Below are 115343 nucleotides of genomic sequence, written 5' to 3'. Positions count from 1 at the left end.
TCAGTTACCGTGTTTTATCCGGAATATGTGATTAGCTAATTGAGTGAGAGTAACCCTCTAGCTTTTTTAGGGGGTTACATCAATGTTATGAGTTTGCGGTCTTACTAGTAATTTTCTTCTTAATTATGCCTATTGTTGCGCTATCTTATTTTTTCATCCTAAAACATTTTAAATAATAAATTGTAGTCATAAATTACGTTAAGCGATAAAATTAGCTTTATAGATTAAAGCTAAAAATAAAAATTAATATTAGGTGTTTTAGGATGAGACTTCGCATTGCGTTTCTACTTTTTTGTAGTGTTTTTTTAACTGGCTGTTCTACTCAATTCAACACAGATAAAGAAACCAATCGCCTTAAATTTAGTGTTCAACATGCAAATACACTCCCTATTAATGATTCGGTTGAGCCACTCGCGGTTTCTGACATGTTGCCTGGTGATATTCTTTTATCATCCGCAACAGGACTAAACTCATGGGGTATTCGATTGTTTAGTATAAGTGGTGTAAGCCATGCATCCATTTATTTAGGCTATGGTGAAGTCGCCGAGTCGGTAGGCAGTGGAGTCAGATTAATCACATTAGATCAAGCGATAAGAGACTCAAATAATATGGTTGTGTTGCGACAATCAGGCATTACATCATTACATGCAGAAAAGCTGAGGGAATTTTCGGTTCACAATGATGGCCGTAAATATAATTATAAAGGTATTGTAATGATAGCCCCGTGGATGATTACAAAAAGAGTATGTGAGCTCCCTCTCATTGGTGAAACTATACGTAATTTCTGTTTGAAAACATTAGCTAAAGTTCAGCTAGGAGATGATATTGATCAAGCAAATGGCTTCTTTTGCTCACAGTTTGTTTTAGATGCGTATAAATATGCGGGTATCCCTTTATTTGAGGGGAACTCATCATGGATAACACCTGCTGATATTTTACATATGCGAACTGGGGATGTGCCAACTTTTATGCCAACTCAACGTTTAACATATGTTGGACACTTGAAGTCTTGGAGCTTCAGTAGTGCACTTCGCAAACAGTAGTTCGTTAAAAAAAAGGCCAACTTATAAGGTTGGCCTGCTAAACTGGAAGCAATGTGAGCAATGTCGTTTGTGACAAACCTGAGTAATTTACTCAAGTATTCACGAGGTAAAAGATAACCATTCTCATTTAATAAATCAACCCCTTTTTTTGTGCTGTTTTTTGCCTATCCAGTATGTAGTTATGGGTTTTTATTTATTTAAAAACAATACGTTAACTATTCTTTATCGTCATTGCGGTAAATTATTAAAAATAAATATTTTAAAAAAAACTCATTATCATGAGATTATCTCGACTCGATTAATAATGAAAAGGGAAGGTGATAATGAGAAAGCTACGCATTGGTATTGTTGGTTTAGGTGGTATTGCTCAAAAAGCCTATTTGCCGATTTTGACAAAAGAAGAAAATTGGCAACTCGTTGGTGCTTTTTCCCCTAACCAGTCTAAGGCTAAATTAGTTTGTGATAGTTATCGGATGCCATTGTTTGGTTCTCTTGATGAGCTTGCTAAGCAATGTGATGCTGTTTTTGTACATAGTGCAACGTATAGCCACTTCGAGGTGATTAGCTCGTTATTGAAGAACAACGTGCATGTTTATGTTGATAAGCCATTAACAGAGCAAATTGGTCAATCTGAACAGTTGATTGATTTAGCACATCAAAGACAAAAAGAGCTCATGGTTGGCTTCAATCGTCGATTCTCTCCCTTTTATCTTGCTTTAAAAAATCACACCCAACAATTTTTCTCCATTCGTATGGATAAACATCGCACTAATAGCGTTGGACCAAAAGATGTGCGGTTTACCTTATTGGATGATTATTTACATGTGGTTGATACCGTTCTTTGGCTGACAGGGTCAAAGGGAAAATTATTCAGTGGAAGTATTCAACAAAGGGATTTAGGTGAACTATTCTATGCAGAGCATCACATACGAGCTGGGGAGTATTGGGTAACAACGTCAATGCACCGAAAGGCGGGTAGTCAGCAAGAACAGTTGATTGCTATTGCCGAAGATACTACCCACCAAATCACAAATATGAACCAGTGGCACAGTGAAACTCAACAAGGGATCAGTGAGAAATTTCCTTCAAGCTGGGAGTCAATCTTAATTCAACGCGGTTTTGATGGGGCTATTCGTCATTTTATTGACTCTGTTAGTAACCAGACTCAAACTTTTGTGAGTGGTGAACAAGGTATTCTTGCTCAAAGAATGATTGAAGATATGCTGTTAGCCTCTAAGTAAGGGAACACATGTATTTCTAGCGTTATTGTTAAGCTGAGTTAATAATAGGTCTTACATATAGCGCCATACTGAGGTTTACAGTGCTAAATTTACAAAACAGTTCAGATGTATAGCTTATTGCAGGTTTAGGCTCTATTGTTAGCGAGCATCAAGAGCGTCATCATTTTATGTGGAGTTTTTTAAGTTGCCACTAAAGCCCACTGAAGAGGGCAGCTAATATTTGACTAAGGGAGTTGTTTTTAAATTATCGCTGGAGATCTCATTTATTTTGGTGAGTGAGAGACATTTTTAGTTAATAGTTTATAATTTTATTGTGGATTTTATTTTAACTATTTTGTAGGAGGGGTTATGTATAAAACGATTCTGGTCCCTATTGATTTAACTGAAGATGAGCTGACCAGCAAAGCGGTTCGCCATGCAGTAAATCTAGCAAAACAATCAGGTGCTAAAATTCACCTGATACACGTTTTGCCTATTTCATCAGCAATTATTAATGCTTATGCCTTGGGATACATGGAAATAAAAGACCGTGCAACCGTTAAAGCTGAAGAAGACATGAAAATGCTGATGGACTCTATCGACTTGCCTCACGATGATGTGAGCTATACCATTACATTTGGTTCTCCACGTGATGAAGTGATTAATACTGCCAAAGATATCAATGCAGACATTGTTGTAATTGGCTCTCGTCGTCCAAATATTACAACCCACCTTTTAGGTTCTACTGCAGCAGGTATCGTTCGCTACGCAGAAACTTCAGTGCTTGTTGTTCGTTAATTGCAAAGAAAGAGCTTACATATAGTAGGTTCTTTCTAATCATGCTTCTCTAGTTATAAATTTAATCGGTCATATAGAATATTCGTACTTATTTTAATTATAACGTGGGATCTCTGAGTTATTATGGAAAAATTTTCAAAAGAGTTATTGCGTGTTGAGTTCTTTGCGATCAGAGTGATACGTTTCTATTTCTTGGCACTTTTAGTTTTTTTTCTTGGATTATTACCCGGTATTATTGGTTTTTATTTTATCGAGGGGCACTCACTGATTGAATCAATGTTAAATGCATTGTCAATGTTAAGCGGGCAAGAAATAGAGCCTGCTCCTATTACTCGTGGTGGGCGTTTTTTTATTGCAATTTATGGTTTATTTCTACAAAGTGTTTTTATTATCAGTATTGGTTTGATTGTGACGCCTTTTATTCACCGTATTTTACATAAATGGCATTTAGAAGAATAAACATTTTTTAGCAATAGCAGGTAAGTTCACAGCTTTTTAACTTTAGAAATACTATACTTTTGGGGACGTAATAATAATTATTCACCCGCATCTCCTCGTCTTTAGGTTGTAATAATGAGCAAAAATACTACCTGAAAGTAGGAGTAACACAGCTAAGAGGGCATCATATGTATAAAACAATTTTGGTTCCCGTGGATATATCTGAAGATGTGCTAACTGATAAAGCATTAAAACATGCGATTTATTTGGCAAAAATTTCTGATGCAAAAATTCACTTATATCACTCGGTACCTGATGTTTCACGATTTTCAATGAGCTATAGCTATCATTATGATTTATTGTCTTCTTTCGCAAAAAAAGCGGTTGAGAGGTCAGAAGAGCAATTAAAAGAGATTATTGAGAAAATTGATTATCCTTCAGATAAAATCTCTTATAAGGTCGATTTCGGTTCACCAAGAGATAAAGTTTTAGCTGAAGCCGAAAATATTGAAGCAGATTTAATTGTCATTGGTTCACGGAATCCAAGTATTTCAACGCACTTATTAGGCTCTAATGCATCAGGTATCGTTTCTTACGCAAAAATATCGGTACTGGTGGTACGTTAATGATAATAAAAAAACGGCCTGAAGGTCAGGCTGTTTTTTGCATGAATAGTTGATGTATTATTGGGGTTTAACGGCTTCTTTTGCTTGTTCAATCGCTTTGATCGCTTGGCTACAAGCTTGCTCTTGGGCTTCATCTGGATAGCTTGCTAACGCTTTTTTAGCTTCTTCTAACTGGGATTTCATTAGTGCGATTTGTTCCTCTGCATTAGCCTCATTTTTATATTGTTCTTCTGCTTGTTTAACAAGCTCATTCATTTCTTTAAAATAAGTATCACATGTAGGCCCCGCACTTGCATTGAAAGCGGTTAGCGCCACAAATAATCCACATATTACTGGAAGAGTTTTTTTCATCATCATTTCGCTTTTGAAAGTCATAATGTAGTCAGGATAACACTCCATACGAAAAAACGCATCACTCAAGCATAGTTAATATTTTTAAGATATACATTTCAGCTAGGATTGAGGGAGTTTCGCAATAAAGCACATAACCCAATAGCATATATTGCAAAAAGTAAATGATAATCATTATTGACTAATGTGAATAATAAAGTGTACAGTCAAGTACACTTTATGTTGGGTTATAGAGAATCGCTATGCTGAATAAAATTATGATTAATACGGATAGTTGGCCGGTATGCATGATGAATAATTTTCCATCATCTTTGGATGAAACGCGCTTGTGGATTGAAGAAATGGATTTATTGTTGTCAAAAAGAGCACAGTTCGTCTTAGTTTACCCCCCGATTGCTTCGAAAGAAAAGCCGTCAGCGGAAGATATAGAGGGGATGAAATATGTTCGTCGCTGGTTAAAATACGCAAAAGAAGCGATGGAACAACATTGCCGAGCTTTAGTTGTTACCTTGCAACCCGATGGTAGTGATGCTGAAGAAAAAGAACGGATGGCACCAATGCTATCAGCTCTGTATGGCTCTGAAGTATTATTAGCCGTTGATATTAAAACAGCTAAAGAACGGGCTAGATCAGTGCTGACGTAATGCTTTACGCACTTATTTTACGGATATAACTGGCGATGATATCAACAGAAAGCGCAATTTGTTGTTGAATAAAATCATCGCTAGGTTTGAAATCAGCTACACAAAAAGTGGTGGTGAAAACATCTGCTTTTAACATTTCCAAAAAACGAGAGGAAATACTTAAGAGTGTTTCTTCAGCAGCGTTTACATCGGGTAATTGAGCTAGCTTTTGGCTGAGTAAACGATAACTTTTTACTGGGCCTTGTTCGAAAAAAGCTTGGGTGATTTCAGGGAAACGGTTATATTCACCTAAAATTAAACGATATAAGCCAATAGATTGTGGTTTCAAGACATTCAACAAAAACCGTGAACCATAAAATGATAATACTGTTTCTATAGTGTCAAGTGGCGGATTTTTTTCGTTTGATTCAACAAAGATGTCATCAATCAAAGTGGCAATAACAGCTGCAAATAATCCCTCTTTATCACCAAAGTTCTTATAGAGTGTTGAACGAGACCCGCCTGCGCGTTCAATAATCATATCCAATGTAGCACCTTCAAAACCGTACTGAAGAAAAATTTCAGTTGCCGCAGTGATTAATGCTTGATTACGACGTTGCCCCTTAGGGGTTTTAGCGGTTAACGGGCTATTCATGAAAGATTAATCCTATCTTTATTGTTGAACTAGTAAATAACACTATAAATTTTATCAGAATAGTTTAAATCGAGTCACTATATTCACTGATTTACCTGAAAGAGATCATCATTTAAGCTTATATTTGGCTTTATGATATTTACAGAGACTAACATGTTTAAAAGAATATCTGAATGATTGTCATAATGTTGGGGGCTAAGATGGTAGAGTGCGTAAGTGACCAAGCAAACAGTGAAAGTGAATTGATAGATAAACAACGAGAGATAACTCGGCTATGCATTGAATGCGGATTACTACTGTTGCAACACGGTGCGGAAAGTATGCTAGTTGAGCAATTAACAGCCAGAGTAGGTATTGCTCTCGGGGCAGATCAAGTTGACAGTGCAATATCGTCGAATTCATTGGTATTGACTACTATTATTGATGGACGGTGTTTGACATCAACCCGCCGTATTGTTGATCGAGGGATCAATATGCACGTTGTTACTGAGGTGCAGCATGCGGTAATTTTGGCTGAACATCATTTATTAGATCGAAAACAATTACAAAAAAAATTAGCTTCAATTAAACCATTGCGTTACCCACGATGGCTGATGGTTGCTATGGTCGCGTTATCTTGTGCTTGTTTTAGTAAATTAAATGGGGGAGGCTGGGAAAGTTCATTGATCACTTTTTTAGCCAGTGGCGGTGCTATGTATGTACGACAAGTACTAACTTCTCATCAGATGAATCCCCTGATTAACTTTTGCATTACCGCGTTTGTCGCGACGTCAGTATCAGGTTTATTACTAAAAATACCACAATTAGCTGTAACAGAAACGATATCGATGGCGGCAAGTGTTCTACTCCTTGTTCCCGGTTTTCCGTTGATAAATGCGATTGCGGATATGTTTAAAGGGCATGTAAATACAGGGCTTGCTCGTTGGACTATGGCCAGTTTGTTGACACTAGCAACCTGTATTGGTGTTGTGGCCGCGATGATAGTATGGGATTTAAGAGAATGGACATAAATTTTCTATTTGAATTAATTGAAAAAATGCTACTTGCTGCGATTCCAGCGCTGGGCTTTGCTATGGTGTTTAATGTTCCCGTTAGAGCGTTGAAGTATTGTGCATTATTGGGAGCGATAGGTTATGGCTCTCGTATGGTACTAATGATGCTAGGGCTAAAAATAGAATGGGCAAGTTTTTTATCCGCTATATTGATAGGGGTCATTGGTATTCAGTGGTCTCGCTGGTGGCTAGCTCATCCAAAGGTGTTTACGGTTGCTGCAATAATACCGATGTTTCCTGGAATTAGCGCTTATGTTGCGATGATTTCGGTCGTTAAAATTTCCCATTTTGGCTATGATCCAAAATTAATGGAAATGCTAGTTACTAACTTTTTAAAAGCCTCTTTTATCGTAGGTGCATTATCTATTGGTATTTCGTTACCAGGCTTATGGTTATATCGTAAACGACCCAGTGTTTAATCGATAAAGTGTAGGACTGAGTTTTAACAACCCTAATAAGAGTAAAATAATAAGTACTACTCGTTCTGCACACATTTCGATAATGTTATTTTCCCCTTTCAAAGCTTGCTAATACATCTGAAAGGGAGATATTTATCACATTGATTTTGTGGGGAGAGTGGTGATTGGTATTTTAATCGGAGTGTCAGGTTACTCAACTAAAAACTATTCATGTGACTTATATCATTTCATTACACACTGCTAAATTGTAAACACGTTGAGTACCTAATGACGTACAAACACGCTTTCATTTACTTGAGTTATTGTATGGGCTCATATAATACGGAAACAATCTGAATATTATTCAATCTTCGACGAGTGTAGAATTACATCTAATTAAAAAAACTAACTAAATACATGGTTTTTATTCAACAGAAAATTCACTTGTGTGTTTTTTAGTGTATTAAATTTATTAATATTTTTTAGTATTTTAAAATTAAAAATATATGTACATAATTTTTAAAAGTTTGCCTTAAGGATTGATTAAGATTTTAGTGGTAAAATATTGCTAGTCAACAAAAAGGGATTATTATGAATAAGGTAATTATTGCAGTTATATTATCAGCGGTGTCATTTGGAGTTCTAGCACATAACCACTCGAATGATAGAACTATACTATCAAGAGGGGGATTTGTCGCGACCGGTCAGGCTATCACGACAGTTGAGCAAGCTAAAGACTTACCAGATGATACGTGGGTTTCTCTTGAAGGTTATATTGTTAAACAACTTGATAAAAAACATTATGAGTTTAAGGACAGCACTGGATCAATTGTTGTAGATATCAACGATAGACGCTGGGAAGGACAAGTTGTTACGCCGGAAACGAAGGTTCGTTTAGACGGAAAAATAGATAAGGAATTCGTATCATTAGAGGTTGATATTAAAAGAGTCACTGTCATAGATAAATAAATGAACTGTTGCCTCACCTTGGTGGGGCTTTACCGGCTAGTCTTTTAGAAAAACCCCTTTACGTTCTTGCTTAAGTTGGTGAGCTTATTTGTCTATGGTGTTTTTTCATATTCATGGCTTGACGACTTCAATAATTAAATAGTTTTGGGTTGAACCGCTTCAAGTTTAAATTTCGAACTTAAATTACGTCAAGTTTAATTTGGGACTTTTGCCACCATTTTGAGTATGAGATATATAGAAACATCTCAACAAGGTAGCAAAGTTAACTAGGTAATTATACCGATAAAAGTGAATATTATCAATGTGTTTAGATGATATTTAACCATAACGCTTTTATTTTGTGTTAATATATAATAAATGATAATAAAAACAGAGTGTTAAAAAATATCTTTCACGGTTTTCACAAAAAGGAGCGGTGATGGAAAATAAAAGAGATGATATTATTATTTTAATAAATCAACACTATCCTGGTTTAATTAAGGATATCGAGCATCTTGAAATTGATACAACGGAAGATACTTGTAGTGTTAGATTTTGGGTAGTTAACGAAGATTTACCTAAATACCTCATTTTTGATAAGCATGAGGGGGAGTTACACTTGTCATATGGAATATAAATTAAGTGTAATGAGAGACAAAATAATTCATAAATTTAGAGCCCCAATTTAAGTAGGGGCTCTTTCTTTTTGACAGAAAAAATCAGTTCACTGTAAATTAAGGATAGTTACATATACAGTTATTTAAGTTATATCTTTGGTGGCTTTTCACTGACTATTTATATTCATTCTTTAATTTAGTAGGTTATAGGTTTTCTATCACAGTACACCGCTGATAGCTGACCTATATTACCTACAAGGAAGAAAGCCTAATTTTAGAGGAAGTGAATAGCATTAGTTAACTAACAGTGATTTTTTTTAAAAAAAAACCTATTAATCCCGACTAATATATTGATATTTTTATTTACTTAGCTATAGAAGCTTTTTATATAAAAGAAATGGATTTTTTATATTTTATAAGCGTAAACTAATCGCCATGGTTAGCCTATTTTTTTATTCATATGGAGCTATAACATGGGGTTAGTAAATAGTGAGCACGAGAAGTTTGGGGCTTTACTTGGATATGCGCCAGGCGGTGTAGCAATATATTCATCCGATTATGATTCATTACTTAATCGGGGGAATAAAAATGATATTTCATTTAGAAGCTATATTGGCAATGAGTATATGGGCTATAAATGGCAGTGTGTTGAATTTGCTCGTCGTTTTTTATACCTCAATTATGGTACTGTATTTAGTGATGTTGGTATGGCATATGAAGTATTTTCCTTGCGTTTTTTGCGGCACGTAGTGGATGATAATATTTTACCATTAAAAGCTTTCATTAATGGGAGTCCTGTTAAGCCTGCTGCGGGGGCCTTGCTAATTTGGGATGAGGGTGGGGAATTTAATAAAACAGGTCATATCGCAATCATTACAAATGTTTATGATGATAAAATTCGCATTGCTGAGCAAAATGTGATTCACCATAAATTACCGATAGGACAGCAGTGGACAAGGGAATTACCGCTGAAATACGATAGGGGACGGTATACACTTTTAGATACTTTTTCAGATACGCATATTTTGGGATGGATGATACAAACAGATAATAATGAGCATGCTTACACAGGGAAGCATATTAACCCTAAATTATTAAATATCCATGCAGCCAAAATAGATAATAACATTGATTTTAGTAACGAATGGTTGAATAAATTAAACCCTATTGAGAATAAATATATTCAAGCTAGACAAGGTAGCATTTTAAATGGTGCACTTCATGAATATTTTACAATATCAAGTACCGCTGAAAACAAATTGATACAGGCTACAAATGAAGTTCACCTTATGTATCTTCATGGGACAGAAAAAGTATTAAAAGATGATAACCTACTGAGACTTTTTAATATTCCAGAAATACTTTGGCCTCGTATTCGCTTATCTTGGAAGAATCGCCGCCATGATATGATTACGGGGAGATTAGATTTTTGTTTGGATGAGCGAGGGTTGAAAGTTTATGAATACAATGCGGATTCGGCTTCATGTCATACTGAAGCGGGTTTAATTATTGATAAATGGTCAAAAGTCGGTAAGTTGGGTACGGGTAAAAACCCGAGTGGTTATTTAACTGAATTACTTTCTAGCACATGGGCACATTCTTCAGCCAAGCCTTTTATTCACATTATGCAGGATGTCGATAGTGAGGAGGATTATCATTCACAATATATGGCACATGCAATTACTGAAGCAGGTTTTGATTATAAAATTATTCATGGTTTAGAAGAGTTATTTTGGAATGAAACCGGTCAAGTCGTTGATAATGATGGTCGTGTATTAGAATGTGTATGGAAAACATGGGCATGGGAAACAGCTCTTGAACAAATCCGGCAGGAGTGTGAAAAAGACGATGAGTACTCTACGTTACAAATTCGTACAGGGCATCCAGAAGATAATAATGTCAGATTAATTGATGTCTTATTAAAGCCTGAGATTTGTGTTTTTGAACCTTTATGGACAGTTATTCCAAGTAATAAAGCGATATTACCTATTCTTTGGTCGTTATTCCCTAACCATCCTTATCTTCTGAATACAAGCTTTGCTATCAATGATGAGCTACGTTTTAGCGGTTACGCGGTCAAGCCAATTGCGGGCCGTTGTGGTGACAACATAGGCTTAATCGGTGAATGCGACACGATTTTAGATGAAACTTCTGGGCAATTTGATAAACAGGATAATATTTATCAACAATTATGGTGTCTGCCAAACATTGCGGGTCGTTTTATTCAAATTTGTACATTTACCGTTGGAGGTCATTATGGAGGAGCATGCTTGCGATCAGATCCATCATTAGTTATCAAAAAAGATAGTAATATGGAGCCATTATGGGTACTTGATGATGATGAATTTTTATAAAAAGGGAGGTTAAAATACAGTTTTTTATATTTTTTTAAAATTCATGTTTTTTTGATTGATAAAATAAAATTCTGTTCCATACTTAAGTAATAATGGTTAGTGAACAATATTAATGACTAAACTAAATAGTTTTGACGGGTAACGTTAAAATAAAAATTTTTAAATGTAATGTTTAAAGCTATTTTTAACGTACTTAAAATTGACAAAAATCAATAAATATGCAGTAAAAGAACATAATTAAAATAATCAGCACATAATAAAAAGTGTTGTTAAAAAGAATTTCACAACCAATTGAGGGATACACGGAAAGATATGAGTGTAATGATCTGATTCACCATCATTACTATCAAAATAGATGCAACAATCTCTAGGAGTTAAATATGAGTAAAGCTAAAGAACTACAAATTCGCCCACTTAAAACACCAACAGACTTAGATCCAAAAGCGACTAAAGATATTAGTGGAGCAATGAATGCGATCTTAGCTGATATTTTTGCTATTTATTTAAAAACTAAAAATTTTCATTGGCACATGAGTGGGCCACATTTTCGTGATTATCATTTATTACTTGACGAACAAAGTGAACAACTCTATTCCATGACTGACCCAATAGCGGAAAGAGTTCGTAAAATAGGTGGCATGACTATTCGTTCTATAGGGCAAATATCAGAAATACAAAGAATAAATGATAATAATGCAGAATATGTTGAACCATTAGACATGCTTGCTGAGCTTTGTGAGGACAATAAAATGTTGGCCTCAGAATTTAGAAAAGCGCATGAAGTATGTGCAGAGCATGGTGATTATTCGACGACGAGCCTCATAGAAAACTGGATTGATGAAACAGAACGCCGGGTTTGGTTTTTATTCGAAGCATGCCGTGAGGCTAAAACATCCGGCCATTAATATAAAAATTTCCATATAACTAATTGAGTTCTATGTCCTTCTAGGAGCCTCTGATTAGGGGCTCTCTTCATTTTAGTTGCCATAATAGAAATCAGCATAAAACATTGAATGTCATTCTATTTTTAGGGTTAAGCAATACCTTAAATTACATTTCTAAAAATAAAGGTGAGTTATTCTAAAAAATAACTGTAATAAATTTCCTAAAGAAAAATAGTTAAATTTAACTGTAATACTTTTCTGTTATCTAACAAATTTATTATTTATTTCATTAATAATAAAGATATTGTTAAAAATATTTAATTATTAATATCAGTGAGTTAAAGTATAGCGGCTCATTTAGTATTCAATTGATGGAAATTACCATATATTATGTTAGGCTTGATATAAATAATTTTCTTGCTTGGAGGGAGCTGAGTGGCTAAACAAAGTTTTGATAAAGTAAAAGTTTTTATTAATAAGAAGTTATCAGCATACAATATTCAGTTTATTGAAGATTACAGAATGCTAACATTTGATTTCGAAGGTTCACTAGAAGAACTTTCAGATAAACTATCCCCAGAGATAAATTTGACTGAGCAAGATAGTGCATTTGCATCTTTTTCGCGGAAACGATCTTCAAGCCTTGAATGGGAGTCTGAAAAGTACGGTGTTTCTGCTATGTACATAGAACCTAATAAAGTCATGGTGATTGTGACTATTTGGTGAGGGCAACAAGTAGTGTCGAATTATTTTTTCCTTACTGGATGCAGTGCATGAGCTTTATTTAAACTAGATAGATGGCACTTGGGTAGTTGTATAAATAGACAGTAAGTAGTTATATTGTTTACCTAAGCTCATTGGTCTTTGATGGCTACAGCTATGTAGTTTGGATAAACGTCAAAAACAATAATTAAAAGCTATAGGTCAAATATTACAAAATATATCGAATGAGAAAATGAAAAAAAGATTTGAGTTCAAATATCAATCTAATCGTTCTTTATCCAAAGGATAAAAATCATTATCGATTTTAGTGAATATTACAATAAAGGTTAATCTTAATATGTCTGATATATTAGCTCATTGGATAACGGAATATGGTTATTTAGCTGTCTTTTTCGGTTCGATGATTGAAGGGGAAACGGTAGCTTTTTTATCAGGTATTGCTGCACATAATCAATTACTTTCCTATCCTAAAGTAATTTTGATGGCGGCTCTAGGTGGGATAATTAGTGATAATGTGTTATTTTATATAGGTCGTTATTTTGGAGCAAAAATCTTACCGAAATTCAAAAAACATAATGATAAAATAGTAAATGTGCAGAAATATATTCAATTACACGAGAATTGGGTTGTTATTGGGATACGTTTTGCTTATGGATTAAGGACTGTAGGGCCGATTATTATTGGTGCTAGTGAGGTAAAGCCATTTAAATTTTTTCTTTTGAATATTATTGGTGGTTCAATTTGGGGGTGTTTAATAGTTTCAGCGGGCTATTTTATCAGTGGTCTCATTCTTTCACTATCAATTCATTTTTCAATAAGCATAGTGTTTGCCATTGGGTTTTTTATACTATTAATGGTTTATTTAAAAAAATACATATTAAAAAAAATAAAGAAATAATGTTAACAACGCTTTACACCTTCATATGTTTTATTTATTGATTAAAGATAAATAAGCCGCATAAATGCGGCTTCAAATTAGAGTTAAACTCAGGTTAAATTATTTTTTGCTGGCAAGATAATCTTGTAGTGTGCCTTCAGGGTTTTTCTTGCAAAACTCAATAATTAAAGGAGCTTCTGCAACGCTCTGTTCAGATAGTGCCACCCAGTCCCCGTTTTTAAACTGAGTATCTTGTGATGTGACCCAAAGAGCAACAGGAGCCCAACTTTTAGGGTTTAGATCAACATATTCTTTGCAAGTCATATTTTCAGGAGTGGATGCTGTTTTATCTGAAGCGGCTGCATTAAACGCTAAGGTGCTCATAGTGATTAAACAAGTGGAAATTAATAATTTTTTCATGATTACTCCTAGTTATTTAGTTACAACTAATGATATTAAAAAGTATACCATATTATAAATAGTAACAAATCTAATTAAAGTCAATAAAGTTATCGTAAAAATAATAAATATATCATAATAGAATCATCATTAATTGATATTTAAAACTTACTATGCATAATAAATTGATAATTAAATCAAAATAAGAACATCTTAAATCGGTGGTTATTGAAAATAGTTTTCATACATATTTTAGCCTAATGATTTGATTGTTAGTTATTAAATTATAAGTTCAGGCAGTAATATCATTTTATATTTTTCTATCGCTGTGTTAAATTTATTTCCCACAGATTTTCTTATATCCTATCAAAGTAATATTCCAAAATTCAGTCTTGTTTTTATAGAAAAATATAAATAGGATCGCTAAGTATAAGGAGGCACCCTATCTTGATAGAGATATATGGGTTGGGGCATTTTAGTCTAAACGATTCCTTGCTTGCAAACAAAGAAGAGGAGCTTACTAGGAATCTATATTGATTGTTTATATCTTGGCGTTTTTTTAAGAAAAAAATAGTGCTGAAGTTGTGAAAAAATAGGAAGATATCCCTTACTTAAAGTTATAGTATATTGCTTATTTAGTTTTATAAGTGTCGCATTTTGATATTTTTTATTATTTTTCATCTTTGCATGCATGATTAACTCATTGAATTTAGTATTGTTTTTTAGTCTTTCTGTCTTTTTATATTAAAGTGTTAGCGATAAAGCTAACGTTTCGTGTTAATTTTTGCTGTTATTCTGATTAATGGTGTGATTTTGAAACAACTTAGTTTACTCAATATTGTTAGGTGTTTTGTTCTTTCTGGATTTCTTTTTTTTCCCTTTTCATCATTTTCTGCTCCAAGTTCTTTTACAGAAGCAAAGGTGCAGAGTAAAACGCAAGTTTATCACGATCGAAACAAACAAGGTGAAGGTACTATTTATTGTGGTTGCCAATGGGAGTGGGTAGGGAAAAGTGGCGGTGTGGTTGATTTAACATCTTGTGGCTATCAAGTTCGTAAACAGCAAACTCGTGCGGAGCGCATTGAATGGGAACATATTGTTCCTGCTTGGGTATTTGGGCATCAAAGGCAGTGCTGGCAAAATGGTGGCAGGAAAAATTGTGTTTCTGCAGATCCCGTCTTTGGCAAGATGGAAGCCGATTTACATAATTTGGCTCCTTCTATTGGAGAAGTTAATGGCGATCGTAGTAATTATAACTTTGGCCAACTAGCTAAAAATACCGCTTACCCTTACGGTATGTGTAAAAGCCGTATTGATTTCAAACAAAAGGTATTTGAACCTCGAGATGAGGTAAAAGGGCAGGTTGCTCGTGTCTATTTTTATATGCATGACCGCTATAATTTGTCGATGTCACGTCAACAGCAACAACTTTTGATGGCATGGGATGCGAAATACCCGGTAAGTCCATGGGAAAAACTACGTGATGAACGAATTTCTAAAGTGATGGGGCACCATAACCCATTTGTTACAGGGGAGAAAAAATGGAATTTGGGCCATAAAAATGGAAGTGAAGGATTAACCATTTTACCTTCTTTTGGTAAACAAGAAGAAAAAGCACGCAACAATAAGAATGATAGATTTGAAATAAAAGGAAATATAAATTCAAAAAAATATCATTTTTCATATTGTTCAGGTTTTAAAACCACGGCGGATAAAAACGCTAAAATGTTTGATACCGAGGCAGATGCACAAGCTGCGGGATTCCAACGAGCGGCCAACTGTAAATTGCGTTAGTTAATCAATCGCCATAATCACAATAATTAACTCATTGATTATTGTGATTTTACCTTACTTTTATAATGTATACCGATTAAAAAGCACAAAACACTGTTAATAAAATGTTGCTATTTAGAAAAAACATACACTATATTTAGAGTAATTAAAAACCGCAATAAAAACAGATAGCTTATTAAGTAGCAAAAAATATGGTAGTTTGTCATATTGGTGTCATATAGATTCATTAGTTTAAAAGTATCGCTGTTACAGGAGAAACTAATGGGAAATAAGTGTTTGTTGAGGTGTGAACTAAACCGGTTACCACTCCATCATGAAACTGTCATGGTGAGGGGAGTAACCGGTTTTTTTATGGTCTGTCAAAAAGAAATAAGGTTGAGCTGCATTACATCGTTTTATCGTTAACCAAGAGCTTGAAGGGAGCTCCTCTCTGTACTGAATAGTTGGTCATCTGAAATTGACATCACTGATACCTGGAAGGGTTAACACTATGAGTAGACAGAAAGCTGCAACAAAGGCACGTCGTGAAATGAAACGTTCATCACGCAAAGATCGTTCAGGCCGTTTTGATATGAACAATGTTGCGTCTTTTGCTGAGTATACGGGCATTGAGCCGATCGGTATGGCAAAAGAACGTCGTGATGAGTCTCCAATCTTGCCAAGAAATGATGCCCAAAAGTTTTATATTAATTCCATTAAGCATAAGCAATTAATTTTTGCTAATGGTGAAGCGGGATGTGGTAAAACCTACATTAGCACAGCGCTTGCTGCGGATGCGTTAATTCATAAGGATATTAACAAGATTATTGTGACAAGGCCTGTTCTTCAAGCGGAGGAAGATCTCGGTTTCTTACCGGGTGACATGTCTGAAAAATTTGCGCCTTATTTTCGCCCAGTGTATGACGTATTAGTCAAAAGGTTAGGCACATCATTTTTACAGTATTGCCTACGTCCTGAAATAGGAAAAGTTGAGATAGCACCATTTGCGTATATGCGTGGTAGAACTTTTGAAAATGCGATTGTTATATTAGATGAGGCGCAAAATGTCACCGTCACCCAAATGAAAATGTTTTTAACGCGTTTGGGAGAAAACGTCACTGTAATCGTCAACGGGGATGTCACTCAGTGTGATTTACCTGAAGGTGTTGAGTCAGGCCTAGCAGATGCATTACAACGGTTTAGCAGCGATGAAATGGTTTCAATGGTGAATTTTACCCTTGAAGATTGTGTTAGGTCGCAATTGTGTCATAAAGCATTGATGGCCTACAGCCATTGATGTCATCAATAATTAATAATATGCCCCATTTATTGGTGGGGCATATTATTTCAAATCAATCTGTTCATTTGATTAGTAATAGAGGATTAGTGATAGAGCATCTCGTGTACAATTTGCTCATCCGTGAGGGAATAAGGGTAATAGGTTGGCCAATTATCGAGCTGACTTAATAGTTTTTCTTGTGACTCATTACCCATATATAGATGGAAGTGTCCTGAGCTTTGCGGCTCGATAATATGGTCACTAAATTGAATATATTTCGGTGCTTTTGAGTTCGCATCTTGACACTCAAATAAGTAACGTACGCCTTTTTTCCCAGAAGCATAATGCAGAATTTTATAACCTGAGTAAGTATATTGGCAACTGCTGACAACACCTTTTTGAGTAAATTCGATCACATTATTTTCAATGCCAATGCTGTCTATATTTGTTGCATAGCCTTTTTTATAGTATTCGCGATATTCCTCAACGGTTTTATCTTTATTTTTCTTTGACTTATTTTCTAAAACTTCATCCAGTTTACCGCTTAATAGTAGTGGGTTAACCGATTCCCATACTCCTTGCCAATCATTCAAAGAACGGTCTTTAACATCGGTATCTTCAAATATCCCTTTAGACGCTTGTAGGGCTTTTTCTGATTGAGGATGTGAATGGCTGTGTGAGCCATGAGCCGCAACGGTGAAGCTAGCAATGGAGAGTGCCATAAGAAGGCTAGTTTTTAAAATGGTTTGCTTGTACACAGTAATTTTCCTATTAATGTAGTGATAATTATAAGTTATGTTATAACATAACATTTGCGTAAATGAAAAGCAGTTTAGGTAAGTTTTATTTATGTGATATAAAATGATTAACAGGTAAAATACATTGAGTGGAAAAGTGAACTCGCTTATTAGACATGGGGAGATTAATAAGCGAGTGGAATATTGGGTGTGAAATTAGTCGTCAGGATTATCCATCACGGCGTGGCGTTCATTATGATAGCCTTCTTCATCATAGCCGTATCGCCAGTACGGAATCGCATAAATATCGTCGCGGCCAAAACCTTTTTCACGGCGAATAAAGCGACGTAAATCACGTATGATTTGGTCTTCTCCTGCAATCCAAAATGCCGCATCGCTACTTGGAATATCCCAAGATTTAAAGGTGCTGATGAGCTCTGCTGTTTTAGAAATGTCACCACAAATCCAGATAACATCAATGAGCGCTGGCTTTTTTAGATCCCGAACATCATCTTGGCTATCTAAACGTAAAATAACTTTACCTTGAGCATCTTCGGGCATTTTTTCCAATAATGCAGCAATAGCAGGTAATGAACTTGAGTCACCCGCCATAAAATAGTGTTTTCTTACGGGTAATAGCGGGTCTGGACCTCCAGGATTAGTGATCCCCATCCAATTTCCCGGTTTTGCATCGCGAGCAAATAGATACGCAGGGCCTGTTGCACCATCATGCATCGCAAATTCGATATCAATTTCATTAAGTTCTGGCCGAATTGCTCGAACTGTGTAGGTGCGAACAAATGGACGAGGCTTGTCTTCTGGCCAACTGCGTCCTTCTTTACTGAGGATAGGCAAAGCAGGTTGGCTTGTTAAATCAGGGGCAAGAAAAATTTTCAGATGTCCACCCTCACAACCCGTTGGGTAAGTACTGAGCTTTTCTCCTGTGAACGTAATACTGCGAATTGATGGGCTGATGTCAGTAATTGATTTAACTTGAATAAGTTGTGGTGGAGCCGGGCGATAGATATTTTTTTCAACTGCCTGTTCAGTAGCCACGGACGTTCTCCTATTGTTAATGATAATTTTATTATTTGGTAATTGTTATCATTATCATGAATATATTTATAAGTTGCAATACACAGCTAGTGATTGCTGGCATTAATTTTTAACCTCATCACACCATAATCAACTGGTTAATACGGCTATCTATAACCTTAGGATCATTAAAATATAACTATCTTTACAGTAATGGAACGCAATACCCCACAAATAAAAATGCCGCATAAAAATCTATACGGCATTCAGTGGGCTGGCACTACTTCACTTTCATGCCAGCGGCAGTCATCATTAATTTAAACACATAAGAGAAAGCGAATAACGCTAACACACTGCCTAACCAAATGATGGCCATCCAACCCAGTTTCTTCCACCAAGGAGAATCAGTGATAGCCTTGGTCTGGGGTAATTTTTCCTCTGAAGACATAGTAACTCCAATAGGTATAAACCAAAATAACAGGAATAATGAATAACGCGCCAACTAACATAAAGCCTAAGCTTTCAGAAGGTCCAGCTGCGTCACGGAAACTAATTGCGGGTGGAATTAATGTAGGCCAAATGCTGATCCCAAGCCCCGTAAAGCCTAAGAAAATCAGCATTAATGCGGCTAAAAATGGTACGCTATCATGCTGTTGTTGTTTGGCACTCTTTAAGATCAACCAAGTACTGCCAAGCACCAGTAATGGAACTGGCAAAAAGAAGAATAGGTTTGGTAATGAGAACCAACGGTCAAATACTGCCTCATTTAACATTGGAGTCCATAAGCTAATGATTGCAATTACGGCTAACATGAGTAGAGTCAGTGGGCGCAGAACTCGATACATTGTGCGACGTAGGTGGCCTTCGGTTTTCATGATCAACCAACCACACGCGAGTAGGGCATAAGCGACGACTAAGCCAAACCCACAGAATAGTGGGAAAGGGGCGAACCAATCGAAATAACCGCCCATGTAAACACGATTCTCAACATGGAAACCTTGGATAAAGGCACCGACGACGACACCTTGGACGAAGGTGGCAAAAATCGAGCCACAAATAAAGGCATGGTCCCAATGACGACGGTGTGATTCATCAGCTCTAAAGCGGAATTCAAAGGCGACCCCGCGGAAAATCAAGGCCAGTAACATGAATGTTAATGGGATTGACAAGGCATCAAGAACAATTGCATAGGCCAGAGGAAATGCGCCAAACAAGGAAGCTCCACCTAAAACCAACCAAGTTTCATTGCCATCCCAAACTGGGGCGACACTGTTCATCATGAGGTCACGGTCTTGGCTATCTTTTAGGGCAGGATAGAGTATCCCGATCCCCAGATCGAACCCATCCATGACAATATACATCAACATACTAAATACAATGATGACAAACCAAATGAGGGGTAAATCAATGCCCATGAGCTGCGTCCTCCGCGATGCCTTTACGAATTAATTTCATCATGTACATGTAGCCAATTCCGAATACACTGCCATAAACCACAAAGAAGATGATTAGACTGATACTCATGTGTATTTCACCATGAGCACTGACTGCATCAGCCGTTCGTTGTAGTTCATAAACAACCCAAGGCTGGCGGCCGATCTCAGTGGTAAACCAACCTGCAAGGATGGCGATTAAACCAGAAGGAGCCATTAGAAACATAAATCGTAAAAATGTTTTTGATTCATAAAGGGTTTTACGGTAACGCAACCATAACCCCCAAACACCCGCCGCTATCATTAGCAGGCCTAAGCCGACCATGACACGGAACGACCAAAACACCATAAACACGTTAGGCCTATCTTCCGGTGCATATTCTTTTAACGCTGGTACTTGTTTATCAATGCTGTGCGTTAGGATCAGGCTAGCGAGGTAAGGGATCTCAATGGCATATTCGGTTTTTTCTTTTTCTTGATTTGGAATACCAAATAAAATCAGTGGAGTGGCTTCACCCGGTTTGTTTTCCCAGTGGCCTTCCATTGCAGCAACTTTAACGGGTTGATGCTTTAAGGTATTTAGACCATGTGCATCACCGATCAGCGCTTGAATGGGGGCTAATACTAAAATTAACCACAAGGACATGGAAAACATTTTTTTCATGGCGCTGGATTTGTTGCCCTTGAGTAAGTGCCATGCAGCTGACGCTCCAACAAAGAAGGCCGCCGCCAGAAATGCTGCTGTTGTCATGTGCAACAAACGGTAAGGGAAAGAGGGGTTGAAAATAACGGCAAGCCAATCAACAGGAACGATACGTCCATTGATAATCTCAAAGCCTTGAGGGGTTTGCATAAAGCTATTTGAGGCGAGTATCCAAAATGTGGAAATAATGGTTCCTAATGCCACCATGCAAGTCGCAAAGAAGTGGAGTTTTTCACCTACTCGGTTCATGCCAAATAACATGACGCCAAGAAAACCTGCTTCTAAGAAGAAGGCCGTTAGTACTTCATAAGTTAAGAGTGGTCCCGTGATACTACCGGCAAAATCGGAAAAGAAGCTCCAGTTAGTACCGAATTGGTAAGCCATAACCAACCCAGATACCACGCCCATTCCAAAATTAACCGCAAAAACTTTTGACCAAAAATGGAATAGCCTTATATAGTCTTCATCACGAGTTTTAAGCCATAAGCCTTGAAGCACAGCAAGGTAACTCGCCAGCCCAATGGTAATGGCAGGAAAAATAATATGGAACGAGACCGTAAACGCAAATTGTATACGGGCAAGTTCCAGTGCACTTAGTCCAAACATATTGACCCCTGAATGGAAATGTTAATGCACGCTGCATTTTTAGTCATGGTGCGAGCAATTGAGGCGCTCATCCCTAGCAAAAGAAATTGCTCAAACCGGAGTGCAAAAAATCGCAATCCAACATAAAAATGTTTTGTGCTTATAGTTAAAAAAGTCAGGTGAATGAGTGGATAAGTAGAACATGAGAAGATAAACTATAATAGTAACAATTATTGAGATATTAACTATAACAGTTGAGGCGGCTATGACGAGATATGAACAGTTAGCAGCGCAAATTCGTCAGCAAATTGAAGACAACATCTGGCAAGTTGGTGACAGATTACCTTCACTTAGAGAAAGTGTTAAACAATCGGGTCTTAGTTTAATGACGGTGGTACAAGCGTACCAATTACTTGAAAGCCAAGGATGGGTCGCTGCCCGCCCGCAATCAGGGTACTATGTTGCCAATCGTAATAACGCATTTGCGGCAGCTAAAGGGGGAAAAGGACTACATCTAAATGAGAATGTAGAGATTAACGCCTCTATTTTTGGTGTATTACAAGCATGTAAAGACCCTGATATTATCCCATTTGGTTCCGCATTTCCAGAACCTGCATTATTAGATGAGCCTAAACTGGCGAAATCATTGGCATCGGTGGCTCGGCGTTTATCAAAATTCAACACCCCTGCAAATTTACCGCCAGGTAATGAGCAATTACGTCGTAACATTGCCCAACGTTATGCCACACAAGGGATACATGTCGCTCCTGATGAGATAGTGATCACCGCTGGTGCTATGGAGTCCTTAGTCCTGAGTTTGCAATCCGTGACACAGCCCGGGGATTGGGTTGTCATTGAATCACCTGCATTTTATGGTTCTTTACAAGCGATTGAGCGCTTAAAACTAAAGGCAATAGCCATTAAAACTGACCCCATATTTGGTATTGATTTAGACGCATTGGAAGAAATTGCTAGTAAATATGCTATTAAAGCTTGCTGGTTGATGACTCATTATCAAAACCCATTGGGTGGAACCATGCCACAAGCGAATAAAAAACGTTTAGTTGATATTCTTAACCAACATCAAATAACGTTAATTGAAGATGATGTTTATGGGGAGTTGTACTTCGGTAATAAGCAGCCTATACCTGCAAAAGCATTAGATACTAAAGGGAATTTTTTCCATTGTTCTTCCTTTTCCAAATGTTTAGCACCCGGTTATCGGGTTGGCTGGGTTGCTGCGGGCCAACATGCGACCCAAATCCAACATTTACAAATGATGAGCACCGTTTCTGCTAGCGTACCAACACAATTAGCTATTGCGGAGTACCTCTCTTTGGGGGGGTATGATAATCATTTGCGTAAACTACGCCAAACAATGGAACAGCGGCAACACCAAATGCTCAGTGCGATTGCCAAATATATGCCACCTTCGGTGAAAGTGAATACGCCAAAAGGCGGGTATTTCTTATGGCTTGAGTTTGAGCCGCCGTTTAATGCTATTCATTTGTATCAATTAGCGCTTAAAGAAGGGATCAGTATAGCCCCTGGAAGCATGTTTTCTACTAGTGAGCAGTTTAATCACGCATTTCGTCTTAATGCGTCTTTTGCATGGAATGAGCGAATTGAAGAAGCGATGAAAACATTAGGTCGACTCTGTCACCAATTAGTTAGTCAGAGGCGGGTTTAGTCACATTATCGTTGCGAATTCATTGCCTTGAGGGGTTAACTTTGCCAATCTAAGTATAAATCCAAACGTGTTAATCGCAACATATAGGAGGTAATGTGAAAATAAAATGTTTTGACACCACGGAATTACCTATCCTTGATTGGCAGGATGGAGGAGGAGCTAGCCAAGAGGTTTTTTGCTGGCCTGTTGCTTCAGATCATTCATTACGTGCAAGCATTGCAACCATAAACCAAAATAGCTATTTAAAACGTTATGTTGAAGGCGAAAGACTAGTTATTTTATTGAATGAACAGCCGCTTATATTAACGGATAACAAGCAATTTACCTGTAAACTTAGACATATTGGTGACAGTATTCAATTTTCAGCTCAGCAGTACTGTGCTGTTAATATAAGAAAATCGCCCATCAAGTTGATGAATTTTATTTTTCGTTCGGATCGGTGGGGAGCTAAAAGTTACTTTATGACTGAAGAGTGTAAGTTGCCCGCAAATCAAGCGGGTTTAGTGTATGTGTTGAGTGGCCAGTGGGGTGTTTCAGGGGCCAATTGTAATATAATGACTCAAGGCCAAGGTGGCTGGTGGCTCCCTGATATCGGTGAAGGTGAAATAAAACCCCTTTGCACCGATAGTCAGTTAATTTGGATCGAGTTACTACCGCGCTAACTGGAGGCTAAACCGATTGCCGCTAAAGTTAACATTCCACCCGCCATACCCTCGGTGATGCGGCGTTTTTTATCATTGTAACTTTGTTTATTATGCATGGATGCGAATAGAGCACCAATAACCCCATAGATCATCATACAAGAAAGAATAAAAATGGTAGAGAGTATCAGTGATTGGATTGCAACACTTTCTGTTAGTTGAATAAAGTTTGGTAAGATTGCAAAATAAACCAATAACCCTTTTGGGTTAAGAAAGCTAGTAAGAAAAGCTTTACCAATCACCGCTTTTGTCGACACTTTTTGAATTTTCATTTCACCTGCCTTCATGGCTGATAGTACCATGCGCAAGGCAAGGTAAGCCACATAAGCAACTCCCACCCATTTGATGGTATGAAAAACCATCGGAGAAGTCGCGACAATAGCGGCTAAGCCTAAAGCCGCAAGAATAGCATGGGTTATATAACCCAATATAATGCCTAAATTGGCTTTCAAAGCAGCGGAGGTGCCTCCTGATAGTCCTTGAGCTGCAATAAAAAGAATATCTGGCCCAGGTGTGCAGACCAGTGGGATCACGGTTGCGCTAAATAACAGTAAAGTCTGTAATTCCATTCTCAGTTCCTCATTATTGATTATTATTACCTTCACGCAACTGGCCAGTAGCCGTAAAAGTATAACGATTTTCTAATGATATTGGATTTTTTTATTGCTTTAAAATAGATGATAGTTGATATTTAAGTTTAATTATTTATTAAATATGGGGTTAGGATGCCAATTAAAGAAAGTGAAGTGAAACTTGATGCTATCGATAAACGCATACTACAAGTGCTACAAAGAGATGGAAAAATTCAAAATATTGAATTAGCGAAAGAGGTTGGATTATCACCATCTCCTTGCTTGCGCCGAGTTAAATTGTTAGAGGAAGCTGGGGTAATCAAGCGTTATGTGGCGGTGCTGGATGGGAGCAAAATAGGCGCTGGCCTTTCATTGTTTGCGCGTATTTGGTTTAAAACGCAAGATGCTCAAACTATTAATCGGTTTGTTGAAGATATTAAACTGATGCCTGAAGTGGTGGAGTGCCATTTAATGGCAGGAGAGTGTGATGCATTGATCCGCATCGTGACGCATGATCTTGCATCTTATCGTCGCTTTCATGCCGACCATTTGACGCAAATTAACAGTATTCAGAGTATCAAGACGGAGGTACCGATGGAAACCGTTAAAGTGACTTATGCACTACCGTTATAACAATAATTGCATCAGTTTATTATTGCTTAATAAATTCAATGGGAACATCTTTAGTTAACCATACTTGATTATCAGACAAGTAAAAGTGGTAGCCTAACTCTGCCATTTTTTGTGCTTCAATAATTAAAACCACAGGCTTCCCGTGCCTAGCCCCCACTTTAGCTGCGGTCTTTTGGTCATCTGAGAGGTGCACGTGATGGCGTGTGCCGGGGATTAAACCTTGCTGATTAATTGAGTCTAAAAAACGTGTTGCAGTGCCGTGATAAAGAAACTCTGGCGGCACCTGTTGGCTATAATCTAGATTCACCTGTTGGCTAGAATGGCCTTGAGCTGCACGGATCATGGTGCCATCGCGACTAATGGTAAAACGTTTTTTATCGTTGGTCGCAACAATATGCTCTAACACTGCCCGTGTTAATTTTTTTCCATGTTGGTTAGCTTGCGCTAATAAAGTCTCTATTTCAACCCATCCGTCTTGATTGAGTTTTAGGGCGATAGATTCGGGTTTATGGCGTAAAATGTAGCTTAAAAATTTACTGATTTTAACTGTATCGACTTGCATAAAATTACCTGTTAATAATTGTTATTTCTTATAGGTTAGTGTAATTAATCAGTTATAACGATTAACACTATGAATGGTAGCTAAGTCGTTGAAAATGTCGATGTCATTAATTCTTAAAAAGGGATTTAGGAATAACTAGCAATGAGCTTTAATAACCAGACGGGGGCAACAACGAATGATGTTAAGGGAAATTTAACAGAAAGAATTTGTTAGAAAAGGATGAATATAGTTTCTATTCTTTATTTATTAATTAGATTTATTTTTTTATTATATATAGAAAAATTGATATTATAAAAACAAATAATTATTGATAATTTGAAAATTAATTTTACAATTTGAAATATTATTTCATTTGGTTAAGTATTTTTATGGTTAATTGAAATTTATTTTTTAATAAAGCATTATTTTGTTTTTATATAATGATTCATTTTTTGATGAGATAATTCCCATATAATGGGAACAATTGGTATTGTCACCTCGTTATAGTAATAGCATTTAGCTAATTAATTGATATGTAAATAATGAAATGGTTTTTTTTTGATCCTGCGCAACGTCGTTTCACTTCAATTCCATATACTGCCATTAATCTAAAACCAAAATAATATAATGAGAATATTTCTTATTTAAAAAAGAATTATTTTAAAATTAAGTGGGCAGTAACTTATTCACTTACATATGTGAATTTTTATCGCTATGAATATTGTGATATCGACACATGAAGTGATGATTTTATTTTCTAACGTATATGACTGCCACCAATTAATAGAAACTATTTGCCAGTAAAATGAAGGAAATTTTATGATCTATCCTATTACAGATAGAACATTATCAGTACTTAATAATCAAAAATTTAAGCGTTATGTAATGCGCTATTTAGATATTGAACAACAAACACAGCAGGCAATTAAAGAATATGGGCTTAACTTTGAGACACCTTTTTTACAGCAAAATGAAATTGAACAGCTCAAATTAGAGATTAAAAACTATGGTGCAGTTTTTGCGAATAACGGTAAAAGCATACATTGTAACTGGTTATCAAGTGCTTGTGTGCAGTGCCGGACGGGAGAAGGGAGTCATACTACATTCCTATCATTAAAATGCCACCGTGATTGTTATTTTTGTTTTAACCCAAACCAAGAGAACTACCAATATTTTCAACAAGAAATGCGCGATGCGATTGGTGAAGTCGAGGCAATCGCAGAGCAAAACTATCCATTAACGCATATTGCATTAACCGGAGGAGAACCCCTGCTTTTTCGCCAAGAAAGTATTGCCTTTTTCCAAACGGTTCAACAAAAATTACCGCAAGTGCATAGCCGTTTATACACGGCCGGTGATCCATTAGACCGTAATACCGCACGGGCTTTGGCTAAGGCCGGTCTACAAGAGATTCGTTTTAGTATCAAAATTGATGACCCCAAAGCACGTATCACTAAAATTTTGCAACGCATCGCTTTAGCTCGTGAAATTTTTCCGACTGTCATGGTTGAAATGCCAGTCATCCCGGGAACTGAACAACAAATGTTCCAGTTACTGATTCAGCTTGATGATATTGGTATTGATGGTATCAATTTATTGGAATTTTGTTTTCCATTAACGAATAGCGAAGCCTATCAGTCACGTGGCTTTACACTTAAAAACCCCCCCTATGAAGTGTATTACAACTATTGGTATGCGGGGGGATTGGCTGTCGCACAAAGTGAGTTAGCGTGCCTTAGAGTTCTTAAGTTTGCACTAGAAAATCAATTAGCGATAGGGGTGCATTACTGTTCACTAGAAAACAAACACACGGGGCAGGTGTATCAAAGCAATGCTTTTTTTGAACAACGTAAGGACGTTATAGGCGAGCATTATTATTTTTCTTCTCAAGACTATTTTTTCAAAAGCGCCAAAGTGTTTGGGGATGATTGTGAAACTGTCGCGAATTTACTAAAACGTGCAGGGGTTTCTTATCACCAAGAGCTATTGCATGGTTTCTTACAATTCAATCCTGAATCAATTTTCTTACTATCTTCTCTAACTGAATTACCTATCGCGTTGACTTCTCACATTATTGAGCCTGATGAACAAGGCAACCCTTTAATTAAAGAAGTTCGCATTCAAATGACGACACCTACCGACTTTTTATTGACCGATTTGCATGGAGGTTCCTGTGAAAAATAACATCTCAAGCTTAGATTATCTCTATGCACGCCAATTCGCCTATGACGTATTACGCCGCCTGATGGTGGAAGAACCTACCCCAGAACTGCTTAATTATTTATCAGAAACAGGATTGGCATTATTTCCGTGTGATGATGCTTTACCTGCAATGGGTCAAGCAATTAATGCCATGCAAGCAGACTTACAAAATCGAACATTGCGAGTCAATGCTGATGGGTTTGAGGACTTACATTGGGATTTTACCCGATTATTTATTGGGCCAGATGCTCCCCCAGCCTCACCTTGGGAGTCAACCTATGTCTCTCGGGACAAATTGTTATTTCAAGAAAGTACATTAGCGGTCAAAAACTTTTATCAACAGTATGGCTTTCAATTGCCTGAAGGGGATATGGAAGCGGCTGATCATATTGGCTTTGAGCTGGACTTTATGTGGAACTTAAGCCAGCGAGTTGTTGAGCTTGTAGGGGATGCCAGTGTGCTTAGTGAGCGCTCGAAAGCATTACTACTTGGGTCATCTGAATTTTTGAACACGCATCTATGCGCTTTTATCACGCCGTTTTGCCGAGCGGTACATAATCACGCAGAAACCGTGTTTTATCGTCAATTAAGTTCATTACTTGAACTTTTTTTACGAAGTGATCATAAAAAAATCAATGAGTTAGTCAGTTTATAATAATAAAACAAAATGAAGAGGTAAGAGCAATGTCAGAAAGACAGAAAATAGCCTTGAGTCGTCGTTCCTTTATAGCATGGACATCAGCGGCATCCGTAATGGCTACGCTGCCGCTAAGTAAGCGACTTTATGCTGCAACGCCAGAGGAAGAAAAAGCAATTGTGCAAGCCACTGATGCCGTCACTCAAGGGAAATGGAAACCCGTGGCCTGTTGGCATAATTGTGGGGGGCGCTGTGTGAATAAAGCCCTTGTTGTTGATGGGGTCGTCGTCAGACAAAAAACTGATGATGTGGTTGCGGATTCTCCCGACTTTCCACAACAACGTGGTTGTCTACGAGGTCGCTCGCAGCGTAAACAAGTGTTTGGCGCAGATCGCCTGAAATATCCAATGAAACGTAAAGGCTGGGCACCTGGAGGCGGTGACAAAAGTTTACGTGGGCGCGACCAATGGGTACGTATAAGTTGGGATGAAGCGCTAGATATTGTGGCATCAGAATCGAAACGTATCAAAGAAAAATATGGCAATGAATCCATTTGGATTACCGGTGGTAATGGCGTTGATATTCAAAACGTTTATGCAAAAGCGGGGGGATTTGTTGGAGATTGGGGTACAACCTCATGGGGGGCTTGGTTTGAAACGCCGGCTCACTTAGGGTTACTCGAAGGATATTATACTTTTGGAACCAATGACCGTTTTGATATGCGTAACTCACAGCTAATCGTGATGTGGGGAGCCAACCCTGCTTGGAGTAGCCCAGGTAGCCCAACCTATAATTACTATCAAGCGAAAAAAGCAGGTGCCCGATTCATTACCATTGACCCAAGTTATACCACCACGGCAGAGTTAATGGATGCAGACTGGTATCCAATCAATCCCGGAACTGACCATGCATTGGCGTTGGGAATTATGTATGCTTTGTTGGAAATGGATAGCCAAGATAACCCATTGATTGACTGGGATTTCCTACGCCGTTGTACGGTTGGGTTTGATGAAAATAATATGCCCGCAGGCGCAGATCCAAAAGGTAACTTTAAGGATTATTTATTAGGCACCTATACAGGGGAAGCGAAAACACCAGAGTGGGCATCGAACATTTGTGGTTTATCGGCGAGTGATATTCGTACATTAGCCCGAGAGATAGGCGGCACCAAACGAGTGGCATTGCTGACAGGGTGGGCACCAGCCCGTGTGCATAATGGGGAAGGTTGGGTACAGGCATTTTCCACTCTTGGCTTTATGACAGGGCACATGGGAAGGCCTGGGCGCATGACTGGGGTAAGTTGCCACTTTGCTGCGGGGAACAATGGAACTCGCTTAGTGATGGCGGGAGAGAGTGGTTTGCCTTCGGTACCAAACCCTGTGAGTTTAAAAATTAACCATAATGAACTTAATCGGGCACTATTAGAGAAAAAATTCCGCCAACGCGGTGTCGGTGATGTGAATGCGAATATTCAAATGATCATTCACCCATTTAATGCCACTTTACAGACGCGAGCGAATATCTCTCAAAGTGTTGAGGCTTATCGTAAAGATATCGAACTCGTCGTTACCGCGGCCTATGTTCCTCATACCTGTGCTAAATACTCTGACATTGTCTTGCCAGTGACGACAGAATGGGAGCGAGATGGAACTATCTTAAATCCAAGTAACCGTGAAGTGATCATTGCTGCGGTGAATGTGACTCCTCCATTATATGAAGCAAGAAGCGACCAATGGATTGCTAAAGAAATTGGTAAACGTCTTGGAATTAACGTTGATGAAGTATTCCCTATTTCGGAGAAACAGCAGTTTTTCAATAAACTCAATGGGGCAACAATTATTGGCGAAGATGGAAAAACAAAAGAGCCGCTATTGACAGTGACTCAAGCTGATATTGATGAGTGGCAAGTTACAGGTAAACCTCAGCAAGGCCGCCTTTCTATCAATGAGTTTCTCACTGTCGGTAAGTACCAAGTGGAACGTAAGACGGGCGATAACTATGGCTATATTGCTTACGAAGACTTTATTCGTGATCCACAAGGCAATCCACGCCCAACACCAAGTGGTAAATTTGAAATTTATTGCCAAACCCTTGTCGAAAAAGCGGATGAATGTGGTTGGACTAAATTACCACCAATTCCTGAATATATTCCTTCAGCCAGTGGTTATGAGGCAAGTTTCAGAGACTTTTCGAAGAAGGAAAAAGGGGACTATCCATTCCAAATTTATAACCCACACTACCTACGTCGCTCACACAGTACGCTTGATAATGTACCGTGGTTGCGTGAACAGTGGCCAAGCCCTATTTATATCAATGCCTCTGATGCAAAACGTTTAGGCATTAAGCATGGTGAAACCGTTCTTATCACCAGTCCACAAGGGAAGATAGTTCGTCCAGCATTGGTGACTCAAACTATGAAACCAGGGGTTGTTGCATTACCACATGGTAGCTGGACTAATGTCGATGAAAAAACAGGTATAGACATGGCAGGAGCTGATAATACGCTAACTATTCAAGTCCCTACAGGGCTTGGAACATCGGGGTGGAACACGATGCTATGTAATATCGAAAAATGGCATGGCGAACAATTAGTTCCAGATGCTGCAATTCCACAGCGTATTATCTTTTAAGGGGGCAATAAAAAATGGATAAACAAGTCGGATTCTATATTAATGTTGCCACTTGTATTGGCTGTAAAACCTGTGTTGTTGCGTGTAAAGATAAAAATGATCTTGAAGTTGGTCGTAATTTTCGCCGCGTATATGATATCGAAGTTGGTGAATACCCACGTCCGCGTACTTGGCATTTGTCTATTGCTTGTAACCATTGCGATAATCCACAGTGTGTGAGCCATTGCCCTACAACGGCCATGCATAAGCGTGAAGAAGATGGTGTTGTGCTGGTCGATCATAATAAATGTGTTGGTTGCCGTTATTGTACTTGGGCTTGCCCGTATGAAGCGCCTCAATTCGATGCCAGTATTGGCATGATGACCAAATGTGATACTTGTATTGATTTGCGCGAAAAAGGCGGAAATCCAATGTGCGTCGATTCTTGCCCAATGCGTGCGATTGAGTTTGGCCTTATTAGTGAACTACGCAAGAAATATGGCACAAATGCGGATATCGAAGGGCTGCCAAGCTCTAGTATTACTCAGCCGAACCTTGTTGTCGGCACTAAAGGATAAGGAGAATTATCATGCATGAATTTCCGTTGGTGATTTTCACCTTATTTATGCAAGCCTCAGTAGGCTGCTTAGTGGTCTCATTGGTGTGTTATTTTCGTGTACTCGAAGGTGCAAATAACCGCACAAGTGTTCAAACCATCAAAATGCCGATATTAACTAGCTTTATACTTGGTTGTATTGGGTTACTTGGTTCACTGTTTCATATGGGTAACCCACTACACATGTTTTACACTATGCTACATGTGTCGACTTCGTGGATGAGCCGTGAAGTTTGGGCAACAGCTATCTATATGGCGTTGCTATTCTTTAGTACTGCCTTGATATTACTGAAACAAAAAGCTAATAGTGCACTGCTGGTCTTAAGCGCGGTTGCCGGCGTAATCTATATGTACGCCATGTCTGCATTGTATGCCAATACCTTGTTTAATTTGTGGGGAGGATTATTCACCTATGCAAGTTTCTTCGGTGCGGTATTACTGGTTGGCGGGATGTTTGCGGCATTACTATTGGTAGGGGCTTTACGTCGCAATGGCAAAGAAGAACAACTTAAACGAGTGGTTAAAATTGTACTTGGTTTAGGCGTTATGGGGATATTACTCATGTTGTTAGGGGCGTTGTCATTGCTTGGTAATATAGCAGAGCCCATTTATATGGGGATGACACCGCGAGTACTCCCAGAAGGTTTACTTAGCTTAAATATTATCCGCATTGTATTAATTGCTTTAGGCATATTATTTGTCGGTCGTTTACTTTGCCAAAGAACAGGTCAAAGTATTAACGCTACTCTAGTTATGTCACTAGCAACCCTTTGTATTTTTATTGGTGAAGGTGTTGGCCGAGTGGTGTTTTTCTCTCTTGGTGGTTAACATACTGATTTTATTAACGTAAAATCCACAAATCCGAGGGCTTACCCCCTCGGATTTTTTGTTTAATGTCACTTTCTGGAGGCTGGCAAGATTTATTATTTAAAATGAATAAAGTGATCCGACAGATTTACCTAACTTTTGTGCCAATTCGGATGAGGCGTATCGGTCCATCACAATTTCAATATAAGCAGCTTGCCCCGTGGACTCTGTCGTTTTAATTACACTATCGAGATCAATGCAAGTTGTCACTCGCTGGCAATACCAATCCTGACAACCTAATGCAGTGGGTAGCTGAGCGTAGTTCCATTGAGGCAAATCATTATAATAAGCTTCAGGATCTTTACACAGTAGTCGCTCAATTAAATAGCCATCATTATTGAGTACGAAAATAATAGGTTTCAGACCAAAACGTTGAAACTGGCTAATTTCCTGAGCCGTCAGTTGGTGGGAGCCTTCTCCCGTAACAAGAATGACTCGCTTGTCTGGTGCTGCAATTGCCGCACCGAAAGCGGCAGGCGTTGCCCAGCCAATAGAGCCCCACAACGTTTGGTTATGAAACTGTGCATATTCAGGTAACAGTGCGAAGCCGAGTCCCATGGAGGCGGTGCCTGTTTCAGCGACAATAATATCATGTTTTTGAAACATTTTTTCAAGGCGTGGATAAAGATAGCCTGCGGTAATTTTACCTTGCTCCCCTTGGATTGGTATTCCTAAACTCCGTGCTTTTATCCCTTGATGGTTAAGTGAGGGGGCGAGAGCTTTTAGTTGGCTAAGAACATCCTGCATATATACTTGTGGGTAAACCGCTGAACCCACTTTGACATGATCAGCAAGGATGTTTATGCGATTTTCAGCTAGGATAGAAGCAGTAAAGCCGCCTGAATTAAAATCAGTTAATACGGCGCCAATTCCCATCACACAATCGCAGCTTTCTACGAATTCCCTGACCTCTGGGTTCATCAGTTTGCCGTTATAAATCCCCATATAGCTAGGGTTTGACTCGCTCAGAATGGCTTTATCCATAAACATAGTGGCATAAGGTAAGCCTATTTTATCGATGATAGCTTGTACATCATCAGTTAAACCTAGACGGTGACTTAACATACCTGGAATAATACAAGCTTGAGAGCTAGCGCTGAGTTTTTCTAAAATAGCAGTAATAGCGGCAGATAGTGACTCACCATTACTTTTATGCATAGAGATGGTTTCAATATTTCTGTCGGTGACGACAGGCATGGTGGCATAATCTGAGGGGAAGCCTAAGTAAACAGGGCGTCGTTCATGTAATGCAGTGGTTATCAGCCGCTCAGTTTCAGCGATGCAATTTTCCGGGGTTAAAATAGCGTGTGCGCAACTTAAATGCTGGCTCATTTGGTAAAATACATCGAAATCACCATTACCCAGCGTGTGATGAACTAATCGATGATTGCGCTGTACACCACTAGCGGGCATTCCCACAAGGTGGAAAATTGGGAGGTATTCGGCGTAAGATCCTGCAATACCATTAAGAGCACTAAGCTCACCAACACCGAAGGTGGTAGAGAGTGCCGCTACTCCTTTAATTCGTGCATAGCCATCGGCGGCGTATGCTGCATTGAGCTCATTACAATTGCCAATCCAACGCATCGTATGGCTTTCACACACAGCGTCTTCAATAGGAAATGCATAGTCACCTGCGACCCCAAACACATCGTCAATGCCAATTTCATTTAAACGACTAAGCACATATTCAATAACTGTCTTGTTCATTATATTGCTCCTACGTACGATGGCAGCTAAATATTCTGGTTCATGTTATTTTTATTCAATAAATCTCTAATTTGGAAATCATAAATAATTATTAAGGCTATAATTAAAAGTAATAGGGGGGGGAGATGGACATACGAACAATACGCTATTTTGTCGAGGTCGTGCAGTTAAATGGCTTTAGCCGTGCGGCACAGAGTCTATTTGTCACACAACCGGCAATTAGCCGTAGTATCCAAAAGTTAGAACAAGAACTCGGATATACCTTACTTATCCGTGAAGTGGATGGGGTCAAACTCACTGATGAAGGGGAAATATTGTTTAGTCATGCGACCCAACTTCTAGACCTGTTCAACAATATGAAGAATGCATTAAAAGATAAGTCAGGGCCACTTGAGGGGGTGTTAAATATCGGCTTACCGCCAGTGATTGCTTCTACCTATTTTGCAGATATTATTATGGCCTTTAGCCAACGCTATCCGAAAATTGAATTAAAGATCCATGAATTGGGCACACGCAAAATAATGGATGCACTTTTAAACGGTAAGGTAGAAACTGCCGCAGTGATGTTACCTTTTGATGATGAACACTTTGACTTACATACTTTTGCGACAGACCAATTGATGCTATTAGTGAGTGAACAACATCCCTTATCAATACGAAGTTCTGTCCAATTTATTGAATTAATCACTGAACCATTTATTTTTTTTATGGAAGACTTTCGAATTAATGAATTAATCACCAGTGCTTGTAGAATTTATGGTAAAGATCCCGTGATAGCAGGGCGTAGCAATCATTTAGATTTAGTTACCGCGATGGTAAAAGCCGGTGTTGGGGTGACATTGTTACCGGATAGCATGTGGCATAAAACCAGCTCAGAGGGCTTATCTATTATCCCTGTTGTTGATCCAACACTTAGTTATAAGTTGGCGTTAGCCACATTGAAAAATCATCACCAAAGCCGCCGGGCTAGGGCATGGCATAATTTGGCGGTAGAGATGCTGAAATAAGTGCATTGATGGAGAGATGTTAGAGCATTTCAAATGAAAATAGCAAGAAATAGCCGCTATTTTGAAATGCTGAATGACATCTACTTAATTAAATTATAAAGATTTTACTTTTTGTAATCAGTACACAGGGGTATTGGTTGTTGATTTCTACAATATCAAATAAAAAGGTACGAATATTGATATCTCTTATTTTCTCTATTTATAAACCCCAAAATTTCCAGTGGCTCCATTAGTATTTAAATGGCTCCAGCCCCAAGGGTCAATCCATCCCAATGGGTTAGGGGCATAAGCATACAAGTTTATCCCGCCCAATAACCCAATCGGGTCGGGAATGATAAATCGGCCTATTTGTGGGGCGTAGAATCTAAAGGTATTAAAATTCAGCCCCGTTTCAGTGTCAAAATATTGCCCAGCATTGATCTGCTTTAATCAAACAGGACACTTTAATAATGGAATATAATCCAATTATTGAGGTGTTAAATGAAAAAACGAACAAACAGGTTTTATACTACTGAGTTTAAGCAAGAAGCGGTCGCATTAGTCACCGAACAAGGTTATAGCGTCCCAAAAGCGGCAGCTTCATTAGGGATCACCGATAAATTACTTTATAACTGGAAAGCAAAATTCGACGCGGAACAATCCGGTAGCAGCTTGAATGCCGATGAGAGAGCTGAGCTATTAAGGCTTCGAAAAGAAAATAAAGAACTTAGGATGGAGAAAGAGATCCTAAAAAACTGCCTACATGTCACAACATCCCCCATCTGGCTAGAAACACATAACGATCTATACTCTACATTAACCGGATAGTGGTCGTACGCCTTTTGGAGACATAAATCCCGTCAAAAAACCTGACCCAGGGAAAGCTGCGGACCCGATGTTGGTGGCATAGACCCCGTTTAGGAAAGTGATTAATCCGAGTTCCCCATCCGGTATTCACCATTAAGTCGAGGTCATCATGTCGAAATTACAACCAAAATCCCAATCGCTTCCCGTCATCAACCCCAATGCGGCGGGGATTGATATCGGTGGCCGCTTTCACGTTGTCGCAGTTCCTCCGGAGCGTTGTGACGAACCAGTCCAAACCTTCAAAGCATTCACTGGTGATATCCATAATATGGCTCATTGGTTAGCTAAGTGTGGAATAACGACCATTGCCATGGAGTCCACAGGGGTATATTGGGTACCTGTGTATGAAATTCTGGAAGAGCATGGTTTTGAGGTTGTCCTTTCCAATGCACGTGATACCCGAGCCGTTCCTGGAAGAAAAACCGACGTGGGAGATGCGCAATGGATCCAACGACTTCATGCATGTGGTTTGCTCAAAGCCAGTTTTAGACCCGAAGCAGCCATTGCTGAGCTTCGTGCGTATATGCGTGTGAGAGAACGCCTTTTGGACTATGCAGCTGCGCATATTCAACATATGCAAAAAGCACTCACTTATATGAATATCCAATTGAGTATTGTGGTTTCGGATATTTCTGGCGTCACGGGTATGAAGATTGTTAGAGCTATAGTTGCAGGAGAGAAGGACCCAAATGTCTTGGCAAAATTCAGAGATCCACGTTGTAAAGCGGACGAACAAACGATTAGTGCAGCACTAAACGGTAATTATCAGCCAGAACATTTATTTGCTCTTCGTCAAGCTGTTCTTATGTATGATGCCTATCAGTTACGAGTCGATGAATGTGATGTGCAAATTGAATTGGTACTCGACAGGCTTTGCATGGATTCAAGCGATCCTGTTGAGCCTATTCCTAAACCCAAGAATAGAACCAAACAACCCAACGCAATGACATTTGATGTGCGAGAAAAATTGTATCGCTTAATAGGAACAGATCTCACACAAATACATGGCATCGGCCCTTTTCTTGCATTACGACTGATATCTGAATGTGGCACGGATATGAATAAATGGCCAACTGAAAAGCATTTTACATCATGGTTAACATTGTGCCCAAGTTCAAAAATTAGTGGTGGTAAGGTGATGTCGTCCCACTCCCGAAAGAGTAATAATCGAGTTGTCGCTCATCTCAGGCTTGCTGCAACGACGGTGGGCCGGTCAGATACAGCCCTAGGTGCGTTTTATCGAAGACTCTCATATAGGGTAGGTAAAGCAAAAGCGGTAACCGCGACAGCAAGAAAAATAGCCATACTGTTTTACAATGCAATGAAATATGGAACAAAGTATCAAGATCCTGGCGCTGAATACTACGAGATGCGGTATAAAGAACGGGTAATAAAAAACCTTAAACGTCAGGCTGAGAGAATGGGGATGTTCTTACAGGCAAAAGAAGAATGTGTTTCTTAGGAAAGCCAGCGCCCTCCTGCTAAAGGAAACCAAGTAGCGTTTAAAACGATTAAGCAATTATCTTCACAGTTTCCCGTGCTGAAGCTCTGCAAGTTAATGAAAATAAGTCGTTCTGCCTACTATTCTTGGCTTAAACGCCCAGCAAAATTGATCACCGCAGAACAACTTAGCCTGTACCGCAGAGCCAAAGCTATCTTTGAACAGAGTCGAAATAGCTTAGGTTATAGAACGTTACGTAAACGGTTATGCAAAGAGGGCTTTAGCGTGAGTGCTTATGGCGTTCAAAAGCTAATGGCTCAGCTTGGCCTAGTCGTCACTCAGCGCGTTGCTTACAAAGTCACCACAAAACGCAAACACAGTGATGCCGTAGCCGATAATTTGCTCAATCAAAATTTTAATCCTCACGCACCTAACGAAGTGTGGGCGGGTGATGTGACCTATTTAAAAACAGGGGAAGGCTGGATGTATTTAGCCATCGTGATGGACTTATACTCACGCCGTATTGTGGGTTGGTACATCGATAAACGAATAACGGCAGATTTAGTCAGTAAAGCCTTGATGAAAGCGTATAACTTACGCCAGCCCGAAAAAGGCTTAGTCTTTCATAGTGATAGAGGCTCTCAATATACGAGTAAGCGATATCGCCGCTTGCTAACAAGCTATGGTATTAGGGCAAGCATGGGTGATGTTGGAGCCTGTTGGGATAACGCCGTTGTAGAACGATTTTTTGGCAGTTTAAAACACGATTGGGTACTGAAAATCCCACAGCCGACTCGGAAACAGATGAAAGAAGATGTTATCGCGTATATGCGCTATTACAACCTAGAAAGGCTTCATACTGCCAACGGTGATCTGCCCCCAATTGAGTATGAACAAAATTCCTTAAGAAAAGTGTCCTGATTTAGTTGCGCAGAACACCTGTTTCATTGTCAAAATACTGTCCAGCATAGCGTAAGTTCTGCTCAAAGGACTCCATTTCACGTTCAGGGTCGGAGTAGAAACTTAATGGACTATTGCGAACAAAACCAAAACGTTCATATTTCCCTGACCATACCGTATTGCCTTGTGCATTGGTGACATCAAGTGGGGCACTGTTAATGTCGCAGTGGTAATTAAAATGATGGTGTCACTTATACTAAAGATTCATAAAAACGAACTCTTTCATCATTTAAAGGGAAGAAACCTTCTTCTAACTCATAAGTTTTTGTAACCCAATAATATTCTTCATCTTTCATAGCATCAAAATCAATTTCATTATAAAATAAATTCATTTGTTCAGGATCAAATTCTTTGTTAATTGAATAGCTAGTTACAACTTGATTTAAAAATACATTATAAAAAGATACAAATAGTTTAATATTACTATTACAAAATAATATTTTTACATTTTTATCTGGGGAGTATGCATAAAATATTTCCCCATCAATTTCCCTAAAACAAAAATAACCACATAAGTCCTCTCCAAATATAATATAATTTTCATTTTGATATGCTAAAAAATATGTTGGTTTGTAAAATTTAAAGTTATAATTTACATAAGAAGGAAGTAAATCTACTTTATCTTCTAAATCTTTTATTTTTTTTTGGTAATGAATGATATTTTTAATATCAATCAACTTAGAATCTAGTGTTTCTGTAAGATATGGCATATTTCACCTAACATGTTTTTTTGACATTATTCAGACTATTCTGTAAATCTTTTCTTCCTGAAGGGCTGTAATTAAAGCTATAAGTATTTTTTGGTGAATATTTATTCACAAGCGGATTACAACTAGTGCAAGGGCGCCTTTCCGAAAAAATTTCGTTAATGGTAATCCCTGGCTTATTCGCATACTTAGCTATTAATTTCTCTTCTGAGTGTAAAAAACCCGGATCATTTCTTACTACATCTATATAATTTTTCCCGTCTTTTGTGTAGCTTATAGCCGCATAGTTTGTTCCTTTGGCATTAAAATTACCATCTAAAATACGCTGATCTATTACACTTTGGCTTAGCCCTTCACCATAAGGTATTTGTTCTACAGCTAAGCCTAAAGGGTCAATCAGTTCCATTGGGTTTACTGCATACTGATATAGATTCATCCCACCCAATAACCCAATCGGGTCAGGCATGATAAAACGGCCTATTTGTGGGTCGTAGAATCTAAAGGTATTAAAATGTAATCCCGTTTCATTGTCAAAATACTGCCCGGCATAGCGTAAGTTTTGCTCGAAGGACTCCATTTCACGTTCTGGGTCAGAGTAGAAACTTAATGGGCTACTGCGAACAAAACCAAAACGCTCATATTTCCCTGACCACACCGTATTGCCTTGAGCATTGGTGACGTCGAGTGGGGCACTGTTAATGTCGCAGTTGTGCCAGTAATAACGGTAGCCTGCGGGTTGCTTCACGATGATGGCGAGTGGGGTATAGCTGCCGTGTTCTTCGTAGCAATAGGTCTGATATTTACCCGTATTGATATCCTGCTCTTGCAGCAACCGAAGCCCTTGCCACACAAAATGGGTTTCGTGTCGTTTCAGTGTGCCGTGAGCCCGTGACTCAACCACTTTATGAATGCGGCGACCCAGTGCATCGTAGTGATACTGAGCTTTCATATCACTGGTCTGGGCGATAACTAAACGGTTATCCCCATCATACTGATACGTTTGTTTGACTTGGTTGGGATTTCCGCGTGAAATCACGTTACCATAGGAGTCATGGCGATATTGCCAGCCTTGGAATTGAAGTAGCCTATCCCCTTGTGGACTTAGAGCTGGCGTTGATGGGGTTTGAGCCTCGATTTCTGATTGAGGGCGTTCTAACAGATTATCCGCACGGTCATAGAACAGCATGGCGTCCATGTTTTCGCCACTGGCGACTTTTTTCAGTCGCTGCTCTGAGTCATACAGGTATTCCACCCAGCCCCGATAATGGTCTTCCATAGCACTAAGGTTATCTTGCTCGTCATAAAACCATTTTCGTGATGAGGTAATACCGTTGAGTGGATGCTGTTTATCGCGTGAGCTGAAGGTGCTTATTGTCCGTCCCAGCTTATCGTACTGTCGATATTGGGTTAGAGCGCCTTGGGTACGGCTAATTTCACGGTGTAGGTCATCCCGTTCAAATTCGGTGATTAAGTGCGGTGTACCCTCAACAAGGTGATTGATGGCAGTCGCATGCCCTGAACCGTAATAGAGCCAGTTGAGGCTGTCACCTTGAGGTAACGTCAGGCGGCTTAGGTTATTGAGTTCATCGTAAGCAAATTCGACGATATCATCGCCTGTTTGCTCACGGGTAATACGCCCAAGGGCATCGTAGGTAAAGTGAACTTGGTTCGCTTGCAAGCCGATTTCAAGGCCGAGTTGATTCGGTTGCCTCGACGCCACCAATAGGCGGTTTAGGCTATCCCACTGGTATTGATAGCTATCGGTGAAGGTTTCCCGTTGCGCAAGGTTACCGGCGGGGTCATACTGCAACAACACCGTGCGAGCAGGGGAAGGGAACACGCGGTCGCCGAGGCGAGTTTCCTCGGCTAAACGGCCGAAATTGTTATAGCGATATTGCAGCAGCGTATCATCCGGTCGGATTTCCTCGATGAGTCGGCCTTCGGCATCACGGTTAAGGGTGTAACATCCGCCATTGGCGTTTTCAATTGAAATTAAGGCACCTTCAGCATTGTAATGGTAGTGGATATGCCGAGTGAGTTTATCAATTTCCGTTGTGACGCGACCGAAGGCGTTGTATTGCCATTGACGCGGCGTATTGTCATTGCGTTGGTGATGGGTGAGGAGCCCTGCGGCATTCCAAGCCAGTTGCACGGTGGACTCATCGGGCAATACGATGCGAATGAGACGCCCCGCCTTATCGTACTGATACTCGGTGGCTTCCTGCAAGGCGTTGGTTTGAGAAACAACACGCCCCTCATCATCATAATGCCAGTAGTGCTGCTTGCCAGAGCAGTCAAGGTGACGCAATATTTGCCCCCGCTTTGTCCAAAGAAACTCGCTGCGGCCTTGTTTGGCATCAATACGAACGGTGGGGCGTAGCGTGGTTTTAAAGTCATAGCGGTATTCGGTGGTTTGCCCCAGCGGGGAAATTTCTTTGATTAATCGCCCAAAGCGGTCATAGTCTAAACGCGATTCAGTGCCATCAGGCCAAAAGACGGTGATAAGGCGTTCGCGTTCATTTTGATATTGCCAGCGGGTTTGGTTGCCATTGCCATCGGTTAAACTGAGTAATCGCCCGAGTTCATCCCACTCACTGGTTTGGGTGTGCCCTTCAGCGTTACGACAGCCACACGGTAGCCCGAATTCATCCCACAGCAGTTCGGTTTGGATGCCTGTACGGTCAGTATACTGAATAATCTGATAGTCATCATTGAGTTGCCAACAGGCAGTTGTGCCATCGTGCCAATACGCGGTTCGTGTGAGGTTGATATCATCGTATTCGAGGCGGTAACACTCCCCTTCGCTGGTCCTGTTTTCAATCACACGCCACAGATTATCGTCGGTAAATTCCCAGCGGTATTCACTGCGTAAGCCATATTTATCGGTATGCCACGCCATGACACCGGCATCTGTCCAACCAAATTGGCGGTAAGGGTGCTCGGTGTGCTGTTCGACACGCACCAATTGGGCGTGTTCATTATAAAAATAAGCACATTGACGGCGTGCTTGATGGGCATTCACCTGATACACGGCAGTGAGGCGTGATACCGTTGTCTCTTCAAGTTCAAAGGATTGATATTCACAAGTGATATTCAGGTCACCACAACCCGTAATCTGGATCAGTTGATGCTGCTTATTGTAGTGGAAGCGCTGCTCGTTACCCACATTATCAACAATATGACTTAAGCGGCTATGGCCTTCGGCATCAAAAGGCGAGTAATGGTAACGTAGCTCACCCGCATCCTGAAATGTCCAACTGTCGTCATCATTATGAATTATCCACCCTTGGGCAGCCTCACAAAAGCTACGGTGTCCGTGTGGAATATCTGGAAATGGGAGGATATCCCCCGACAGATTTTGCCAAACAAAGCCGTCTTCGGTTTTAATTAATCGGCTTTCCCAAAAGAAGCTCCAACCACGGCCGAGTACACTGTCATAGCAATAACTGCTTAAATAGTTGCGTTGCCAGTAAAGCGGTAATTCAGATTCATAGGTAAAATCCAGCTCTTCTTCACCGTTTAATACTTTTTGCCCACCAATCACTTCAACGGGGCGTAACAGAATGCCCAAAGTAGGTATTCCCATCCCCAAACCTGCAATCACCTTGCCGTAACGGCAAAAGAAGCGACCTATTTTGGCACTGCCCGGTAATTTACTCCACAATTTCGCTATTGCCCCGGGGCCTTTCGCAGCCCCGCCACCAAAGCTTAAAAAGCCGGCGAATAACATCGTCAAGTCAGAGGCCGTGGTGAGCCAAGAGGGAATTTCAGGCTCAATATCTTCGGTTGCTTGCGTACCACCGCCAATTCTGACATTGGGGGAGCCTTCCATTACCGTGGCATCACAGGTAGTCTTATCACCGACCCGAGAGGCGGGAAACCCATTGATGTACACTGAGCCAGAGCCTTCTGCCATTTGACGTAGGCTATTTTCTTTGTCACAGTTGACCTGACTACGCGTGGAGATAGCGGCGGGTTTACCATTAATACGCACATTGTGAGAGCCCGTTTTGATTTCCCCACTGGGACTTAACGATTTAGACCCTGTTTCAACACATTTATCCCGTACCCATTCTGCCAGTAGCCCCGTGCCATAGCCGACCGCCAATGAAGCACCAATGGCAAGCACACCGACCCCAATACAGCTTGCAGCAATACCAACGCCCATTAAGACACCGGAAAGATAGGCACCCCCGATGGCGATAGCGGCACCTAATACCGTCCCGACAAGCATTCCCCACATTGATTTGGAGTGACCGATGATATCCCCGACTCTGGCGGCTTCTTGCATGGCAATTACCCTCTTGGTTGAAAACTAAGTAGGAGGGTATTCATCCATGCCCATTGCTCATCATTAAAGGCGTTCGGCGATGACATTGTAAAAATCAGGGTTTGGGTATCACTGAAAGGGTAAACAGCCTGAATTTGATAGACTTGCTGTTTTTTGTTCGGGCGGTAGCGTGAACTAATAAGGTGGCCGTGAATACCATTGTCACCGAGCACCGAAGGCTTTTCTTCAAGGAGTTGCCAATCTTTCAAGGAACGTTGCAAAAGTTGCTTTTGGCGAGCAACATAGTGATCAAAGGCTTCATCAGCGGGTTTGTCATCCCGAGAAATGTTAACTGCATTGCCAGTGGGGGAAATCAGAATGTTGACGGTTTGTTCTTTGTAGCCCTCAGGCAGAATGACGCTACCTTCAGAAAAAATACAACGCGTTTCGTGACTCATTTAAATTCCCTTTTATCGTTAACAATACATTTATGACTGTCTTAGTTGGAAAACAAAGATGATTTGTTGCGTATATTGTGTTTATGGATACGTATTTTAAGCGACAATATACCGTCAAATGGCAATAAGGTAAATTTCATTTTTTCTTATCCTAAATTTTATGCGTCTCATGTCAGGTAAACGTGACGAGGCGTTACTGTATCGCTCTAGTATTTATTTTATTAGGATGTTATGCAGATTAAATTTTTAAGTAAAAGCAAATGAATATTAGTTGAAGAATAAAACACAATTAATACTGGTTTTTCCAATAAATTAAGTACCGTAAATAATCTCCTCCGTCCTCTTTCAGCCCATGCATCAACGGTTGATCTGCTTTAATCAAACAGGACACTTTAATAATGGAATATAATCCAATTATTGAGGTGTTAAATGAAAAAACGAACAAACAGGTTTTATACTACTGAGTTTAAGCAAGAAGCGGTCGCATTAGTCACCGAACAAGGTTATAGCGTCCCAAAAGCGGCAGCTTCATTAGGGATCACCGATAAATTACTTTATAACTGGAAAGCAAAATTCGACGCTGAACAATCCGGTAGCAGCTTGAATGCCGATGAGAGAGCTGAGCTATTAAGGCTTCGAAAAGAAAATAAAGAACTTAGGATGGAGAAAGAGATCCTAAAAAACAGGGGAAGGCTGGATGTATTTAGCCATCGTGATGGACTTATACTCACGCCGTATTGTGGGTTGGCACATCGATAAACGAATGACGGCAGATTTAGTCAGTAAAGCCTTGATGAAAGCGTATAACTTACGCCAGCCCGAAAAAGGCTTAGTCTTTCATAGTGATAGAGGCTCTCAATATACGAGTAAGCGATATCGCCGCTTGCTAACAAGCTATGGTATTAGGGCAAGCATGGGTGATGTTGGAGCCTGTTGGGATAACGCCGTTGTAGAACGATTTTTTGGCAGTTTAAAACACGATTGGGTACTGAAAATCCCACAGCCGACTCGGAAACAGATGAAAGAAGATGTTATCGCGTATATGCGCTATTACAACCTAGAAAGGCTTCATACTGCCAACGGTGATCTGCCCCCAATTGAGTATGAACAAAATTCCTTAAGAAAAGTGTCCTGATTTAGTTGCGCAGAACAATAAATAAATTGTACTCAGTTACGTACTCATTTAATCGAGAGCTTTTATGAAACTTAATGAGACATAAAAAAGCATAAAACCCAGTTAACATCATGAATTTTATGCTATTTTTTATAAAGTGGTACTTTATGAAACAGTGTGAGACTAAAGTGTAAGTTTACACATTAAACAAGAAGTTTAGAACATCACCGTCTTTAACGATATAATCTTTGCCTTCAGCACGCATCTTACCAGCTTCTTTTGCACCTTGTTCACCGCGGTATTGAATGAAATCATCAAAAGCGATGGTTTGTGCGCGGATAAAGCCTTTTTCAAAGTCAGTGTGGATTTTACCTGCGGCTTGTGGTGCAGTAGCACCTACAGGGATAGTCCATGCACGGACTTCTTTAACACCAGCGGTAAAGTAAGTTTGCAGGTTTAATAATTGGTAGCCTGCACGGATCACTCGGTTTAAGCCCGGCTCTTCAATACCTAAATCCGCCATAAATTCATCGCGCTCTTCATCTTCAAGCTCTGCGATGTCGGACTCTATTGCTGCACAAACAGGAACGACAACAGAGCCTTCCGCTTCTGCGATTTTATAAACCACATCTAAGAACGGGTTATTTTCAAAGCCATCTTCGTTAACGTTAGCGATGTACATGGTAGGTTTTAGCGTTAAAAAGCTTAAATAACGGATGGCGGCTTTATCTTCAGCAGATAAATCTAAAGTACGCAACATGCCCGCTTGCTCAAGATGTGGTAAGCATTTTTCTAATGCTTCTAGCTCAGCTTTTGCGTCTTTATCACCACCTTTTGCACGTTTTTGTACGCGATGAATAGCACGTTCACAAGTGTCGAGATCTGCTAATGCTAATTCCGTGTTGATAACCTCGATATCCGCAGCGGGGTCAACTTGCCCTGCAACGTGGATGATGTTGTCATTTTCAAAACAACGTACCACGTGACCGATAGCTTCGGTTTCACGAATGTTAGTCAAAAACTGGTTACCCAGCCCTTCACCTTTCGATGCACCTTTTACTAAACCTGCAATGTCAACAAATTCCATTGTGGTTGGTAAAATACGCTGAGGTTTGACGATTTCAGCTAATTGATCAAGACGTGGGTCTGGCATCGGCACAACACCCGTATTTGGTTCAATTGTACAGAAAGGGAAGTTGGCTGCTTCGATGCCGGCTTTGGTCAATGCATTAAACAAAGTGGATTTACCCACATTAGGCAGACCAACGATACCGCATTTAAAACCCATATGTTTCTCACCTTAATAGATAGCAAGAGGCAGGCTAATGCTGCCCCTGATGTTTAGAAAATTGGCGCTGATTATACACAAAAACTGCGGTTAGATGAAATTACTGTTAGGCAGAGGCTTTAAAACCATGTAAGCGGTTAATTGCTTTGTCCATACCATCAGCCAAAAGAATGTCTGTGCATCTTACAGCTTCATCAATAGCATCATCAATTAACTTTTGCTCGGATAGAGGTGGCTTACCTAAAACAAAGCCAACGACTTTATTTTTATCGCCGGGGTGACCGATGCCAATGCGTAATCGATAAAAGTTAGGATTATTGGCAAATTTACTTTGGATATCCTTCAAACCATTGTGACCGCCATTGCTGCCACCGAGTTTCATTTTTGCAACACCTGGAGGTAAATCGAGCTCATCGTGTGCGACTAAAATCTCATCTGGATTAATACGATAAAAATTGGCAATAGCAGCAACAGATTTGCCACTTAGATTCATAAAAGTGGTGGGTACTAACAGGCGAATATCATTTCCTCCCATATTAATACGGGCGGTATAACCGAAAAATTTAGCTTCTTCTTTTAACGGTTGATTATGGCGCTCAGCCAGTAAATCAACATACCACGCCCCTGCATTGTGGCGAGTTTGTGCATATTCAGCACCTGGATTGGCAAGTCCAACGATTAACTTAATTTTGCTCACGGTTGCGATTTCACTATCAGTTTATGGAAATTACCCGCTAGTTTACCTTGTGAGATGCGAGATGTACAAAGTTGTGATGAGTAAAATAACGTTACTTATAGTTGCTATATGAATTATTCGGATTTTCCATGAGTTGATAAAGAGCACTTTTAGGGTAGATTTATTGGTTAACTTCATTACCTGTGATGTCTATCGCAAATAATTTAACTTAATGCACTATAATGCTTACATAAATATAAACAATTACCGAATTTATTTACACGTGCTTGCTTATCAGTTGACTGATATTGGGGGTAGATATGAAACGGAAAAGTGCTCATCTTCTAGGTAATGTCTTGATGGGAGTTGGAATGGTTTTAATGATTGGGAGTATCGGTATTAATTTATTCTCCCATATTGTTAATCTTGGTTTGTCTGAGTTGATGACTAACGGCTCACTATTTGGGATTTTCATTGGTGCAATTATTTGGTTAGTTGGTGCAAGAGTTGGTGGTCGAGAAAAAGTGGCTGATCGTTATTGGCTGTTAAAACATCACTATCATTCACGCAGAGGCGGACATCGTTACCCATAATAATTATTGATTTTATTATTTAAGTAACTTCAGTTAGTTATTTTTATGACTTTATAAGGCATCAGCCATAGAAATAGGTATCTACAGTTTATTTTCCTCTTGAATTCATAAAGCCCCTACAGAAACGCTGCAGGGGCTTTTATTTTTGTCGTGACATTCATCACTGTGAGCGCATTAAAACCCTAAATAAGAGGAATTAATGCTCAAACATCGCTGAAATTGACTCTTCATTGCTAATACGGCGAATTGCTTCAGCCAGCATGCCTGAAAGGGTTAAGGTGCGAACGTTGCTCAGCGCCTTGATCTCAGGAGAAAGAGGGATTGTGTCACACACGATGACTTCATCAATGACTGAATTTTTGATGTTGTCGACAGCATTACCTGAGAAAATCGGGTGAGTTGCGTATGCGAATACGCGTTTTGCACCACGTTCTTTCAGCGCTTCAGCTGCTTTGCACAGAGTTCCACCGGTATCAATCATATCGTCCACTAAGATGCAGTCACGACCTGAAACATCACCAATAATATGCATAACCTGAGAAACGTTTGCGCGTGGGCGACGTTTATCAATGATTGCCATATCGGTGTCATTCAGGAGTTTTGCGATAGCTCTAGCACGTACCACGCCGCCGATGTCTGGAGACACAACGATTGGGTTTTCCAAATTCTTCTGTAGCATATCTTCCAGAAGGATTGGGCTACCAAATACATTATCAACAGGAACATCGAAGAAGCCTTGGATCTGCTCTGCGTGTAAATCGACAGTGAGAACACGGTCTACACCAACGCTTGACAGAAAATCGGCAACAACTTTAGCGGTGATTGGTACACGGGCAGAACGTACGCGACGATCCTGTCTTGCGTAACCGAAGTAAGGAATAACAGCGGTAATACGACCAGCAGATGCACGGCGTAGCGCATCGACCATAACAACCAGTTCCATCAGGTTATCATTGGTTGGTGCACAAGTTGACTGGATGATAAAAATATCACCACCGCGGACATTTTCATTAATTTGAACACTGACTTCGCCGTCGCTAAAACGACCAACAGCCGCGTCTCCAAGATTAGTGTAAAGGCGGTTAGCAACACGTTGTGCTAGTTCCGGTGTAGCGTTACCAGCAAAAAGCTTCATATCGGGCACGAGAAAAACCTCAGGCTTGCGTCCAGAGAGATATTGTTGACCAATAGCAATAATGCTTATTGGTGCAATACACGGGTTATCCCAGCGCGGAATTTGTGCAGTGGGGAAACATTAACTCCTTGAGCTACGAACCCTTGCACCCACGATGGGGCTTTATTTAACACCTGCAGGGCATCCGCTTGTGTTTCAAATTCAGAAAAAACACATGCGCCTGTTCCTGTTAGGCGAGACGGAGCATATTCTAACAGCCAAGAAACAAGCTGTTCAACCTCACGAAAACGTTTTCTTGCGATTGGTTCGCAGTCATTAGCGTACGGAGCCAGTAATAATGCGGCTAGGGAGCGTTTTGGAGAATTTCTATTTAATTTTGGATCTGTGAAGATCATCGGGGTTGATATTTCAATTCCGGGATGAGCAACCAAATACCATTTCTCTTTAGGGTAAGCTTTGGTTAAAATTTCACCTATCCCTTCAGCAAATGCGGCATGCCCACGAACAAAGACGGGAACATCAGCGCCAAGGGTTGCGCCAAGCTCCGCCAACACCTCATCAGAGAGCTTAGTTCCCCAGTGTTCGTTCAGCGCCACTAAAGTGGTTGCGGCATTGGAAGAGCCACCACCAATACCCCCCCCCATAGGCAGTATTTTATGGATAGCAATGTCCGCACCTAGTGGCGCAGTATATTGCAATGTATCACGACAATAGGTTTGCAGTAGCTTTGCAGCACGTAAAATGAGGTTTTTTTCTGGCGGGATGCCCGCCATCTCAGTGAGCAAATTCAGCTGGTCATCGTGACGGGTTGTTATTGTGATTTCATCACCATAATCTACAAATTGAAATAATGTTTGCAATTCATGGTAACCATCTGGGCGCTGACCCGTAATATACAAAAATAAATTTAATTTCGCGGGGGAAGGCCAAGTTAATGTCATGGTTTGAGTGTCCAGCTATCCATCTTGAGTTTAATAAGTCTGTCCCCTTGGCGTAACTCGAGGTAATTGGGCAGCATAGGGCGAGTTTTATTGTCATAAGAAATGTAGTTCAACTGCCATTTTTCACCATTATTTTCGAAGGTTATGCTTTTCAAAAGGTGGTTTTCATCAAGGGTAAAATCTGTCGCACGTCCCGGAGAGCCGATTAACCAAGCGGTTAAATCATCAAGGGGGATATCCATCCCTGTTAACTGATAAATTAACTCATTAGGCACATCACTCATATGGGTTTGCCCGTCTTTAGTGGTTAAACGGGCTAAATCAGGTTCAACAGTCAGTTCTAATTCTCGGCTACCGAGAGGATTAGTTAATAACAAACGGTATTTTTCAGGAGTATATTGTTGCCAGAAAAATTTTGCGTAAGTTTTTGTTTCCCCACTATTATAGGCAAATGAGCCTCGAGTTTGGTAATCGCGTAATTGGTTTAATTCTTGTTGGTGGGCTTTCCATCGTGCATCTGATGCGGAACCCGTGCCTTTGGTGGTATTTTGTGACGTTGTCACACAAGCAGTTAACAATAAGCACGAAAGGGGTAACAGTCGCAAAAAGCGTTGCATTGGGTAGCGGAACGACAATGTTTGGGTTAGTTGCATATCATATCTCAACGTTATATTGGGCACAGATAACATCATCAAACAAAATAAAGCCAAAATCGGTTGTATAGTTAAGACTATTTACGTCATTTATGGCTCTATTTTACAAACCAAATTACAGGTGACTTGGTTATTTATGCGGGTAAAATAGCGTATATATAGACAAAATTGTGCGCTAATATGGCTAGCTAATCAATCAGATTACTGTTATTTAGATAATAAAGAGCTATCGTATTGATAAGCAGATTAGCTATTTGCTTTCTGTGCGAAATAATTGCATTCTTTATACATCTTATTATAAATATAATGATGTAATTGATATTATAGGGAATTTAATATTATTAAATTATAGATATGACATCTAATTTAGTATAAAAAACAACCGAGCCAATAGATTTTTGGGGACTTTTTTGGGCATCGGTCATCTTTTCGTAGGATAGCGCTTTGCTAACCGTAGAAAGAGGCGCTCGGATCATCTACAATAGACGAATATAATATAATAACAGTGTTGCTAATTTGTCGGCACAAACGGCAGGCAGTACTGAAAATAATTAGCAATGTAAGCAATGTGAGCAAGTCGTAAAGCACAATGACCTTATTAGCCTTAGGTATCAACCACAAAACAGCACCAGTAGCTTTGCGTGAGCGAGTTACTTTCGGTCCTGAAAAAATTGACCATGCACTTGAGGATCTCCTTAAACAGCCTCAAGTCAATGGTGGCGTTGTGCTGTCTACCTGTAATAGAACCGAGCTTTATTTGAGTCTTGCATCGAAAGAGCAGGCTCAAGAGCAGCTGGTAAAATGGTTGTGTGATTTTCACGGTATTACCCCAAAAGATTTACAGCCAAGTTTATATTGGCATCAAGATGATAGGGCGGTGAGTCACCTAATGCGGGTGGCGAGTGGCCTTGATTCTTTGGTCTTGGGAGAACCACAAATTTTAGGGCAAGTCAAAAAGGCATTTGCACTTTCTCAGGGTAATCATTCGTTATCCAGTGAGCTTGAACGTCTTTTCCAGAAATCATTTTCTGTTGCCAAGCGGGTACGTACAGAAACCGAAATTGGTGCGAATGCAGTTTCTGTCGCATTTGCGGCATGTACGTTAGCTCGTCAAATTTTTGAATCACTCAAGCATTTGAATATCTTGTTAGTCGGTGCAGGGGAAACTATCGAACTTGTTGCGCGTCATTTACGTGAGCATGGCGTGCAAAAGATGATGATAGCTAACCGAACTCGCGAGCGGGCGCAGTTGTTAGCGGATGAAGTCAATGCACAGGTGATTTCTTTATCGGATATCGATAACCGTTTAGCTGAAGCGGATATCGTGATTAGTTCTACGGCGAGTCCTTTACCCATTATTGGTAAAGGAATGGTTGAGCGTGCAATGAAAGTGCGTCGTAGCAAACCGATGTTGTTAATCGATATTGCGGTGCCGCGTGATATAGAACAAGATGTTGAAAAATTAAGGGATGTTTATCTCTATACTGTGGATGATCTGGAATCGATCATTGCGCAGAACCTTGCTCAGCGTAAAGCTGCCGCAGTTGAAGCTGAATTTATTGTTGAGCAAGAAAGTAGCCATTTTATGGATTGGTTGCGTTCACAAGCCGCAGTGTCTACAATTCGCGACTATAGGGAGCAGGCTGAAGATATTCGCATGAATATGACTGAAAAAGCCTTAGCCGCAGTTCGCCAAGGCGCAGATCCTGAGCAAGTGATAATGCAGTTATCGCAGCAACTCACTAATCGCCTTATTCATGCTCCAACGAAATCTTTGCAGCAAGCCGCCGGAAATGGTGATGTTGAGCGTCTAAATCTACTTAGAGACAGCTTAGGGCTGAACCATCAATAACCACATTTTAATCATAGGTCTTATATAACGAATGAAGCCTTCTATTGTCGCAAAACTAGAAGCATTACAAGAACGCTACGAAGAAATTGAAGCGCACCTTGCCGATGCAGGTGTAATTGCCGATCAAGACCGTTTTCGTGCTTTATCAAAAGAATATGCTCAATTATCTGATGTAGCTAAATGTTTTAGCGCATGGCGCACAGTGCAGGAAGACATCGACACAGCACAAATGCTGTTAGATGATCCTGAAATGAAAGAAATGGCGAGTGAAGAGCTAAAAGAAGCCAAAGTGCGCAACGAAGAACTTGAACAACAACTGCAATTGTTGTTACTTCCAAAAGACCCAGATGACGAATATAACTGCTTTGTGGAGATCCGCGCAGGTGCTGGTGGTGATGAAGCCGCAATTTTTGCGGGTGATTTATTTCGTATGTACAGCCGTTATGCGGAAAATAACCGTTGGCGTGTCGAATTAATGAGCACCAGTGATGGCGAGCATGGTGGCTATAAAGAAGTTATCGCTAAGATTTCTGGTGATAGCGTATATGGTCGCTTAAAATTTGAATCTGGTGGTCACCGCGTGCAGCGCGTTCCTGAAACGGAATCACAAGGTCGTATTCACACATCAGCCTGTACTATCGCGATTTTACCTGAATTGCCTGAAGCTGAATTACCTGAAATTAATCCTGCGGATCTTCGCATTGATACTTTCCGTTCATCTGGGGCAGGTGGTCAGCACGTTAACACCACAGACTCTGCAATTCGTATTACCCACCTTCCAACTGGAATTGTGGTGGAATGTCAAGATGAGCGCTCACAACATAAAAACAAAGCAAAAGCGATGTCAGTACTCGGTGCGCGTATTCGTCAAGCGGAAATGGATAAACGCCATGCAGCAGAAGCGTCTGAACGCCGTAACTTATTAGGTTCGGGAGATCGTTCTGACCGTATCCGCACCTATAATTTTCCGCAAGGGCGTGTGACAGATCATCGTATTAACTTAACGTTATACCGTCTGGATGAAGTGATGGAAGGTAAATTGGATTCATTGATTCAGCCGATTATTAATGAATACCAAGCAGACCAACTTTCTGCACTTTCTGAGCAGGAATAATGCAATACACAGAGTGGCTTAAGCAGGCAGTCAGCCGACTGTCTGTGAGTGATAGCGCAAAGCGAGATGCAGAAATTCTACTAGGGCACGTAACAGGACGTAGCCGTGCCTACTTGTTTGCTTTTGGTGAAACAAAGCTGAGTACAGAAGAATATAAACAAGCCGAATCATTGTTACAACGACGAGAAAAAGGCGAGCCTATCGCCTATATTGTTGGTGAACGAGAGTTTTGGTCACTCCCACTTTATGTCTCCCCAGCTACATTGATCCCTAGGCCTGATACGGAATGTATTGTCGAACAAGCGCTAGTTCGGCTCCCTAACTCTACTAACCAATTATTAGACTTAGGGACGGGGACAGGAGCAATTGCTTTAGCGTTAGCCTCTGAATTGCCACAAAGTAGCGTTATAGGTGTTGATTTTAATCCAGATGCGGTTGCCTTAGCACAGCGAAACCAACAGCGTTTGAATATTTTAAACGTACAATTCATGCAAAGTGATTGGTTTACTTCACTATCCATTCAACAATTTGATATGATTATAAGTAACCCTCCTTATATTGACGAAAATGATAGTCACCTTAGTGAAGGTGACGTGCGGTTTGAGCCTTTAACGGCATTAGTGGCTAAAAATGCAGGTTTAGCTGACTTAACTCATATTATTAGTGAGTCGAGGAGATATCTTAAACACCAAGGTTGGCTGCTTCTTGAACATGGTTGGACACAAGGTTCGGCCGTGCGTGATTTATTTAAAAAACATAGGTACACCAAAATCGAGACTTGTTTTGATTATGGTGGGCGAGAAAGAATTTCACTTGGTCAATGGAATGATTAAGCGAGAACAGCAGTGGGTAAGTAATGAAAGCCATAGCAAATATAGAATTTAATCAACTTCCTCTAAGTGAAGGGATCATGCACGTTTCTAAATGTATCCGTCACGATTTTCCGTTGATGAAAGTACAAGCTCAATTAGATAGATTAGTTTCATCTGCGAAAGCCTCTATCGATTTACAAGCAGATAATACAACAAAAATCGAACAACTTATTACGTTGTTTTATCAGGAGTGGTCATTTGGTGCCGCAGAAGGTGTCTATGAGTTATCAGATATGCTGTGGCTTGATAAAGTACTGTCTTCTAAGCAGGGGACGCCGGTTTCTTTGGGGGCTATCTTTTTATATATTGCTGAACGATTAGAGATTATGATCGAGCCGGCAATTTTCCCGACACAACTGCTTTTTGTGACGGAAAAGCGTGATGGTTCACAATGGTTTATTAATCCTATGAATGGAGAGTCGTTATCTTTACATACACTCAATATGTGGTTGTAAGGTACGGTAGACCCTTTTTCTGAACTTTTTCATGACCGACTTGATGTCGCTGAAAACAGTGTTGTTATTCGTAAAATCTTCGGCACGTTAAAAGCTGCATTAATGGAAGAGAAAAAAATGGAGCTTGCGTTAAAAGTTTGTGAAACGCTTCTGACTCTTGACCCTGAAGATCCTTATGAAATTCGTGATCGTGGGTTAATATTGGCTCACTTAGACTGTAATCATGTGGCACTCAGTGATCTCAATTATTTTATTGAGCAATGTCCTGAAGACCCAGTGTCTGAAATGATTAAGATTCAAATCTATTCACTGGATGATCATCCCGTGGTACTGCATTAATTAGCGACGGGTTCTTTGGCGATTCACCAACATGACCGAGTATCATGCTTAGCTTAGGATTGAGCCTAAAAAATATAATATTTTTGTGAGTAACTTTTTATTGATGATGTTAATGATAATTGTTATCGTTAGCGTCATTAATGGAGAGTACAACATGAAAAATAAATATCATCTGCTAGCAATATCTGTTTTAGCATTACTTCCTTTCACGATATCAGCAACGACATATCCAGTAACTGTGACGGATGCTGACGGCCAAAAAATCACGTTGAAACATGAGCCTAAGCGTGTTGTATTGCAAGATGGGCGGGACATTCTAACCTTAGCATTACTGGATAGAAGTAACCCATTCGAAAGAGTGGTCGCTTGGAATAATAACCTAAAAAAATCAGACCCACAGACGGTTGCTTTATTGGAACAAAAGTGGAAATCCAATATAAATGCGATCCCTGACATGGGTTTTAATGACAAAGGTGAAGTCAATACTGAACAAGTTATCGCACAGAAACCCGATGTTTTGATTGCTCAATTAAGAGCAAAACCCGCTTTAGAAGGCTCTGGGGTAGTTAGTCGATTAAAAGATGCCAATATACCGATTATTTATATTGATACATTCTTAGAGCCTATAAAAAACACCAAAGAAAGTGTTGATCTTCTTGGGGTTATTTTAAACAAAGAAAGTGAAGCAAAAGCATACACTGATTTTTACCAGCAACATTTAAGCAATATTCAAAGTAAAACACAGTTAATTAAGCAGAAGCCACGTGTATTTGTAGAAGCAAAGGCTGGGGCTAATGGTGATAGTTGCTGTTTTACACATAACAATGCAGGTTGGGGAGGCTTGGTGCAGGCTGCTGGCGGCGATAATATTGGTAGCCACTTCTTACCGGGGGCTTCAGGCGTTGTCTCATTAGAGCAAGTCATTAGTACTAATCCTGATGTTTATATTGTAACAGGGTCACGTTGGGTTAATAAAAATAGCATAGCCGCGCCATTTGGTTATGGGGTAACTAATAAAGAAGTACAAGAAGGCTTTAATCGTTTGAAAAGCCGTATTGGTTTTAGCCAAATTAGCGCAGTAGAAAATAATCGGTTATATGGCGTATATCATAACTTTTATAACCATCCATATAACATAGTTGGTTTAGAGTATTTAGCGACGTTTATTTACCCAGAGCAGTTCTCTGAATTGAAACCTGAAGATACTTATAAAGAGATAATTCAAAAATATACGACACTTCCAAGTGCAGAGGCTATTTGGGGTGCAAAAGCAGTTAAATAAAATCAATTGAGTGTTTGAGCCGTTAGCATTTTAAGTAACCCCCAATAGTTGGACAACCAATTGCTGGGGGGTTTATTTGCTGTATCAATATTAGGTGATGGGCGGCAACTTCAAACAACGTTGACGATTCGGGATAAACCTCGCAATGCAACGGTATGAATGACGGGGGAAACACTTGTACAGCAACCGCTTAATACGGTTAACTTATATTTTTTTGCTTGCTCGGAAATTGCTGTAAATAGCACGCAGTTTTGAGTCATCATCCCACATAACTCAATATCACTAATATTATGAGCCATCAGTAAATCATCAAGTTGAGTGTCATCAAATGAGTTACCATGCTGTTTAGTCACAATAAAATGTTTTGTAGAGAGCTTGGTTAAACTTGATATCAGCTCACAACCTTGTGTTGTTTCATCAAAAAAAGCAGCGCCTTGTGGTGATAAGTGCTGAACAAAGATAATGATATAACCATTCTTCTCATATTCTGAGATCTTATCTGATATATGTTTCACCGTTTCATCAATATTCCATAATGGAAATTGTCCATCAGAAAGATAGTCATTCTGTGCATCTATGATAACTAATGCTTTATTCATAATTCCTCGGTTATTTAGCTTAAGTTGAGTTTAACTATGAAATAAGACGACGGTAATGACAACCACTTTAATAAATATCAGTTATGAGTAACGTAAATCTATCCTTTGTATGATAGGTAATGACAACCATTAAAGCGCGACTAATGACAAGAAACGAAGGTTAAGAGTGTAGAGATTGGGAGCGATGTTTTATTATGTGCAATGATAACTTATAATGTTCTGAATATAGTAATATATTAACTTGTAATGCACAGATTAGAATACAAAAATACATTTTTACGATTTCGTTTTTCATGCGGCTAAATTGACGATACATCTATATGGTTTATGAAAAACAATCACTTAAGATATAATTATATTTAAGGTAAGAGCATGCAACAGAAAGTAGTCAATATCGGTGATATCAATGTCGCAAATAACTTGCCGTTTGTGTTATTTGGTGGGATGAACGTGCTTGAGTCACGTGATATGGCGATGAAAGTATGTGAACACTATGTCACTGTAACACAGAAATTAGGCATCCCTTATGTGTTTAAGGCATCTTTCGATAAAGCCAACCGTTCTTCTATCCATTCTTACCGTGGTCCAGGGTTAGAAGAAGGAATGAAAATATTCCAAGAATTGAAACAAACATTTGGTGTTAAAATTATTACTGATGTGCATGAACCAGCGCAAGCAGCGCCTGTTGCAGAAGTGGTTGATGTTATTCAGTTACCAGCATTCTTAGCTCGCCAAACAGATTTAGTTGCTGCGATGGCAAAAACAGATGCGGTCATTAATATTAAAAAACCGCAGTTTATTAGCCCAGGCCAGATGGGGAATATTGTTGAAAAATTTATCGAGGGTGGCAACGATAAAATTATTCTTTGCGACCGTGGGTCAAACTTTGGTTATGATAACTTAGTTGTTGATATGCTAGGTTTTAATGTCATGGTGCAGTCATCTAAAGGTTGTCCTGTCATTTTCGACGTCACTCATGCATTACAATGTCGTGACCCATTCGGTGCGGCATCAGGTGGCCGCCGAGCACAAGTTGCAGAGCTGGCAAGAGCAGGGATGGCGGTAGGTATCGCTGGCTTATTCCTTGAAGCGCATCCAGATCCAGACAATGCACGTTGTGATGGCCCATCAGCGTTACCATTAGATAAGCTGGAACCATTCTTAAAGCAAATGAAAACGATTGATGACGTAGTCAAAAGCTTCCCAGAGTTAGATACCAGCCGTTAATTTTGGCGATATATGCAACTTACTGAAGTCGTTTCTATGTTCGGCGCTGATTTACAGCGCCGATATGGTGAGAAAATTTTTAAAATTACCTTACACGGTGGTTTTAATTGTCCGAATCGTGATGGCACTCTTGGGCGAGGTGGCTGTACTTTTTGCAATGTGGCATCCTTTGCAGATGAAAACCTATCTTCCCAAGCGATTAGTGAACAAATTAATTCTCAAATCAATCGTATTTCTCGAGCTAAGCGCTACTTGGCTTATTTCCAAGCTTATACCAGCACCTATGCAGAAGTTACCTTATTAAAACAGCTATATGAAGAAGCACTACAGCAAGCTGATATTGTTGGGCTATGTGTGGGGACTCGTCCAGACTGTGTACCTGATTCAGTATTATCTTTGTTGGGTGAATATCAACAACAAGGCTATGAAATTTGGCTAGAGCTTGGTTTGCAAAGTGCTCATGATAAAACACTGCATCGAATTAACCGAGGTCATGGTTTTGACGCTTATCAACAAACTACCCAAAAAGCTCGTCATCTTGGGTTAAAAGTTTGCACTCATTTGATTTGTGGGCTGCCAGGTGAAAATGCACAAATGAATATGCAAACACTCGATAAAGTCCTCGAATGTGGTACGGATGGTATCAAACTTCATCCTTTGCATATTGTGGAAGGGAGTGTGATGGCCAAAAGTTGGCGTGCTGGACGGCTAGCGACTTTGTCTTTGGATGAATACACGCAGATTGCAGGGGAAATGGTACGCCATACTTCTACTGATATTGTTTATCACCGCATTAGTGCCAGTGCGAGAAAACCAACACTGCTTGCCCCAGAGTGGTGCGAAAATCATTGGGTTGGTATGAATAATTTGTACCAATATTTTTTAGAATATGGTGGGCAAGGGTCAGCACTTTAGTTAATTTAACGAAAATGTTTATGGTAGCGAACTTTAATAAAACAGTAATTACACTTTTTTTCTCTCTTCTTTCTCTTCAGTCTGTGGCTCAGTTCGATCTTACTCCAGAAGATAAGCACCTTTTTGCACAAAGAAAACAACAAGCAGTGAATAAAGATGCGCAATCTCAGTATGAGTTGGCTGAGATGTATTTCACTGGAAAAGGCGTACTCCAAAACGTTAATAGTGCACGTTTATGGGCAAATGAAGCAGCAAAAAGTGGTAATGCTGATGGTTATGCATTGTTAGCTGATATATCTCTGTTTAATGATAGCTATTTTAAACATGAATTTATTGATGCTAGGAAATACGCAACGAAAGCTGTTGAGCTTGGAAGCATTAAAGGCAAGATAAGTTTGGCTACATCGCTGATTAACCCAATTGGAGGCCAGACGGACTATGTTCAGGCCATTAAGCTCTTAGATGAGATAGTGGCGCTAAATAACCCCGAATACGTTAATGCACCGATTCTATTAGGTATTATTTATATGGATGGTAAAGGTGTACCTAAAGATGAAGAAAAAGCGTTACAGTGGTTTGATAAAGCAAATGAACTGACTTATCCGGGCTATGGGCAATGGATGGCGGCTTTTTGGTTTTCAGAAGATAACACAGGAACAGTGACTATCGACCAAGAGAAAGCTAAAAAGTTAAGGTTGCTCGCCTGTGAAGAAGGAAAAAAAGCAGGCAGTGAGATGTTTTGCCTTAGTGATTAGTCTATTACCGCCACCTTATTGTTTTAGATTAGGTGGCGGTTAATGATGGTCAGCTAACGAATATACGACCGATGAGTTTCTTAGTTTGGCTGTTTGGCTTGCTCAATAGATTTAACTTCTTCAAGTGCGTGATCCATTGAATTATAGAAGCTTAATACCCCTTCAATTGGTGAAATTTTCGCGCGTGCTAGGGTCTTGAGTGGTTGGAACGGTATATCACACACGACAATATGCGTATCTTTACGTACTGCATCAATAAATTTTTCAAATGCTTCTAAGCCACCAGCATCCAGTACAGGCACGGCATCCCACTGCATTATAATCGTTTCATAACCTGTACTTTTAACGCGCAGCTCATCAAAAATACGTTCAGCTGCGGCAAAAAATAGCGGCCCATTGATACGAACAACCAAGCGCTTTTTCTCTTCATCTGTCTCTGTTAACTGTGTTGAACGGGTCATATTAGCAATACGACGCATAAAGAGTAATGAAGCTAGTACGATCCCAACCGTAATTGCGATAACCATGTCAAATAGTACAGTCAAGGACATGCAAAGGATCAAAACAATGATGTCGTCTTTCGGGGCGCGTTTAATTAAATACATTACTTTACCCGCTGCGCTCATATTCCAAGCAACAATCAATAATAAAGCAGACATGGCCGCAAGGGGTAAATAAGAAAGCATTGGTGCAAGTACAAGTAAGGTAAGTAGTACTAAAATTGAGTGAATGATGGCTGAAATAGGTGACGTTGCACCCGCTCGCACGTTAGCTGCGGAACGGGCAATCGCTGCTGTAGCCGTGATCCCCCCAAAAAAAGGGGCAGCGATATTACCGATACCTTGACCAATAAGTTCACTATTTGAGTGGTGTTTTTTACCTGTCATGTTGTCTAGCACAACGGCACACAATAGTGATTCAATTGCCCCTAAAACAGCCATAGAAAAGGCAGCAGGCATTAAGGCAGTGATCATTGCCCAGCTAATAGGGGCACTTCCTGGTAATTCCCACGGTAAAAGAAACTGAGGGAGGATAGGTGGAATACCGTTACCTTCTGCACCATCTGGGAGTAAATAACTGAATTCAGAACCAATAGTTGCGGCTTCCATGCCAAACAGTGAAAGTACCCACATAACAATGGTACCTACAACAAGCGCAGGCAGATGGCCAGGAAATTTCAGTTTTAGCTTAGGCCAGAAGATCAAAACCAGAAGCGTTGATAAACCAATGAGGGTGTCGCTATATTGAAATGTTGGGAATGTGTTTACGATAGCTATCAATTTATCGACATAGTTTTCAGGGACATGCTCCATTTGTAGACCAAAGAAGTCTTTTATTTGCATGGTTGCAATGGTAATGGCAATACCTGATGTGAATCCGAGCGTTACAGAAACAGGAATATATTCAATAAATTTACCAAAACGGGCAAACCCCATAGCGAGGAGAATGATACCAGACATCAGTGTGGCAACCAGCAACCCACTTAGACCAAACTGTTGCGAAACAGGGTATAAGATTACCACAAAAGCGGCGGTAGGGCCGGAAACGCTATAGCGAGAGCCACCTGTGACAGCAATAATAATACCTGCAATGGCGGCAGTATATAAGCCATACTGTGGGGGAACACCACTGGCGATAGCTAAAGCCATAGCTAATGGGATAGCGATGATACCAACGGTGATACCAGCAATTAAGTCTTTAACAAAGCGAGCAGCAGTATATTTTTCTTTCCAACAAGAATCGATTAATGCGCTAAAAGGGCGCAACCTATTAATTTTTTTTGTACTCATTATACCCTACCAAATAACAGGGTGAAAAATAAACGAAAATGTATCTATAAGGATACGCTTAGCAATATTAAAAAATCTGTTATGCATCAATGAATCTACAATTATCATAACGTTTTCAGTAACAAAAGTAAAAAAGTGGCATATTACAATTGAAATAGAGTAATTTTATTTACTTCGGCTGACTGAATTTATGCATTGATTATGATATTTTTAATTAATACTTTTGGTAATATAAAATAATAAACTATAAATAGAATAATAATCAGCATTATAATCAGTCATAGAATATTATTGTCACTAAAAACCACACCCATAGTAGCAAAACGGAGCATAGTGCTCGGATGAAAAGTTGCTTGGTACCATGCCAGCGTTGTTCCATACTTCGATTTTTTATTTTACTCGGAAATAAAAAAATTAATGCATTATCAAAAATTTTAGTCTCTTTTTGTCGGTAAATGATTTTAAAAAAATGATAATCAAGCCAAAGACGATAAATATAGTAATGGTTGATTAAAAATATAATGACAGCGATGAATAAATAATATTTATTATAATTAAGATAGAGAAATAAACTGAACTGTAAAATACAAGCCAATACCGACCCTACGGCTAAATAGCGCCAGCTATTAGTGAGTGTAATAATGACATCTCCATGTCCCTTACTCATCAATGTACTCATCATTAATAGCCTAGTTTGCAATGAATATACACGGAACCGTTTTGAGCGAGCTTATCCATAGTATGCACTGATTGTTCAATATCTTCTGCGCTTAGTGGTAACAAATCAATCTGTGGTTGGCTACAGTATTTCAGCCCTTTACTGTGAGAATTGCGAGGCCATTCGCAAGTCATATCTAAAACAGCTTGTGTTTGCAAAGGATAAAGCGGACGACCCCCCAAAACAATATGTTCATTGGCAACATCCGGTTGCGCACAATGTTTGGCAAAGTAATGATAAGTCCCCCAAGCAATCAGTCGATAAGGCAGTAATAGGATGGCTGCTGAGGGGGAAATGTATCCGTCAGGGGTTTTCTGGAAAACGCTGGCTCCTGCACCTAAATAGCCAATGGTAATAAAGAGTAGGGCCACAGCAGGCCATAATAGTACCCATGCAATGCCTTGGATGTAAAAAGCCAATATAAAACAAGCTAGTGAGCCTAGTCCGTAGTTTTTACTCATTTTGAAACTGCGGGGAGTTCCTGTGTAATGCCATTGCCAACGGGTTTGTATCGGTAACAGATAACAAATTAATATGCCAACTGTAAAGCCTGTTATTACATCAATAAAATGATGCTGCCATGTGGTCAGAACAGAAATTAATATTAATATAGACCAACTATGGAGCAACCAGCGCCATTTTGCTGGTGTATGGGCTTGAAAGCGTAACCATAAGATCCACAATAAAATAATATGCAAGGACGGAGCTTGGTTAAATGGCAAATCGAATAATTCTAAGCTGTCAAACATCCAACCGAAAAGACCATCGGTTTTAGGGCGAGGAAAACTAAACCTGAGGGGGAATAACAGGAAACCAATACAAGCCACTATTGAGGCAACAATAAGCCGTAAACCATGGATTGCTTGCTCTTTACGGGTTGTGCAAATGAATAAGGATAACCCATACATTAAGTCAATACTCCAATAGGGAATAATGCTCCAAGGAAGAAAAGGGATGTGTGTTTCCCAAGAAAAAACCACGGAAGGAACATTGCTCAATGTTGCTGTATAAGTATTAACTTGCCCATAAGTTAGAAAGAAAAAAGGGGCTAAGAAAACCAGCCATAGCAAGCCATATAACAAAATTTGGCGGCGAGGAGGGGATTGCTTACAAATAGAAGTTGCAGTCATAGTCCTTTATCTTCGTCCTTCAAATACTAATGGGTTAGCTACAAGGTGAGTTATAGAGAGTATAGCAATATCAAATCGACGTTTAGGGTGAAGCATAGATGCTTTGGTAATAACAAACAATTGTAATAACTAAATCAAGGTTAACACGAGGTGATTGACGCTATAACCATCAATCACCGGTAGTGAAAATAGGTCAGCGGCGTCTGGCTATTGATACACTGAATATTCCCCAGTTATCGATAGACTGATTTAGCTTTTCAAAACCTGCATCTTCGACTAAGGCATCCATTTCGCCTTGGCTTCGGCAACGCATTACCCATGCTTGCCCTCCTTGATGGCTTGGTAAAACGCGCGCAATCATTTCAACCTGAGGGTGCCATGGTTGGCAGGTGTAAATAAGGAGTCCTCCTGAAGGGATTGCACGTGATAGCCCGTTTAGTGATTGCTTAATTAATTCATTACTTGGGAAAAGTTCATATAACCCACTAACGACGCCAATGGTTGGTGGAGGGGTCACAGATGCAAGAGAATCGGTATCGAAAGCATTGCCTTCAATGAATTGAATTTTATCCTCAAGATAGCGTTCTTTGATATGTAAACGGCCTTGTTCAACATTAATGGGGCTATAATCGCGTAATAAAACGGATTCAACCTTGCCATAGTCATTGATGGCATCAAAGATATAGCGACCTTGCCCAGCAGCAATATCCATAATACGAACAGGGGTTCCGGTATTGGTTAAGTCACGGATAGCTTGGCGCAAGGTATTTTCAATATTGACTTTACGTTGGCGTATTCCCTGCCAGCCAATACTGTTGAGATATTGCCGGTCAATAACTCGACCCAATAAACCTTTGCCCTGTGCTTTGTCACGGTACACATAGTCAAGCGTAGAGCCGGAATCAAAGCCTTTATCATAGCCAATGCATATACCTTCAGAGGCTTTGCCTAGGGTACTCATTGACTTGCTCATGATTTTGTAAGCAAGGTTTTTAGGGCACCATTTGGGTAACGGTGTCATTAATGAACGGTACTGCTCAGCACTGATGCTCCAAGTATCTTCATATTGATAGTCATGGCGATAAACAGGAAGGGTAAATAACTTACCAATAAATTCGCGAATTTTTTTAATTGGAATATGACGCTCTTTTTCCCCTAATGTATCGTGATAAAAACCTGACAATACATGTTTTTCTTTAATCGGCGTATTTAGTCGTTCGAAAAATTGGTGTTGGGGGCGATGGTGAACAACATGGTCACTGCCAGAAATAAATAGTTGAGTTGGTAGGGTAATGGCTCCAGCATCAGCAACCACTCTATCGGCTGTTTTATACAGTTCGAGTAGAATATTGACCGCAATTGGGCGCGTAATTAATGGGTCGCGATTAAATGAATCAATTCGTTGTTCATCGTGAGTGAGAAATTTGGCTTTCACATAGGAGTTCACATAAAACAAGCCTCGCGCTTTTTGCATTAAAGCAAGCCCCGTACGTGCAAATGGTACATACAATTTAACTTTAAATGCAGGGGATGCGAGCACCATTGCACGGATTTTGGGGGCATAATCATGTACCCAAGCAGACACTAATACAGCGCCAACGCTTTGCCCAATAACAACAATATTTTCTAATGAGATTTGGTATTGAATGGAGACATAGCGAACAAATTCATCCACATCACTGATTGATGTTCCTAGTGATGGACTATAGCCTCTTGGCCCCTCATTTCTACCGTGTCCTCGTGCATCCCACGCAAACATAGCGTAGTCAGGTAAGTTTAATTCATCAACTAAATGAGCAACACGGCCTGAATGCTCGTGACCTCGATGGAATAAAATGATGGCTTTATTTGTGGGTGCTTCTGTTGGCCAGTGACGATAAAACAGTGGTGTATGGTCACTGGTGGTGAATTGTGATTCGATAACAGTGCGTTGCGTCAGATAGTCTGTCTGAGCGTTCATAATTATTCCTTAATTATTATCCATAGCGGTTTTTAATTGAGAAAGTGCACGGCGGATACGGTTGTAGCAGGTATAAAAAAGCAACAATGATAAAATAACGAATAGGTAGGTTATCCAACTCGATAATAAAATGTGAGGGAAAAGGCCGGTAACAAGTCCAAGGGTACCAAAAATAAAGGCGCGGTCACTTTTCCCAATCGGCCCATCATAGCGTCTTGAAGCCCCAATGGCTTGAGCTGTAACACCAATAAATTCTGTTAGCACGGTTAGCAATAAGATCAGTAATATCAGCCAGAAAGCTTGCGGAAAAAGAAATGCAAATGGGAGATACAGCGCGATATCGGAAATAATGTCGCATAACTCATTTAAGAATGCGCCAAGGTGACTTTTTTGGTTATGTTCTCGAGCCAGCATGCCATCAATGGCATTAAGAGCCATGCGGATAAATAATACAAAAGGCAATAAAATGAATAAACGAGGGTTGGGAATAAAAAGTAAAAGGGCCCCAACAATAACAGATAAGAGTAATGCAGCAATAGTGACTTGGTTTGCTGTCACATTGGCTTTAAACAACTTGTTGACTAATGGGCGAAGTAGATCTTGAAATTTAGGTTTCAGATCATAAATAGTCATTAATTCATCCTTTCACACGGCTGCAATCATATGCAGGTTTGAGACATATCAATACGCTATTCATTAACAGTCGCAATAAGAGCTATCTTAAGTTAGAGAGATAATTGGATGAGATGATTAGACGAATTAATCTAAAAAATTGAATTTAAATGTGAAATTAAAACATCAACGAAAGCTAAACGATATTACTTGAAATGGAATAAAGCCGAATAATTTCATTGGTAATTAATCAGGCAATTTGTTTTTGCTTATCCATTGATGAGCGCATTCGTTTAAATTGGCTGGGAGTCATCGTGGTCATTTCTTTAAATTTACGACAAAAAGCGCTGTGGTCTGCATACGCACATTTAGTTGAAATTTCAGTAATAGAAAAGTCATCTTCCAATAATTCAATGGCGTGTTCTAAGCGTTTTTTCTGAATATATTGTTGAGGTGTGATTAGGAAAATGGCTTTAAATTGACGATTTAGCTGGGAAAGTGATAACCCTGAAATGTCTGCAAGGGTGGTCATTTTAATCGCAGTATCAAAATTGGCACTAATATAGCGTTCAACTCGGCTAAGTTGGTTATTCAGTTTGGGGCTAACAGACTTCACATCTTGCAAGTCAACTGAAATACCAGCTACGCCAATAACTTGGTTACGGGTATTAAAAATGGGTACTTTTGTAGTTAAGCACCAGCCCAGCAAACCAACCTTATACAGATGAAGTTCTAGCTTATTTATGACACTGATTTTCTTTTCCATCACTAAGTAGTCTTGTGAGCTATAACTTTGCCCTAACTCAGAGTGAAAAATATCTTCTGCACTTTTCCCTATAACACCGTTCACGCTGTCAATTTTGCAGCGACTGGCGAGATTATCATTCGCAAGCAAATATCTCGCATTATGGTCTTTTACAAAAAATGTTACGTTTGGGAGTGTATTAATCAAGGGCATGACTAGACCTAAATGATTAAGTAAAACATCAATATTATCAACGGGAAATAGCATATTTTCCTGACTAATCAACAATAATTTATTTAAATTGATCATGCTGCTCTCCGAAATATTAAATTAATTTTATTAGCTTTCTTAAATATTTTTAGATTGTGCAGAAAAACGCATAAGTTCGTTAGAAAGATATCAAGAGCTATTAACAATAATCAAGCATTCTATTAACAAATCTATAAATAGGATGTTAACTAATGCAATCACAATATAAAAAAATTGAAGTTATAGATTCCCATACAGCAGGAGAACCAACGCGCTTAGTGATCAGCGGGTTTCCTGAGTTAGGTGATAAAAGTATTGCGAAGCGGCTAGCGTTACTGCGTGGTAACCATGATGATTGGCGTCGCACAACGATTCTAGAACCTCGGGGGAATGACATTCTTGTTGGGGCTCTCTTATGTAAACCTCAAAACCCAGCGGCAGCAGCAGGCGTTATTTTCTTTAACAACGAGGGTTACCTTGGCATGTGTGGTCACGGCACAATAGGTTTAGTGGCTTCATTACATTTCTTAGGTCAAATTTCGTATGGAAAGCACCTCATTGAAACACCCGTTGGGGACGTGACGGCTGAACTACATCAAGATGGCAGTGTCAGTATCCAAAATGTTTACTCATATCGGTATCGTAAAGCGGTACAGGTTAATGTTCCCGAAGTTGGTGCCATCACAGGCGATATTGCTTGGGGGGGCAACTGGTTTTTCTTAGTTGAAAATTCACCTATCGCAATTAGTTTTCAAAATATTAAAGCCCTTACGGACGTTTGCTTGAAAATTAAACAGGCACTACTAGATCAAGGTATTTTAGGGAAAGACAACCAAGAAATTGACCATATTGAGTTATTCGGCTCACATCCAACAGCAAATAGCCAAAGTTTTGTATTGTGTCCTGGCGGTGCTTATGACCGCTCACCTTGCGGTACAGGAACCAGTGCTAAGCTAGCTTGTCTAGCCGCAGATAAGAAACTAGCTGCAGGCGAAATTTGGCATCAAGCCAGTGTCATTGGTAGTCAATTCCAAGCCAGTTTTCAGCATGCCGATGCAGATGGCATAGTCCCAACTATCCGTGGAAATGCCTATATTAGCGGAAAAAGCACCTTGTTAATTGATGCGCAAGACCCATTTCGTTGCGGAATTTCGGTGGCGTAAGGAGAGGGGATGGAACGCAAATATTCAGTGATAGTCATCGGTGGCGGCATTGTCGGCTTAAGTATTGCACTGACCATACAAGCGACAGGTAAGGCCGTATTACTGCTTGATAAAGACGAGATTGGTTCTGGTGCATCATTCGGCAATGCAGGGCATATTGCGACAGAGCAAGTTTTTCCTATTGCAGACCTTTCAGTTTTAAAATCAATTCCGAAAATGCTCCTAGACCCTCTTGGTCCTTTGCGTTTGGACTGGCGCTATTTGCTGCCTTTAATGCCTTGGTTGCTCAAGTTAGTGGGCAATATGCGCCATAAACCATTTACACATATTCATCAGGCATTGACGACGTTGAATAGTGCTGCGTTCGATGCGTGGCTTACGTTCACCCAGAAATGGCAACTTGATGATTTGGTCAAAATAGAGGGTTCACTGCTAGTGGCGGAAAATAGTGCTACCTTCGATAAGCTTGGCCAACACAGTGATTATTTGAACGGTATCGGTGTGCAAAACCAGCTAATTGGGCAAGCCGAATTACTAAAACGTGAACCTGCACTTTCATCTAGCCAGATAGGGGGTATTTTTTATCCACATACGGGCCATGTGATTAATTTGGTTGAGTTGCATGAAAAATTAACTCAAGCATTCATACAGGCTGGTGGTGCGGTATTAACGCAATGTGAAGTGACCGCAATTGCATCAACATCAAATAAGGACGCGGTTTTGACCACCACGCAGGGCACATTTTCCGGGCAAAAAGTGGTGATAGCGGGAGGCGCATTTTCAAAGTCCCTTGTCAAAATGGTGAGCCGCATCAATGTGCCATTGGAAACTGAACGTGGCTATCATCTAATGTTACCTCAAGAATATGGGCGCTTGAAGATCCCTGTTTCCAGTATGGACAGGCGGTTTATCATGACACCGATGTCAGGCGGTTTACGTCTTGCTGGCACAGTTGAATATGCGGGGTTAAAACGCCCAGCAAATATGCAACGTGCTCGGCATCTTCTCCCTTTGGCAGAGCCTATGCTCAATGAGCCACTTAACAGCTATCAAGCAACTCAATGGATGGGGTTTCGTCCGTCAACGTCGGACTCTTTACCTGTCATTGATCACAAGGGGCCTTATATTTTTGCATTTGGTCACCAGCACTTAGGACTAACTCAAGCTGCTATTACAGCAGAACTCGTTAATTGTTTAATTCATGAACAGCCGACACCAATCGATTGTTCTCTTTTTTCTATTGAGCGTTTTCTTTAATTTTGAGGGTAATTCAAATGAACTTTCATGGCATTTTAGTCCCATTAGTCACTCCATTTCACGATGATTTATCATTAAATATTAGTGGATTAGCTGAGTTAACTGAGGCGTTAATTAGTCGCGGCGTGACTGGTTTAGTCGTTTGCGGAACGACGGGTGAATATTACGCCTTAAACGAAACTGAGCGTGCAACGGTATTATCGACAGTGAGCAAAATCGCTAAAGGGCGGGTGACGCTTATCGCGGGGATCAACGACCTATCAACAGAAGGGGCTATTGCCCGTGCACGTCAAGCCAAAGAGCTCGGTTATGAAGGTTTGATGTTATCACCACCACCTTATAGCTTGCCTGATCAACAGGGCGTTTACGCACATTATAAAAAAGTGGCTGCATCGACGCCGTTGCCTATCATCATGTACAACTTCCCAGCACGTATTGGTATCGAAATTGAAATTGATACGGTCATTAAATTGGCTGAAATTGAAAATATCGTGGCGATTAAAGAGAGCAGCGGTAACTTTAGCCGAGCGTTACATTTGTTACAAACGCCATTTAAAAACTTTGAAGTGATTTGTGGCTGTGATGACCAACCTGTCGATTTTTTCTTTTGGGGTTCAAAAAGCTGGATAGCAGGGGCGGGGAATGTTTTCCCGTCAGAACAGGTGGCTATTTATAACGCAGCTCAAGCGGGAGATTGGCAAAAAGCGAAACAAATCATGAGTGAAATTTACGCCGTAATTTACTCAATGGAATCGGGTGATTACAACCAAAAAGCCAAAGCAGGCTGCTTAAACGGTAAATTCAATGCGGGGCCAGTACGTTTGCCATTAACCAATATGGAGCCACAAATTCGCAATGAATTTGTCAAACTTATCAAGCCTTAGAGGAAATATCATGAAAATCAGCCAAGAACAGGTATTTGAGCGTGCCAAACAAGCCAGTTTATGGGCAGGTAATTTGATTGAAGGGCATTTAGGCCATCAACACAAGTTAGAAAACCGCACGCCTATTGATAATAGTTTGATTGGTTATATCGAAGATGGTGATGCAGAAGATATCGATGCTGCGGTATTGGTTGCGCGCAATACTTTCAATCAAGGCACTTGGCGTGATTTATCACCTCAAGAGCGCAAAATCGTCATGTTGAAATGGGCGGAATTGATTTCGAAACACAGTGAAGAACTAGCCGCGCTGGATTGTATTGATGCAGGAAAACCAATTTCTGAGTGTTTAAATACAGATTTACCCGCAACAGTTGAGACTTTTTATTGGTACGCTGAAGCGATAGATAAACTGTTTGGCAAAATTGCCCCGACAAGCCAACAGGAGCTTGGGCTGATTATCCATGAACCGATTGGGGTTGTTGGCGCTGTTTTACCGTGGAATTTCCCTGCACAAATGTTTGCGTGGAAAGTTGCCCCCGCGTTGGCAGTCGGTAACTCAGTGATTGTAAAGCCGGCAGAATTAACATCATTAAGTGCCTTTCGTTTAGTTGAACTGGCTTATGAAGCGGGGGTACCTAAAGGCGCGTTAAGTTTAGTTTGCGGGTTAGGGGAAAAGGTGGGGGAAGCTCTGGGGCGGCACCATGATGTCGATGTGGTTTCGTTCACAGGATCTACGGATGTTGGCCGATTATTTTTAAAATACTCAGCTGAAAGTAACTTAAAAGAAATTGTATTGGAGTGTGGTGGCAAGAGTCCTCAAGTGGTGTTTGAGGATGCAGATATTGACGCGGCCATTCCTCATATCCTGGCAGCTGCATTTTGGAACATGAGCGAAAACTGCAGTTGCGGTTCACGTTTGATTGTACATGAAAAAGTAAAACAGTCTTTATTAACTCAGTTGGTCACAGCACTGAAAGATTGGAAAGTGGGTGATCCAAGGCTGGCCGACGTGGCTATCGGTCCTATGGTCGAACAGGCTCACTTTGAAAAAGTACGTTCATTTTTAGATATTACAATAAAAGAAGGGGGGCGGTTAGTTGCTGGTGGAAATATTCATCATGATATTGGTTCTGGTTGGTACATAGAGCCAACAATTTTTGATGACGTGACATCACAAATGTCACTATTCAAACATGAGGTTTTTGGGCCTATTTTAGCAGTCACATCCTTTAAAACTGATGATGAAGCGATTGCTTTAGCCAATGATACACAATATGGATTAGCAGCATCTTTTTATAGCCAAAATATTCACCGAGCTTTGCATGTTGCACGTTGTATAAATGCAGGAACGGTTTCTGTAAATGGCTTTAGTGAAGGCAATATTACCACGCCATTTGGCGGTTTTCGCCAATCGGGATTTGGTGGTAAAGATAATGGGTTGGAGGCTTTCGAACAATACACACAAACTAAAGTCATCTGGTTTATCCATCAATAAACAACGTTGACCTGAGCCATAGTGCGCTCAGGTTTTTTTTACCCTGCAAATACACAATAAACAATTACAATAACGAAGGAGTACAAAATGGAAGCCATCGTTAATACAATCGTTGGTTACATCTGGGGTAATGCATTAGTGATATTATCGCTGGGTGTTGGACTTTACTTTACATTGGCGACACGCGGCGTACAGTTTCGCTATATTATCAAAATGGTTTGTCTATTAAAGGAAAACAAAGCCTCAAAAGAGGGTATCTCATCGTTCCAAGCGTTCTGTTTGGCATTATCAGGTCGTGTTGGTGTAGGCAACATTGCAGGAGTGGCAACCGCTATTGCTGCGGGGGGACCAGGCGCTATCTTTTGGATGGTGGTCATGGGGCTATTAGGCGGCGCGAGTGCATTTATTGAGTCAACTCTGGCCCAAATATATAAACAACGTTCAGATGGGCAATATCGAGGAGGATCGCCTTACTATATTGAGAAAGGGCTCAAACTAAAGCCATTTGCTATCATCGTTGCCGCTGTGATTTGTCTTTCTTATGGTGTGCTCGTTCCAGGTATTCAAGCCAATACTATCGCTGATTCTTTCCAAAGTTCCTTTAACTTACCTCCAGTTGTAACAGGCAGTATTGTCACCGTGTTGATGGCATGGTTAATCTTTGGTGGTGTGAAACGTATCGCTAGTGCAGCAGATAAAATCGTACAGATAATGGCGCTGGCGTACATCGTTATGATGGTGATCATACTGGGCAGTCACTATGAAAAAGTCCCTGCAATGTTTAGTTTGATTTTTCGCAGTGCAATGGGAATGGATGCCGTATTTGGTGGTATAGTGGGTACCGCTGTTTCTTGGGGCGTACGTCGTGCCGTGTTTTCCAATGTTGCAGGGGCGGGTGAGGCAACGTTTAGTTCTGCCGCCGCCGAGGTGAGCCATCCCGTGAAGCAAGGCCTAATCCAAGCATTCTCCATCTACATTGATACTGTGGTGGTGTGCACAGCATCAGGGTTAATGATCCTCGTGACCAATATGTACAATGTGTTTCCGGATGGTTCCGCACTTGCTTTAGTTGAATATGTCCCCGGAGTCGCAGCGGGAACAGCATGGACACAAATGGCCGTTTCAACGGTATTCACGTCAGCAGGTTCTGGCTTTGTCTCAATTGCCGTCTTCTTGTTTGCCTTCACGACATTGATGGCTTACTACTATATTGCGGAAACAACTATAGTTTATCTTGATAGAAAACTTGCCTTCCCTGTGTTGAAACTGATTTTGAAGTTTGTCTTCTTACTCATTGTTTTTATGGGCAGCGTACAGTCGGTCAGCTTAATGTGGAGCCTAGGTGATATTGGCTTCGGTAGCATGAGTTATCTCAATTTAATTGCCATTGTGTTCCTTTCAAAACCAGCACTGCGTGCGCTAAGAGATTATGAAAGGCAAGAGAAGCTTGGTATTGACCCTGTCTTTGACCCTAAAATCGCGGGCGTAGAAAATGCAGAGTTATGGGAAGATATTAGCCGTGAATATCATGCACAAGGAATTGGTGTAAATAAAAAAGATGCTAAAGGGGAAATGTATATGAAAGAAGAAAGAGAAGGTTAGAAGAAAAATGGCGGTGAGGGAGGGATTCGAACCCTCGATACGTTGCCGTATACACACTTTCCAGGCGTGCTCCTTCAGCCTCTCGGACACCTCACCGTTTTTCTGAAACCTGTTGCAAACGAATAGGTAAAACCTGTTGTGCAACGGGGCGCTACTATAGGGAAAATAGCGCCTTGCGTCAACTATCTATTCATTCTTTTTCCTACTTTTGTGGTTGTTTAGCTAAATAAAAATCAATTTGATTATTATATAATCTTAATTGTTATTATTTTATAGCAGCATCTTTTTTATGTTAATTTTGAACTGCAAGTGGAGAGGGCGAAAATCGTTATCTAGTTAACAAAATTCTTATTGAGTTAGCGCTAGGAGGTTGATTAACTTGAAAAGAAATTCTATTCGGCACACTCTGTTAGAAACCTAAGAGGAGTTGCCATGAATATTCTATTTTATCATCCATTCTTTAATTCAGCACAGTGGATTGAAGGCATGCGAGCTAGATTACCACAGGTTAATATTCGCCAATGGGAAAAAGGGGATAATCAACATGCTGATTATGCGATGGTTTGGTTGCCACCTTATGAGTGCTTAGCTGGGCGTAGTGATTTAAAAGGGATTTTTGCTTTAGGTGCGGGAGTCGATGCAATCTTAAAGCAGGAACAAGATAATCCGGGGACATTGCCTGCTGGTGTGCCCGTTATGCGGCTAGAAGATACAGGGATGGCTATTCAAATGGAAGAATATGCCTGTGCTAAAGTATTGGGTTATTTCCGCCGTATGGATGAATACCGTCAACTACAAACACAACGTCAATGGAAACAATTACCGGCATATCAACATGACGAATTTGTGGTTGGTATTATGGGAGCAGGTGCGCTTGGGAAAGCCGTTGCTGAGCGCTTAGTGAGTTTTGGCTTTCATGTCAGAACGTGGAGCCGTTCAGAAAAACGTATTGATAAGGTAAAAAGTTATTATGGCAACGAGCAACTTGCTGATTTCTTATCAGGAACTCGTGTGGTTATTAACTTATTACCAAGCACGCCTGAAACTGTTGGTATTTTGAACCAACAGCTATTTAGCCAATTGCAACAGGGCGCGTATGTGATAAACCTCGCTCGTGGTGCTCATTTAATCGAACAAGATTTATTATCAGCCCTTGATTCAGGGCAACTTGCAGGTGCGGCACTGGATGTTTTCGCTAACGAGCCTTTGCCACAAATGCACCCTTTCTGGACTCATCCTCGCATCGCTATTACTCCGCATGTTGCTGCATTTACTCAACCTAATGAAGCGATGGATATGATTGTGAGTAATATTCAGCGAATAGAAGCGGGTGAAACCCCCGTTGGTATCGTTGATATGGAGCGCGGTTATTAATTATTTCATTATTGACAAGGGGGTTTCATATCCCCTTGTCCCGTTCACGTTATTTTCTAATATATTTCCTGTTTTTTCGATATACTTAAGCTAATGCTATGGTCACGATGAGGTGGCTATCGAGTAAGTAAAACAGGAAAAAGTATATGAACGAATTTTCAATTGTCTGCCGCATCTTAGGCTCATTATTTCAGCGTAACCCAGATGATGCGTTAGTAAAGCCTTTAATTGATATGATTGCTCAAGACAAATTGAAGGACTCTTGGCCACTGGAACAAGATGAGCTTTGGGCTCGTATGGCGAAAGGGCTAGATATCAAAACCGTAAGTGCGGATTATCAAGCTTTATTTGCAGGTGAAACTCCAGCGGTATCTTTGTTAGCCAATGATTATGATGCGGAAATCACCGAAGCGGAGGTTCGTGAGTTTTTAACCGTAAGGGGAATGGTACTAACTGATGCGCCTGCTGATGCGTTTGGCGCTTTATTGCTTGCAGCATCATGGTTAGAAGACCAAGCCGCAGAAGACGAAATAGCGGCTCAAGAAGAGTTGTTTGATAGTTATATTCTTAGCTGGTATGGTGCATTTTTAGGTAAAGTAGAGGCGCATGCAACTACCGTATTTTACCGGACACTAGCTCAAATTACGCGCGATGCGGTAATTGCATTACGTGACGAATTAGATTCTGAGCTTAGCGAAAATTCATAACCATAGCCGTTCAATATTAATGGATGAGCCAATCCTTAGCCTTATTACATTGATAGAAAATATAAAACGTTGGTTGTAAAAACCAAACAACGTATAAATTATTGGCTTGATGATGAAAATAAATTTTCACGTCATATGTGACGGCGTCACTTCTAGTGATAATGTTATTTATAATGATTAATAAAGGGCAATGATTAATATTTTTGATTGAAATAAAAAGGCAACGGATTTCTCTGTTGCCTTAAATGCTTTTCACAATCGAAATAATTTATGGAGAAAATTAATCGACTAATGGAATGACCAGTTTACCTGGCTTGATTTCTAGCCCTTTGGCCAGTTTTTTCGCTGTTGCTTCAGCTGCTCCATTATCTGGGTTTAACACATAAACAGGCTGAGTCTCGAAAAATGTCTCAAGAGAGCTATTTAAATAAGGGATCACCGCTGACATGGCTGTGTCCATGTTTTCAGGGGTGACTTTATAATGACTGATATTTAATTCTTTTAAGTAAATAGAACCCGTTTGAGCGTCAAAGAAAGGGCGAGCGGTGAGTGTTAAGCTAATTTGTGCTTCTGCTTTGCCAATCAGGGAATCTAATTTTACGGTTGCATCACCATTCAAAGCCACTTTGCCAGGCTCACTACGACCAATTTCTGATGTTAAATTAGACAGTTGGATATCAGCATCAGCAAAACCAGTAATACCCACTTTGTGGTCATATTTTACTTTATTAGCAAGGTAACTATTAATCTGCGATTCACTGATACTGAATTCAGATAATTGACTACAACCTGTCAACAGAGTGATAAAGCCAACCATTGCGGCTAATAAAAATTTTTTCATAAAGACTCCTTTTACAGTAATACCGCTAGTTTAGCGCATTACTGTCCGCTCAACATGACTGTTTCAATTTTTTTACGATTAAATTGTTTATGCAAAGCCCACAGAGTAATGAAACCGATGCTCCCCAGTAAAAACCACGGTAGTTGCGGCATGTTCCATTGGTGGCCGATATCGTACATCCAGCCACCTCCGGTATAACCCACTGCGCCACCCAAGGCTAAACCCAAGCGGCTAAAGCCCATGTAACTGCCGCGAGCACGTGGGTCTGCTAATGATGCACTTAATGTTTCTCTGGCGGGGTCGGCCGTGACGGTGCCGAGATAAAATAGGCAAATGAGTGCAAATAACGTATTTAACGAGGTTGTCATGCCGATAGGGAACATGCTGAGACTCATTAAAAATAAACCTGCCATTAGGCGTTGTTCAAGGCGAAAATGTTTTTCACTCCAGCGCGCAATTGGGTAGAGTAGCGTCAAGGAAATAGCAGCTTCGATGGCATACATCCACTTGACTGCTGTAGGTGTTCCTGCTAACTCATTGACAACAATCGGGAACATTAGCATGACTTGCACTGATAACATAAAATAGCCAGCCAGCGTGACGACATAAGTGACAAATCGCTTGTCTTTTAATACACGGCCCATACCTTCTTTAATGGGGGTTCTAATCGTGGAAATACGATAAGCAGGTAATAGCCATGCATTGCAAATTGCAGCAATGATAAATACCCCGGCACCGACCCAACAGACATAATGGAAATCATATTGCAGTAGCCAGCTACCAATTAGCGCCCCTATAACAGCGCCTGCACTGTCTTGCATTAACAATAACGAATAAAAGCGGCCACGTTCATAAGGTCGCGTTAATTTGATCACTAATGCTGTTCTTGGCGGGTCGAAAAGGGTACCTCCGAGCGCAGATAAGACGCAAGATAGCCACAATACCCAAGGGTCATGGGCTACTGCCATCACGGCAAAACCGCTAGCGCGAAGTAGCATTCCGATAACAATCATGGGTTTAGCTCCAAAGCGGTCAGCAATGGCACCACCAAAAATACCCAACCCTTGCTGTACAAACTGCCGAAGGCCTAATGCAAAACCAACAACAACGGCGGCCCAACCCAATTGGTCAACAAAGCGAATCGAGATAAGTGGAAATACTACAAAAAAGCCGAGGACAACTAACATGTTGTCGAGCAATAGAAAATATTTACCTAGACTTCTTGCCCGTGACACCTGCGCCATGATACACCATTAGAAAAATAGCCGAGAGGGAATACTCCTTAATGTTACTTATCAATAATATCAGTATAATAGGCGCTAATAGATGATATTTTTTTATCGATAGTAAAGTAGGTTATTGATGATTTATTTTTATCGATAAATAGTCGTCATATTTTGCAGCGCAGCATTGTTGACTAGACTTTGGTGTTTAAATTGCAATCTAGAAACGTTATTTGGCTTTTCATTAATTAAGGGTTAACGATGTTTGGTTATCGTTCAAATGTACCTAAAATCCGCCTTGTCACTGATCGAATGGTTATCCGTTTGACTTATGATAGAGATAATTATCGGCTTGCTGATTACTACAGTTTGAATAAGGATTATTTGATCCCTTGGGAACCGACGCGAGATAATTCACATTATCAACCTGCGGGCTGGCAAAACCGATTACAAGTTATGAATGAAATGCATCGTGAAGGCAGTGCTTATCATTTTCTTTTGCTCGATAAAGAAGAAAACGAAGTGATAGGGGTGGCTAATTTTAGTAATGTCTTGCGGGGCTCATTTCACGCGTGTTACTTAGGCTATTCGTTAGGTGAAAAGTGGCAAGGCCAAGGCCTAATGTTTGAGGCTTTGACTCAAGCAACGCGCTATATGCAACAACATCAAAAAATGCACCGTATTATGGCAAATTATATGCCTCATAATATGCGTAGCGGCAATTTATTAGCGAAATTGGGCTTTGAACGTGAAGGGTATGCAAGGCAATATCTGCAAATAAACGGTGAGTGGCGTGACCATGTATTAACAGCACTGACAGATAACACATGGACACCTAATAAACCTTAAATACATAAACTCTTAATTTACTTTTCAATCGTAGTCAGTGGCAGCGGGCGCTGTTAAACTGATACGACTGTATACTTTTAGCCTATCAATCATGAATTTATTAAAATCGCTGGCAGCAGTAAGCTCAATGACTATGATGTCTCGTGTCCTTGGGTTTATTCGTGATGCCATTATTGCTCGCGTTTTTGGCGCGGGGGCAGCAGCTGATGCCTTTTTTGTTGCGTTTAAATTACCTAATTTATTACGGCGCATCTTCGCTGAGGGCGCATTTTCTCAAGCATTTGTCCCAATACTCGCAGAGTATAAAAACCAACAAGGAGAGGAAGCGACTCGCACGTTTGTTGCCTACATTGCGGGTATGCTAACGCTTGTATTGGCGATAGTCACAGTGGCTGGTATGCTCGCTGCACCTTGGATTATCTATGTGACAGCCCCTGGGTTCACTGATGATGCAGATAAATTTGCACTAACAACAAATTTATTGCGAGTGACATTCCCCTATATATTTTTAATTTCACTGGCCTCGCTAGTGGGTGCAATCCTCAATACTTGGAATCGCTTCTCAGTTCCAGCCTTTGCTCCAACCTTACTCAATGTCAGTATGATCATTTTTGCGGCTTTCGCAGCTCCTTATTTTGATCCTCCAATCATGTCCCTTGCATGGGCAGTGTTAGTCGGTGGTGTTTTACAGCTAGTCTATCAGTTGCCTCATCTAAAAAAGGTCGGTATGTTGGTCTTACCGCGTCTTTCTTTTCGAAATAGTGGTGTTTGGCGTGTAATGAAAATGATGGGACCTGCCATTATTGGGGTTTCTGTTGCACAGATTTCGTTAATTATTAATACGATTTTTGCTTCATTTTTACAATCTGGGTCTGTTTCTTGGATGTACTATGCGGACCGACTGATGGAGTTGCCATCAGGGGTACTCGGAGTGGCTTTAGGGACTATCTTGCTGCCTTCTTTAGCGAAAAGTTTCACGAGTGGTAATCATAATGAGTATCGCCAGCTAATGGATTGGGGGCTACGTCTTTGCTTATTGCTTGCTTTACCTTGTGCGCTTGGATTGGCGATCTTATCAGAAGCGCTCACTGTTTCTTTATTCCAGTATGGTAATTTCACCGCCCATGACTCCCTAATGACTCAATATGCTTTAATTTCTTACTGCGTGGGTTTAACAGGGATGATCTTAATTAAAATTTTGGCTCCAGGTTTTTATTCGCGCCAAGATATCCGTACGCCTGTAAAAATTGCCATTGTGACTTTAATATTAACCCAGTTAATGAACCTCGCATTTATTGGACCACTTCAACATGCAGGCTTGGCATTATCAATCGGTTTAGCGGCCTGTTTTAATGCAGGGGTATTGTATTGGCAATTGCGTAAACAAGAAATTTTCCAACCTTTAGCGGGGTGGAAAGGTTTCTTGTTTAAGCTGCTGATCGCTTTAGCGGTTATGGGAGGAGTACTATTTGCTGTATTACATTTTATGCCTTCATGGCAAGAAGGAAACATGCTAATGCGTATGTTACGTTTGATTGCTGTTGTGGTCATTGGGGCGAGCAGTTATTTTGTCGCCTTATTTGCATTAGGCTTCCGTCCACGTGATTTTATAAAACACAGTATTGCCTAGGTGTTTTTACCCGCCAATGCTAAAAAGCTCAATGATTATTGGGCTTTTTTATTTCTTTCTTCTACTAATTTCTGCCCTAATTTCATTAATGTTTATATGATTATTTAATTAATGAATTTAACTTCAATCAATTGTTTTCATTATAAAAAATAATATTTTTAACTCGTTTTACAGTAAAGTAATAGGGCTTTATTGAGGTAAATAAAGTGTTTGAGGATATTTCATTTTTTGAGTATCTAAATCGTTGACCACTGTCAACGGATTGACTATGTTGTGTGAGTCGGAGGTCAATGAAGAAGCATCCGAATAAGCATATTCAAGCAGCCATTGAATATGCGTTAGAACAGGGCTGGGAGTGGGTTAGTGCAGGAAGTTCATCACATACTTTTTGTAAGTTACGCTGTGGTCAGGCAGCAGATGAGCACCAAACCCATATGATGAGTGTTTAATCTACTCCTCGAGTGATGGAAGTACATGCCAAGCAAATTATAAGAAAGGTTAATTGCTGTATCGCACTTTCTTGATAACAAAAGCGGTTTCGGCCGCTTTATATGGAAATATAAAACAAGGAGCAAGTATGGCACTGTTTAATTTTATACTCACACTTTCGGGGGGGACGTCTGAAACAACAGGAATTGAAGATGCATTATACACTGCGGGCTGTGATGATGCGCTAATTTGCTTTTATGGAAAATCCGTTTATCTAGAGTTTGATAGGGAAGGTCCTACATTGGATTTAGCCATTAAATCTGCAATTACAGATATTGAAAGGGCATCTGTTGGGGCGAAAGTGGAGTCTATAGATAGTGCATTAGTGGGGTTGAGTGATATTGCAGAATTAACCGGGTTAACACGTCAAGCTATCGCATTATTAAAGGATGGAGCACGAGGTGATGGCGGTTTTCCTTGCCCAGTACAGCGTTTAAAAGGTGCATCTCCCCTTTGGGATTGGGCCTGTGTTGCAAAATGGTTGAAAGATAATAATCGGTTAAATCAATATCCTGAGCTCTATGAACAAGCAAAAACACTTTGTAAATGGAACTTAGTGTTACGTAATTGTGCCAATGAAAATAGTAATGAACTCCAAAAACTAACACAGTGGTTGTCCGATAAACGTAAAGAAAAACAGCCCACCGAAGTGAGCTGTTAATGTAGCAAAAGAATGAGAAATTACATTCTTTCGACGGTTTCGATACCTAGGGTATCTAAACCTGTTTTCAGCGTCTTTTGTGTTAATGCTGCAAGTTTCAGGCGGCTTTGGCGTTGCTCTTCACTTTCGGCAGACAAAATAGGGCAGTGCTCGTAAAAACTTGAAAATAATCCAGCAAGTTCATATAAGTAGGCACACATCACATGCGGTGTTCCGTCACGAGCTACTGTCAGAATAGTTTCTTCAAATTGCAATAAACGCGTCGCTAGTGCAATTTCACGTGGGTCTTGCAGCGAAACAGGTAATGTCAGGTCAGCATGGGTCAAGTTGGCTTTTTTGAAAACAGAGGCCACTCGAGTATAAGCATATTGCATATAAGGGGCAGTATTTCCTTCGAACGCTAACATGTTGTCCCAATCAAAAATATAGTCAGTAGTTCTATTTTTTGATAGGTCTGCATATTTAACCGCACCAATACCGACGACGTTTGCTACATTGCGCAGTTCGTCTTCTGGCATATCAGGGTTTTTCTCGCGGATCAGCGTTTGTGCACGTTCAATCGCTTCATCAAGCAGGTCGGATAAGCGAACAGTACCTCCTGCACGAGTTTTAAATGGTTTTCCATCTTTGCCTAACATCATGCCGAACATATGGTGCTCAAGTGCCATAGACTCAGGGATATAGCCTGCTTTACGGACAATAGTCCACGCTTGCATTAGATGTTGATGTTGACGTGAATCAATATAATAAAGAGCTCGGTCTGCATGTAAGGTTTCATAACGGTATTTTGCACAGGCAATATCCGTCGTTGTATAAAGGAAACCACCGTCTTTCTTCTGGACGATAACGCCCATTGGTTCGCCTTCTTTATTTTTGAATTCATCAAGGAAGACAACAGTTGCGCCTTCGCTTTCAACCGCAAGACCTTTGTTTTTTAAATCCGCAACAATACCCGGTAGCATGCTGTTATATAAGCTTTCACCCATGACGTCGTCTTCGGTTAACGTCACATTTAAGCGGCGATAAGTCTCTTGATTTTGCTGCATGGTGATATCCACCAATTTACGCCACATTTCACGGCAATAGGAGTCACCAGATTGCAGTTTTACAACATAGCCACGAGCGCGTACGGCAAACTCTTCATCTTCATCGTAATGTTTTTTCGCTTCGCGGTAGAATTCTTCGAGATCGGCAAGAGCCATATCGCTGGCATCTTCGTTCTGCACTTTCTCAAGGTAAGCTATCAGCATACCGAATTGTGTACCCCAGTCACCTACATGATTAGCACGAATGACTTTATGACCAAGAAACTCTTGGGTACGTGCTGCTGCATCACCAATAATGGTTGAACGTAGATGACCCACGTGCATTTGTTTAGCAACGTTTGGTGCTGAATAATCAATAACAATCGTTTCAGCTTTAACAGGCGCTAGGCCTAAACGTTGAGATGTCAATGCCTCTTCTATGTGTTTTTCAACCCACGTTGGCTCAAGGAATATATTGATAAACCCAGGGCCTGCAATTTCCACTTTATTTGCGATGCCGTTTAAATTTAGGTGATTAACAATTTGCTCAGCAAGTTGTCTCGGAGCCATTCCCATTTTTTTAGCAGCGCCCATTACCCCGTTTGCTTGATAGTCACCAAACTGAGCTTTAGCGGACTGACGCACAAGTGCATCACTGCCTTCTGGAGCACCCGCTGCTAACATCGCAGCACTAATTTTATCTGAAAGAATCGCCTGAATATTCACCGAATTACCTTAAATTACGAACATAGTTACCGCAATGTGCCATCACATGCGCAGAACTAAAAGGTGGAAGAGAAAAACCGACAGGTTTTATACCACATTTTAGGTCTCTCATGCTACAGTCTGCGTCAATGTTTAAAAGATAAGTTTCAGGAAAGAGGCTTTTATTGCCATGCAATTGAATAAAATTTCGCAATTACAAGATTTATGGGAAGACTTACCTGTATTCGTGAGCAAGCTACAGTTCATGGCTCAGGAATTGGGATTATCTTTGTCGTTGTATCCCATTGACCATATTTCTGTACGTTGTCACCATATAGAAACCGCAGAGCGGTGGCACCAAGGGTTGATGCAATGTACGCAGTTAATTTCGGATAATATAATTAATGGTCGGCCGATCCGTCTTTATGAGTTATCACAACCTATTGATATAGCAGGTCAGGATGTTTTCATTATTGAACTGCCGTATCCAAAAGATAAAACGTACCCTAAAGAAAGCTGGGAACACATTGAAATGGTCATTGATGTTGCACCAGAACAATTAGCCATCACGGCACAAAATCTTTTACCTGAGCCTCTGCCTAAAGGGTATAAACTTAAAATAAGTCAACCGCAAGGTCAGCAAGAAAGATTGCCAAATCCGACATTAGCAGTGTCAAATGGTGAAGTGACAGTTAAATACCATCCATTTTCGCTAAAAAAGATAATTGGAAGTGAAAAAATAAGTGATGTAATTAACGTTATCGAATAATAGTCATCGTTAACTTTTCGGGGTGTGATATCCATCCGATAACATTTTTTATTAAATGGCATTATTACGTGAATTATTAGTATTCAACATTATGTCCCAATTATTGTTCTTGGGTCGCTAAAGAATTAGCAGTATTAGCATATTTGGAGATGATTATGGCAAAACTGGAAATTTGCTGTTTTGGAATAGAATGTGCCCAAGTGGCTCAAGAATATGGTGCAGATCGCATCGAATTATGTTCAGGGGCGGCTGATGGTGGGCTAACACCAAGTTATGGCTATCTGAAATTAGCCAGAGAAAAACTGCATATTCCAGTACATCCTATTATCCGTCCCCGTGGAGGCGATTTTTGCTATAACGTTAGTGAGTTTGATGTGATCCGTGAAGACTTAATCATGATTAAGGAAATGGGTTTTCCTGGCGCAGTAGTTGGAATTTTGGACAGTGAAGGGCGTATTGATATCAACCGAATGCATACCTTAATGGATATTGCTCAGGGAATGAATATTACATTCCACCGTGCATTTGATATGTGCATTAACCCATTACTTGCATTAGAGCAATTAAATGAACTTGGTGTGGCGCGTATTTTGACCTCTGGTCAGCAACAAAATGCAGAGCTGGGGTTACCACTTCTGAAAGAGTTACACGAAAAAAGTTGCCAAATAAACGGCCCTAAAATTATGGCGGGAGCTGGTGTTCGTTTAGCTAATTTAAGTAAATTCATGGATATAGGCTTATCTGAGGTGCATAGTTCAGCAGGGAAAACGGTTCCTTCAACAATGAATTATCGTAAAGTCGGCGTCACTATGGCGTCCAATAGCGAAACGGATGAGTTTACTCACTATTGTGTAGATGGGCTGACAGTTGAAGCGATGAAAGACTTTATTTCTATTACTGAAAAAGTCTCTGTTTAGCCAATTACTAAGATCATATTTAAACATACTTTTTATAAGATAAGGAAAATCAATCAATTGGTTTTCCTTATTGTTTTCTCAAACCACTCTGGTTAATCATAAGGGCAATATCACTTTCATTGATAAATAATATCGTAAATTTACCATTAATAATTCAATTATTGGTTCTGTTGATGTACATCAAATAACCATATCATTTATGTGCCTACTATCTGATTACTATAAAAATACTATGTAATTCAATTTATAATAATTAAAAGGTAGCAATGTAATGATAAAGCAAATGAGTCAAACAGCACTGAGTCGACGGAAGTTTATTCAAGCTTCAGCTTCAGTGGCAACCACAACGGCAATCGCCAGCTCCATTTCCTTACCTTTTTCAGTTCAAGCAACACCTTTTGTAAAAATTCAACCAGATGAAGCCAATGAAAAAATCAAATACAGCGCATGCTTAGTTAACTGTGGTAGCCGGTGTCCGTTAAAAGTGCATGTCAAAGATGATGTGATCACTCGTATTTCCAACGAAACTATGTATGACGACTCCCAATTTGGCTTACACCAGATACGACCATGCTTAAGAGGACGCTCTGTTCGTTGGAAAACCTATAATCCTGATCGATTAAAATATCCTTTATTACGTACAGGTAAACGTGGAGAAGGTAAATTCAAACGAATTTCTTGGGATGAAGCGACAACGATTGTGGCGCAAAAGTTACGTTCAACCATTGATACCTATGGTAATGAAGCCATTTACTATCAATATGGTTCAGGTTCGACAGGGGCAAATTTACAAGGACGTAATGCGTGTAAACGTTTATTAAACCAGTTAGGTGGCTTTCTTGACCAACATGGAACTTACTCAACGGCCCAAATCAATGGGGTTATCCCGTATGTTTATGGACAATTAGACGACTCTTTATTGTCAGAAATAGCTAACAGCGATTTAGTAGTGATGTTCGGTCATAATATTGCAGAGACGCGTATGTCGGGTGGCGGACAGTTTTATGAAACACTCAAAGCGCTCGAAAAAAGTAAAGCAAAAGTGATTATCATTGACCCTCGCCGCACTGATAGTGTCACAACGCTGGGGGCTGAGTGGATTCCTATTTATCCGGGAACCGACGGTGCCTTGGTTGCTGCAATCATTCATACCTTAATTAAAGAGCAACTAACAGATGAAGTATTCTTAGCAAAATACTGTGTTGGCTGGGATGCGCAAACACTACCTGAGTCTGCGCCACAAAATGGGTCATACAAAGACTACATTTTGGGTTTAGGTGAGGATGGTATAGAAAAAACCCCTGAGTGGGCGAGTAAAATTACAGGGGTTTCCCCTACGCGTATTATTCAGCTTGCCCGAGAGTTAGGGAATGCGAAGGCTGCGTGGATCTCGCAAGGTTGGGGGTTACAAAGAACCGCTTCAGGGGAACAAGCGGCTCGCGCAGTGATGATGCTGCCGATTGTGACGGGCCACATTGGTCGCTCAGGAACGAATGCAGGGGGCTGGGGAGGTAACGTAGCGTATTCTGTCCCTGGTTTTGCTATTCCAAATCCAGTAAAAACCAAGATCCCTTGTTTTATGTGGACAGATGCCATTGTTCGAGGTACTGACATGACATCAACGAATTCCACGTTGATTGGTAAAGACCGCCTTGAAACAAATGTGAAATTCCTATGGCATTATGCGAGTAATGTCACCGGTAATCAACACTCTGACTTAAATAAAACTCACGATATTTTAGTTGATGAATCGCTATGTGAATTTATCCTTGTTTGGGATATACATATGACCCCATCGGCAAAATATGCAGATTTGATTTTACCTGATGTCTCCAGTGTTGAGTCGAATGACTTGATTAATAACTCCTATGCAAGTGGTGCATATCACTATGCTATCCGCTTACAAAATACAATCACCCCGTTATGGGAGTGTCGCCAGTCATATGATGTTTTGGCGGATATTGCTGAGAAATTAGGTATTAAAGAACAATTCACGGAAGGGCGTACTCATGAGCAATGGATTGAGCATTGCTATAACCAAATGCGCGAGAAAAATCCACATTTGCCAACATTCGAAGAAACAAATGATATGGGAATTGTGGACAGAAAATTAGCCAATAGTGCCGATTATATTGCGCTGAAAAGCTTCCGAGACTCCCCAGAAACGGCGCCATTGCCAACACCTTCCGGTAAAATTGAAATCTATTCTGAAAGGTTAGCTAAAATCGCCAAAGAATGGGACTACCCTGCAGACCAACGTATCCCTGCGGTACCGGAGTATTGTATCAATACTGAAGGCGTCGAAAATAAGCAGGCCAAACAGAAATACCCACTACAAATGACAGGTTATCATGATAAAGGTCATGCGCACTCATCTTATTTCAATATTGCTGTACTACGTGAAGCGGTGCCTCATCAGTATTGGATTAACCCAATAGATGCATCAGCTAGAGGTATTCAAGATGGTGATATGACCGAAATATTTAATGAGCGAGGGCGGATACATATCAAGGCTAAGGTCACTGAACGTGTTTTGCCTGGGGTGATCGCCGTCCCTCAAGGTGCATGGCGTGAGGTTAATGATGAGGGTGTAGACATCGGAGGATGCATCAACACGTTAACGACACAACAACCATCTGCCTTAGTAAAAGGTAACCCACAACACACCAACTTGGTTGACGTGAAACGTGCATAAGGAGAGATTGATGAAACAGTATGGCTTTTATTTCGATTCAACGAAATGCACGGGGTGTAAAACTTGTCAGGTCAGTTGTAAGGATGAAAAAGATCTGGATTTAGGCCCTAAATTCCGCCGCGTTTATGAGTTCGGTGGGGGGAGTTGGCAACAGCAAGATGGGATATGGCAGCAGAATGTCTATAACTATTATCTATCAATTTCTTGTAACCACTGCTCTAATCCAACATGTGTTGAAGGGTGCCCCACAGGGGCAATGCACAAACGCGAACAAGATGGTTTAGTGGTCGTCGACCAAACAGTTTGTGTTGGATGTCGCTACTGTGAACTGCGCTGCCCTTATGGTGCACCACAGTTTGATGAAAAGAAACAGTTGATGAGTAAATGTGATGGCTGTTATGAGCGTGTTGAAAAAGGCATGAAGCCTGTATGTGTTGAGTCGTGCCCACAACGTGCGTTAGATTTTGATGACATCACGGTGTTACGTAAACACCATGGCAACATTAATGGCATTGCACCTATGCCTAATCCTCAACTTACGAACCCTAACATTGTGATTAAGCCGCATAAAGATGCGAAGCCTTATGGTGATAAGAGCGGTAAATTACAAAACCCAGCAGAGGTATAACATGCACGAACTTCCACTCGTTTTCTTCACGGTATTTGGGCAATCTGCTGCGGGTTTGTATTTACTTGCTTATATGAGTAAAAAAATAGGCATGATTGACGAAAACCAATTGCGTAAAGCAAATATTGTGGGTTTTATTATCATGATAATTGCTCTGGCTATTGGGGGGCTGCATGTAGGACAACCTTTGCGTTTCTTTAACATGTTGTTAGGTGTAGGCCGCTCACCGATGAGTAATGAAGCATTGCTCAGTGGCATTTTTGTCGCTTTCGGGGCTGCAACTTTACTCTTCACTTTATTCATTAAAAATAAAGCGCTTAGTGAATTATGTAATATCGGCACGGTTATTTTTGGTTTGGCATTTGTATGGTCAATCCCTCAAATCTATAATATTGCCACGATTGCTAATTGGTTCACTGTCTTCACCACCTTACAAATGTGGATGACGTTGTTAGTCGGTGGAGGGGCATTAGCCATTCTATTAGGCGCTCAGCGGTTAGGGGCTTTGGCTTTTCTGATTGGTGCCGTCATTATATTTGCCACGAGAGCGGCTTACGTGTCATTTTTGGGTGAAACAGGTCCAGAGATTAGCGCAGAACAAGCGGGTTTTTGGGGGTTCCAACTGGTTGTCCTCGCATTAATGTTATTTGTTTTTCCAGCACTATTATACCGTGGACGAAATTCAACGGCAGTACTGAGTATTTGTGCGATAGCGGTTATTTTAGCGGAGTTATCAGGCCGAGTAGCCTTCTATAACCTATGGCAGATTACAATGTAATCCCTTGATTATCAGATATAATAAACGCCTATGGGTAAAATGAACTGACATAGGCGTTTTGTTATTTTAAGGTTTACGTGCCACTAAAATAGCACGTAGCGGTGCAGGGTAACCTTCGATGGTTTTCGTTTGGTCATTAGGGTCTAAAAATTCAGCTAATGAATCCGTTCTCATCCATTGTGTGCGCCGCTGCTCTTGCAAAGACGTCACTTCTTGGTCAACAATGCGCACATCCACAAAACCACATTTTTCTAACCATACTTTGAGCATTTTTGCAGAGGGAATGAAATAAACATTGCGCATTTGTGCATAACGGTCGCCAGGAATAAGGCATTGAAACTCATTGCCTTCAATAACCAGACTTTCAAGAACCAGTTCACCTTCATTAACAAGCTGATTTTTAAGTTGGTATAAATGATCGAGTGGTGAACGGCGGTGATATAACACCCCCATTGAAAATACCGTATCAAATGCATTAAGTGCGGGTAGTTGTTCTATTCCGAGAGGTAATAAGTGAGCTCGTTGATCATCCCCCAGTAATTTTCTGACTGCCTCGAATTGGCATAAAAACAGTTCTGTGGGATCAATGCCGACAACAAATTTTGCGTCTTGCCCTAACATGCGCCACATATGGTACCCGCTACCACAACCTACATCTAATACATAGCGGTCTTTTAACGACGAAATATGGGGTAAAACGCGATCCCATTTCCAATCAGAACGCCATTCAGTATCAATGTTGACGCCATAGAGAGAAAAAGGGCCTTTACGCCAAGGCATGAGTTGTTCAAGGATATTATTTAAACGTCGGGTTTCACCAGATGTTAACTCAGGATCTCGGGTTGCCGTCACGCTATTGAGTAAATCCAAGTTTGTGGGCGTCATGACAGGCAAGTTATCTAGCATTTTTTCCCATGAGGAAAAACCGCCATGTAAGCCTTGCTTTTTCCACGTTGCAAGTTGTGCAGGCAGTGTTTCAAGCCAGTGGCTTAAAGGGCTCACCGCAATGTGCTGATAGAAACGGCCAAAATCAATCATGCCAAGACCTCTTTTAGCGCTAAAAGTGAACCAAAATTGAAGCACTGGAACCAAACTTCACAGTGAGTAAAGCCTGCTTTTTTCAGACGTGTTTTATGTGCGTCAACAGAATCGGTCAACATGACGTTTTCTAACATGCTGCGCTTTTGGCTAATTTCCAGTTCACTGTAGCCATTTGCCCGTTTGAAATCATGATGCATGTTAAATAATAGTTCACCGATTTCTTGATCTTCAAAATTAAATTTTTCAGAAAGGACTAAAATGCCACCGGGCTGTAAACCTTGATAGATTTTATTCAATAATAACTGACGGTCATCAGGGTTTAAAAATTGCAAAGTAAAATTGAGTACAACCATTGATGCATTTTCAATATTCACATCACGAATATCACCTTCAATGACTTCAACCGGTGTATCAGCACGGTAAGCATCAATATGACGACGGCAGCGCTCTACCATAGCCGGTGAATTATCAATAGCGATAATTTTACTATTTTCGACAGTAATATTGCGCCTGATTGATAAGGTTGCAGCGCCTAATGAGCAGCCTAAATCATAAACTTGGCTATTGGGCTTTACAAAACGCCCAGCAAGCATACCAATCATGGTAATAATATTTGAATACCCCGGAACTGAGCGTTGGATCATATCGGGAAAGACTTCGGCAACTTTTTCATCGAACTGCCAATCACCAAGGTTAGCAATAGGTGCAGAAAAAAGGCTGTCTTTTTGAGTTGGGTCCTGACTTGACATAAGTTCTGTATTAATCAAAAACAAAAGTAGTGGGGGATTGTATCAGAAAGGTAACTTACTGAAAATGGCTCTATAGAGAATGAGGCGGCACATTAACTTGTGCCGTTATCGATGATAAAAATTAAAGATTAAACGAAACGATTTGTAGCCAAGGTAAATAGTAAGCATTAGCAATCACCATCATAGCCATTGAAAGATAGGTTGCGACCATACCTGAGCGACGGTAAGTATAATCATGGTTTTTTAAGCCGTAAGAGTGGAGTAAACGCCCAGCAATTAAAATCAGCCCACAAAGGTGGATCATCCAAACTTGTGCACCGTTCATCTCCATTAGCAGTAACAAAATAAGAGAGATAGGGATATATTCAATCGCATTACCATGAACGCGAATTGCGGTTTGTAACTCATAAAACCCGCCATCGCCATAAGCTATACGGTATTGATTACGCAACTTTACAACATTTAAGGATAATCTAAGCAGCAGTAAGGCACCTAGTACAGCATATAAAGAGCTGACCATTTTTTACTCCACCATAAAATGAATCAAACTATGAAAACACCTAAAATATAAATTATAGTAATGGGTATTAGCAATATTCAGTGAATTGTAATGGCTAAAAAGCCATTCGACAAATGGAATCCTAACTTTTTTGAGTTGTTAATTGATTAGACTATCTTGTTTTAATTGTTGTAAAACGTGAACAGCGACACTAGAGCACCGAGCTAAGTCTCGGCTATCAAACCAAGCAAGTTCTGCGATTTCAGCAGCAGGCATAGGCTCGCCTTCATATCGGGCAAAATAACAGCGAACTCGTACTTGCGTTCCGTCTTGTTTGCCATCGGCTAAATCAACAAACTCAGCGTAATAACGAATGGAACTAACATCAAGGCTCAGCGTGAGCTCTTCTTCTATTTCACGACATAGAGCTTGTTCATCAGTTTCACCTTGCTCTCGTTTTCCCCCTGGAATATAAAACAGGTCTTTATTGTGGGAACGTACCATGGCGACTTTGCCTTGAGACAAGGTGATTAATCCAAGCTTATCAATGATTTTAATACTCATAATGCAGTCACTCTTCTATCTTATGTGGCAGAAAAAAACAACGTTGCACTTAATAAAGAAAACTATTAAGCGGATGATTAACCGGCTTAATAATGAGAATAATGAATAAAAATTATTTCTTTTCAACAATTTTTACTAGTTCATAACGAATACTAGATGCATCAGCTGGCGGGTTTGGTACGTCAAATTGCTTAACTTGTAAGATATAAGTAAAGCCTGGTTGGTAATCAAACCCTTGAATTGAGTTATAAAATAATTGCCAATCATCATTTGGGTTTTCTTTGACTTTCATACATTTCATTGGTGCAACACCAACACAGTCGGCAAGGGAAGAATCAACATAAAATGTTTTGGTATTATCAGTATCTGCGGGTTTCACAGTTTGGCATCCTACAAGTAACGTTAACATGATTGAGCCGAGTAACAATTTTTTCATGTGCATCCTTAAGCAGCAGCTGATGATTAAATAGACGTTTCACCTACACATAGGGAGTATAGCAAACCGAAAAAGGTAACGATTCCTAAATCCGCACCTTTACCACTAAAAATAATTATCAGGGTAAATGATTGGTGCTGAAATAATCAAAAGGCTGATTTTCGCACAATATTCTTTCAAACAAGCAAAATAAACTTTTCTTACAATATGTACATGGTGCTCATAGTCCCTTAAAATCGAGCAGATCATAGTGTGCTGTTTACATTTTCAGCGCCGTAATTTTAATACTATTTCTTAATGTGATTAAAATTGATGAAAATATGATTAAAAACAAAATGGTTTACGCGATAAGTTAGATCCGTAACTGTTTGTCTAATAGAATTTCCGGTATAATGTCTGCCTTTTTGACATTCTGAATTTTCAGCCCGTGTTTCGCAAATAAGGGTTCAGCAAAATGCCAAAATCCCGCAGCAAGCAAAAGCACAACAGCTGAGTAAAAGGATATTGTATGCGTACTAATTATTGTGGGCAGTTAAACATCGCTCACGAAGGCCAAACGGTCACCCTTTGTGGATGGGTAAACCGCCGTCGCGACTTAGGTGGTTTGATTTTTATCGATATGCGTGACCGTGAAGGTATCGTACAAGTTTTCTTCGATCCAGATCGCAAAGACATATTTGAAAAAGCGTCAGAGCTGCGTAATGAGTTCTGTATCCAGATCACAGGGACAGTACGCGCGCGTCCAGATAGCCAAAAAAATAAAGATATGGCGACTGGTGAAATCGAAATTTTTGCACAACAGCTTGATGTTTTTAATAAATCAGAGCCGTTACCACTTGATAGCAACCAGACCAACACAGAAGAACGTCGCCTAAAATATCGCTATTTAGACTTACGTCGCCCAGAAATGTCTGATCGTCTACGTACTCGTGCAAAAATCACCAGTTTTGTACGCAACTTCATGGATAAAGAAGGGTTTTTAGATGTAGAAACCCCAATGCTGACGAAAGCAACACCTGAAGGGGCTCGTGACTACCTAGTTCCAAGTCGTGTTCATAAAGGTAAATTCTACGCATTACCACAATCACCACAATTATTTAAGCAATTGTTGATGATGTCTGGTTTCGACCGTTACTATCAAATTGTAAAGTGCTTCCGTGATGAAGATTTACGAGCAGATCGCCAACCCGAATTTACGCAAATAGATGTTGAAACTTCTTTCATGACCGCGGAACAAGTTCGTGAAATCATGGAACGCATGATCCGTAACTTGTGGCTAGAAGTAAAAGGTGTTGATTTAGGCGACTTCCCAATCATGACTTTCGCAGAAGCAATGCGCCGTTATGGTTCAGACAAACCAGACCTACGTAACCCGATGGAGCTGGTAGATGTTGCTGATATTGTTAAAGACGTTGAGTTTGCAGTGTTCTCTGGCCCAGCAAATGACCCTAAAGGTCGTGTTGCGGCATTAAAAGTGCCTGGTGGCGCGGTAATGACACGTAAACAAATTGACGAGTATGGCCAGTTTGTGGGTATCTATGGTGCGAAAGGTTTGGCTTGGATGAAAGTCAATGAGCGTGCTAAAGGCCTCGAAGGTATTCAAAGTCCAGTTGCTAAATTCCTGAGTGAAGATGTGATTAATCAACTGATTGAGCGTACTGGTGCAACGGATGGTGACATCATTTTATTTGGTGCTGGTGCGAAAAATGTGGTTACCGACTCAATGGGCGCATTGCGTTTGAAAGTCGGCCGTGACTTTGAAATCACCAATTTAAATAGCTGGCAACCTCTGTGGGTCATCGATTTTCCTATGTTTGAAGAGGATGGCGAAGGCGGCTTAACGGCGATGCACCATCCATTTACCTCACCTAAAGATTTCACGCCAGAAGAGTTAGCGAGCAAGCCTGAAGAGGCAGTTGCTAATGCTTATGATATGGTGATTAATGGTTATGAAGTGGGTGGTGGCTCAGTTCGTATTCACCGTAATGAAATGCAACAAACGGTATTTAGCATTTTAGGTATTAATGAAGAAGATCAACGTGAGAAATTTGGCTTCTTATTAGATGCACTAAAATATGGAACACCACCACATGCCGGTTTAGCATTTGGTCTTGACCGTTTAGTTATGTTGTTAACAGGAACGGATAATATTCGTGATGTCATCGCATTCCCGAAAACAACAGCTGCAGCTTGCTTGATGACGAATGCACCAAGCCATGCCAACCCAGATTCATTGACTGAACTGGCTATTACTGTTGTAACAAAAGACGAAGAGTAATACGTCCAATGAAAAATTATAAGCGCCCTGAGTCTGTATTGGTCATTATTGTGGCTAAAAATAGCGGCAGGGTGCTTATGTTACGACGTAAAGATGACCCAGACTTTTGGCAATCGGTCACTGGAAGTTTGGAATCAACAGAAATACCGTATGAAACTGCGTGTCGTGAAATTAAAGAAGAAACCGGTTTTGATATCGAGAAAAACCAGCTACAAGATTTGTCGCACAGTATCATCTTTGAAATTTTCCCGCATTTCAGGCATCGTTATGCACCAAATGTGCTTCACTGCAAAGAGCATTGGTTTAAATTGGTGCTAAATGAAGAACAAATGCCATTACTGACGGAACACAGTGAATATTGTTGGCTAGCCCCCGATGAGGCAACTAAGTTAACAAAATCCTGGAGTAACAGTCAGGCTATTTTAGAATTTGCTATTTAATTATTTTATTGACGTTTTTGGAGATATTTCATGGCAGGTCATAGTAAATGGGCCAACACCAAACACCGTAAAGCGGCACAGGATGCTAAGCGCGGTAAAATTTTTACCAAAATTATCCGTGAATTAGTGACAGCAGCTCGTTTAGGTGGCGGTGATCCCGCAACTAACCCGCGTTTACGTGCGGCGGTAGATAAAGCGTTATCTAACAACATGACCCGTGACACCTTAAACCGTGCAATCGCGCGTGGGGTGGGTAATGATGATAACGATAATATGGAAACAATCATTTATGAAGGTTATGGCCCAGGTGGTACAGCGGTCATGGTTGAGTGCTTAAGTGACAACCGTAATCGTACCGTTTCTGAAGTGCGTCATGCTTTCACTAAAACTGGTGGTAACTTAGGAACAGATGGTTCAGTTGCTTATTTGTTTACTAAGCGTGGTGTTATTACTTATGCCCCGGGTATTGATGAAGATGCACTGATGGAAGCTGCGTTAGAAGCTGGTGCTGATGATGTTGAAACTTACGATGACGGCGCAATAGATGTGTATACCACACCAGAAACTTTCGGTGAAGTTAAAGATGCCCTCGATGCTGCGGGCTTTGCGAGTGAAGCCGCTGAAGTTTCAATGATCCCATCAACGAAAGCAGAACTGGATGCTGAAACAGCACCAAAACTGTTACGACTAATTGATATGTTAGAAGATTCTGATGACGTTCAAGAAGTTTATCACAACGGTGATATTTCTGACGAAGTTGCAGCTACGCTGTAATTAGCGAATAGTTAAAGCATATCCGCGTAGAGAAAGCGGGCTGTTGTAGCCTGTTTTCTCTAACGCCTTCCATAGCGTCCTTTCTTTTATTCACTATACTTTTTAATACTGATAATTTATTTTCATATATACCTGATTAACATCATCATATTGAATTCATTATTTAGTGGAAATTGATAGTATTATACAACTAATTAGAACGATATAATTTACTAGTATGAGTACACAGAGGCGTAAACAGATACTATATGGCGATTATATTAGGTATTGATCCCGGTTCTCGGGTAACGGGCTATGGCGTTATTCGCCAACAAGGGCGGCAATTACTTTATTTAGGTAGCGGGTGTATTCGTACTCAAGTTGATGATTTACCAAGTCGTCTGCAACGGATTTATGCGGGTGTCTCGGAAATTATCACTCAATATCAACCGAACGTTCTATCAATAGAACAAGTCTTTATGGCAAAAAATGCAGATTCAGCACTGAAGCTGGGTCAAGCGCGTGGGGTGGCTATTGTTGCAGCTGCAAACTTAGATATTCCTGTATTTGAATATGCAGCGAGACAAGTTAAACAGACTGTGGTGGGTACTGGCGCGGCAGAAAAAAGTCAAGTACAACATATGGTTAAATCAATATTAAAGTTATCTGCTAATCCTCAGTCGGATGCTGCGGATGCCTTAGCCATTGCTATCACTCATTGCCATTTTAACCAAAATTTATTGAAGGTTGGGGATACTCGTCTTGTGTTAACGCGGGGGCGTTTGAGATAGCAAGTTTGTCTGAAAGAATATTTACAATCAATATTTAACTTGCAACTGGATATGCATCCAGCATTTTTTGTGGTATAAACAGCAGTATTAATAACAATAGGCTAAACTGTTTTAGTTTAAGCAGTAACTGAGGGCTTCAATGTGATTGGTCGTTTACGTGGTATCGTACTAGAAAAGCAGCCACCAATAGTATTACTAGAATTACAAGGGGTGGGTTACGAAGTGCATATGCCAATGACGTGTTTTTATGAGCTCCCCGATATCGGCCAAGAAGCGATTGTTTTTACCCATTTTGTGGTTCGTGAAGATGCTCAGCTTCTTTATGGTTTTAACGATAAACAAGAGCGAGCATTATTTAAAGAATTAATTAAAGTCAACGGTGTTGGTCCTAAGCTGGCACTCGCTATTTTATCTGGGATGTCTGCTCCGCAGTTTGTCTCTGCCATTGAACAAGAAGCGATTGCATCACTGGTAAAATTACCAGGTATTGGCAAGAAAACAGCGGAGCGCTTAGTGGTTGAAATGAAAGACCGCTTTAAAGGCCTTAATGGGGATCTATTCAATCAAACAAGTGATATCAATCTTCCTAACGTGAGCAGCAAAGCCCCACGTATGGCAGATATTGAAGCAGAGGCTGCTGCTGCATTGATTGCCCTTGGTTATAAACCTCAAGAAGCTAGCCGAATGGTCAGTAAAGTGGCTAAACCAGATAGCGATTCCGAAACATTGATCCGTGATGCCTTACGTGCTGCACTTTGATTGAGAGAATATTAAGATGATTGAAGCTGATCGCCTAATTACTGCTGAAATATTGCAGCCTGATGAAGAGGCTATTGACCGCGCGATCAGGCCAAAGTTGCTGAATGAATATATTGGTCAACCGCAGGTTAAAGACCAAATGGAAATTTTTATTCAAGCAGCAAAAATGCGAGGTGATGCACTCGATCACTTATTAATTTTCGGTCCTCCTGGGCTCGGGAAAACAACCTTGGCAGGGATTGTCGCAAATGAATTAGGTGTCAATTTGCGTACGACGTCGGGGCCTGTTTTAGAAAAGGCCGGTGACTTAGCGGCAATGCTAACTAACCTTGAGCCCCACGATGTCTTATTCATTGACGAAATTCATCGCCTTTCTCCTGTTGTTGAAGAAATTCTTTATCCAGCAATGGAAGACTATCAATTAGATATCATGATCGGTGAAGGCCCAGCTGCGCGTTCAATCAAAATCGACTTGCCTCCATTTACCTTAATTGGTGCAACAACTCGTGCCGGATCATTAACCTCTCCTTTAAGAGATCGTTTTGGCATAGTTCAGCGACTAGAGTTTTATCAAGTCAATGATTTACAACATATTGTCAAACGTAGTGCACAATACATGGGGTTAGATATTACTGAAGAAGGGGCATTTCAAGTGGCTATGCGCTCTCGCGGAACACCGCGTATTACGAACCGTTTATTGCGGCGAGTGCGTGATTTTGCTCAGGTAAAAGGGAATGGCTCAATTGATGAACTTATTGCTAACCAAGCATTGGACATGTTAAATGTCGATGCTGCAGGGTTTGATTATTTAGACCGTAAATTATTAGTGGCAATTATTGACAAATTTATGGGGGGGCCCGTTGGCGTGGATAACCTTGCTGCTGCTATTGGTGAAGAGCGTGAAACTATTGAGGATGTGTTAGAACCTTATCTTATTCAACAAGGGTTTATTCAACGTACACCGCGAGGTCGTATGGCAACAGCTCATGCTTATAACCACTTTGGGCTAACGCCGAAAGAGGTTTAATTAGTTTCCCTTTAAAAGAGGGAAACTAATGAGAACAAAACTATGATTGTGAGTTAGGATCTAGTTGAAAATCAATTCCAGTGTCGTACGAGTCTTCTGGAATGTCATAATCAAGGATGCTATATAGGTTCAAATTTGAGTCAGGTTTACAGGTTTTCTTGCTAATGATTTTTTGGCCTTGGTAAACCACGATACCTTGGTAATACCATCCTTTGCCTTCACCATCATACAGCACATAATTATAATTACCGTTTTGGAAGCGAATATAAACTGAGCTAGCCCCTCCAGAGAACATCCCTTTGCCTACAAAAATATTTTCACGGCCCTTGGCATTTGCTGGTAGGGTAATTTCTGTTTTACCTAATGTTCCATATCGATAAACGGGGGTTTTACCGTTCTCGACAACTACGCTAACTAACTTATTGTTCTCTAACTGACAAGAGTATTCAATAGCATTGGCTGAAGCAGAAAATATGCTAATAGCCATAGAAACCGTGAGTATTTTCTTCATTTTTCGACCCTGAAATAAGATAAACGGCATCAGTATGAAATAGAAAAAACGAAAAAGCGAATAAAATGATATGAAAGTAATGATGGATAATACCCCAGTAAATCAGTACTGAGGTATTTATATATCAATTAATTTTTGGCTTTAATTGATAAGCTAAGGATAAACAAAATGGCTGAAATTAAGACAACAGATGGCCCTGCCGGCGTGTCATAGAAAGCGGAAAAAGTCAGTCCTCCAGTGACAGAAAGCATACCAATAATAATTGCAATAAATGCCATTTGTTCAGGTGTACGAGCAAATCGACGAGCCGTGGCCGCAGGGATAATCAGCAATGATGTAATTATTAATGCACCAACAAATTTCATTGCAATACCAATGGTTAGGGCGGTTACTAACATTAACAATAAGCGTAGTCGTTGAATATTAATCCCATCTACGAATGCCAACTCAGGGCTAACGGTAATAGATAAAAGCGCTCGCCAGCGATAAAAAAGCAACCCGCAAACGACAATAACGCCAATTAATATCGTGATAATATCTTCATAGCTAACAGAAAGTAAGTCACCAAACAGGTATGCCATCAAGTCAACACGGACATTTGCCATTAAACTCACTACGACAAGACCAAGGGATAGTGAACTGTGAGCCATAATGCCTAGCAAGGTGTCAACGGCTAATTGAGGGCGTTTTTCGAGCCAAACTAAGATTAAAGCTAATAACAGAGTGACGGTAATGACCGCATAAAATGGGTTGATGTTCAGTAATAAACCGAAAGCGACACCTAATAAAGAGGCGTGAGCAAGTGTATCGCCAAAATAAGACATCCGTCGCCAGACGACGAAAGAGCCTAATGGACCTGCGGCAATTGCAAGTAACATGCCCGCGATCCAACCGGGTAGTAATAACTCAATCATGTTTACAATCCTTGCTGTGCTGGTGCTTTACAATGATATTGCCTTCTAAATCATGTTGATGATTATGCTGATGACGATATACCCCTAATTGTTGAGCACCTCGGTAACCAAACATAGCGACAAATTCAGGGTGATTTGAGACGACATCAGGGGCACCAGAACAACAAATATGGCCATTAATGCATAGAACTTTGTCGGTTTTAGCCATAACCAAATGTAAATCATGGGAAACCATTAATACGGCACAGCCCAATTCAGTTCTTAATTGGTTTATTAAGTCATATAACGCTACTTGACCTGTAATATCAACACCTTGGGCTGGTTCATCAAGAACGAGCAAATCAGGCTTGTTGAGTAAAGCGCGAGCTAATAGGACGCGTTGTGTTTCGCCTCCCGATAATTTTTGCATCGGTTGGTCAAGTAAATGGGTGGCATTAACGCGCTCAAGAGCCGGTTGTAAGTGCTCTTTGCGAACGCCAAGTTTTAACAACATAAAACGCTTGACTGTAAGAGGCAGGGTCGTATCCAAATGAAGTTTTTGGGGTACGTAACCGATGGCGAGGGGAGAACTGCGTGTGACAGTGCCTGATGTAGGATTTAAAAGACCTAAGACAACGCGCACGATCGTTGATTTTCCAGCTCCATTTGGGCCTAAAAGCGTCACGATATCACCCTTGTTAAGTTCAAAGGATACATTTTTGAGAACTTGTTTTTCGCCAAATGAAACAGAAATCTTATTTAAAGTGAGTAATGGTTGCATATGAAAAACATCTTGCAGAATTCATGATGTGTTATATTATAACATTTCAAAATTAAAATCACGGAAAAAGACTGCTATGATACATAAATCGAAACACAATGCTCGTAAATTTCTTCTTGGAGCAGCGGTGACCTCCGTAGTAAGTGTAACAATGGTGCCTACATCTAATGCGAGTGTTGTCACGTCAATTCGTCCATTGGCTTTTATTGCGGCAGGTATTGCTGATGGTGTGACGGATACACAAGTTTTATTGCCGGATGGTTCATCACCACATGATTATGCACTCAAACCCTCTGATTTGAAAAAGATTAAACAGGCGGACTTATTTGTGTGGATTGGACCTGATATGGAAATGTTTTTACAGAAGCCAATCAACACATTACCACAGAATAAACGGCTGGCACTGGCAGAGCAAAATAATATCAAGCCATTGTTAATGGCGGAGTCTCATGAGGATGAACATGACCATGAGCATGGAGATAATGCTAATCATGACAACGATCACGAACATCATCATCATGGTGAGTATAATATGCACATCTGGTTATCCCCAGATATCGCAAATCTCGCTGCGCAGGATATTCATCAACGTTTAGTAGAGCTTTATCCTGAGCAAAAAGATAAGCTAGACGTAAACCTTCGTAAATTCAAAGAAAATATGGCGCAAAATGATCAAAAAATTGCTAATATTTTGCAGCCAGCTAAAAACAAGGGTTATTTCGTTTTTCACGATGCTTATGGCTACTTTGAGAAACACTATCGACTCGCCCCATTGGGGCATTTTACGATAAACCCAGAAATACAACCTGGTGCGCAGAAATTACATCAAATACGAACACAACTGGTTGAGCATAAAGCGCAATGTGTTTTTGCTGAGCCACAATTCAGGCCTGCTGTGATCGAAAGTGTAGCACGCAATACGGGAGTGAAAATGGGCACTCTTGACCCACTCGGAAGTGGGCTGGCAATAGGACCAGATAGCTACATGCAGTTTTTGACTAACTTGTCGGAACAATACGCTAGCTGCCTGAATTAAAAATAGAAGGAATTGTTTAAGTGCAGCAAATGGCCAAAGGTCTGGCTCAGGTATATGGTAGCCTGTCTAGAACCCACAAGATAGTACTAAGTACTCTCACAGTCGCTACCATGGCCGTCGCAATCTGGCGGCCCGTTCACATGCCATCTATATCTGAAAATGATGGTACTCCAGATACTATTATCCCTCTTTCATTATTGCCTGCCAGTGATGCTACTGACGATATAATTCAAGACAGTAGTGAACAGCTTCCTGATGAAGGACTTGCTGATACCGAAGCAGAAACGGAAACAAGTGAAAGTGGTGGCGAAGGGGTCCCATTAGCACATGAATATGTTGTTGCGAGTGGCGATAACTTAACCACAATTTTAACTCAGTTTGGTATCGAAGCCGGTGATGTTGTGACGTTGTCCAACCAGCATCGATCATTGCGCAACCTTAAAATTGGTCAAACATTGAGCTGGTCTTTGACTGAACAAGGTGAACTTGAGTCTTTAACTTGGGAAGTTTCACGTCGTGAAACTCGTGTATTTAACCGTGTCGGTGATACCAATAAATTTGAAGAAGTAAAACAAATCCGTACAGGTGAGTGGACTAATAGTGTTCTAAACGGTACGGTTGATGGCACCTTTGCACAAAGTACAAGTAAAGCAGGTTTAACACGTAGTGAAGGCCGTGAAGTTACCAAAGCGTTACAGTGGCAAGTTGATTTTCGTAAATTGAAAAAAGGCGACAAGTTCAGCGTATTAATGAGCAGAGAAATGCTAAATGGTCGTAGTGAGCAAAGTCAACTCATTGGTGTACGTCTAGAAACTAATGGCAAAAGTTACTATGCTTTTCGAGCTGAAGATGGCCGCTATTATGATAGCGAAGGGAATGGCTTAGAACGTGGTTTCTTACGTTTCCCAACCGCAAAACAATTTAGAGTTTCGTCTCAATTTAATCCACGTCGTGTCAATCCTGTGACAGGACGCGTTGCACCTCATAAAGGTGTTGATTTTGCAATGCCAGTCGGGACGCCAGTTTTAGCCGTAGGCGATGGTGAAGTAATTGTTTCTAAATATAGCGGTGCTGCAGGTAATTTTATCGCAATTCGCCATGGTCGCCAGTATACAACTCGCTATATGCATTTACGTCAGTTATTAGTTAAGCCTGGTCAAAAAGTAAAACGAGGGGATCGTATCGCATTGTCTGGGAATACAGGTCGGTCAACAGGTCCACACTTACATTTTGAAATGTGGATAAATCAGCAGGCAGTAAACCCATTAACAGCTAAATTACCAAGCTCTGGTGGTCTAACAGGCAAAGAGCGTAAAGACTATTTAGCATTGGTAAAAGAAGTTAAGCCTCAACTTAAACTGCAATAAGCTAAGTTCCTATATATCATTTTCTGGCAGGTACTTGTATCTGCCAGTTTTCGTTATAATACTTTCACAAATCATTATTATAGGCTATAAAAATAGCCATTATTCACTTGGGTACAGCATGAATAAAGACCAAGATACAGATAGTAAGAAAGGTTATGTGCCAACTTTTCATCGCTCCTATTTATCTCCTAAATACTGGGGAGTATGGTTAGGTGCAGCAGTTTTTGTCGGGTTATCCTATATCCCAGTTAAAGTCCGCGATCCTTTACTTGCAAAGGTAGGAAAATGGGTAGGACGGGTAGCTAAAAGTGCTCGTAGACGAGCTAAAATCAATTTACTTTACTGTTTTCCACAATTGACAGAAGAGGATCGAGAACAATTAGTTGACCGAATGTTCGAAACAGCACCTCAATCCTTTGTTATGTTGGCTGAGTTATGTATTCGTGGTGCAAGTAAAACGTTGGTAAGAACACATTGGCATAACGAAGAAATTATTGAGCGTTTAAAGCATCAGCAAAGTAATGTTATTTTTATGGTTCCCCACGGGTGGGCGGTTGATGTTCCTGCTATGTTGTTAGCGGCGAAAGGGCAACAAATGGCGGCTATGTTCCATCATCAGAAAAATCCAGTTGCTGACTACTTATGGAATAAAGCACGTTACCATTTTGGTGGGCGTTTGCATTCGCGAGAAGCTGGCATTAAGCCATTTATTGCCTCTGTAAGGCAGGGGTACTGGGGTTTTTATCTTCCTGATCAAGACCATGGTGCAGAGCATAGCGAGTTTGTGGATTTTTTTGCTACCTATAAAGCCACATTACCTGCAATTGGGCGGTTAATGAAAGTGTGCAAAGCGAAAATTGTTCCGTTGTTTCCTGTTTATGATCATAAAACGCATCAATTACATATTTATATTCGTGAACCTATGAATGATATTGAGGGGAAAGATGACGAGTATATTGCACGGAGAATGAATGAAGAGTTAGAGCATCTCGTTGCACCATACCCTGAGCAATATACGTGGATCTTAAAACTGTTGAAAACACGCAAAGAAGGTGAAATAGAACCATATCAACGTAAAGATTTATATCGTTAATTAACGATTTGTTTTAGAGGGGAGAACTCGATAATATGATTGAGTTCCCCCCTAAATTAACCGATGTATGCTCTCGTCGATGCTACCTAAAACAACAGCCATAGCTAGATGCATGAGCATAATAAACTGCAAAGACTATTTTTGTTGTAAAACCCAAATTGCCGCTTCTACACGTGATTTCAATTTAAGTTTTTTCAATAAATGTTTGACATGTACTTTAACCGTACTTTCTGTAATTTGTAGTTTATTGGAAATTTGCTTATTTGATAACCCTTGGGAAATTAAATCTAAAATATGTGTTTCTCTTGGTGTTAACACGGCAAGATTATGATCTGTTGGTGTTCGGTTATCTCTTAATGATTCCGCTAAGACGGAAGCAAGAGTTGGGCTAACAACCAGCTTACCGCTTGCAGCTTCTTTGAGAGCGATAATGAATTTTTCTGGTTCCATATCTTTTAATAAATAACCATCAGCACCGTGTTTTAGGGCATTAATTAAATCTTCGCCGTAGTTTGAAACAGTGAATAAAATAATTCTCCCAGAAAGTTCACTGTTACGTAAATTATTGAGGACTTCAAAGCCATTCATTTTAGGCATATTTAAATCTAATAGGATTAAATCGGGATCATATTCTTTGGCGATTTTGATGCCGGTTTCTCCGTCATCGGCCTCACCAATGACCTTTAATGAAGGTTCTAAGCTGATGAGTTGTTTAACGCCATTACGTAGCATCGGATGATCATCAATGAGTAAAATAGTGGATTGCCCACTCGTGATATTTTTGTTTTTCATCAACAAGTAACTCCAATTTAATTAAGCCACAGCGAGTGGGAATGTGACACTTACCGTTGTACCTCCCTGAGCGTGAGAAGTGACTTGGTACTCCCCGTTTAAACTCAGGGCTCTTTCCCTCATGATGATTAGCCCATAATGATTATTTTTGATGGGTTGAGGTTGAATACCTTCACCATTATCTTCAATAGTGACAGTGATAACACCTGCATTTTCTAACAATGATACTTGTGTCCATGTAGCGTTAGCGTGCTTGAGAGTATTGCTCAAGGCTTCTCGGATTATCTGTATGATATGGATCGATTGATGTGGTGAAATAATTTTAGCCGGAATTTGGTAGATTACGTTTATTTCAAATCCAATGCGTTGATTAAATTCCCTGATTGTACTTTCTAAAGAGGCTAATAAACCAGGTTCAGTGAGTTTCAATCTGAATGTCGTTAGTAATTCACGTAATTGGCTATAAGCCGAATTAATTTCATTGCGCATTTGATTGAGTAAATCTTGTTGTTTGTTTGGTGATATATTAGGTTGCATTTGCAGGTAGCTAATTTGCATTTTTAAACAAGATAAAGATTGGGCAATTGAATCATGAAGCTCCCTCGCGATTGCTGAGCGTTCATCCATAATTAACAATTTTTGCTGTTGCTCTAGTTGCTGCTCCATCGCTAACATACCTGACATTTGTTTGGCTAACATGAGAACTAAATTATTTTGTTCACCAGATAATGACTGGCTGATAGCTATCTCGGCCAAAATCACGCCATAACGATATAAATGATCGGAAATCTCCCATGATAGTATTCTTGTGGGTTCTTTATCTTCTAATATTAGAGGTTGGCTGGTCTGAATTTCATGGAAGCAAGTATCATTATTTTCTTCGTATAACCGTAAACGTATATTTTTTAGTGGGGTTAAGCCGCTAAGTTCAGTTAATACTTTTGTTAGTCGTGTTGTGAGTGGGCTAATGGAATGTAGCGTTTGATTAGAACGATATAAATACAGTAATACTTTATTTTTATTCTGTAGGTCAGCCGTTTTTTCCTCTATACGAGCTTCTAGATGATGATAACTTTGTGCTAATTCATCGGACATTTGATTAAGTGTCTGCCCAAGGGTGGAAAGTTCATCTTGCTTTTTATGGAGAGGAAAGCGTTGACTAAAATCTTTATGGCTAATTGCATTCACCATTTTTAATAATGTTAACCACGGGTAATAAATTTTGTTTCTAAAATGACAAATAGTCAGAAGGAGTAAAAGCAAAACAAGGGTAATAAAAATCATCTGTGTCATCGACACATACGTCATTTTACGTTCCGTTTTTTCATCAATGCTACGAACTAACTCATCGATTTTATTGACAAAGGTAATTACTTCAAAACGTGCTTCATTAGGTGATGAAGCGGCAATAAGTGCAGGTTTTAAATCATTCAACCAATAGTGATAAAGTTCGGAAAATTGGTTTGTTAAGCCTTCTATTTCGATAACCTGTGTTAACTCATGACTTAGTAAATTATTTTCGAGTTCATTGATATAATCATCAGAATATGATGTAAGTGGTGTTAATGAAAGTAAATGATAACTCTGCATCCGTAATGAGCCGGATTTATTAATCGCGTGTGCATTTCCTTGCGCGCTAATAATCATACGATTTGATATGGTCATGCCAATAATACCGAATATAGCAATCAATAACATTAAACCAATTACTTGGTTAATTATTGAGAATCTATGGTAGGTAGTTGGCATAAATCATCCTTTTCACTTAGCTTAATGTTTTATTACTTTTTATGACATAGATATTGTTCTCTTTATGTAAATTTGAATATGCCACTTCGGTATTACTCCCTAATTTCCAATGAGATAATTAACGTTAGATTTAGGGGGTAATGTATTTTTAAATTAAATTTAAATTTAGTTTAATCAGTTAGTTATTTAAATATACTCCCCATACTACTCTAGTGGTTTATTTAAAAAACACATTAAATTTCATTTTAACTTGCCTTGATTTAGATCAGCTTCGCGGTGACATATTCGTCACACACTGCGCTCAGAAATTGTATTTATCGGGGTGATTTATGTCTCAACGAAATAATGTAGTCGCGCAGTCAAATGGTATTATTCAGGATTGGCGACCTGAAGATGTTCAATTCTGGCAGCAAACAGGTCAGCGAATTGCTAAACGTAACTTGTGGATTTCCATCCCGTGTTTATTGCTCGCATTTTGTGTATGGATGTTATTTAGTGCCGTCGCCGTTAATTTAAATAAAGTGGGGTTTAATTTTACCACCGATCAATTATTTTTATTAACCGCATTGCCTTCCGTTTCTGGTGCCTTATTACGCGTACCTTATTCTTTTGTTATTCCTATCTTTGGAGGTCGTCGTTGGACAGCAATTAGTACTGTATTTCTGATTATTCCGTGTATTTGGCTGGGGTATGCGATTCAAGATACAACAACGTCATATCAAATATTTGTTGTTATCTCTCTTCTGTGTGGTTTTGCAGGGGCAAACTTTGCCTCTAGCATGGCAAATATTAGCTTCTTTTTCCCAAAATCTCGCCAAGGTGGCGCTCTTGGTCTGAATGGCGGCCTAGGCAATTTAGGTGTCAGTGTGATGCAACTGGTCGCGCCGTTTATTGTTGGCGTGGGGGTATTTACTTTTGCGGGCGGAACAGGCGCTGTCCAACCTGATGGTTCTGTGCTGTGGTTAGAAAATGCTGCGTGGATTTGGGTGCCGTTTTTACTGCTCTTTACGGTATTGGCATGGTTTGGAATGAATGATTTGGCAACAAATAAGGCGTCTTTAAAACAACAACTTCCTGTTTTAAAACGGGGGCATTTGTGGATTTTAAGCCTGTTATACCTTTCAACATTTGGGTCGTTTATCGGTTTTTCAGCGGGCTTTGCGATGCTGTCAAAAACTCAGTTCCCCGATATCGTTATTTTGAAATTTGCCTTTTTTGGCCCATTCCTCGGCGCATTAGCACGCCCACTCGGTGGCATGTTGTCTGACCGTTTTGGCGGCGTCAAAGTGACGTTCCTTAATTTTATCGCAATGGCTATTTTCTCAGGTCTACTGTTTTTTACTTTACCAGAAAACGGTCAAACTGGCTCATTTGGTGCATTTTATGGCGTGTTTATGGTGCTGTTTTTAACAGCAGGTTTAGGCAGTGGTTCCACATTCCAAATGATTGCCGTGGTTTTTCGTAAATTAACCATGGATAAAGCCTTATTAAGAGGTGCTTCAGAGCAAGAAGCACAAAAAGAAGCAGTAACAGAAAGTGCGGCAGCACTAGGGTTTATCTCTGCTATTGGTGCTATCGGTGGCTTTTTTATTCCCAAAGCCTTTGGGACGTCTTTAACCCTAACCGGTTCACCCATTGATGCCATGAAAGTGTTCTTTGTATTTTATCTCTCTTGTGTGTTTATCACGTGGCTAGTCTACGGGCGCACCCACAAATAATAACAAGTAATAAAACTCTTTTTAAGCAATGTAAGGCGGCGGTCGCCGTCTCTTTGGAGGTAATCCGAATGAGCAAATTTTTAGACAGATTTCGTTATTTTAAGCAGTTGGGTGATACCTTCGCAGATGGTCATGGGCAAGAGCTTAATGTTAACCGTGATTGGGAGGATGGTTATCGCAGCCGTTGGCAGCACGATAAAGTTGTGCGCTCTACCCACGGCGTTAACTGTACGGGCTCATGTAGCTGGAAAATATACGTGAAAAATGGTTTGGTCACGTGGGAAACTCAACAAACAGATTACCCACGTACCCGTCCAGACTTACCTGATCATGAACCGCGCGGTTGCCCTCGCGGCGCCAGCTATTCATGGTATTTATACAGCGCAAACCGTGTGAAATACCCGATGATGCGTAAGCATTTATTAAAATTATGGCGCGATGCGAAAATAGAGCACAAAGACCCTGTTGCGGCGTGGCTCTCCATCATTAGCGATCCAGAAAAAGCACAGAGTTACAAACAAGCTCGTGGTCGCGGTGGTTTTGTTCGCTCTAGTTGGCAGGAAGTGAACGAGTTAATTGCTGCGGCTAACGTAGCGACGATTAAAGAATTTGGCCCTGATCGCATTGTCGGTTTTTCGCCAATTCCTGCGATGTCGATGGTGTCTTACGCATCAGGCGCCCGTTATTTATCCCTCATTGGTGGGGCTTGCCTGAGTTTCTACGATTGGTACTGTGACTTACCGCCTGCATCTCCGATGACTTGGGGTGAACAAACGGACGTGCCAGAATCTGCGGACTGGTATAACTCATCCTATATTATTGCTTGGGGTTCAAACGTCCCACAAACCCGTACGCCTGATGCTCACTTTTTTGCTGAAGTGCGCTATAAAGGGACAAAAACAGTTGCTGTCACGCCAGATTACGCAGAAATCACCAAATTCTGCGACCATTGGCTGAACCCAAAACAAGGGACGGACAGTGCGATGGCGATGGCGATGGGGCACGTCATCCTCAATGAATTCCACGTCAAACGAGAAGCGGAATATTTCCGTGAATATGTTCGCACCTACACCGATATGCCGATGTTGGTAATGCTCGATAAGCATGAAAACGGTAGCTATGTTGCTGGGCGCATGCTGCGTGCTTCGGATCTGGTGGATTCTTTAGGCGAAGAGAAAAATGCCGAATGGAAAACTATCGCGATTGATGAAGAAACTGGGGCACTGTGTGCACCTCAAGGTTCGATGGGATTCCGTTGGGATGACAGCCAAAAATGGAACTTAGAACCGCGCGCAGGGCAAGATGCGCACGAGGTCAAAATGAAACTCAGCCTTGCAGACACGCATGATGAGTTTGTTGAGGTTGGCTTCCCATACTTTGGGGGCTTAGAAAGCGAACATTTCCAACGTGTTGAACTGAAAGACGTTTTACTGCACAAATTACCCACGAAACGTATTCAGCTTGCAGATGGCAGCGAGGCTCTGGTCACTAGTGTGTATGATTTAATGCTCGCTAACTATGGTATTGACCGTGGTTTTGGTGATGAAAATTGTGCCGTTGATTATGATGATATGAAAGCTTACTCCCCTGCATGGGCTGAAAAAGTCACTGGGGTGAGCCGCCAAAATATTATTCGTATCGCCCGTGAGTTTGCGGATACCGCAGAGAAAACGCACGGCCGAGCTATGGTTATTGTCGGGGCAGGTATCAACCATTGGTATCACATGGACATGACTTACCGTGCGATTATCAACATGCTGATTTTTTGTGGCTGTGTGGGGCAAAGTGGGGGTGGTTGGTCACACTATGTTGGGCAAGAAAAACTACGACCGCAAACAGGTTGGACGCCCCTTGCTTTTGCTATTGATTGGCAGCGTCCACCACGGCACATGAACAGCACATCATTCTTCTATAGCCATTCTAGCCAATGGCGCTATGAAACCGTCGGAACGGAAGAGTTACTCTCACCTTTAGCGGATAAAAAAGCGTTTAGCGGTAGTTTAGTCGATATGAACGTACGCGCCGAGAGAATGGGCTGGTTGCCTTCAGCACCACAGCTGAATGTCAATCCATTAAACATAGCTAAACAGGCGCAAGAAGCCGGACTGTCTCCGGTAGATTATACCGTTAAGGAATTGAAAAACGGCAATATTCGTTTTGCGGCAGAACAGCCAGATAACCCACAAAACTTTCCACGCAACCTGTTTATTTGGCGTTCAAATTTATTAGGCTCCGCAGGGAAAGGCCATGAATATTTATTGAAATATTTGCTGGGTACTGAAAATGGTATTCAAGGCAAAGACTTAGGTCACCAAGGTGGCGTCAAACCTGAAGAAGTGGAATGGCAAGATACTGCGGCGCAAGGGAAAGTGGACTTAGTGGTGACTCTCGATTTCAGAATGTCGAGCACTTGCTTATTCTCAGATGTGATTTTACCAACTGCTACTTGGTATGAGAAAGACGATATGAATACCTCGGATATGCATCCGTTTATTCATCCGTTATCCGCCGCAGTAGATCCTGCTTGGGAATCGAAAAGCGACTGGGAAATTTACAAAGGTATAGCCAAAGTGTTCTCAGACGTGAGTGTGGGTCATTTAGGCCAAGAAACTGATGTGGTCACACTCCCAATTCAGCACGATAGCGCTGCGGAAATGGCACAGCCTTTTGATGTCAGGGATTGGAAAAAAGGGCAGTGTGAGTTGATTCCGGGGAAAACCGCACCGCACATTATTTGTGTTGAGCGTGACTACCCGAATACTTACGCACGCTTTACCTCCCTTGGCCCATTAATGGACAAGTTGGGGAACGGTGGAAAAGGTATTAGCTGGAATACGCAAGATGAAGTTGACTTCCTGAAAAAACTGAACAAAACCCAGCCGGAAGGGGCCAATGTAGGCCGCCCTAAAATTGACACAGCTATTGACGCTGCCGAGGTGATTTTAACCTTAGCGCCAGAAACCAATGGGCAGGTTGCAGTGAAAGCGTGGGATGCGCTAAGTAGGGTTACAGGGCGCGATCATACGCATTTAGCACGGCACAAAGAAGATGAAAAAATTCGCTTTCGCGATATTGTGGCACAGCCGCGTAAGATCATTTCGAGCCCGACTTGGTCAGGTATAGAAGATGAACATGTTTCTTATAACGCTTGCTATACCAACGTTCACGAGATGATCCCTTGGCGCACACTCAGTGGTCGTCAGCAGTTATATCAAGACCATGAATGGATGCGCGCCTTTGGTGAAAGTCTTGTGGTGTATCGCCCCCCCATTGATACGCGTGCAGCGCAGCCATTAGTGGGAGCAAAATCCAACGGTTACCCTGAAAAAGCGCTGAATTTTCTGACGCCACACCAAAAATGGGGCATTCACTCTACTTATAGCGACAATTTATTGATGTTGACGCTCGGTCGTGGTGGCCCTGTGGTTTGGTTAAGTGAGGGTGATGCTCGCGAACTCGGTGTCGAAGATAATGATTGGGTTGAGGCGTTTAATAGTAACGGCGCGTTGACGGCAAAAGCGATTGTGAGCCAACGGGTCCCTGAAGGGATGGTCATGATGTACCACGCACAAGAGCGGCTGATCAACTTACCGGGGTCAGAAATTACGGCGCAGCGCGGAGGAATCCATAACTCTGTCACGCGTGTTTGTCCGAAACCGACTCATATGATTGGCGGCTACGCCCATCTGGCCTATAGCTTCAATTACTATGGAACCGTGGGTTCTAACCGTGACGAGTTTGTGGTTGTTCGAAAAATGAAACAGGTCGACTGGCTGGATGGGGAAAATGATACCTATCAGCAGCCCCTGAGAGGAAAGGAGAAAGCATAATGAAAATTCGTTCTCAAGTCGGCATGGTACTAAACCTCGATAAATGTATTGGTTGCCACACGTGCTCAGTGACCTGTAAAAATGTTTGGACCAGTCGTGAGGGGGTTGAATACGCTTGGTTCAATAACGTCGAGACAAAGCCAGGTATTGGTTACCCTCATAATTGGGAAGATCAAAAAAAATGGAAAGGAGGATGGCTCCGTACCATTAAAGGCAAACTGGTTCCACGCATGGGGAACAAAGTCGGCGTACTGTCTAAAATCTTTGCTAACCCTGATGTACCTGCTTTGGATGATTATTATGAGCCATTTAATTATGATTATGGCCATTTAAAAAATGCCAAAGAAAGCAAACATGTTCCGACGGCTCGCCCACGCTCATTGATTACGGGTGAACGGATGAGTAACGTGAAAATGGGGCCTAACTGGGAAGATGACCTCGGTGGTGAATTTGTGAAGCGTGCCGCAGATAAAAACTTTGAGCACATCCAAAAAGAGATGTACGGGCAATTCGAAAATACGTTCATGATGTATTTGCCACGCCTGTGTGAACATTGTTTGAACCCTGCTTGTGTCGCAACATGCCCAAGTGGTGCGATTTACAAACGATCTGAAGACGGTATCGTCCTGATTGACCAAGATAAATGCCGTGGATGGCGCATGTGCCTGACAGGCTGTCCGTACAAAAAAATCTATTTTAATTGGAAAAGTGGTAAATCAGAAAAATGTATTTTCTGTTACCCACGTATTGAGTCAGGTATGCCAACGGTTTGTTCAGAAACCTGTGTGGGTCGTATCCGTTATTTAGGCGTGCTGCTATATGACGCGGATAGAATTGCATCGGCGGCGAGTGTGGAAAAAGAGACGGATCTGTACCAAAGCCAGCTCGATGTCTTCCTTGACCCATACGATCCTAAAGTGATTGAGGAAGCCCAAAAACAAGGTGTTCCATTAAGTGTGATCGACGCAGCACAAAAATCGCCGGTGTATAAAATGGCGATGGAGTGGAAGCTAGCGCTGCCGCTGCACCCTGAATATCGCACATTACCAATGGTGTGGTATGTACCGCCTCTGTCACCGATTCAATCTGTCGCTGATTCGGAGTTATTGGCGAGCAATGGCGTCTTACCTGATGTCGAAAGCTTGCGTATCCCAGTGCAATACCTCGCTAACCTCTTAACGGCGGGGGATACCGAACCTGTTCTGTTAGCGTTAAAACGTATGTTAGCGATGCGCCACTATAAACGTGCAGAAACAGTGGAAAACCAATGTGATACCAGCGCATTAGAGCAAGTGGGATTAACCGAAGCTCAAGCACAAGAAATGTACCGTTACTTGGCGATTGCTAACTATGAAGACCGTTTTGTGATCCCATCTAGCCACCGTGAATTGGCTCGTGAAGCATTTCCTGAAGCCAAGTCTTGTGGTTTTAGCTTTGGTGATGGTTGTCATGGTAGCGACAGTAAAACCAATCTGTTTAATAGCAGACGTATTGATGCCATAGATGTGACGCCAAAAACAGCGCAGGAGAACACACTATGATGACGTTAAGAGTGATTTCTCGGTTGTTAGAGTACCCTTCAGAGGCGCTTTGGCAGCACCGCGATGAGTTAATCGAGGCGTTAGAGCAGGCGGATGAATTACCTGTGACTCGCGCGGTTCAACTGATGATGTTTGTGCGTGAGTATCTCAATGAGGATTTACTCGATATGCAGGCGCAATATTGTGAGCTATTTGATAGAGGACGCGCGACATCGTTGCTGTTATTCGAACATGTTCATGGAGAATCCCGCGACCGCGGCCAAGCGATGGTCGATTTAATGGGTCAGTACCAGCAGCGTGGTTTGCAAATCGATTGCAAAGAGCTGCCCGACCATTTACCCATTTACTTGGAATATCTCACTGTTTTACCTCCACAAGAAACCGTGGGAGGCTTGCACGATATCGCGCCAATCTTAGCGTTATTAGGGGAGCGTTTGAAACAGCGTGAAAGCCGCTTTGCGAGCTTGTTTGAGATATTGCTTGAGTTATCCAATAGCGAAATTGCCACTGATCAACTTAGCAAAAAAGTGGCATCAGAAGCGCGGGATGACACGCCTCAAGCCCTTGATGCAGTGTGGGAAGAGGAACAAGTGAAGTTTTTTGCGGATGAGAAAACCTGCGGTGGGGAAGTCACCGCCCATCAACACCGTTTTGCTAATGCCGTCACGCCACAATACTTGGATCTCGGCACGAGCAACCATGTAGGAGTGCAAAAATGAATTTCTTCAATCAATTCTTCTTCGACATTTACCCATATATTGCTGGCACCGTGTTTATTGTTGGTAGCTGGCTGCGTTATGACTACGGCCAATACACGTGGCGAGCAGGGTCTAGCCAAATGTTAGATAAAAAGAATATGCGTCTGGCATCCAATTTATTTCATTTGGGGATTATTGGTATCTTTGCCGGTCACTTTTTGGGAATGTTAACACCACATTGGATGTATGAATCTTTTCTGCCAATGCATATCAAGCAGTTAATGGCGATGATCGGGGGAGGTTCTGCGGGGGTGATGATGCTAATTGGTGGAGCGATGTTATTGAAACGTCGCCTCTCAAATCCACGTATTCGTGCGACATCTTCTTTTGGTGACATCATGATTATGGTATTGCTGGTGGTGCAGGTCTGTTTAGGGTTATTGACTATTCCATTTTCAGCACAACATATGGATGGCAGTGAAATGTTGAAATTAGTGGGCTGGGCACAGTCTGTCGTGACATTCCATTGGGGGGCATCGCGTTATCTTGAAGGTGTTGGCATTGTGTTCAAACTGCATATCGTTTTGGGTATGACGATCTTCTTACTCTTCCCATTTTGCCGTTTAGTGCACATTTGGAGTGCACCTATAGAATACCTGACTCGTCGGTATCAGTTGGTGAGAAATCGCCACTAAGTTTGGGCTCATAAGGATGTGAGCTAGTACATTGCGCTTATGTAATTTGTTCTTATATGAACAACAAATATTGCTATTTTGCATCCCATCTACCACGTTAGATGGGTTTTTCTTATTTATTTTCTGGCTATATACTACTATTCGCGATTTTTCGCGATTTTTCAATCAATTACCAATTTTGGTTAATGGGTTTACGATATTGCAGGCATTTTTAAAAAAATAATAATTCATTGATAATAAAATAAGCTATTTCATCATATATTCAATAAACGGTAACGTCATATCAACACATTACTCATATTTAGTACCCTATATAAACGTCTACGTGAATATTAACGCGTCCTAGTTAGAAATAACCAAATATGTCATTCAGGATAAATAGATTGTCGATGAATTTGAGGCCTCACAAAGTATGAAAGTCTGGACTTCGGTTGACAATTAGTTTTTTCTCATTGTAGCCGGAGGTCAGATATGATGAACATTAAAGCTAAACGAGATATTGCACATAAAACAAAAATCTTAAATCATGCCCGTGAGAGCAAAAATATTGCTAAAACTTGTCGTCATTTTGGGATCAG

105 protein-coding genes, 1 tRNA gene and 6 pseudogenes (1 of these 112 running past the window's edge) are annotated in these 115343 nt (G+C 40.6%); 71 read left to right on the top strand and 41 right to left on the bottom strand.

Annotation, left to right across the window (positions count from 1 at the left end):
• From sra to ACLPIE_RS05615, 6 genes are all read left to right on the top strand, one after another.
• On the top strand, positions 1 to 39 hold the end of the coding sequence (gene sra, locus ACLPIE_RS05640) for a stationary-phase-induced ribosome-associated protein (protein WP_430260454.1). The gene continues 150 nt to the left of window position 1, outside the view; 39 of the gene's 189 nt are visible here — the last part of the coding sequence; the start codon falls outside the window, past its left edge; its stop codon occupies positions 37 to 39.
• Positions 40 to 263: 224 nt separating this feature from the next.
• Entirely contained in the window at positions 264 to 1043 is a 780-nt protein-coding gene (locus ACLPIE_RS05635; protein ID WP_430260452.1) for a YaeF family permuted papain-like enzyme, read from the top strand.
• Between the two features lie 323 nt (positions 1044 to 1366).
• Positions 1367 to 2284, top strand: a complete 918-nt coding sequence (locus ACLPIE_RS05630) for a Gfo/Idh/MocA family protein (protein WP_430260450.1) — start codon at positions 1367 to 1369, stop codon at positions 2282 to 2284.
• Between the two features lie 348 nt (positions 2285 to 2632).
• A complete protein-coding gene (locus ACLPIE_RS05625; RefSeq protein ID WP_430260448.1) occupies positions 2633 to 3061 on the top strand; it encodes a universal stress protein in 429 nt (142 codons plus the stop codon).
• Positions 3062 to 3184: 123 nt separating this feature from the next.
• A complete protein-coding gene (locus ACLPIE_RS05620; protein ID WP_430260446.1) occupies positions 3185 to 3520 on the top strand; it encodes a hypothetical protein in 336 nt (111 codons plus the stop codon).
• A gap of 167 nt (positions 3521 to 3687) precedes the next feature.
• A complete protein-coding gene (locus ACLPIE_RS05615) occupies positions 3688 to 4125 on the top strand; it encodes a universal stress protein (protein ID WP_430260444.1) in 438 nt (145 codons plus the stop codon).
• 57 nt (positions 4126 to 4182) lie between these two features.
• Here the strand turns inward: ACLPIE_RS05615 and ACLPIE_RS05610 are convergent, their stop codons facing one another.
• A complete protein-coding gene (locus ACLPIE_RS05610) occupies positions 4183 to 4500 on the bottom strand; it encodes a DUF5339 family protein (protein ID WP_430260442.1) in 318 nt (105 codons plus the stop codon).
• 218 nt (positions 4501 to 4718) lie between these two features.
• On the opposite strand from ACLPIE_RS05610, the gene ACLPIE_RS05605 reads away from it, so the two are divergent.
• Positions 4719 to 5120 (top strand): hypothetical protein, encoded by a 402-nt coding sequence (locus ACLPIE_RS05605; RefSeq protein ID WP_430260440.1) that lies wholly within the window; start codon positions 4719 to 4721, stop codon positions 5118 to 5120.
• Positions 5121 to 5124: 4 nt separating this feature from the next.
• Here the strand turns inward: ACLPIE_RS05605 and ACLPIE_RS05600 are convergent, their stop codons facing one another.
• Positions 5125 to 5754 (bottom strand): TetR/AcrR family transcriptional regulator, encoded by a 630-nt coding sequence (locus ACLPIE_RS05600; RefSeq protein ID WP_430260438.1) that lies wholly within the window; start codon positions 5752 to 5754, stop codon positions 5125 to 5127.
• Between the two features lie 200 nt (positions 5755 to 5954).
• Here ACLPIE_RS05600 and ACLPIE_RS05595 point away from each other — a divergent pair, with 200 nt between their 5' ends.
• The 8 genes from ACLPIE_RS05595 (at position 5955) to ACLPIE_RS05560 (ending at position 13628) form a co-directional block, all read left to right on the top strand.
• Entirely contained in the window at positions 5955 to 6764 is an 810-nt protein-coding gene (locus ACLPIE_RS05595) for a threonine/serine exporter family protein (RefSeq protein ID WP_430260608.1), read from the top strand.
• Positions 6755 to 7225, top strand: a complete 471-nt coding sequence (locus ACLPIE_RS05590) for a threonine/serine exporter (protein ID WP_430260437.1) — start codon at positions 6755 to 6757, stop codon at positions 7223 to 7225. The genes ACLPIE_RS05595 and ACLPIE_RS05590 overlap by 10 nt, the downstream gene beginning before the upstream one ends.
• A 570-nt stretch (positions 7226 to 7795) precedes the next feature.
• Positions 7796 to 8173 carry a YgiW/YdeI family stress tolerance OB fold protein gene (locus ACLPIE_RS05585; protein WP_430260436.1) on the top strand — a complete coding sequence of 126 codons (378 nt, stop codon included), beginning with the start codon at positions 7796 to 7798 and terminating at the stop codon, positions 8171 to 8173.
• Between the two features lie 418 nt (positions 8174 to 8591).
• Positions 8592 to 8789 carry a hypothetical protein gene (locus ACLPIE_RS05580; RefSeq protein WP_430260434.1) on the top strand — a complete coding sequence of 66 codons (198 nt, stop codon included), beginning with the start codon at positions 8592 to 8594 and terminating at the stop codon, positions 8787 to 8789.
• Positions 8790 to 9242: 453 nt separating this feature from the next.
• Positions 9243 to 11123 (top strand): bifunctional glutathionylspermidine amidase/synthase, encoded by a 1881-nt coding sequence (gene gss / locus ACLPIE_RS05575; protein ID WP_430260432.1) that lies wholly within the window; start codon positions 9243 to 9245, stop codon positions 11121 to 11123.
• A gap of 380 nt (positions 11124 to 11503) precedes the next feature.
• Positions 11504 to 12028, top strand: coding sequence for a Dps family protein (locus ACLPIE_RS05570; protein WP_430260430.1), 525 nt, complete (start codon positions 11504 to 11506; stop codon positions 12026 to 12028).
• A 414-nt stretch (positions 12029 to 12442) separates the two neighbouring features.
• On the top strand, positions 12443 to 12733 hold the full coding sequence (locus ACLPIE_RS05565) for a hypothetical protein (RefSeq protein WP_430260428.1): 291 nt from the start codon (positions 12443 to 12445) through the stop codon (positions 12731 to 12733).
• Positions 12734 to 13067: 334 nt separating this feature from the next.
• Positions 13068 to 13628, top strand: a complete 561-nt coding sequence (locus tag ACLPIE_RS05560) for a DedA family protein (protein ID WP_430260426.1) — start codon at positions 13068 to 13070, stop codon at positions 13626 to 13628.
• Positions 13629 to 13727: 99 nt separating this feature from the next.
• Here the strand turns inward: ACLPIE_RS05560 and ACLPIE_RS05555 are convergent, their stop codons facing one another.
• Positions 13728 to 14027, bottom strand: coding sequence for an HdeA/HdeB family chaperone (locus ACLPIE_RS05555; RefSeq protein WP_430260424.1), 300 nt, complete (start codon positions 14025 to 14027; stop codon positions 13728 to 13730).
• 816 nt (positions 14028 to 14843) lie between these two features.
• Here ACLPIE_RS05555 and ACLPIE_RS05550 point away from each other — a divergent pair.
• Positions 14844 to 15800: an endonuclease gene (locus ACLPIE_RS05550; RefSeq protein ID WP_430260606.1), complete on the top strand. Its 957-nt coding sequence runs from the start codon at positions 14844 to 14846 to the stop codon at positions 15798 to 15800.
• 490 nt (positions 15801 to 16290) lie between these two features.
• Entirely contained in the window at positions 16291 to 17076 is a 786-nt protein-coding gene (phoH, locus tag ACLPIE_RS05545; RefSeq protein WP_430260422.1) for a phosphate starvation-inducible protein PhoH, read from the top strand.
• An 86-nt stretch (positions 17077 to 17162) separates the two neighbouring features.
• Here the strand turns inward: phoH and zinT are convergent, their stop codons facing one another.
• The 5 genes from zinT to ACLPIE_RS05520 form a co-directional block, all read right to left on the bottom strand.
• Positions 17163 to 17816 carry a metal-binding protein ZinT gene (zinT, locus tag ACLPIE_RS05540; RefSeq protein ID WP_430260421.1) on the bottom strand — a complete coding sequence of 218 codons (654 nt, stop codon included), beginning with the start codon at positions 17814 to 17816 and terminating at the stop codon, positions 17163 to 17165.
• Between the two features lie 195 nt (positions 17817 to 18011).
• Positions 18012 to 18851 carry a siderophore-interacting protein gene (locus ACLPIE_RS05535; protein ID WP_430260419.1) on the bottom strand — a complete coding sequence of 280 codons (840 nt, stop codon included), beginning with the start codon at positions 18849 to 18851 and terminating at the stop codon, positions 18012 to 18014.
• 259 nt (positions 18852 to 19110) lie between these two features.
• A complete protein-coding gene (locus ACLPIE_RS05530; protein WP_430260417.1) occupies positions 19111 to 19278 on the bottom strand; it encodes a DUF2474 domain-containing protein in 168 nt (55 codons plus the stop codon).
• Positions 19235 to 20245, bottom strand: coding sequence for a cytochrome d ubiquinol oxidase subunit II (gene cydB, locus ACLPIE_RS05525; RefSeq protein WP_430260415.1), 1011 nt, complete (start codon positions 20243 to 20245; stop codon positions 19235 to 19237). The genes ACLPIE_RS05530 and cydB overlap by 44 nt, the downstream gene beginning before the upstream one ends.
• Entirely contained in the window at positions 20235 to 21572 is a 1338-nt protein-coding gene (locus ACLPIE_RS05520) for a cytochrome ubiquinol oxidase subunit I (RefSeq protein ID WP_430260413.1), read from the bottom strand. The genes cydB and ACLPIE_RS05520 overlap by 11 nt, the downstream gene beginning before the upstream one ends.
• Before the next feature lie 244 nt (positions 21573 to 21816).
• Here ACLPIE_RS05520 and ACLPIE_RS05515 point away from each other — a divergent pair, with 244 nt between their 5' ends.
• Positions 21817 to 23241: an aminotransferase-like domain-containing protein gene (locus ACLPIE_RS05515; protein ID WP_430260411.1), complete on the top strand. Its 1425-nt coding sequence runs from the start codon at positions 21817 to 21819 to the stop codon at positions 23239 to 23241.
• 95 nt (positions 23242 to 23336) lie between these two features.
• A complete protein-coding gene (locus ACLPIE_RS05510; protein WP_430260410.1) occupies positions 23337 to 23903 on the top strand; it encodes a HutD/Ves family protein in 567 nt (188 codons plus the stop codon).
• Here the strand turns inward: ACLPIE_RS05510 and ACLPIE_RS05505 are convergent.
• Positions 23900 to 24511 (bottom strand): LysE family translocator, encoded by a 612-nt coding sequence (locus tag ACLPIE_RS05505; protein ID WP_430260408.1) that lies wholly within the window; start codon positions 24509 to 24511, stop codon positions 23900 to 23902. The two genes, ACLPIE_RS05510 and ACLPIE_RS05505, sit on opposite strands and share 4 nt — an antisense overlap.
• A gap of 156 nt (positions 24512 to 24667) precedes the next feature.
• On the opposite strand from ACLPIE_RS05505, the gene ACLPIE_RS05500 reads away from it, so the two are divergent.
• Positions 24668 to 25147 carry an Lrp/AsnC family transcriptional regulator gene (locus ACLPIE_RS05500; RefSeq protein ID WP_430260406.1) on the top strand — a complete coding sequence of 160 codons (480 nt, stop codon included), beginning with the start codon at positions 24668 to 24670 and terminating at the stop codon, positions 25145 to 25147.
• Between the two features lie 19 nt (positions 25148 to 25166).
• Here the strand turns inward: ACLPIE_RS05500 and ACLPIE_RS05495 are convergent, their stop codons facing one another.
• Complete coding sequence (locus ACLPIE_RS05495; protein ID WP_430260404.1) at positions 25167 to 25709, bottom strand: RNA 2'-phosphotransferase; 543 nt, start codon at positions 25707 to 25709, stop codon at positions 25167 to 25169.
• 798 nt (positions 25710 to 26507) lie between these two features.
• On the opposite strand from ACLPIE_RS05495, the gene ACLPIE_RS05490 reads away from it, so the two are divergent.
• The 5 genes from ACLPIE_RS05490 to ACLPIE_RS05470 are packed head-to-tail and all read left to right on the top strand — an operon-like array spanning position 26508 to position 32580.
• Positions 26508 to 27872 (top strand): radical SAM protein, encoded by a 1365-nt coding sequence (locus ACLPIE_RS05490; RefSeq protein WP_430260402.1) that lies wholly within the window; start codon positions 26508 to 26510, stop codon positions 27870 to 27872.
• Entirely contained in the window at positions 27862 to 28545 is a 684-nt protein-coding gene (locus ACLPIE_RS05485) for a TorD/DmsD family molecular chaperone (RefSeq protein WP_430260401.1), read from the top strand. Before ACLPIE_RS05490 ends, ACLPIE_RS05485 begins: the two co-directional genes overlap by 11 nt.
• A gap of 29 nt (positions 28546 to 28574) precedes the next feature.
• On the top strand, positions 28575 to 31157 hold the full coding sequence (locus ACLPIE_RS05480) for a molybdopterin-dependent oxidoreductase (protein WP_430260399.1): 2583 nt from the start codon (positions 28575 to 28577) through the stop codon (positions 31155 to 31157).
• A 14-nt stretch (positions 31158 to 31171) separates the two neighbouring features.
• Entirely contained in the window at positions 31172 to 31714 is a 543-nt protein-coding gene (locus ACLPIE_RS05475; protein ID WP_430260397.1) for a DMSO/selenate family reductase complex B subunit, read from the top strand.
• 11 nt (positions 31715 to 31725) lie between these two features.
• Positions 31726 to 32580 (top strand): dimethyl sulfoxide reductase anchor subunit family protein, encoded by an 855-nt coding sequence (locus tag ACLPIE_RS05470; RefSeq protein WP_430260395.1) that lies wholly within the window; start codon positions 31726 to 31728, stop codon positions 32578 to 32580.
• A 99-nt stretch (positions 32581 to 32679) separates the two neighbouring features.
• On the opposite strand, the gene ACLPIE_RS05465 is transcribed toward ACLPIE_RS05470, so the two are convergent.
• Positions 32680 to 34329 carry an alpha-keto acid decarboxylase family protein gene (locus ACLPIE_RS05465; protein WP_430260393.1) on the bottom strand — a complete coding sequence of 550 codons (1650 nt, stop codon included), beginning with the start codon at positions 34327 to 34329 and terminating at the stop codon, positions 32680 to 32682.
• A 125-nt stretch (positions 34330 to 34454) separates the two neighbouring features.
• On the opposite strand from ACLPIE_RS05465, the gene ACLPIE_RS05460 reads away from it, so the two are divergent.
• Positions 34455 to 35336: a LysR family transcriptional regulator gene (locus tag ACLPIE_RS05460; protein ID WP_430260391.1), complete on the top strand. Its 882-nt coding sequence runs from the start codon at positions 34455 to 34457 to the stop codon at positions 35334 to 35336.
• Positions 35337 to 35531: 195 nt separating this feature from the next.
• On the opposite strand, the gene ACLPIE_RS05455 is transcribed toward ACLPIE_RS05460, so the two are convergent.
• Positions 35532 to 35756 (bottom strand): RHS repeat-associated core domain-containing protein, encoded by a 225-nt coding sequence (locus ACLPIE_RS05455; protein WP_430260604.1) that lies wholly within the window; start codon positions 35754 to 35756, stop codon positions 35532 to 35534.
• A gap of 60 nt (positions 35757 to 35816) precedes the next feature.
• Here ACLPIE_RS05455 and ACLPIE_RS05450 point away from each other — a divergent pair.
• From ACLPIE_RS05450 to ACLPIE_RS05440, 3 genes and pseudogenes are all read left to right on the top strand, one after another.
• Positions 35817 to 36068 (top strand): annotated as a pseudogene (locus ACLPIE_RS05450) (transposase); the annotation flags it as partial.
• Between the two features lie 223 nt (positions 36069 to 36291).
• Complete coding sequence (locus tag ACLPIE_RS05445; RefSeq protein ID WP_430260389.1) at positions 36292 to 37644, top strand: IS110 family RNA-guided transposase; 1353 nt, start codon at positions 36292 to 36294, stop codon at positions 37642 to 37644.
• Positions 37592 to 38544: pseudogene (locus ACLPIE_RS05440) on the top strand (IS3 family transposase); the annotation flags it as partial. The gene ACLPIE_RS05445 and the pseudogene ACLPIE_RS05440, both read left to right, overlap by 53 nt.
• Before the next feature lies 1 nt (position 38545).
• Here the strand turns inward: ACLPIE_RS05440 and ACLPIE_RS05435 are convergent.
• Genes ACLPIE_RS05435 through ACLPIE_RS05420 form a run of 4 tightly spaced genes read right to left on the bottom strand, consistent with a single transcriptional unit; the run spans position 38546 to position 44018 of the window.
• Complete coding sequence (locus ACLPIE_RS05435) at positions 38546 to 38743, bottom strand: RHS domain-containing protein (protein ID WP_430260602.1); 198 nt, start codon at positions 38741 to 38743, stop codon at positions 38546 to 38548.
• A gap of 31 nt (positions 38744 to 38774) precedes the next feature.
• Positions 38775 to 39293 carry a hypothetical protein gene (locus tag ACLPIE_RS05430; protein ID WP_430260388.1) on the bottom strand — a complete coding sequence of 173 codons (519 nt, stop codon included), beginning with the start codon at positions 39291 to 39293 and terminating at the stop codon, positions 38775 to 38777.
• Between the two features lie 7 nt (positions 39294 to 39300).
• On the bottom strand, positions 39301 to 43581 hold the full coding sequence (locus ACLPIE_RS05425; RefSeq protein ID WP_430260386.1) for an RHS repeat-associated core domain-containing protein: 4281 nt from the start codon (positions 43579 to 43581) through the stop codon (positions 39301 to 39303).
• 5 nt (positions 43582 to 43586) lie between these two features.
• Positions 43587 to 44018: a DcrB-related protein gene (locus ACLPIE_RS05420; RefSeq protein ID WP_430260384.1), complete on the bottom strand. Its 432-nt coding sequence runs from the start codon at positions 44016 to 44018 to the stop codon at positions 43587 to 43589.
• A gap of 429 nt (positions 44019 to 44447) precedes the next feature.
• Here ACLPIE_RS05420 and ACLPIE_RS05415 point away from each other — a divergent pair, with 429 nt between their 5' ends.
• Both ACLPIE_RS05415 and ACLPIE_RS05410 read left to right on the top strand, forming a co-directional pair.
• Positions 44448 to 44777 carry a transposase gene (locus ACLPIE_RS05415; protein WP_430260382.1) on the top strand — a complete coding sequence of 110 codons (330 nt, stop codon included), beginning with the start codon at positions 44448 to 44450 and terminating at the stop codon, positions 44775 to 44777.
• Positions 44698 to 45153, top strand: a pseudogene (locus tag ACLPIE_RS05410) (IS3 family transposase); the annotation flags it as partial. The gene ACLPIE_RS05415 and the pseudogene ACLPIE_RS05410, both read left to right, overlap by 80 nt.
• Before the next feature lie 175 nt (positions 45154 to 45328).
• Here the strand turns inward: ACLPIE_RS05410 and ychF are convergent.
• Positions 45329 to 46420, bottom strand: coding sequence for a redox-regulated ATPase YchF (gene ychF, locus ACLPIE_RS05405; protein WP_125891043.1), 1092 nt, complete (start codon positions 46418 to 46420; stop codon positions 45329 to 45331).
• A gap of 106 nt (positions 46421 to 46526) precedes the next feature.
• Positions 46527 to 47117 (bottom strand): aminoacyl-tRNA hydrolase, encoded by a 591-nt coding sequence (gene pth, locus ACLPIE_RS05400; RefSeq protein WP_430260380.1) that lies wholly within the window; start codon positions 47115 to 47117, stop codon positions 46527 to 46529.
• 299 nt (positions 47118 to 47416) lie between these two features.
• On the opposite strand from pth, the gene ychH reads away from it, so the two are divergent.
• Positions 47417 to 47689 carry a stress-induced protein YchH gene (ychH, locus tag ACLPIE_RS05395; RefSeq protein ID WP_430260378.1) on the top strand — a complete coding sequence of 91 codons (273 nt, stop codon included), beginning with the start codon at positions 47417 to 47419 and terminating at the stop codon, positions 47687 to 47689.
• A gap of 196 nt (positions 47690 to 47885) precedes the next feature.
• Here the strand turns inward: ychH and prs are convergent, their stop codons facing one another.
• From prs to lolB, 3 genes are read right to left on the bottom strand one after another with little or no spacing between them, the layout of a single operon-like run.
• The gene (gene prs / locus ACLPIE_RS05390; protein WP_004910604.1) at positions 47886 to 48833 is read right to left on the bottom strand and encodes a ribose-phosphate diphosphokinase; all 948 of its coding nucleotides are present in this window, start codon (positions 48831 to 48833) and stop codon (positions 47886 to 47888) included.
• A 56-nt stretch (positions 48834 to 48889) separates the two neighbouring features.
• Positions 48890 to 49765 carry a 4-(cytidine 5'-diphospho)-2-C-methyl-D-erythritol kinase gene (gene ispE / locus ACLPIE_RS05385; RefSeq protein ID WP_430260376.1) on the bottom strand — a complete coding sequence of 292 codons (876 nt, stop codon included), beginning with the start codon at positions 49763 to 49765 and terminating at the stop codon, positions 48890 to 48892.
• Entirely contained in the window at positions 49762 to 50418 is a 657-nt protein-coding gene (lolB, locus tag ACLPIE_RS05380) for a lipoprotein insertase outer membrane protein LolB (RefSeq protein ID WP_430260374.1), read from the bottom strand. Before lolB ends, ispE begins: the two co-directional genes overlap by 4 nt.
• Before the next feature lie 589 nt (positions 50419 to 51007).
• Here lolB and hemA point away from each other — a divergent pair.
• From hemA to ACLPIE_RS05355, 5 genes and pseudogenes are all read left to right on the top strand, one after another.
• The gene (hemA, locus tag ACLPIE_RS05375; RefSeq protein ID WP_430260372.1) at positions 51008 to 52270 is read left to right on the top strand and encodes a glutamyl-tRNA reductase; all 1263 of its coding nucleotides are present in this window, start codon (positions 51008 to 51010) and stop codon (positions 52268 to 52270) included.
• Between the two features lie 31 nt (positions 52271 to 52301).
• Entirely contained in the window at positions 52302 to 53384 is a 1083-nt protein-coding gene (gene prfA, locus ACLPIE_RS05370) for a peptide chain release factor 1 (protein ID WP_430260370.1), read from the top strand.
• Entirely contained in the window at positions 53384 to 54217 is an 834-nt protein-coding gene (prmC, locus tag ACLPIE_RS05365) for a peptide chain release factor N(5)-glutamine methyltransferase (protein ID WP_430260368.1), read from the top strand. Before prfA ends, prmC begins: the two co-directional genes overlap by 1 nt.
• Before the next feature lie 23 nt (positions 54218 to 54240).
• Positions 54241 to 55050, top strand: a pseudogene (gene sirB1 / locus ACLPIE_RS05360) (invasion regulator SirB1).
• Positions 55051 to 55204: 154 nt separating this feature from the next.
• Positions 55205 to 56332, top strand: a complete 1128-nt coding sequence (locus ACLPIE_RS05355; protein WP_430260366.1) for an ABC transporter substrate-binding protein — start codon at positions 55205 to 55207, stop codon at positions 56330 to 56332.
• A 110-nt stretch (positions 56333 to 56442) separates the two neighbouring features.
• Here the strand turns inward: ACLPIE_RS05355 and ACLPIE_RS05350 are convergent, their stop codons facing one another.
• Positions 56443 to 56931, bottom strand: coding sequence for an isochorismatase family protein (locus tag ACLPIE_RS05350; RefSeq protein ID WP_430260364.1), 489 nt, complete (start codon positions 56929 to 56931; stop codon positions 56443 to 56445).
• 372 nt (positions 56932 to 57303) lie between these two features.
• On the opposite strand from ACLPIE_RS05350, the gene kdsA reads away from it, so the two are divergent.
• Genes kdsA through ACLPIE_RS05335 form a run of 3 tightly spaced genes read left to right on the top strand, consistent with a single transcriptional unit; the run spans position 57304 to position 59828 of the window.
• Positions 57304 to 58158: a 3-deoxy-8-phosphooctulonate synthase gene (gene kdsA / locus ACLPIE_RS05345; RefSeq protein WP_430260362.1), complete on the top strand. Its 855-nt coding sequence runs from the start codon at positions 57304 to 57306 to the stop codon at positions 58156 to 58158.
• A gap of 12 nt (positions 58159 to 58170) precedes the next feature.
• Complete coding sequence (locus ACLPIE_RS05340) at positions 58171 to 59073, top strand: TIGR01212 family radical SAM protein (protein WP_430260360.1); 903 nt, start codon at positions 58171 to 58173, stop codon at positions 59071 to 59073.
• A 20-nt stretch (positions 59074 to 59093) separates the two neighbouring features.
• Positions 59094 to 59828: a tetratricopeptide repeat protein gene (locus tag ACLPIE_RS05335; protein WP_430260359.1), complete on the top strand. Its 735-nt coding sequence runs from the start codon at positions 59094 to 59096 to the stop codon at positions 59826 to 59828.
• 80 nt (positions 59829 to 59908) lie between these two features.
• On the opposite strand, the gene dauA is transcribed toward ACLPIE_RS05335, so the two are convergent.
• The 5 genes from dauA to ACLPIE_RS05310 form a co-directional block, all read right to left on the bottom strand.
• Positions 59909 to 61618, bottom strand: a complete 1710-nt coding sequence (gene dauA, locus ACLPIE_RS05330) for a C4-dicarboxylic acid transporter DauA (protein WP_430260357.1) — start codon at positions 61616 to 61618, stop codon at positions 59909 to 59911.
• 681 nt (positions 61619 to 62299) lie between these two features.
• On the bottom strand, positions 62300 to 63466 hold the full coding sequence (locus ACLPIE_RS05325) for a phosphatase PAP2/dual specificity phosphatase family protein (RefSeq protein WP_430260355.1): 1167 nt from the start codon (positions 63464 to 63466) through the stop codon (positions 62300 to 62302).
• A 193-nt stretch (positions 63467 to 63659) separates the two neighbouring features.
• Complete coding sequence (locus ACLPIE_RS05320) at positions 63660 to 65426, bottom strand: bifunctional alpha/beta hydrolase/class I SAM-dependent methyltransferase (protein ID WP_430260353.1); 1767 nt, start codon at positions 65424 to 65426, stop codon at positions 63660 to 63662.
• A gap of 9 nt (positions 65427 to 65435) precedes the next feature.
• Positions 65436 to 66059, bottom strand: coding sequence for a CDP-alcohol phosphatidyltransferase family protein (locus tag ACLPIE_RS05315; protein ID WP_430260351.1), 624 nt, complete (start codon positions 66057 to 66059; stop codon positions 65436 to 65438).
• Between the two features lie 229 nt (positions 66060 to 66288).
• Entirely contained in the window at positions 66289 to 67092 is an 804-nt protein-coding gene (locus tag ACLPIE_RS05310) for an AraC family transcriptional regulator (RefSeq protein WP_430260349.1), read from the bottom strand.
• 152 nt (positions 67093 to 67244) lie between these two features.
• On the opposite strand from ACLPIE_RS05310, the gene ACLPIE_RS05305 reads away from it, so the two are divergent.
• The 5 genes from ACLPIE_RS05305 (at position 67245) to ACLPIE_RS05285 (ending at position 73433) form a co-directional block, all read left to right on the top strand.
• On the top strand, positions 67245 to 68195 hold the full coding sequence (locus tag ACLPIE_RS05305) for a 4-hydroxyproline epimerase (RefSeq protein WP_430260347.1): 951 nt from the start codon (positions 67245 to 67247) through the stop codon (positions 68193 to 68195).
• A 9-nt stretch (positions 68196 to 68204) separates the two neighbouring features.
• Complete coding sequence (locus tag ACLPIE_RS05300) at positions 68205 to 69452, top strand: NAD(P)/FAD-dependent oxidoreductase (RefSeq protein WP_430260345.1); 1248 nt, start codon at positions 68205 to 68207, stop codon at positions 69450 to 69452.
• A 17-nt stretch (positions 69453 to 69469) separates the two neighbouring features.
• Positions 69470 to 70336, top strand: coding sequence for a 4-hydroxy-tetrahydrodipicolinate synthase (dapA, locus tag ACLPIE_RS05295; RefSeq protein WP_430260343.1), 867 nt, complete (start codon positions 69470 to 69472; stop codon positions 70334 to 70336).
• Between the two features lie 10 nt (positions 70337 to 70346).
• Positions 70347 to 71831, top strand: coding sequence for an aldehyde dehydrogenase (locus ACLPIE_RS05290; RefSeq protein WP_430260341.1), 1485 nt, complete (start codon positions 70347 to 70349; stop codon positions 71829 to 71831).
• A gap of 87 nt (positions 71832 to 71918) precedes the next feature.
• Entirely contained in the window at positions 71919 to 73433 is a 1515-nt protein-coding gene (locus ACLPIE_RS05285; RefSeq protein ID WP_430260339.1) for an alanine/glycine:cation symporter family protein, read from the top strand.
• Positions 73434 to 73441: 8 nt separating this feature from the next.
• On the opposite strand, the gene ACLPIE_RS05280 is transcribed toward ACLPIE_RS05285, so the two are convergent.
• Positions 73442 to 73529: transfer RNA gene (locus tag ACLPIE_RS05280), tRNA-Ser, on the bottom strand.
• A gap of 336 nt (positions 73530 to 73865) precedes the next feature.
• Between ACLPIE_RS05280 and ghrA the strand changes: the two genes are divergently transcribed.
• Both ghrA and ACLPIE_RS05270 read left to right on the top strand, forming a co-directional pair.
• Complete coding sequence (ghrA, locus tag ACLPIE_RS05275; RefSeq protein ID WP_430260337.1) at positions 73866 to 74807, top strand: glyoxylate/hydroxypyruvate reductase GhrA; 942 nt, start codon at positions 73866 to 73868, stop codon at positions 74805 to 74807.
• Positions 74808 to 74953: 146 nt separating this feature from the next.
• Positions 74954 to 75514: a TorD/DmsD family molecular chaperone gene (locus tag ACLPIE_RS05270; RefSeq protein WP_430260335.1), complete on the top strand. Its 561-nt coding sequence runs from the start codon at positions 74954 to 74956 to the stop codon at positions 75512 to 75514.
• A gap of 280 nt (positions 75515 to 75794) precedes the next feature.
• Here ACLPIE_RS05270 and ACLPIE_RS05265 read toward each other — a convergent pair whose 3' ends face one another.
• Positions 75795 to 76355, bottom strand: a complete 561-nt coding sequence (locus tag ACLPIE_RS05265) for a lipoprotein (protein WP_430260333.1) — start codon at positions 76353 to 76355, stop codon at positions 75795 to 75797.
• A 38-nt stretch (positions 76356 to 76393) separates the two neighbouring features.
• The gene (gene mdtH, locus ACLPIE_RS05260; protein WP_430260331.1) at positions 76394 to 77599 is read right to left on the bottom strand and encodes a multidrug efflux MFS transporter MdtH; all 1206 of its coding nucleotides are present in this window, start codon (positions 77597 to 77599) and stop codon (positions 76394 to 76396) included.
• Positions 77600 to 77839: 240 nt separating this feature from the next.
• Here mdtH and rimJ point away from each other — a divergent pair, with 240 nt between their 5' ends.
• From rimJ to ACLPIE_RS05240, 4 genes and pseudogenes are all read left to right on the top strand, one after another.
• The gene (gene rimJ, locus ACLPIE_RS05255) at positions 77840 to 78427 is read left to right on the top strand and encodes a ribosomal protein S5-alanine N-acetyltransferase (protein ID WP_430260329.1); all 588 of its coding nucleotides are present in this window, start codon (positions 77840 to 77842) and stop codon (positions 78425 to 78427) included.
• A gap of 91 nt (positions 78428 to 78518) precedes the next feature.
• Positions 78519 to 80057 (top strand): murein biosynthesis integral membrane protein MurJ, encoded by a 1539-nt coding sequence (murJ, locus tag ACLPIE_RS05250; protein WP_430260327.1) that lies wholly within the window; start codon positions 78519 to 78521, stop codon positions 80055 to 80057.
• Between the two features lie 290 nt (positions 80058 to 80347).
• A pseudogene (locus ACLPIE_RS05245) lies at positions 80348 to 80581 on the top strand (hypothetical protein).
• 53 nt (positions 80582 to 80634) lie between these two features.
• A complete protein-coding gene (locus tag ACLPIE_RS05240; protein ID WP_430260325.1) occupies positions 80635 to 81207 on the top strand; it encodes a DNA-binding protein in 573 nt (190 codons plus the stop codon).
• 20 nt (positions 81208 to 81227) lie between these two features.
• On the opposite strand, the gene argS is transcribed toward ACLPIE_RS05240, so the two are convergent.
• Positions 81228 to 82958 carry an arginine--tRNA ligase gene (gene argS, locus ACLPIE_RS05235; protein ID WP_430260323.1) on the bottom strand — a complete coding sequence of 577 codons (1731 nt, stop codon included), beginning with the start codon at positions 82956 to 82958 and terminating at the stop codon, positions 81228 to 81230.
• Positions 82959 to 83127: 169 nt separating this feature from the next.
• Between argS and ACLPIE_RS05230 the strand changes: the two genes are divergently transcribed.
• From ACLPIE_RS05230 to ACLPIE_RS05210, 5 genes are all read left to right on the top strand, one after another.
• Positions 83128 to 83706: a VOC family protein gene (locus ACLPIE_RS05230; protein ID WP_430260321.1), complete on the top strand. Its 579-nt coding sequence runs from the start codon at positions 83128 to 83130 to the stop codon at positions 83704 to 83706.
• Between the two features lie 155 nt (positions 83707 to 83861).
• A complete protein-coding gene (cutC, locus tag ACLPIE_RS05225; protein WP_430260319.1) occupies positions 83862 to 84623 on the top strand; it encodes a copper homeostasis protein CutC in 762 nt (253 codons plus the stop codon).
• A 271-nt stretch (positions 84624 to 84894) separates the two neighbouring features.
• Positions 84895 to 87318: a DMSO/selenate family reductase complex A subunit gene (locus ACLPIE_RS05220; protein WP_430260317.1), complete on the top strand. Its 2424-nt coding sequence runs from the start codon at positions 84895 to 84897 to the stop codon at positions 87316 to 87318.
• A gap of 10 nt (positions 87319 to 87328) precedes the next feature.
• The gene (locus ACLPIE_RS05215) at positions 87329 to 87946 is read left to right on the top strand and encodes a DMSO/selenate family reductase complex B subunit (protein ID WP_430260315.1); all 618 of its coding nucleotides are present in this window, start codon (positions 87329 to 87331) and stop codon (positions 87944 to 87946) included.
• Position 87947: 1 nt separating this feature from the next.
• A complete protein-coding gene (locus tag ACLPIE_RS05210) occupies positions 87948 to 88724 on the top strand; it encodes a dimethyl sulfoxide reductase anchor subunit family protein (RefSeq protein ID WP_430260313.1) in 777 nt (258 codons plus the stop codon).
• A gap of 66 nt (positions 88725 to 88790) precedes the next feature.
• Here the strand turns inward: ACLPIE_RS05210 and cmoB are convergent, their stop codons facing one another.
• The 5 genes from cmoB to ACLPIE_RS05185 all read right to left on the bottom strand — a co-directional run bounded on the left by cmoB (position 88791) and on the right by ACLPIE_RS05185 (position 92013).
• Positions 88791 to 89762, bottom strand: a complete 972-nt coding sequence (cmoB, locus tag ACLPIE_RS05205) for a tRNA 5-methoxyuridine(34)/uridine 5-oxyacetic acid(34) synthase CmoB (RefSeq protein ID WP_430260311.1) — start codon at positions 89760 to 89762, stop codon at positions 88791 to 88793.
• Positions 89759 to 90514, bottom strand: coding sequence for a carboxy-S-adenosyl-L-methionine synthase CmoA (gene cmoA, locus ACLPIE_RS05200; protein ID WP_430260309.1), 756 nt, complete (start codon positions 90512 to 90514; stop codon positions 89759 to 89761). The genes cmoB and cmoA overlap by 4 nt, the downstream gene beginning before the upstream one ends.
• Positions 90515 to 90635: 121 nt before the next feature.
• Positions 90636 to 91034, bottom strand: a complete 399-nt coding sequence (locus ACLPIE_RS05195; RefSeq protein WP_430260307.1) for an MAPEG family protein — start codon at positions 91032 to 91034, stop codon at positions 90636 to 90638.
• A gap of 138 nt (positions 91035 to 91172) precedes the next feature.
• On the bottom strand, positions 91173 to 91577 hold the full coding sequence (locus tag ACLPIE_RS05190) for an NUDIX hydrolase (RefSeq protein ID WP_430260305.1): 405 nt from the start codon (positions 91575 to 91577) through the stop codon (positions 91173 to 91175).
• Positions 91578 to 91689: 112 nt separating this feature from the next.
• Positions 91690 to 92013, bottom strand: a complete 324-nt coding sequence (locus ACLPIE_RS05185) for a DUF4377 domain-containing protein (RefSeq protein ID WP_430260303.1) — start codon at positions 92011 to 92013, stop codon at positions 91690 to 91692.
• Positions 92014 to 92521: 508 nt separating this feature from the next.
• On the opposite strand from ACLPIE_RS05185, the gene aspS reads away from it, so the two are divergent.
• The 6 genes from aspS (at position 92522) to ruvB (ending at position 98061) form a co-directional block, all read left to right on the top strand.
• A complete protein-coding gene (gene aspS, locus ACLPIE_RS05180; protein WP_430260301.1) occupies positions 92522 to 94291 on the top strand; it encodes an aspartate--tRNA ligase in 1770 nt (589 codons plus the stop codon).
• An 8-nt stretch (positions 94292 to 94299) separates the two neighbouring features.
• A complete protein-coding gene (gene nudB / locus ACLPIE_RS05175; protein ID WP_430260299.1) occupies positions 94300 to 94731 on the top strand; it encodes a dihydroneopterin triphosphate diphosphatase in 432 nt (143 codons plus the stop codon).
• Between the two features lie 30 nt (positions 94732 to 94761).
• Positions 94762 to 95505, top strand: a complete 744-nt coding sequence (locus tag ACLPIE_RS05170) for a YebC/PmpR family DNA-binding transcriptional regulator (protein WP_430260297.1) — start codon at positions 94762 to 94764, stop codon at positions 95503 to 95505.
• Positions 95506 to 95753: 248 nt separating this feature from the next.
• Positions 95754 to 96275, top strand: a complete 522-nt coding sequence (gene ruvC / locus ACLPIE_RS05165; protein WP_430260295.1) for a crossover junction endodeoxyribonuclease RuvC — start codon at positions 95754 to 95756, stop codon at positions 96273 to 96275.
• 141 nt (positions 96276 to 96416) lie between these two features.
• Entirely contained in the window at positions 96417 to 97034 is a 618-nt protein-coding gene (gene ruvA / locus ACLPIE_RS05160; protein ID WP_430260293.1) for a Holliday junction branch migration protein RuvA, read from the top strand.
• Positions 97035 to 97050: 16 nt separating this feature from the next.
• Positions 97051 to 98061 carry a Holliday junction branch migration DNA helicase RuvB gene (ruvB, locus tag ACLPIE_RS05155; RefSeq protein ID WP_430260291.1) on the top strand — a complete coding sequence of 337 codons (1011 nt, stop codon included), beginning with the start codon at positions 97051 to 97053 and terminating at the stop codon, positions 98059 to 98061.
• Between the two features lie 40 nt (positions 98062 to 98101).
• Here the strand turns inward: ruvB and ACLPIE_RS05150 are convergent, their stop codons facing one another.
• The 3 genes from ACLPIE_RS05150 to znuC form a co-directional block, all read right to left on the bottom strand.
• The gene (locus ACLPIE_RS05150) at positions 98102 to 98572 is read right to left on the bottom strand and encodes a hypothetical protein (protein ID WP_430260289.1); all 471 of its coding nucleotides are present in this window, start codon (positions 98570 to 98572) and stop codon (positions 98102 to 98104) included.
• Positions 98573 to 98700: 128 nt separating this feature from the next.
• Positions 98701 to 99486, bottom strand: a complete 786-nt coding sequence (znuB, locus tag ACLPIE_RS05145; RefSeq protein ID WP_430260287.1) for a zinc ABC transporter permease subunit ZnuB — start codon at positions 99484 to 99486, stop codon at positions 98701 to 98703.
• Entirely contained in the window at positions 99479 to 100246 is a 768-nt protein-coding gene (gene znuC, locus ACLPIE_RS05140; RefSeq protein ID WP_430260285.1) for a zinc ABC transporter ATP-binding protein ZnuC, read from the bottom strand. The genes znuB and znuC overlap by 8 nt, the downstream gene beginning before the upstream one ends.
• A 76-nt stretch (positions 100247 to 100322) precedes the next feature.
• On the opposite strand from znuC, the gene znuA reads away from it, so the two are divergent.
• The 3 genes from znuA (at position 100323) to lpxM (ending at position 103742) form a co-directional block, all read left to right on the top strand.
• A complete protein-coding gene (znuA, locus tag ACLPIE_RS05135; RefSeq protein ID WP_430260283.1) occupies positions 100323 to 101282 on the top strand; it encodes a zinc ABC transporter substrate-binding protein ZnuA in 960 nt (319 codons plus the stop codon).
• A gap of 20 nt (positions 101283 to 101302) precedes the next feature.
• Positions 101303 to 102649 (top strand): murein DD-endopeptidase MepM, encoded by a 1347-nt coding sequence (mepM, locus tag ACLPIE_RS05130; protein WP_430260281.1) that lies wholly within the window; start codon positions 101303 to 101305, stop codon positions 102647 to 102649.
• A gap of 118 nt (positions 102650 to 102767) precedes the next feature.
• Positions 102768 to 103742: a lauroyl-Kdo(2)-lipid IV(A) myristoyltransferase gene (gene lpxM / locus ACLPIE_RS05125; RefSeq protein ID WP_430260279.1), complete on the top strand. Its 975-nt coding sequence runs from the start codon at positions 102768 to 102770 to the stop codon at positions 103740 to 103742.
• Positions 103743 to 103877: 135 nt separating this feature from the next.
• On the opposite strand, the gene narL is transcribed toward lpxM, so the two are convergent.
• Together narL and narX are read right to left on the bottom strand one after the other, a co-directional pair.
• Positions 103878 to 104534: a two-component system response regulator NarL gene (gene narL / locus ACLPIE_RS05120; protein WP_430260277.1), complete on the bottom strand. Its 657-nt coding sequence runs from the start codon at positions 104532 to 104534 to the stop codon at positions 103878 to 103880.
• A 21-nt stretch (positions 104535 to 104555) separates the two neighbouring features.
• On the bottom strand, positions 104556 to 106283 hold the full coding sequence (narX, locus tag ACLPIE_RS05115) for a nitrate/nitrite two-component system sensor histidine kinase NarX (protein ID WP_430260275.1): 1728 nt from the start codon (positions 106281 to 106283) through the stop codon (positions 104556 to 104558).
• A gap of 329 nt (positions 106284 to 106612) precedes the next feature.
• Between narX and ACLPIE_RS05110 the strand changes: the two genes are divergently transcribed.
• From ACLPIE_RS05110 to ACLPIE_RS05085, 6 genes and pseudogenes are all read left to right on the top strand, one after another.
• Positions 106613 to 108001, top strand: coding sequence for a NarK family nitrate/nitrite MFS transporter (locus tag ACLPIE_RS05110; RefSeq protein ID WP_430260273.1), 1389 nt, complete (start codon positions 106613 to 106615; stop codon positions 107999 to 108001).
• Positions 108002 to 108069: 68 nt separating this feature from the next.
• The gene (locus ACLPIE_RS05105; RefSeq protein ID WP_430260271.1) at positions 108070 to 111831 is read left to right on the top strand and encodes a nitrate reductase subunit alpha; all 3762 of its coding nucleotides are present in this window, start codon (positions 108070 to 108072) and stop codon (positions 111829 to 111831) included.
• Complete coding sequence (narH, locus tag ACLPIE_RS05100) at positions 111831 to 113372, top strand: nitrate reductase subunit beta (protein WP_430260269.1); 1542 nt, start codon at positions 111831 to 111833, stop codon at positions 113370 to 113372. The genes ACLPIE_RS05105 and narH overlap by 1 nt, the downstream gene beginning before the upstream one ends.
• A complete protein-coding gene (narJ, locus tag ACLPIE_RS05095) occupies positions 113369 to 114091 on the top strand; it encodes a nitrate reductase molybdenum cofactor assembly chaperone (protein ID WP_430260267.1) in 723 nt (240 codons plus the stop codon). Before narH ends, narJ begins: the two co-directional genes overlap by 4 nt.
• Positions 114088 to 114765, top strand: a complete 678-nt coding sequence (gene narI / locus ACLPIE_RS05090) for a respiratory nitrate reductase subunit gamma (RefSeq protein ID WP_430260265.1) — start codon at positions 114088 to 114090, stop codon at positions 114763 to 114765. Before narJ ends, narI begins: the two co-directional genes overlap by 4 nt.
• A gap of 471 nt (positions 114766 to 115236) precedes the next feature.
• Positions 115237 to 115343 (top strand): annotated as a pseudogene (locus ACLPIE_RS05085) (IS481 family transposase); the annotation flags it as partial.

It is taken from the genome of Providencia sp. Me31A (genome assembly GCF_050487165.1).
Lineage (GTDB): Bacteria > Pseudomonadota > Gammaproteobacteria > Enterobacterales > Enterobacteriaceae > Providencia.
This window is presented reverse-complemented; position numbering and strand designations above follow the sequence as displayed.

What these genes read in the sequence shown, in the direction of transcription:
- ACLPIE_RS05315 (WP_430260351.1), bottom strand. Translation starts at nt 66,059, where the DNA reads ATGACTATTTATGATCTGAAACCTAAATTTCAAGATCTACTTCGCCCA.
- ACLPIE_RS05355 (WP_430260366.1), top strand. Translation starts at nt 55,205, where the DNA reads ATGAAAAATAAATATCATCTGCTAGCAATATCTGTTTTAGCATTACTT.
- ACLPIE_RS05460 (WP_430260391.1), top strand. Translation starts at nt 34,455, where the DNA reads ATGGACATACGAACAATACGCTATTTTGTCGAGGTCGTGCAGTTAAAT.
- nudB (WP_430260299.1), top strand. Translation starts at nt 94,300, where the DNA reads ATGAAAAATTATAAGCGCCCTGAGTCTGTATTGGTCATTATTGTGGCT.
- ACLPIE_RS05590 (WP_430260437.1), top strand. Translation starts at nt 6,755, where the DNA reads ATGGACATAAATTTTCTATTTGAATTAATTGAAAAAATGCTACTTGCT.
- dauA (WP_430260357.1), bottom strand. Translation starts at nt 61,618, where the DNA reads ATGAGTACAAAAAAAATTAATAGGTTGCGCCCTTTTAGCGCATTAATC.
- ACLPIE_RS05220 (WP_430260317.1), top strand. Translation starts at nt 84,895, where the DNA reads ATGATAAAGCAAATGAGTCAAACAGCACTGAGTCGACGGAAGTTTATT.
- ACLPIE_RS05600 (WP_430260438.1), bottom strand. Translation starts at nt 5,754, where the DNA reads ATGAATAGCCCGTTAACCGCTAAAACCCCTAAGGGGCAACGTCGTAAT.
- ACLPIE_RS05190 (WP_430260305.1), bottom strand. Translation starts at nt 91,577, where the DNA reads ATGAGTATTAAAATCATTGATAAGCTTGGATTAATCACCTTGTCTCAA.
- ACLPIE_RS05415 (WP_430260382.1), top strand. Translation starts at nt 44,448, where the DNA reads ATGAAAAAACGAACAAACAGGTTTTATACTACTGAGTTTAAGCAAGAA.
- prfA (WP_430260370.1), top strand. Translation starts at nt 52,302, where the DNA reads ATGAAGCCTTCTATTGTCGCAAAACTAGAAGCATTACAAGAACGCTAC.
- dapA (WP_430260343.1), top strand. Translation starts at nt 69,470, where the DNA reads ATGAACTTTCATGGCATTTTAGTCCCATTAGTCACTCCATTTCACGAT.
- ACLPIE_RS05515 (WP_430260411.1), top strand. Translation starts at nt 21,817, where the DNA reads ATGACGAGATATGAACAGTTAGCAGCGCAAATTCGTCAGCAAATTGAA.
- ACLPIE_RS05580 (WP_430260434.1), top strand. Translation starts at nt 8,592, where the DNA reads ATGGAAAATAAAAGAGATGATATTATTATTTTAATAAATCAACACTAT.
- mdtH (WP_430260331.1), bottom strand. Translation starts at nt 77,599, where the DNA reads ATGGCGCAGGTGTCACGGGCAAGAAGTCTAGGTAAATATTTTCTATTG.
- ACLPIE_RS05620 (WP_430260446.1), top strand. Translation starts at nt 3,185, where the DNA reads ATGGAAAAATTTTCAAAAGAGTTATTGCGTGTTGAGTTCTTTGCGATC.
- ACLPIE_RS05285 (WP_430260339.1), top strand. Translation starts at nt 71,919, where the DNA reads ATGGAAGCCATCGTTAATACAATCGTTGGTTACATCTGGGGTAATGCA.
- prmC (WP_430260368.1), top strand. Translation starts at nt 53,384, where the DNA reads ATGCAATACACAGAGTGGCTTAAGCAGGCAGTCAGCCGACTGTCTGTG.
- ACLPIE_RS05430 (WP_430260388.1), bottom strand. Translation starts at nt 39,293, where the DNA reads ATGCCATATCTTACAGAAACACTAGATTCTAAGTTGATTGATATTAAA.
- ACLPIE_RS05585 (WP_430260436.1), top strand. Translation starts at nt 7,796, where the DNA reads ATGAATAAGGTAATTATTGCAGTTATATTATCAGCGGTGTCATTTGGA.
- ghrA (WP_430260337.1), top strand. Translation starts at nt 73,866, where the DNA reads ATGAATATTCTATTTTATCATCCATTCTTTAATTCAGCACAGTGGATT.
- znuB (WP_430260287.1), bottom strand. Translation starts at nt 99,486, where the DNA reads ATGATTGAGTTATTACTACCCGGTTGGATCGCGGGCATGTTACTTGCA.
- ACLPIE_RS05495 (WP_430260404.1), bottom strand. Translation starts at nt 25,709, where the DNA reads ATGCAAGTCGATACAGTTAAAATCAGTAAATTTTTAAGCTACATTTTA.
- hemA (WP_430260372.1), top strand. Translation starts at nt 51,008, where the DNA reads ATGACCTTATTAGCCTTAGGTATCAACCACAAAACAGCACCAGTAGCT.
- ACLPIE_RS05300 (WP_430260345.1), top strand. Translation starts at nt 68,205, where the DNA reads ATGGAACGCAAATATTCAGTGATAGTCATCGGTGGCGGCATTGTCGGC.
- gss (WP_430260432.1), top strand. Translation starts at nt 9,243, where the DNA reads ATGGGGTTAGTAAATAGTGAGCACGAGAAGTTTGGGGCTTTACTTGGA.
- lolB (WP_430260374.1), bottom strand. Translation starts at nt 50,418, where the DNA reads ATGCAACTAACCCAAACATTGTCGTTCCGCTACCCAATGCAACGCTTT.
- ACLPIE_RS05230 (WP_430260321.1), top strand. Translation starts at nt 83,128, where the DNA reads ATGCAATTGAATAAAATTTCGCAATTACAAGATTTATGGGAAGACTTA.
- rimJ (WP_430260329.1), top strand. Translation starts at nt 77,840, where the DNA reads ATGTTTGGTTATCGTTCAAATGTACCTAAAATCCGCCTTGTCACTGAT.
- cmoB (WP_430260311.1), bottom strand. Translation starts at nt 89,762, where the DNA reads ATGATTGATTTTGGCCGTTTCTATCAGCACATTGCGGTGAGCCCTTTA.
- lpxM (WP_430260279.1), top strand. Translation starts at nt 102,768, where the DNA reads ATGAATAAAGACCAAGATACAGATAGTAAGAAAGGTTATGTGCCAACT.
- ACLPIE_RS05475 (WP_430260397.1), top strand. Translation starts at nt 31,172, where the DNA reads ATGGATAAACAAGTCGGATTCTATATTAATGTTGCCACTTGTATTGGC.
- znuC (WP_430260285.1), bottom strand. Translation starts at nt 100,246, where the DNA reads ATGCAACCATTACTCACTTTAAATAAGATTTCTGTTTCATTTGGCGAA.
- ACLPIE_RS05150 (WP_430260289.1), bottom strand. Translation starts at nt 98,572, where the DNA reads ATGAAGAAAATACTCACGGTTTCTATGGCTATTAGCATATTTTCTGCT.
- ACLPIE_RS05520 (WP_430260413.1), bottom strand. Translation starts at nt 21,572, where the DNA reads ATGTTTGGACTAAGTGCACTGGAACTTGCCCGTATACAATTTGCGTTT.
- ACLPIE_RS05110 (WP_430260273.1), top strand. Translation starts at nt 106,613, where the DNA reads ATGTCTCAACGAAATAATGTAGTCGCGCAGTCAAATGGTATTATTCAG.
- ACLPIE_RS05305 (WP_430260347.1), top strand. Translation starts at nt 67,245, where the DNA reads ATGCAATCACAATATAAAAAAATTGAAGTTATAGATTCCCATACAGCA.
- ACLPIE_RS05210 (WP_430260313.1), top strand. Translation starts at nt 87,948, where the DNA reads ATGCACGAACTTCCACTCGTTTTCTTCACGGTATTTGGGCAATCTGCT.
- cmoA (WP_430260309.1), bottom strand. Translation starts at nt 90,514, where the DNA reads ATGTCAAGTCAGGACCCAACTCAAAAAGACAGCCTTTTTTCTGCACCT.
- ACLPIE_RS05105 (WP_430260271.1), top strand. Translation starts at nt 108,070, where the DNA reads ATGAGCAAATTTTTAGACAGATTTCGTTATTTTAAGCAGTTGGGTGAT.
- ACLPIE_RS05170 (WP_430260297.1), top strand. Translation starts at nt 94,762, where the DNA reads ATGGCAGGTCATAGTAAATGGGCCAACACCAAACACCGTAAAGCGGCA.
- ACLPIE_RS05635 (WP_430260452.1), top strand. Translation starts at nt 264, where the DNA reads ATGAGACTTCGCATTGCGTTTCTACTTTTTTGTAGTGTTTTTTTAACT.
- cydB (WP_430260415.1), bottom strand. Translation starts at nt 20,245, where the DNA reads ATGGGCATTGATTTACCCCTCATTTGGTTTGTCATCATTGTATTTAGT.
- ACLPIE_RS05630 (WP_430260450.1), top strand. Translation starts at nt 1,367, where the DNA reads ATGAGAAAGCTACGCATTGGTATTGTTGGTTTAGGTGGTATTGCTCAA.
- ACLPIE_RS05270 (WP_430260335.1), top strand. Translation starts at nt 74,954, where the DNA reads ATGAACGAATTTTCAATTGTCTGCCGCATCTTAGGCTCATTATTTCAG.
- cutC (WP_430260319.1), top strand. Translation starts at nt 83,862, where the DNA reads ATGGCAAAACTGGAAATTTGCTGTTTTGGAATAGAATGTGCCCAAGTG.
- ruvB (WP_430260291.1), top strand. Translation starts at nt 97,051, where the DNA reads ATGATTGAAGCTGATCGCCTAATTACTGCTGAAATATTGCAGCCTGAT.
- ACLPIE_RS05570 (WP_430260430.1), top strand. Translation starts at nt 11,504, where the DNA reads ATGAGTAAAGCTAAAGAACTACAAATTCGCCCACTTAAAACACCAACA.
- ACLPIE_RS05340 (WP_430260360.1), top strand. Translation starts at nt 58,171, where the DNA reads ATGCAACTTACTGAAGTCGTTTCTATGTTCGGCGCTGATTTACAGCGC.
- ychH (WP_430260378.1), top strand. Translation starts at nt 47,417, where the DNA reads ATGAAACGGAAAAGTGCTCATCTTCTAGGTAATGTCTTGATGGGAGTT.
- narX (WP_430260275.1), bottom strand. Translation starts at nt 106,283, where the DNA reads ATGCCAACTACCTACCATAGATTCTCAATAATTAACCAAGTAATTGGT.
- ACLPIE_RS05335 (WP_430260359.1), top strand. Translation starts at nt 59,094, where the DNA reads ATGGTAGCGAACTTTAATAAAACAGTAATTACACTTTTTTTCTCTCTT.
- ispE (WP_430260376.1), bottom strand. Translation starts at nt 49,765, where the DNA reads ATGACATTAACTTGGCCTTCCCCCGCGAAATTAAATTTATTTTTGTAT.
- ACLPIE_RS05480 (WP_430260399.1), top strand. Translation starts at nt 28,575, where the DNA reads ATGTCAGAAAGACAGAAAATAGCCTTGAGTCGTCGTTCCTTTATAGCA.
- kdsA (WP_430260362.1), top strand. Translation starts at nt 57,304, where the DNA reads ATGCAACAGAAAGTAGTCAATATCGGTGATATCAATGTCGCAAATAAC.
- aspS (WP_430260301.1), top strand. Translation starts at nt 92,522, where the DNA reads ATGCGTACTAATTATTGTGGGCAGTTAAACATCGCTCACGAAGGCCAA.
- ACLPIE_RS05240 (WP_430260325.1), top strand. Translation starts at nt 80,635, where the DNA reads ATGGCACTGTTTAATTTTATACTCACACTTTCGGGGGGGACGTCTGAA.
- znuA (WP_430260283.1), top strand. Translation starts at nt 100,323, where the DNA reads ATGATACATAAATCGAAACACAATGCTCGTAAATTTCTTCTTGGAGCA.
- ACLPIE_RS05500 (WP_430260406.1), top strand. Translation starts at nt 24,668, where the DNA reads ATGCCAATTAAAGAAAGTGAAGTGAAACTTGATGCTATCGATAAACGC.
- ACLPIE_RS05195 (WP_430260307.1), bottom strand. Translation starts at nt 91,034, where the DNA reads ATGGTCAGCTCTTTATATGCTGTACTAGGTGCCTTACTGCTGCTTAGA.
- ACLPIE_RS05490 (WP_430260402.1), top strand. Translation starts at nt 26,508, where the DNA reads ATGATCTATCCTATTACAGATAGAACATTATCAGTACTTAATAATCAA.
- ACLPIE_RS05350 (WP_430260364.1), bottom strand. Translation starts at nt 56,931, where the DNA reads ATGAATAAAGCATTAGTTATCATAGATGCACAGAATGACTATCTTTCT.
- ACLPIE_RS05420 (WP_430260384.1), bottom strand. Translation starts at nt 44,018, where the DNA reads ATGAGTCACGAAACGCGTTGTATTTTTTCTGAAGGTAGCGTCATTCTG.
- ACLPIE_RS05615 (WP_430260444.1), top strand. Translation starts at nt 3,688, where the DNA reads ATGTATAAAACAATTTTGGTTCCCGTGGATATATCTGAAGATGTGCTA.
- ACLPIE_RS05625 (WP_430260448.1), top strand. Translation starts at nt 2,633, where the DNA reads ATGTATAAAACGATTCTGGTCCCTATTGATTTAACTGAAGATGAGCTG.
- ACLPIE_RS05310 (WP_430260349.1), bottom strand. Translation starts at nt 67,092, where the DNA reads ATGATCAATTTAAATAAATTATTGTTGATTAGTCAGGAAAATATGCTA.
- ACLPIE_RS05265 (WP_430260333.1), bottom strand. Translation starts at nt 76,355, where the DNA reads ATGAAAAAATTTTTATTAGCCGCAATGGTTGGCTTTATCACTCTGTTG.
- ACLPIE_RS05595 (WP_430260608.1), top strand. Translation starts at nt 5,955, where the DNA reads ATGGTAGAGTGCGTAAGTGACCAAGCAAACAGTGAAAGTGAATTGATA.
- ACLPIE_RS05185 (WP_430260303.1), bottom strand. Translation starts at nt 92,013, where the DNA reads ATGAAAAAATTGTTACTCGGCTCAATCATGTTAACGTTACTTGTAGGA.
- ACLPIE_RS05530 (WP_430260417.1), bottom strand. Translation starts at nt 19,278, where the DNA reads ATGTCTTCAGAGGAAAAATTACCCCAGACCAAGGCTATCACTGATTCT.
- narJ (WP_430260267.1), top strand. Translation starts at nt 113,369, where the DNA reads ATGATGACGTTAAGAGTGATTTCTCGGTTGTTAGAGTACCCTTCAGAG.
- narH (WP_430260269.1), top strand. Translation starts at nt 111,831, where the DNA reads ATGAAAATTCGTTCTCAAGTCGGCATGGTACTAAACCTCGATAAATGT.
- ACLPIE_RS05320 (WP_430260353.1), bottom strand. Translation starts at nt 65,426, where the DNA reads ATGAACGCTCAGACAGACTATCTGACGCAACGCACTGTTATCGAATCA.
- ACLPIE_RS05555 (WP_430260424.1), bottom strand. Translation starts at nt 14,027, where the DNA reads ATGAAAAAATTATTAATTTCCACTTGTTTAATCACTATGAGCACCTTA.
- phoH (WP_430260422.1), top strand. Translation starts at nt 16,291, where the DNA reads ATGAGTAGACAGAAAGCTGCAACAAAGGCACGTCGTGAAATGAAACGT.
- ACLPIE_RS05465 (WP_430260393.1), bottom strand. Translation starts at nt 34,329, where the DNA reads ATGAACAAGACAGTTATTGAATATGTGCTTAGTCGTTTAAATGAAATT.
- ACLPIE_RS05605 (WP_430260440.1), top strand. Translation starts at nt 4,719, where the DNA reads ATGCTGAATAAAATTATGATTAATACGGATAGTTGGCCGGTATGCATG.
- narL (WP_430260277.1), bottom strand. Translation starts at nt 104,534, where the DNA reads ATGAAAAACAAAAATATCACGAGTGGGCAATCCACTATTTTACTCATT.
- ruvC (WP_430260295.1), top strand. Translation starts at nt 95,754, where the DNA reads ATGGCGATTATATTAGGTATTGATCCCGGTTCTCGGGTAACGGGCTAT.
- ACLPIE_RS05290 (WP_430260341.1), top strand. Translation starts at nt 70,347, where the DNA reads ATGAAAATCAGCCAAGAACAGGTATTTGAGCGTGCCAAACAAGCCAGT.
- ACLPIE_RS05505 (WP_430260408.1), bottom strand. Translation starts at nt 24,511, where the DNA reads ATGGAATTACAGACTTTACTGTTATTTAGCGCAACCGTGATCCCACTG.
- ychF (WP_125891043.1), bottom strand. Translation starts at nt 46,420, where the DNA reads ATGGGTTTTAAATGCGGTATCGTTGGTCTGCCTAATGTGGGTAAATCC.
- murJ (WP_430260327.1), top strand. Translation starts at nt 78,519, where the DNA reads ATGAATTTATTAAAATCGCTGGCAGCAGTAAGCTCAATGACTATGATG.
- ACLPIE_RS05560 (WP_430260426.1), top strand. Translation starts at nt 13,068, where the DNA reads ATGTCTGATATATTAGCTCATTGGATAACGGAATATGGTTATTTAGCT.
- ACLPIE_RS05445 (WP_430260389.1), top strand. Translation starts at nt 36,292, where the DNA reads ATGTCGAAATTACAACCAAAATCCCAATCGCTTCCCGTCATCAACCCC.
- narI (WP_430260265.1), top strand. Translation starts at nt 114,088, where the DNA reads ATGAATTTCTTCAATCAATTCTTCTTCGACATTTACCCATATATTGCT.
- ACLPIE_RS05425 (WP_430260386.1), bottom strand. Translation starts at nt 43,581, where the DNA reads ATGCAAGAAGCCGCCAGAGTCGGGGATATCATCGGTCACTCCAAATCA.
- ACLPIE_RS05215 (WP_430260315.1), top strand. Translation starts at nt 87,329, where the DNA reads ATGAAACAGTATGGCTTTTATTTCGATTCAACGAAATGCACGGGGTGT.
- ACLPIE_RS05325 (WP_430260355.1), bottom strand. Translation starts at nt 63,466, where the DNA reads ATGACTGCAACTTCTATTTGTAAGCAATCCCCTCCTCGCCGCCAAATT.
- ACLPIE_RS05610 (WP_430260442.1), bottom strand. Translation starts at nt 4,500, where the DNA reads ATGACTTTCAAAAGCGAAATGATGATGAAAAAAACTCTTCCAGTAATA.
- ACLPIE_RS05470 (WP_430260395.1), top strand. Translation starts at nt 31,726, where the DNA reads ATGCATGAATTTCCGTTGGTGATTTTCACCTTATTTATGCAAGCCTCA.